Annotated in this window: 117 protein-coding genes, 1 tRNA gene and 1 pseudogene (1 of these 119 running past the window's edge); 43 read left to right on the top strand and 76 right to left on the bottom strand. The window is 55.6% G+C overall.

The genetic code is table 11. The annotated features are described in order from the left end of the window. From AC2FIO_RS13520 to AC2FIO_RS13490, 7 genes are all read left to right on the top strand, one after another. Positions 1-951, top strand: the 3' portion of a protein-coding gene (locus tag AC2FIO_RS13520; protein ID WP_496698241.1) for an ABC transporter ATP-binding protein. It extends 729 nt beyond the left edge of the window; only the last 951 of its 1680 coding nucleotides appear in the window; its start codon lies off the left edge, out of view; it ends in the stop codon at positions 949-951. Between the two features lie 4 nt (positions 952-955). Further along, positions 956-3391 (top strand): nitrite reductase large subunit NirB, encoded by a 2436-nt coding sequence (gene nirB, locus AC2FIO_RS13515; protein WP_496698239.1) that lies wholly within the window; start codon positions 956-958, stop codon positions 3389-3391. Beyond that, entirely contained in the window at positions 3388-3720 is a 333-nt protein-coding gene (gene nirD, locus AC2FIO_RS13510; RefSeq protein WP_282120617.1) for a nitrite reductase small subunit NirD, read from the top strand. Before nirB ends, nirD begins: the two co-directional genes overlap by 4 nt. Further along, positions 3720-6380: a nitrate reductase gene (locus AC2FIO_RS13505; RefSeq protein ID WP_282171119.1), complete on the top strand. Its 2661-nt coding sequence runs from the start codon at positions 3720-3722 to the stop codon at positions 6378-6380. Before nirD ends, AC2FIO_RS13505 begins: the two co-directional genes overlap by 1 nt. Before the next feature lie 1165 nt (positions 6381-7545). After that, on the top strand, positions 7546-9054 hold the full coding sequence (locus AC2FIO_RS13500) for an FMN-binding glutamate synthase family protein (protein ID WP_496698595.1): 1509 nt from the start codon (positions 7546-7548) through the stop codon (positions 9052-9054). Between the two features lie 87 nt (positions 9055-9141). After that, positions 9142-10815, top strand: coding sequence for an acetolactate synthase large subunit (locus tag AC2FIO_RS13495; RefSeq protein WP_496698236.1), 1674 nt, complete (start codon positions 9142-9144; stop codon positions 10813-10815). Next, positions 10812-12197: an aldehyde dehydrogenase family protein gene (locus tag AC2FIO_RS13490; RefSeq protein WP_496698234.1), complete on the top strand. Its 1386-nt coding sequence runs from the start codon at positions 10812-10814 to the stop codon at positions 12195-12197. Before AC2FIO_RS13495 ends, AC2FIO_RS13490 begins: the two co-directional genes overlap by 4 nt. A 947-nt stretch (positions 12198-13144) precedes the next feature. Here AC2FIO_RS13490 and AC2FIO_RS13485 read toward each other — a convergent pair. The 3 genes from AC2FIO_RS13485 to AC2FIO_RS13475 all read right to left on the bottom strand — a co-directional run bounded on the left by AC2FIO_RS13485 (position 13145) and on the right by AC2FIO_RS13475 (position 18346). After that, on the bottom strand, positions 13145-16261 hold the full coding sequence (locus tag AC2FIO_RS13485; protein WP_496698232.1) for an efflux RND transporter permease subunit: 3117 nt from the start codon (positions 16259-16261) through the stop codon (positions 13145-13147). Between the two features lies 1 nt (position 16262). Next, entirely contained in the window at positions 16263-17603 is a 1341-nt protein-coding gene (locus AC2FIO_RS13480) for an efflux RND transporter periplasmic adaptor subunit (RefSeq protein ID WP_496698229.1), read from the bottom strand. A 200-nt stretch (positions 17604-17803) separates the two neighbouring features. Then, a complete protein-coding gene (locus tag AC2FIO_RS13475; protein ID WP_496698227.1) occupies positions 17804-18346 on the bottom strand; it encodes a hypothetical protein in 543 nt (180 codons plus the stop codon). A 145-nt stretch (positions 18347-18491) separates the two neighbouring features. Between AC2FIO_RS13475 and AC2FIO_RS13470 the strand changes: the two genes are divergently transcribed. Then, entirely contained in the window at positions 18492-18941 is a 450-nt protein-coding gene (locus AC2FIO_RS13470) for a MarR family winged helix-turn-helix transcriptional regulator (RefSeq protein ID WP_496698225.1), read from the top strand. Between the two features lie 370 nt (positions 18942-19311). Here AC2FIO_RS13470 and AC2FIO_RS13465 read toward each other — a convergent pair whose 3' ends face one another. From AC2FIO_RS13465 to AC2FIO_RS13455, 3 genes are read right to left on the bottom strand one after another with little or no spacing between them, the layout of a single operon-like run. Then, positions 19312-20277 carry an ornithine cyclodeaminase family protein gene (locus AC2FIO_RS13465; protein WP_496698223.1) on the bottom strand — a complete coding sequence of 322 codons (966 nt, stop codon included), beginning with the start codon at positions 20275-20277 and terminating at the stop codon, positions 19312-19314. 2 nt (positions 20278-20279) lie between these two features. Beyond that, a complete protein-coding gene (locus AC2FIO_RS13460) occupies positions 20280-21317 on the bottom strand; it encodes a trans-3-hydroxy-L-proline dehydratase (RefSeq protein WP_496698221.1) in 1038 nt (345 codons plus the stop codon). A 1-nt stretch (position 21318) separates the two neighbouring features. Then, positions 21319-23364, bottom strand: coding sequence for an oxidoreductase (locus AC2FIO_RS13455; RefSeq protein WP_496698219.1), 2046 nt, complete (start codon positions 23362-23364; stop codon positions 21319-21321). A gap of 91 nt (positions 23365-23455) precedes the next feature. On the opposite strand from AC2FIO_RS13455, the gene AC2FIO_RS13450 reads away from it, so the two are divergent. Next, the gene (locus AC2FIO_RS13450) at positions 23456-24070 is read left to right on the top strand and encodes a TetR/AcrR family transcriptional regulator (protein ID WP_496698217.1); all 615 of its coding nucleotides are present in this window, start codon (positions 23456-23458) and stop codon (positions 24068-24070) included. A 282-nt stretch (positions 24071-24352) separates the two neighbouring features. On the opposite strand, the gene AC2FIO_RS13445 is transcribed toward AC2FIO_RS13450, so the two are convergent. After that, entirely contained in the window at positions 24353-25210 is an 858-nt protein-coding gene (locus AC2FIO_RS13445; protein ID WP_496698215.1) for a LysR substrate-binding domain-containing protein, read from the bottom strand. Between the two features lie 85 nt (positions 25211-25295). On the opposite strand from AC2FIO_RS13445, the gene AC2FIO_RS13440 reads away from it, so the two are divergent. Beyond that, a complete protein-coding gene (locus AC2FIO_RS13440; protein ID WP_496698213.1) occupies positions 25296-26318 on the top strand; it encodes a permease in 1023 nt (340 codons plus the stop codon). A gap of 940 nt (positions 26319-27258) precedes the next feature. Here AC2FIO_RS13440 and AC2FIO_RS13435 read toward each other — a convergent pair. The 3 genes from AC2FIO_RS13435 to AC2FIO_RS13425 are packed head-to-tail and all read right to left on the bottom strand — an operon-like array spanning position 27259 to position 29895. Beyond that, on the bottom strand, positions 27259-28593 hold the full coding sequence (locus tag AC2FIO_RS13435) for a sensor histidine kinase (protein WP_282120599.1): 1335 nt from the start codon (positions 28591-28593) through the stop codon (positions 27259-27261). Continuing rightward, positions 28593-29252 carry a response regulator gene (locus tag AC2FIO_RS13430; protein WP_058278674.1) on the bottom strand — a complete coding sequence of 220 codons (660 nt, stop codon included), beginning with the start codon at positions 29250-29252 and terminating at the stop codon, positions 28593-28595. The genes AC2FIO_RS13435 and AC2FIO_RS13430 overlap by 1 nt, the downstream gene beginning before the upstream one ends. Before the next feature lie 37 nt (positions 29253-29289). Then, complete coding sequence (locus AC2FIO_RS13425) at positions 29290-29895, bottom strand: PepSY domain-containing protein (protein ID WP_282171118.1); 606 nt, start codon at positions 29893-29895, stop codon at positions 29290-29292. A 206-nt stretch (positions 29896-30101) separates the two neighbouring features. Between AC2FIO_RS13425 and AC2FIO_RS13420 the strand changes: the two genes are divergently transcribed. After that, a complete protein-coding gene (locus AC2FIO_RS13420; RefSeq protein WP_496698210.1) occupies positions 30102-31337 on the top strand; it encodes a hypothetical protein in 1236 nt (411 codons plus the stop codon). 201 nt (positions 31338-31538) lie between these two features. On the opposite strand, the gene AC2FIO_RS13415 is transcribed toward AC2FIO_RS13420, so the two are convergent. Beyond that, positions 31539-31727 carry a hypothetical protein gene (locus tag AC2FIO_RS13415; RefSeq protein ID WP_282120596.1) on the bottom strand — a complete coding sequence of 63 codons (189 nt, stop codon included), beginning with the start codon at positions 31725-31727 and terminating at the stop codon, positions 31539-31541. 316 nt (positions 31728-32043) lie between these two features. After that, a complete protein-coding gene (locus tag AC2FIO_RS13410) occupies positions 32044-32886 on the bottom strand; it encodes a helix-turn-helix transcriptional regulator (RefSeq protein ID WP_496698208.1) in 843 nt (280 codons plus the stop codon). A 505-nt stretch (positions 32887-33391) separates the two neighbouring features. On the opposite strand from AC2FIO_RS13410, the gene AC2FIO_RS13405 reads away from it, so the two are divergent. The 12 genes from AC2FIO_RS13405 (at position 33392) to AC2FIO_RS13350 (ending at position 43493) form a co-directional block, all read left to right on the top strand. After that, positions 33392-33568, top strand: a complete 177-nt coding sequence (locus AC2FIO_RS13405) for a Flp family type IVb pilin (protein ID WP_145975006.1) — start codon at positions 33392-33394, stop codon at positions 33566-33568. A gap of 144 nt (positions 33569-33712) precedes the next feature. Then, complete coding sequence (gene cpaB / locus AC2FIO_RS13400; RefSeq protein WP_082637174.1) at positions 33713-34672, top strand: Flp pilus assembly protein CpaB; 960 nt, start codon at positions 33713-33715, stop codon at positions 34670-34672. Positions 34673-34681: 9 nt separating this feature from the next. Then, positions 34682-36217 (top strand): pilus assembly protein TadG-related protein, encoded by a 1536-nt coding sequence (locus AC2FIO_RS13395; RefSeq protein ID WP_282171113.1) that lies wholly within the window; start codon positions 34682-34684, stop codon positions 36215-36217. Between the two features lie 14 nt (positions 36218-36231). Next, the gene (locus tag AC2FIO_RS13390; RefSeq protein ID WP_496698204.1) at positions 36232-36729 is read left to right on the top strand and encodes a TadE/TadG family type IV pilus assembly protein; all 498 of its coding nucleotides are present in this window, start codon (positions 36232-36234) and stop codon (positions 36727-36729) included. Next, the gene (locus tag AC2FIO_RS13385; RefSeq protein ID WP_058278681.1) at positions 36726-37373 is read left to right on the top strand and encodes a TadE/TadG family type IV pilus assembly protein; all 648 of its coding nucleotides are present in this window, start codon (positions 36726-36728) and stop codon (positions 37371-37373) included. Before AC2FIO_RS13390 ends, AC2FIO_RS13385 begins: the two co-directional genes overlap by 4 nt. Then, positions 37370-38599, top strand: coding sequence for a CpaE/TadZ family protein (locus AC2FIO_RS13380; RefSeq protein ID WP_282171110.1), 1230 nt, complete (start codon positions 37370-37372; stop codon positions 38597-38599). Before AC2FIO_RS13385 ends, AC2FIO_RS13380 begins: the two co-directional genes overlap by 4 nt. A 12-nt stretch (positions 38600-38611) precedes the next feature. Continuing rightward, positions 38612-40003, top strand: coding sequence for a TadA family conjugal transfer-associated ATPase (locus AC2FIO_RS13375; RefSeq protein ID WP_058278683.1), 1392 nt, complete (start codon positions 38612-38614; stop codon positions 40001-40003). Continuing rightward, positions 40000-40968: a type II secretion system F family protein gene (locus AC2FIO_RS13370; RefSeq protein WP_058278684.1), complete on the top strand. Its 969-nt coding sequence runs from the start codon at positions 40000-40002 to the stop codon at positions 40966-40968. The genes AC2FIO_RS13375 and AC2FIO_RS13370 overlap by 4 nt, the downstream gene beginning before the upstream one ends. A gap of 14 nt (positions 40969-40982) precedes the next feature. Then, positions 40983-41969, top strand: a complete 987-nt coding sequence (locus AC2FIO_RS13365) for a type II secretion system F family protein (RefSeq protein ID WP_058278685.1) — start codon at positions 40983-40985, stop codon at positions 41967-41969. A 346-nt stretch (positions 41970-42315) separates the two neighbouring features. Next, the gene (locus AC2FIO_RS13360) at positions 42316-42759 is read left to right on the top strand and encodes a MarR family winged helix-turn-helix transcriptional regulator (RefSeq protein WP_282153916.1); all 444 of its coding nucleotides are present in this window, start codon (positions 42316-42318) and stop codon (positions 42757-42759) included. A gap of 11 nt (positions 42760-42770) precedes the next feature. Next, the gene (locus AC2FIO_RS13355; protein ID WP_496698199.1) at positions 42771-43148 is read left to right on the top strand and encodes a hypothetical protein; all 378 of its coding nucleotides are present in this window, start codon (positions 42771-42773) and stop codon (positions 43146-43148) included. A gap of 30 nt (positions 43149-43178) precedes the next feature. Further along, entirely contained in the window at positions 43179-43493 is a 315-nt protein-coding gene (locus AC2FIO_RS13350) for a monooxygenase (RefSeq protein WP_170347533.1), read from the top strand. An 85-nt stretch (positions 43494-43578) separates the two neighbouring features. Here AC2FIO_RS13350 and AC2FIO_RS13345 read toward each other — a convergent pair whose 3' ends face one another. From AC2FIO_RS13345 to AC2FIO_RS13320, 6 genes are all read right to left on the bottom strand, one after another. After that, positions 43579-44391, bottom strand: coding sequence for a nucleotidyltransferase domain-containing protein (locus tag AC2FIO_RS13345; RefSeq protein ID WP_496698198.1), 813 nt, complete (start codon positions 44389-44391; stop codon positions 43579-43581). Between the two features lie 111 nt (positions 44392-44502). Further along, positions 44503-46320 carry a TniQ family protein gene (locus AC2FIO_RS13340; RefSeq protein ID WP_496698196.1) on the bottom strand — a complete coding sequence of 606 codons (1818 nt, stop codon included), beginning with the start codon at positions 46318-46320 and terminating at the stop codon, positions 44503-44505. Beyond that, entirely contained in the window at positions 46317-47360 is a 1044-nt protein-coding gene (locus tag AC2FIO_RS13335) for a TniB family NTP-binding protein (RefSeq protein ID WP_496698195.1), read from the bottom strand. The genes AC2FIO_RS13340 and AC2FIO_RS13335 overlap by 4 nt, the downstream gene beginning before the upstream one ends. Beyond that, entirely contained in the window at positions 47305-49515 is a 2211-nt protein-coding gene (locus tag AC2FIO_RS13330; protein ID WP_496698193.1) for a TnsB C-terminal domain-containing protein, read from the bottom strand. Before AC2FIO_RS13330 ends, AC2FIO_RS13335 begins: the two co-directional genes overlap by 56 nt. Next, positions 49512-50243 (bottom strand): hypothetical protein, encoded by a 732-nt coding sequence (locus tag AC2FIO_RS13325; protein ID WP_085823237.1) that lies wholly within the window; start codon positions 50241-50243, stop codon positions 49512-49514. The genes AC2FIO_RS13330 and AC2FIO_RS13325 overlap by 4 nt, the downstream gene beginning before the upstream one ends. 391 nt (positions 50244-50634) lie before the next feature. Then, positions 50635-50910, bottom strand: coding sequence for a helix-turn-helix domain-containing protein (locus AC2FIO_RS13320; protein WP_085823238.1), 276 nt, complete (start codon positions 50908-50910; stop codon positions 50635-50637). Between the two features lie 109 nt (positions 50911-51019). On the opposite strand from AC2FIO_RS13320, the gene AC2FIO_RS13315 reads away from it, so the two are divergent. After that, positions 51020-51598 (top strand): hypothetical protein, encoded by a 579-nt coding sequence (locus tag AC2FIO_RS13315; protein ID WP_496698190.1) that lies wholly within the window; start codon positions 51020-51022, stop codon positions 51596-51598. A gap of 49 nt (positions 51599-51647) precedes the next feature. Here the strand turns inward: AC2FIO_RS13315 and AC2FIO_RS13310 are convergent, their stop codons facing one another. After that, complete coding sequence (locus AC2FIO_RS13310; RefSeq protein WP_496698188.1) at positions 51648-52442, bottom strand: DUF2971 domain-containing protein; 795 nt, start codon at positions 52440-52442, stop codon at positions 51648-51650. A gap of 148 nt (positions 52443-52590) precedes the next feature. Further along, positions 52591-53220: a hypothetical protein gene (locus AC2FIO_RS13305; RefSeq protein ID WP_496698186.1), complete on the bottom strand. Its 630-nt coding sequence runs from the start codon at positions 53218-53220 to the stop codon at positions 52591-52593. Positions 53221-53580: 360 nt separating this feature from the next. Between AC2FIO_RS13305 and AC2FIO_RS13300 the strand changes: the two genes are divergently transcribed. Then, a complete protein-coding gene (locus tag AC2FIO_RS13300) occupies positions 53581-54507 on the top strand; it encodes a DMT family transporter (protein ID WP_496698184.1) in 927 nt (308 codons plus the stop codon). 241 nt (positions 54508-54748) lie between these two features. On the opposite strand, the gene AC2FIO_RS13295 is transcribed toward AC2FIO_RS13300, so the two are convergent. After that, positions 54749-55315 carry an SRPBCC family protein gene (locus AC2FIO_RS13295; RefSeq protein WP_496698182.1) on the bottom strand — a complete coding sequence of 189 codons (567 nt, stop codon included), beginning with the start codon at positions 55313-55315 and terminating at the stop codon, positions 54749-54751. 769 nt (positions 55316-56084) lie between these two features. Here AC2FIO_RS13295 and AC2FIO_RS13290 point away from each other — a divergent pair. Both AC2FIO_RS13290 and AC2FIO_RS13285 read left to right on the top strand, forming a co-directional pair. Next, on the top strand, positions 56085-56612 hold the full coding sequence (locus tag AC2FIO_RS13290; protein ID WP_496698180.1) for a type II TA system antitoxin MqsA family protein: 528 nt from the start codon (positions 56085-56087) through the stop codon (positions 56610-56612). After that, positions 56603-58468 carry a tyrosine-protein kinase family protein gene (locus AC2FIO_RS13285; RefSeq protein WP_496698178.1) on the top strand — a complete coding sequence of 622 codons (1866 nt, stop codon included), beginning with the start codon at positions 56603-56605 and terminating at the stop codon, positions 58466-58468. The genes AC2FIO_RS13290 and AC2FIO_RS13285 overlap by 10 nt, the downstream gene beginning before the upstream one ends. An 896-nt stretch (positions 58469-59364) precedes the next feature. Here AC2FIO_RS13285 and AC2FIO_RS13280 read toward each other — a convergent pair. The 4 genes from AC2FIO_RS13280 to AC2FIO_RS13265 all read right to left on the bottom strand — a co-directional run bounded on the left by AC2FIO_RS13280 (position 59365) and on the right by AC2FIO_RS13265 (position 63061). After that, positions 59365-59441 (bottom strand) — tRNA-Arg (locus tag AC2FIO_RS13280). A 64-nt stretch (positions 59442-59505) separates the two neighbouring features. After that, positions 59506-60888, bottom strand: coding sequence for an ATP-binding protein (locus tag AC2FIO_RS13275; protein WP_496698176.1), 1383 nt, complete (start codon positions 60886-60888; stop codon positions 59506-59508). A gap of 18 nt (positions 60889-60906) precedes the next feature. After that, positions 60907-62325, bottom strand: a complete 1419-nt coding sequence (locus AC2FIO_RS13270; protein WP_496698174.1) for a dihydrolipoyl dehydrogenase family protein — start codon at positions 62323-62325, stop codon at positions 60907-60909. A 4-nt stretch (positions 62326-62329) separates the two neighbouring features. After that, positions 62330-63061 carry a TVP38/TMEM64 family protein gene (locus AC2FIO_RS13265; RefSeq protein ID WP_496698593.1) on the bottom strand — a complete coding sequence of 244 codons (732 nt, stop codon included), beginning with the start codon at positions 63059-63061 and terminating at the stop codon, positions 62330-62332. A 296-nt stretch (positions 63062-63357) separates the two neighbouring features. Between AC2FIO_RS13265 and rpmH the strand changes: the two genes are divergently transcribed. The 14 genes and pseudogenes from rpmH to AC2FIO_RS13195 all read left to right on the top strand — a co-directional run bounded on the left by rpmH (position 63358) and on the right by AC2FIO_RS13195 (position 75756). Next, positions 63358-63492 carry a 50S ribosomal protein L34 gene (rpmH, locus tag AC2FIO_RS13260; protein WP_005632162.1) on the top strand — a complete coding sequence of 45 codons (135 nt, stop codon included), beginning with the start codon at positions 63358-63360 and terminating at the stop codon, positions 63490-63492. 25 nt (positions 63493-63517) lie between these two features. Continuing rightward, positions 63518-63944: pseudogene (gene rnpA, locus AC2FIO_RS13255) on the top strand (ribonuclease P protein component). Next, on the top strand, positions 63941-64180 hold the full coding sequence (yidD, locus tag AC2FIO_RS13250) for a membrane protein insertion efficiency factor YidD (RefSeq protein WP_496698172.1): 240 nt from the start codon (positions 63941-63943) through the stop codon (positions 64178-64180). Before rnpA ends, yidD begins: the two are co-directional and overlap by 4 nt. Positions 64181-64256: 76 nt before the next feature. After that, on the top strand, positions 64257-65873 hold the full coding sequence (locus tag AC2FIO_RS13245; protein ID WP_496698170.1) for an acyl-CoA dehydrogenase family protein: 1617 nt from the start codon (positions 64257-64259) through the stop codon (positions 65871-65873). Between the two features lie 44 nt (positions 65874-65917). Beyond that, positions 65918-66811 carry a tRNA 2-thiocytidine(32) synthetase TtcA gene (gene ttcA / locus AC2FIO_RS13240; RefSeq protein WP_496698168.1) on the top strand — a complete coding sequence of 298 codons (894 nt, stop codon included), beginning with the start codon at positions 65918-65920 and terminating at the stop codon, positions 66809-66811. 71 nt (positions 66812-66882) lie between these two features. Continuing rightward, complete coding sequence (locus AC2FIO_RS13235) at positions 66883-68415, top strand: putative bifunctional diguanylate cyclase/phosphodiesterase (protein ID WP_496698166.1); 1533 nt, start codon at positions 66883-66885, stop codon at positions 68413-68415. A 123-nt stretch (positions 68416-68538) separates the two neighbouring features. Then, entirely contained in the window at positions 68539-70368 is a 1830-nt protein-coding gene (yidC, locus tag AC2FIO_RS13230; RefSeq protein ID WP_282171070.1) for a membrane protein insertase YidC, read from the top strand. Next, a complete protein-coding gene (locus AC2FIO_RS13225; RefSeq protein ID WP_496698164.1) occupies positions 70365-71102 on the top strand; it encodes an MOSC domain-containing protein in 738 nt (245 codons plus the stop codon). Before yidC ends, AC2FIO_RS13225 begins: the two co-directional genes overlap by 4 nt. Beyond that, positions 71099-71752: a ribosome biogenesis GTP-binding protein YihA/YsxC gene (yihA, locus tag AC2FIO_RS13220; RefSeq protein WP_496698162.1), complete on the top strand. Its 654-nt coding sequence runs from the start codon at positions 71099-71101 to the stop codon at positions 71750-71752. The genes AC2FIO_RS13225 and yihA overlap by 4 nt, the downstream gene beginning before the upstream one ends. After that, positions 71749-72117, top strand: coding sequence for a DUF2946 family protein (locus AC2FIO_RS13215; protein ID WP_496698160.1), 369 nt, complete (start codon positions 71749-71751; stop codon positions 72115-72117). Before yihA ends, AC2FIO_RS13215 begins: the two co-directional genes overlap by 4 nt. A 67-nt stretch (positions 72118-72184) precedes the next feature. Next, on the top strand, positions 72185-73588 hold the full coding sequence (locus AC2FIO_RS13210) for a PepSY-associated TM helix domain-containing protein (RefSeq protein ID WP_496698158.1): 1404 nt from the start codon (positions 72185-72187) through the stop codon (positions 73586-73588). Positions 73589-73693: 105 nt separating this feature from the next. After that, entirely contained in the window at positions 73694-74557 is an 864-nt protein-coding gene (argB, locus tag AC2FIO_RS13205) for an acetylglutamate kinase (protein WP_058272395.1), read from the top strand. An 18-nt stretch (positions 74558-74575) separates the two neighbouring features. Beyond that, positions 74576-75262 carry a ferredoxin gene (locus tag AC2FIO_RS13200; RefSeq protein ID WP_496698156.1) on the top strand — a complete coding sequence of 229 codons (687 nt, stop codon included), beginning with the start codon at positions 74576-74578 and terminating at the stop codon, positions 75260-75262. After that, complete coding sequence (locus tag AC2FIO_RS13195) at positions 75259-75756, top strand: SixA phosphatase family protein (RefSeq protein ID WP_496698154.1); 498 nt, start codon at positions 75259-75261, stop codon at positions 75754-75756. The genes AC2FIO_RS13200 and AC2FIO_RS13195 overlap by 4 nt, the downstream gene beginning before the upstream one ends. A gap of 48 nt (positions 75757-75804) precedes the next feature. Here the strand turns inward: AC2FIO_RS13195 and AC2FIO_RS13190 are convergent, their stop codons facing one another. From AC2FIO_RS13190 to AC2FIO_RS13090, 21 genes are all read right to left on the bottom strand, one after another. Beyond that, on the bottom strand, positions 75805-76596 hold the full coding sequence (locus tag AC2FIO_RS13190; protein WP_058272392.1) for an amino acid ABC transporter ATP-binding protein: 792 nt from the start codon (positions 76594-76596) through the stop codon (positions 75805-75807). A gap of 12 nt (positions 76597-76608) precedes the next feature. Beyond that, entirely contained in the window at positions 76609-77913 is a 1305-nt protein-coding gene (locus AC2FIO_RS13185; protein WP_282120552.1) for an amino acid ABC transporter permease, read from the bottom strand. A 1-nt stretch (position 77914) separates the two neighbouring features. Next, entirely contained in the window at positions 77915-79183 is a 1269-nt protein-coding gene (locus tag AC2FIO_RS13180; protein WP_282120551.1) for an amino acid ABC transporter permease, read from the bottom strand. A gap of 128 nt (positions 79184-79311) precedes the next feature. Next, entirely contained in the window at positions 79312-80328 is a 1017-nt protein-coding gene (locus tag AC2FIO_RS13175; RefSeq protein WP_282120550.1) for an amino acid ABC transporter substrate-binding protein, read from the bottom strand. Between the two features lie 208 nt (positions 80329-80536). Then, positions 80537-81244: an ATP12 family chaperone protein gene (locus AC2FIO_RS13170; RefSeq protein WP_496698150.1), complete on the bottom strand. Its 708-nt coding sequence runs from the start codon at positions 81242-81244 to the stop codon at positions 80537-80539. 4 nt (positions 81245-81248) lie between these two features. Next, complete coding sequence (locus AC2FIO_RS13165; protein WP_496698148.1) at positions 81249-81920, bottom strand: HAD-IA family hydrolase; 672 nt, start codon at positions 81918-81920, stop codon at positions 81249-81251. Then, positions 81917-82960 carry an RluA family pseudouridine synthase gene (locus AC2FIO_RS13160; RefSeq protein ID WP_496698146.1) on the bottom strand — a complete coding sequence of 348 codons (1044 nt, stop codon included), beginning with the start codon at positions 82958-82960 and terminating at the stop codon, positions 81917-81919. Before AC2FIO_RS13160 ends, AC2FIO_RS13165 begins: the two co-directional genes overlap by 4 nt. Before the next feature lie 106 nt (positions 82961-83066). Next, a complete protein-coding gene (locus AC2FIO_RS13155) occupies positions 83067-84380 on the bottom strand; it encodes a replication-associated recombination protein A (RefSeq protein WP_496698144.1) in 1314 nt (437 codons plus the stop codon). Between the two features lie 4 nt (positions 84381-84384). After that, on the bottom strand, positions 84385-85773 hold the full coding sequence (locus tag AC2FIO_RS13150) for a trypsin-like peptidase domain-containing protein (protein WP_496698591.1): 1389 nt from the start codon (positions 85771-85773) through the stop codon (positions 84385-84387). Positions 85774-85852: 79 nt separating this feature from the next. Next, entirely contained in the window at positions 85853-86908 is a 1056-nt protein-coding gene (locus tag AC2FIO_RS13145; protein WP_496698142.1) for a TauD/TfdA family dioxygenase, read from the bottom strand. Positions 86909-87068: 160 nt separating this feature from the next. Next, the gene (gene rplQ / locus AC2FIO_RS13140) at positions 87069-87491 is read right to left on the bottom strand and encodes a 50S ribosomal protein L17 (protein WP_282171060.1); all 423 of its coding nucleotides are present in this window, start codon (positions 87489-87491) and stop codon (positions 87069-87071) included. A 118-nt stretch (positions 87492-87609) separates the two neighbouring features. Beyond that, positions 87610-88626 (bottom strand): DNA-directed RNA polymerase subunit alpha, encoded by a 1017-nt coding sequence (locus AC2FIO_RS13135; protein WP_058272456.1) that lies wholly within the window; start codon positions 88624-88626, stop codon positions 87610-87612. Positions 88627-88740: 114 nt separating this feature from the next. Further along, the gene (gene rpsK / locus AC2FIO_RS13130; RefSeq protein ID WP_037311698.1) at positions 88741-89130 is read right to left on the bottom strand and encodes a 30S ribosomal protein S11; all 390 of its coding nucleotides are present in this window, start codon (positions 89128-89130) and stop codon (positions 88741-88743) included. 14 nt (positions 89131-89144) lie between these two features. Continuing rightward, positions 89145-89513 carry a 30S ribosomal protein S13 gene (gene rpsM / locus AC2FIO_RS13125; protein WP_058272383.1) on the bottom strand — a complete coding sequence of 123 codons (369 nt, stop codon included), beginning with the start codon at positions 89511-89513 and terminating at the stop codon, positions 89145-89147. 201 nt (positions 89514-89714) lie between these two features. Further along, positions 89715-90383, bottom strand: coding sequence for an adenylate kinase (locus AC2FIO_RS13120; RefSeq protein WP_282153877.1), 669 nt, complete (start codon positions 90381-90383; stop codon positions 89715-89717). Then, a complete protein-coding gene (secY, locus tag AC2FIO_RS13115; RefSeq protein WP_058276180.1) occupies positions 90380-91744 on the bottom strand; it encodes a preprotein translocase subunit SecY in 1365 nt (454 codons plus the stop codon). Before secY ends, AC2FIO_RS13120 begins: the two co-directional genes overlap by 4 nt. Positions 91745-91853: 109 nt before the next feature. Beyond that, positions 91854-92327, bottom strand: coding sequence for a 50S ribosomal protein L15 (gene rplO / locus AC2FIO_RS13110; RefSeq protein ID WP_058272380.1), 474 nt, complete (start codon positions 92325-92327; stop codon positions 91854-91856). Positions 92328-92469: 142 nt separating this feature from the next. Then, positions 92470-93330: a hypothetical protein gene (locus AC2FIO_RS13105; protein ID WP_496698138.1), complete on the bottom strand. Its 861-nt coding sequence runs from the start codon at positions 93328-93330 to the stop codon at positions 92470-92472. A 178-nt stretch (positions 93331-93508) separates the two neighbouring features. Further along, positions 93509-93724, bottom strand: a complete 216-nt coding sequence (locus AC2FIO_RS13100; protein ID WP_282120542.1) for a DUF1127 domain-containing protein — start codon at positions 93722-93724, stop codon at positions 93509-93511. A gap of 203 nt (positions 93725-93927) precedes the next feature. Further along, positions 93928-94374, bottom strand: coding sequence for a hypothetical protein (locus AC2FIO_RS13095; protein ID WP_496698136.1), 447 nt, complete (start codon positions 94372-94374; stop codon positions 93928-93930). A 21-nt stretch (positions 94375-94395) separates the two neighbouring features. Further along, entirely contained in the window at positions 94396-94764 is a 369-nt protein-coding gene (locus AC2FIO_RS13090) for an antibiotic biosynthesis monooxygenase family protein (protein WP_496698134.1), read from the bottom strand. 77 nt (positions 94765-94841) lie between these two features. On the opposite strand from AC2FIO_RS13090, the gene AC2FIO_RS13085 reads away from it, so the two are divergent. After that, positions 94842-95273: a MarR family winged helix-turn-helix transcriptional regulator gene (locus AC2FIO_RS13085; protein WP_496698132.1), complete on the top strand. Its 432-nt coding sequence runs from the start codon at positions 94842-94844 to the stop codon at positions 95271-95273. 102 nt (positions 95274-95375) lie between these two features. On the opposite strand, the gene rpmD is transcribed toward AC2FIO_RS13085, so the two are convergent. From rpmD to AC2FIO_RS12980, 21 genes are all read right to left on the bottom strand, one after another. Then, entirely contained in the window at positions 95376-95564 is a 189-nt protein-coding gene (gene rpmD / locus AC2FIO_RS13080) for a 50S ribosomal protein L30 (protein WP_008757946.1), read from the bottom strand. Between the two features lie 12 nt (positions 95565-95576). After that, the gene (gene rpsE / locus AC2FIO_RS13075; RefSeq protein WP_058272455.1) at positions 95577-96146 is read right to left on the bottom strand and encodes a 30S ribosomal protein S5; all 570 of its coding nucleotides are present in this window, start codon (positions 96144-96146) and stop codon (positions 95577-95579) included. Between the two features lie 115 nt (positions 96147-96261). Next, complete coding sequence (gene rplR / locus AC2FIO_RS13070) at positions 96262-96621, bottom strand: 50S ribosomal protein L18 (RefSeq protein WP_010437103.1); 360 nt, start codon at positions 96619-96621, stop codon at positions 96262-96264. Between the two features lie 11 nt (positions 96622-96632). Further along, positions 96633-97166 carry a 50S ribosomal protein L6 gene (gene rplF, locus AC2FIO_RS13065; protein ID WP_058272374.1) on the bottom strand — a complete coding sequence of 178 codons (534 nt, stop codon included), beginning with the start codon at positions 97164-97166 and terminating at the stop codon, positions 96633-96635. A gap of 12 nt (positions 97167-97178) precedes the next feature. Beyond that, the gene (gene rpsH / locus AC2FIO_RS13060) at positions 97179-97571 is read right to left on the bottom strand and encodes a 30S ribosomal protein S8 (RefSeq protein ID WP_008757119.1); all 393 of its coding nucleotides are present in this window, start codon (positions 97569-97571) and stop codon (positions 97179-97181) included. A gap of 13 nt (positions 97572-97584) precedes the next feature. Beyond that, positions 97585-97890: a 30S ribosomal protein S14 gene (gene rpsN / locus AC2FIO_RS13055; RefSeq protein WP_010437098.1), complete on the bottom strand. Its 306-nt coding sequence runs from the start codon at positions 97888-97890 to the stop codon at positions 97585-97587. Positions 97891-97909: 19 nt separating this feature from the next. After that, the gene (rplE, locus tag AC2FIO_RS13050) at positions 97910-98470 is read right to left on the bottom strand and encodes a 50S ribosomal protein L5 (protein ID WP_058272373.1); all 561 of its coding nucleotides are present in this window, start codon (positions 98468-98470) and stop codon (positions 97910-97912) included. After that, positions 98463-98774, bottom strand: a complete 312-nt coding sequence (rplX, locus tag AC2FIO_RS13045; RefSeq protein WP_058272372.1) for a 50S ribosomal protein L24 — start codon at positions 98772-98774, stop codon at positions 98463-98465. The genes rplE and rplX overlap by 8 nt, the downstream gene beginning before the upstream one ends. A 2-nt stretch (positions 98775-98776) precedes the next feature. Further along, entirely contained in the window at positions 98777-99145 is a 369-nt protein-coding gene (rplN, locus tag AC2FIO_RS13040) for a 50S ribosomal protein L14 (protein WP_008757934.1), read from the bottom strand. A gap of 76 nt (positions 99146-99221) precedes the next feature. Then, positions 99222-99452 carry a 30S ribosomal protein S17 gene (gene rpsQ, locus AC2FIO_RS13035; RefSeq protein WP_058272371.1) on the bottom strand — a complete coding sequence of 77 codons (231 nt, stop codon included), beginning with the start codon at positions 99450-99452 and terminating at the stop codon, positions 99222-99224. A gap of 4 nt (positions 99453-99456) precedes the next feature. Beyond that, positions 99457-99663, bottom strand: coding sequence for a 50S ribosomal protein L29 (rpmC, locus tag AC2FIO_RS13030; RefSeq protein WP_037311745.1), 207 nt, complete (start codon positions 99661-99663; stop codon positions 99457-99459). Between the two features lie 193 nt (positions 99664-99856). Beyond that, positions 99857-100075, bottom strand: a complete 219-nt coding sequence (locus AC2FIO_RS13025; protein WP_496698126.1) for a hypothetical protein — start codon at positions 100073-100075, stop codon at positions 99857-99859. Between the two features lie 185 nt (positions 100076-100260). Then, positions 100261-100467: a cold-shock protein gene (locus tag AC2FIO_RS13020; RefSeq protein WP_010437077.1), complete on the bottom strand. Its 207-nt coding sequence runs from the start codon at positions 100465-100467 to the stop codon at positions 100261-100263. Between the two features lie 257 nt (positions 100468-100724). Continuing rightward, positions 100725-101345, bottom strand: a complete 621-nt coding sequence (locus tag AC2FIO_RS13015) for a 2OG-Fe(II) oxygenase family protein (protein WP_058272454.1) — start codon at positions 101343-101345, stop codon at positions 100725-100727. A 49-nt stretch (positions 101346-101394) separates the two neighbouring features. Continuing rightward, entirely contained in the window at positions 101395-101943 is a 549-nt protein-coding gene (locus tag AC2FIO_RS13010) for an amino acid synthesis family protein (RefSeq protein ID WP_496698124.1), read from the bottom strand. A gap of 163 nt (positions 101944-102106) precedes the next feature. Beyond that, positions 102107-102520, bottom strand: coding sequence for a 50S ribosomal protein L16 (rplP, locus tag AC2FIO_RS13005; RefSeq protein WP_058272368.1), 414 nt, complete (start codon positions 102518-102520; stop codon positions 102107-102109). Between the two features lie 12 nt (positions 102521-102532). Further along, on the bottom strand, positions 102533-103243 hold the full coding sequence (gene rpsC / locus AC2FIO_RS13000) for a 30S ribosomal protein S3 (RefSeq protein WP_058272367.1): 711 nt from the start codon (positions 103241-103243) through the stop codon (positions 102533-102535). Continuing rightward, entirely contained in the window at positions 103243-103623 is a 381-nt protein-coding gene (gene rplV / locus AC2FIO_RS12995; RefSeq protein ID WP_039538267.1) for a 50S ribosomal protein L22, read from the bottom strand. Before rplV ends, rpsC begins: the two co-directional genes overlap by 1 nt. Before the next feature lie 3 nt (positions 103624-103626). Continuing rightward, on the bottom strand, positions 103627-103905 hold the full coding sequence (rpsS, locus tag AC2FIO_RS12990) for a 30S ribosomal protein S19 (protein ID WP_010437056.1): 279 nt from the start codon (positions 103903-103905) through the stop codon (positions 103627-103629). Between the two features lie 3 nt (positions 103906-103908). Then, positions 103909-104751, bottom strand: coding sequence for a 50S ribosomal protein L2 (rplB, locus tag AC2FIO_RS12985; protein ID WP_008757664.1), 843 nt, complete (start codon positions 104749-104751; stop codon positions 103909-103911). Positions 104752-105017: 266 nt separating this feature from the next. Beyond that, positions 105018-105590: a TetR/AcrR family transcriptional regulator gene (locus AC2FIO_RS12980; RefSeq protein ID WP_496698121.1), complete on the bottom strand. Its 573-nt coding sequence runs from the start codon at positions 105588-105590 to the stop codon at positions 105018-105020. Positions 105591-105736: 146 nt separating this feature from the next. Between AC2FIO_RS12980 and AC2FIO_RS12975 the strand changes: the two genes are divergently transcribed. After that, complete coding sequence (locus AC2FIO_RS12975; protein WP_496698119.1) at positions 105737-106876, top strand: MBL fold metallo-hydrolase; 1140 nt, start codon at positions 105737-105739, stop codon at positions 106874-106876. A gap of 190 nt (positions 106877-107066) precedes the next feature. Here the strand turns inward: AC2FIO_RS12975 and AC2FIO_RS12970 are convergent, their stop codons facing one another. The 9 genes from AC2FIO_RS12970 to AC2FIO_RS12930 all read right to left on the bottom strand — a co-directional run. After that, positions 107067-107243, bottom strand: a complete 177-nt coding sequence (locus AC2FIO_RS12970) for a hypothetical protein (protein WP_050605905.1) — start codon at positions 107241-107243, stop codon at positions 107067-107069. Positions 107244-107488: 245 nt separating this feature from the next. Continuing rightward, the gene (locus tag AC2FIO_RS12965) at positions 107489-108523 is read right to left on the bottom strand and encodes a fatty acid desaturase (RefSeq protein WP_109312777.1); all 1035 of its coding nucleotides are present in this window, start codon (positions 108521-108523) and stop codon (positions 107489-107491) included. Between the two features lie 272 nt (positions 108524-108795). Further along, positions 108796-109806, bottom strand: a complete 1011-nt coding sequence (locus AC2FIO_RS12960; protein ID WP_496698116.1) for an aldose epimerase family protein — start codon at positions 109804-109806, stop codon at positions 108796-108798. Positions 109807-109940: 134 nt separating this feature from the next. After that, on the bottom strand, positions 109941-110237 hold the full coding sequence (locus AC2FIO_RS12955; protein ID WP_058272362.1) for a 50S ribosomal protein L23: 297 nt from the start codon (positions 110235-110237) through the stop codon (positions 109941-109943). Further along, entirely contained in the window at positions 110234-110851 is a 618-nt protein-coding gene (gene rplD / locus AC2FIO_RS12950; protein WP_050605826.1) for a 50S ribosomal protein L4, read from the bottom strand. The genes AC2FIO_RS12955 and rplD overlap by 4 nt, the downstream gene beginning before the upstream one ends. Beyond that, the gene (rplC, locus tag AC2FIO_RS12945) at positions 110848-111573 is read right to left on the bottom strand and encodes a 50S ribosomal protein L3 (protein WP_058272361.1); all 726 of its coding nucleotides are present in this window, start codon (positions 111571-111573) and stop codon (positions 110848-110850) included. Before rplC ends, rplD begins: the two co-directional genes overlap by 4 nt. A gap of 18 nt (positions 111574-111591) precedes the next feature. Beyond that, positions 111592-111906: a 30S ribosomal protein S10 gene (gene rpsJ, locus AC2FIO_RS12940; protein WP_008756422.1), complete on the bottom strand. Its 315-nt coding sequence runs from the start codon at positions 111904-111906 to the stop codon at positions 111592-111594. Between the two features lie 296 nt (positions 111907-112202). After that, positions 112203-113015: an FkbM family methyltransferase gene (locus AC2FIO_RS12935; RefSeq protein WP_496698113.1), complete on the bottom strand. Its 813-nt coding sequence runs from the start codon at positions 113013-113015 to the stop codon at positions 112203-112205. A 292-nt stretch (positions 113016-113307) separates the two neighbouring features. Continuing rightward, positions 113308-113384, bottom strand: a 77-nt coding sequence (locus AC2FIO_RS12930) for an EF-Tu C-terminal domain-related protein (RefSeq protein WP_211198660.1), incomplete at its 5' end; no start/stop codon positions are given.

The following is a 113384-nucleotide window of genomic DNA, read 5'->3' as shown; positions in this document are numbered from 1 at the left end:
GCGGACGTCACCAAATATCTGATGGACGTAGGGATCGAGGCCAAGGTCGAAGGCACTCGTACCCTGCCGGATGTCACCCCAATCCACGGGGTTCCAACGGCGGTGGCCGAGGCGCAAAAGGGGATGATTGAGAACCGCTTCCTCGATTTCTCGCAGCTGCACAAGGTGTATCCGACGCCCAAAGGCCCTCTGACCGTGGTCGAGGATTTTGACCTGAAGATCGACAAGGGTGAGTTCATCTCTCTGATCGGCCATTCCGGCTGCGGCAAGTCCACAGTTCTGACCATGGCCGCAGGTCTTAATGACATCTCCAAGGGCGCGATCAAGTTAGATGGCCGTCACGTCGAAGGCGCCGACCCGGAACGCGCTGTAGTGTTCCAATCGCCAAACCTGTTCCCCTGGCTGTCCGCCAAGGAAAACGTCGCGATTGGTGTCGACAAGGTCTACCCCAATGCAAGCCTGGCCGAGCGGCAGGACGTGGTGGAGTACTATCTGGAACGCGTCGGACTGGCCGATGCGATGGACAAATCTGCCTCTGACCTGTCGAACGGGATGAAGCAGCGTGTCGGTATCGCCCGCGCCTTTGCTCTGTCGCCCAAACTATTGCTGTTGGATGAGCCTTTCGGGATGCTCGACAGCCTCACACGCTGGGAATTGCAGGAAGTTCTGATGGAGGTCTGGTCCCGCACAAAGGTGACTGCGATCTGCGTCACCCATGATGTGGACGAGGCGATCCTGCTGGCCGACCGCGTAGTGATGATGACCAACGGTCCGCAGGCGACCATCGGTAAAATCACCAAGGTCGACCTGCCGCGCCCAAGGACTCGCAAGGCCCTGTTGGAGCACCCGGATTATTACGCCTACCGGCAGGAAGTTCTCGATTTCCTTGAAGAATACGAACACGGCGCCAAGCCGAAATCGCCCGCCCCTAAGGCGATTGCAGCGGAGTGAAATCATGAAGCAAAGACTAGTTGTTATAGGCGCAGGCATGGCCTCGGGTCGGGTGCTGGAACACCTGACCGACGCCGCACCGGATGCGTTCGAAATCACCCTGTTCAACGCTGAGCCGCGCGGGAACTACAACCGCATCATGCTCAGCCCGGTTCTGTCGGGTGAGAAGACCTATGAAGAGATCGTCACCCATGACGACACTTGGTATGCCGAGCGGGGCATCTCCTGCCGCTTTGGAGAGAAGGTGGCCAAGATCGACCGAGAGATGAAGGTGGTCGAGGGCGAGAACGGACATGTACCATACGACAAGCTGGTCGTCGCGACCGGGTCGAACCCGTTCATCATCCCTTTGCCGGGGCATGATCTGGATGGTGTGATCGCCTATCGCGATTTGGAAGACACGCAGCAGATGATGGGCATGAGTCCGGAAAACAAGGTCGTCGTAATTGGCGGTGGTTTGCTGGGGCTCGAGGCCGCTGCAGGGATGGTCGCGCATGGTGTTGACGTCACCGTTGTCCACATAATGGGCCACCTGATGGAGCGTCAACTGGACGAAGCCGCAGGCTACCTGCTGAAGAAGTCGCTGGAAGACAAAGGCATCAAGATCTGCCTGCAGGCGAACTCCAAGGAAATTCTGGGGCAGGACGGAAAGGTTCGCGCGCTGCTTCTGGACGACGGGACCGAGCTGCCCTGTGATCTGCTCGTCATGGCCGTCGGCATCCGCCCCAACACGGCTCTGGCACAAGAGGCCGGTCTGGCCACCGGGCGCGGCATTCATGTGGATGACCAGATGCTGACGTCGGACCCGGATGTCTACGCCGTGGGCGAATGCGTCGAACATGACGGAGAGGTATTCGGGCTAGTTGCACCGCTCTACGATCAGGCGAAGGTGGCGGCGCAGTCGTTGCTGGCGAAAGACGCTGCATTCGCGCAGAAAACCCTCTCGACCAAGCTGAAAGTCACCGGCTGCGATCTGTTCAGTGCGGGTGATTTCGCGGATGGGCCGGGGCGCGAGGATATCGTGTTCCGGGACCCGTCGCGCGGGGTCTACAAACGCCTTGTGATCGAAGAAGATCGTCTGGTTGGTGCTGTCATGTATGGCGACACCGCCGATGGTAGCTGGTTCTTCGGGTTGATCAAGGACGGCACCAGCATCGACGAGATGCGTGAGACGCTGATCTTCGGCCCGGCCTATCAGGGGGGCGACACCGCGGACCCTCTCTCAGCCGTTGCAGCATTGCCGCCTGAGGCGGAGATTTGCGGCTGCAACGGCGTATGCAAAGGCGAGATTGTCGAGGCGATCAACGCAGGTGCCGACGATCTGGGCGCGGTACGTGCAGGCACCAAGGCGAGTGCTTCCTGCGGCACCTGTACTGGACTGGTGGAACAGGTGTTGCAGGTGACGCTGGGTGACGACTTCCAAATGCCAACCGCGCAACCGATCTGCGGTTGCACCGACCTGACGCATGAGGATGTACGTCGTCTGATCAAGGGGCAGGAACTGAAAAGCCAGGCCGCTGTCTGGCAGGAACTCAGCTGGACCACGCCCAACGGCTGCCATGTTTGCCGCCCGGCGATTAACTATTATCTACTGGCGGATTGGCCGCTGGAATACCAAGACGACCCGCAAAGCCGCTTCGTCAATGAACGCAAACACGCCAACATTCAGAAAGACGGCACATTCAGTGTCGTGCCCCGAATGTGGGGAGGGATCACGACACCGGAAGAGCTGCGCGCCATTGCCAATGCTGCCGATAAGTACGACGTGCCAACCGTCAAAGTCACGGGCGGTCAGCGCATCGACCTTCTGGGCGTAAAGGGTGTGGACCTGCCTGCGATCTGGTCGGATCTGAACAAGGCTGGTCTGGTCTCGGGCCATGCCTATTCCAAGGGTCTGCGCACGGTCAAAACCTGCGTCGGCACGGATCATTGCCGGTTTGGCACGCAGGACAGTACAGGCCTGGGGATCAAGCTGGAGAAGACCCTGTGGGGGGCGTGGACGCCGCACAAGCTGAAGCTTGCCGTGTCAGGCTGCCCGCGCAACTGCGCCGAGGCGACGTGCAAGGATATCGGCGTGGTCTGCGTGGATTCGGGCTATCAGATCAGCATCGGCGGTGCCGCAGGCATGGACGTAAAAGAGACCGAGTTGCTCTGCCAAGTCTCCACCGAGGACGAAGCAATCGAGGTCGTGATGGCCGTCACCCAAGCCTATCGCGAAGGCGGCAAGTATCTGGACCGCTTGTACAAATGGTTGGGCAAGGTTGGCATGGACTGGGTCAAAGCTCAGGTCGTGGACGATCTTGAAAACCGCGCTGCTTTGGTCGCCCGGTTCGAACTGTCGCAAAGCATCTACCGCAAAGACCCGTGGGCCGAACACGTCAAAGAAAAAGCGCAGACCTACGCGCCGATTGCAGATTTTACATTGGAGGCCGCGGAATGAGCTGGATCGACATCGGACATATTGATGAGGTGCCGGTGCGCGGAGCGCGTCTGGTGAAAACCCATATCGGCTGTATCGCCGTCTTCCGCACTGCCGAGGCGGAAGTATTCGCCGCGACCAACAACTGTCCGCATAAGGGCGGCCCATTGTCCGAGGGCATCGTCCACGGCCAGTCAGTCACCTGTCCGCTACACAACTGGGTCTTTGACCTGAACACGGGCGAAGCTAAAGGCGCGGATGATGGCAGCATCACCACCTATCCGGTGCGTCTTGAAGACGGTCGTATCCTATTGGACGACAGCGCGGTTTCCCGGCGGAGCGCGGCCTGATGGACGGAAGTGGTCTGCCCGAAGTTCGCTCGACCTGCGCGTATTGCGGCGTTGGCTGCGGCGTGCTTCTGCGACCAGATGGAGTTGGAGGGCTGACTGTCCGGGGCGACCCGGATCATCCAGCGAACCATGGTCGTTTGTGCTCGAAAGGGTTGGCTTTGGGTGAAACCGTGGGGTTGGAACACCGGTTACTGGCTCCTCGCGCCTTTGGTCAGGACACCAGCTGGGATAACGCGTTGCAACTGATTGCAGACCGGTTCTCTGCCGCGATAACTGAACACGGGCCGGACAGCGTCGCTTTTTACGTCTCGGGGCAGTTGCTGACCGAGGATTACTATGTCGCCAACAAACTGATGAAAGGCTTTATGGGCTCGGCGAATATCGACACCAACTCTCGGCTTTGTATGGCATCTACAGTGGCAGGGCACAAACGCGCTTTCGGCACAGATACGGTGCCTGGAACCTATGAGGATCTGGATCAGGCTGACCTGGTTGTGCTGGTCGGCTCGAACCTCGCTTGGTGCCATCCTGTGCTCTATCAACGGGTCATAGCTGCGCGTCAGGCGCGCGGAACGAAGATTGTGGTTATTGATCCACGTCGAACAGCAAGCTGCGATCAAGCCGATCTCCATCTGGCGCTTCAACCGGGCAGCGACGTCGCATTGTTCAACCGATTGTTGGCCAGAATTCACCAAACCGGGCATGTGTCTGCGGAATTTCTGGATCGCAGCGTTGGGTTCAATGAGGCCGTCGAGCTGGCACAGCTTGACGATCCTGATGAGACGGGGCTGCGCCCTGGTGAGATTGAAGCTTTCTGCGATCTATGGATCGGTACCGAGCGCGTTGTGACGATCTTTAGTCAGGGTGTGAACCAGTCTTCTAGCGGAACCGACAAGGTCAACGCGATACTGAACTGCCATTTGGCCACCGGACGGATCGGTCGCCCGGGGATGGGTCCGTTTTCAGTCACCGGTCAGCCAAACGCCATGGGTGGTCGAGAGGTGGGCGGCTTGGCCAACATGCTCGCCTGTCATTTGGATATCGAAAACAAAGCCCACAATTCAGCCGTCCGGAAGTTCTGGAAAGCACCCAACATGCCACAGAAGCAGGGGCTCAAAGCGGTTGACTTGTTTCGCGCTGTCGAAAGCGGCCAGATCAAAGCACTGTGGGTCATCCACACCAATCCCGCGGCCACTATGCCAGATGCAGACCGCGTGAAGGCGGCCATCGAAAGCTGTCCATTCACAGTTGTCAGCGACCTGACCGCCAGAACAGATACCGCGCGTGTCGCAGACATATTGCTGCCAGCAGCGGGTTGGGGCGAAAAAAGCGGTACAGTGACCAATTCAGACCGCACGATCAGCAGACAACGCGCCGTTTTGGCGCCTCCGGGACAAGCGCGCGCGGATTGGGATATTTTGGCCGAAGTGGGCCGCCGCATGGGCTGGACAGAAGCATTCAGCTATAAAACCCCAGCACAGGTTTTTCGAGAATACGCTAAGATGACTTCGCTCGCTGTATCATTTGGCAAGGATCTGGATATTACAAATTTTTCGGACCTTGATGACGAAGACTATGAAGCGCTGAGCGCAACACGGTGGCCGACGACATCTCGTAAATCAGATGGCCGTTTTTTCGGCGATGGGCAGTTTTTCCATCCTGATGGCAAAGCACGTTTTGTGCCTGTTACCCATCGTCCACCTAAGGCGACGACTTCTGAACAATTTCCGTTTCTTTTGAACACGGGACGAAACAGGGACCAGTGGCACACCATGACAAGGTCCGGGTTGTCGCCGCGCCTGTCTGCCCATCTTGCCGAGCCTTATGTTGACGTTAACCCCAACGACGTTGATCGATTGGGCCTTAGTGCCGCAGATTTGGTTGAACTCAACAGCTCAGTTGGAAGCGGTATATTTCGGCTTCGCATCACGGAGTCTGTGGCACCAGGTCAAGTGTTTGCGCCAATTCACTGGACGGGTGAAACGGCCCCATCAGCCTGTGTGGATGTACTTGTTCCAAGTGTCACTGATCCGATCTCAGGACAGCCGGAAAGTAAGTCAACTGCGGTATCTGTACGGCGTATGCATGCCGCGTGGTACGGCTTTGCCGTTTCAGTTGACGCGGCGACCCCTGGTTCAGAGTACTGGGCAACTGCCAAAACACCCACCGGCTACAGGATGGAGTTTGCAGGCATGCAGATCATAGACAATTGGGAAAGCACTGCCCGCGAATGGTTTGGGCTACCGGATGCCGAGGCCACCGTAGTAGAAGATCCAAAGAGGGGCTCGTACAGAATAGCGCTGACAGACGGGCAGCGCGTATTGGCAGCGCTCTTCGTCTCGCGCCAACCTATCACATTGATGCGAGACTATTTGGCAAGCTTTCCCAAGGTGACGCCTCAGCAGATTTTGTCTGGCCGTTCCTCTGCGTCTTCAGAAGATTGCGGACCAATTGTCTGTTCCTGTTTCGAAGTCGGGCTAAAAACCATCATCCGTGCCATTCATGACCAACATATGATCAGTGTGGACGATATCGGAGATACCCTTCAGGCTGGAACGAATTGCGGGTCTTGCCGGCCAGAGTTGGCAGACTTGCTCACCGAGCATTCGAAATCAATCCGCAACAAACAGAAGAACTGCCGGCAAGAACAATCCGCGTAGATTCAAGGTTCCTTTGAACGGTACTGCGGTCCGCTATGATTGGTTTTCAAAGCCAGCGCAGGTTCCATTCATCTATAGAACAGATCAAATTGGGCCTTCCTAACCGGTTCGAACAACTTGGTCAGACGATGGCTTCGCCCGTGCTCCAGACCAACACTCGCGTCCCAGTTTCGCGTTTGCGGCGAATGTCTCCTCTGACGCGCCGCACAACGGCTAAGGCGACCGCAACCGAACGGCAGGTTAGGGCCGAATGTCACTTTCGCTATTAGGTAATTTAATGATCGCCAATAGTAGCTATCACCCTTCACGCCGCTTTCCTTTCGCGGGCCAGCGGGATTTGGACAAGCCAAACGCCCTTGGCCGTCAGGGTGAGGGCGCTGCCCTCCCCCTCGGGTAACCCTATTAGACAGGGCCGTATCCTCGGCTGTGCCTGCGGGCCGCACCACCCCTGTCGAATAGCGTTGCCTTGACCCCTCCCGCGTTCGCCACGTGGCAGATTAGCAGGAACAGGCAGCTTCGCTGTCTGACCTACAAATCAGATCTGATTTTCCGAAAGGGAAGTCAGAACAAATCAAACTGCGTGCGGGAGCATAAAATGGGAACGGTGTGTTAGTTGATGACGCAAAGGTCAAATTCAACTGATGTCCAACGTTGGGGGGCGCCTTCGGATGTCGAACGTTCACCTAGTTTCTGGTCCAACTATGACGGTTGGGTCAGGTTCGTGTGACGTTCAACAGGAAATGTGGAACGTCACTGACCTTTGACTCAATCGACTGTCAAAACCTCAATAAATCAGTGAATCGCGTCATTCAATTCTGACCCAAACGTCAAGCATTTCTGACCCAACCATGAACCTGAAACACAATCTTCGTAAGGTTCAAGCCAATCATGCTAATCTGTTCAATCGACGCCTCCAAATTGGATTGTTTACAAACCCACAGTGGCACATCGAAGCCAGCGGTCGCCTCTACACTTCAGGGTCTGCTACGGAACACTTGAATTATGAGTGTATGACCAAAAATTGACCGTTTGTGATTGGACTAGGCGCACTTCTGTCGCGATCTAACTTCTAACCATGCACCCCTGACGGATCATCAACGATCCAGCCAGATGAAAAATCCATCGATCGACCCTCAACCAAGAACAAAATTCGGAGGCATAAATGATGTCACAGCTATCCAGTGTGATCCTGACCCTATTGCAAGTCCTCTCTTATGCTTTCATCTTTGCCATCGGTCTCGCCGTGCTTTGGATCGTGGTGATTTATTTCCGTGACAAGACCCAAACCGAAAGCACTTTGCGTCGCAACTATCCGGTGGTCGCACGGTTCCGCTATTTCTTTGAGCACATGGGCGAGTTCCTTCGTCAGTATTTCTTTGCACAGGACCGAGAAGAGATGCCGTTCAATCGGGCCGAACGGTCCTGGGTATACCGTGCCGCCAAAAACGTGGATTCCACCGTGGCCTTTGGCTCGACCCGTGATTTGCGCCCTACCGGGACGGTTTATTTTGTGAATTGCCCGTTTCCAACGCTGGAACAGGACGCGCAAGAGCCGTCAGCCGTGACCATCGGACCATTTGCGCAACACCCATATACTACCGATTCCGTCTTTAACATTTCCGGCATGAGCTATGGGGCAATCTCGGTTCCGGCCGTGCGGGCGTTGTCATCGGGTGCAAAAGCGGCGGGAATCTGGATCAACACTGGCGAGGGTGGCCTGTCGCCCTATCACTTGGAAAGCGGCGCGGATATCGTTTTCCAGATCGGGACCGGCAAGTTTGGCGTACGCAAACCGGAAGGCGGTTTTGACGAAGACAAGCTGCGCGCAGTTGCGGCCCATGACGCCATAAAGATGTTTGAGATCAAGTTGAGTCAGGGCGCCAAGCCCGGCAAGGGCGGTATTCTGCCCGGCGCCAAGGTCACCGAGGACATTGCTGCCATTCGCGGTCTGAAGGTCGGTCAGGATGCCATCAGCCCTAACCGACACCCCGAAATCAACAGCGTGGGCGATCTGTTGGACATGATAAGCTATGTGCGCGAAGTGAGCGGCAAGCCGGTCGGCTTCAAAGCGGTTATCGGCGCTTACGGATTCTTCGAAAGCCTGTGCCAGGAAATTCTCAAGCGCGGTCCAGAAAGTGCACCAGATTTCGTTACCATCGACAGCTCTGATGGCGGCACGGGCGCTGCCCCGATGAGCCTGATCGACAATATGGGCATGCCTCTGCGTGAAAGCCTGCCGCTGACGGTGGATATGCTCAGGAAGTACGGGCTGAAAGATCGAGTGATGGTCTGCGCCAGCGGCAAGATGATCAACCCGTCCGAAGTGGCATGGGCCTTTTGCGCAGGTGCTGATTTTGTGAACTCAGCGCGGGGATTCATGTTCGCGCTAGGCTGCATTCAGGCCCTGCAGTGCAACAAGAATACATGTCCCACGGGCATCACGACCCACAATCCAAAACTGCAATTCGGGCTTGATCCCGTCAGCAAGGCGGAACGTGTCGCCAGCTATGCTAAGAACATGAAAAAAGAGATTGGGATCATCGCTCACAGTTGCGGTGTGGCCGAACCGCGTCTGCTGAAACGATATCATGCGCGCATCGTTCTGGACAACGGACGCTCGGCATCGATGGATGACCTTTACCCGAAACCACAACAAATGCAGGCAGCTGAATAAACTTATCTGTATAATCAAAGGACACGGCAGCCCCGGCTGCCTGCGGGGCGGCCATTCGCGTTGACCCCGCAAACATCAGGAGATCACATGTCACCTTCAACACCTATCGCAACAATCCCAACCAAAGCCTCGGACCTGTTGGTCGCCGCGCTTGAGGCCGAGGGTGTTGAATACATCTTTGCAGTTCCGGGCGAAGAAAATCTGGACGTTCTGGAATCGCTCAGAACCTCAAAGATTGAGCTGGTGCTAACGCGTCACGAACAGGGCGCGGCCTTCATGGCAGCCACCTATGGACGCCTGACGGGCAAGGCCGGGGTCTGCATGGCAACGCTGGGGCCCGGGGCCACAAACTTTGCCACACCGGCGGCCTATGCACATCTGGGCGGTATGCCGCTGATCATGATCACCGGTCAAAAACCGATCAAGAAATCCAAACAGGGTCAGTTTCAGATCATCGATGTGGTGGGCCTGTTCGCACCAATCTGCAAGATGTCCAAGCAGATCGTGCACGGCAACACCATCCCGTCCCTGATCCGCGAGGCGTTTCGCATCGCTCAAGAGGAACGCCCCGGCGCGGTGCTGCTGGAACTTCCCGAGGATATCGCAGCCGAGGAAACCGACGAACCTGTGCTGAAACCACATCCGCGCCACTATGCCGTGGCCGGTGACACGGTCCTCAACGAAGCCGCAGATCTGATCCGGGCGGCGAAGATGCCGCTGCTGCTGTTGGGAGCTGGGGCCAATCGCAAACACGCGCGCAGTGCCCTCAGCCAGTTTGTGAAAGACACGCAGATTCCGTTCTTCAACACACAAATGGGTAAGGGCGTGGTGGACGAACGCTCTGATCTATTCCTTGGCACGGCTGCGTTGTCGGACGGAGATTACCTGCACTGCGCCATCGACCGAGCCGATCTGATCATCAATGTGGGCCATGACGTAGTCGAAAAGCCGCCCTTTTTCATGGAGGAAGGCGGCACCAAGGTGATCCACGTGAACTACAAGGCCGCACAGGTCGATCAGGTCTATTTCCCTCAGGTCGAGGTGGTCGGGGATCTGGCACAATCGATTGCGCGGCTGGGCGAAAAGCTGGGCGGGCCGTTGGATTTTGATCGCGCCTATTTTGAGCGCGTCAAACGGGAAACCGACCTGCACACCTCGGCGGGGGCAGATGATCCACGATTCCCGGTGATCCCGCAGCGCTTTGTTGCGGATACGCGCAAGGTTATGGGCGATTGCGACATCATCGCGTTGGACAATGGTATCTACAAGATCTGGTATGCGCGTAATTATCTGGCGTATCAGCCCAACACAGTGTTGCTGGATAACGCGTTGGCCACGATGGGGGCGGGGCTGCCCTCAGCCATGATGGCCGCCAAACTCTATCCCGAACGCCGGGTCATGGCGATTTGCGGCGATGGCGGGTTCATGATGAACAGCCAGGAGATTGAAACCGCAGTCCGGCTAGGTCTGAACCTTGTGGTCACGGTGCTCAATGACAGTTCATACGGCATGATCCGGTGGAAGCAGTCACATGCCGGGTTTGATGATTGGGGGCTGGAATTCAACAATCCCGATTTTGTGCAATATGCCAACAGCTATGGCGCAACTGGCCACCGAATTGAACGCACCGAAGATCTGGTTCCAACCTTTGAGGCCGCATTTGCCGCTGGCGGTGTACATCTGGTCGACCTGCCGGTGGATTACAGCGAAAACCAACGGGTATTGATTGACGAGCTGGCCGCCAAGGTGTGCTTGATATGAGCGGTATCGTAGATGTCGTAAACCCATACAGCCTGCAGTCGATCGGCAGCGTCGAAACCCGTTCGTGGGCTGAGATCGAGCCCATGTTAAGCACCGCGCAGGATCTTCACCGCAATCGTGATGGTTGGCTGCCCGCCTATCAGCGGATCGAAATTCTGAAAGAAACCGCGCGGCTGATGTCTGACCGGGCCGAAGAACTGGCGTTTCTGATCGCCAATGAAGGCGGCAAACCCCTTGTCGATGCCCGTGTCGAGGTCAAGCGCGCCATCGACGGGGTCGAGCTGTGCATTCATGAGATTGGACAGATGACAGGGCGCGAAATCCCGATGGACCTGACCGAGGCCGGGGCAGGACGTGTCGCGTTTACGCAGCGCGAACCGATTGGTGTCGTGGTTGCGGCAAGCGCGTTCAACCACCCGCTCAACCTGATTGTGCATCAGGTTGCCCCGGCAGTGGCCACCGGATGCCCGGTGATCGTCAAACCCGCTTTGGATACACCCATGTCCTGTCAGGCCTTTGTGGATATCTTGCATCAGGCCGGTCTGCCCGCCGAATGGTGTTGCTTTGCCCCCTGCCAAAATGATGTGGCCGAGACATTGATTACCGATCCCCGCGTCGGCTTTTTCTCGTTCATTGGCTCGGCGCGGGTGGGTTGGATGTTACGTTCCAAACTGGCACCCGGCACACGTTGTGCGTTGGAACATGGCGGGGTTGCGCCTGTAATTGTGGATGACACCGCCGACATTGATGCGATGATCCCATCCCTAACCAAGGGGGGATTTTATCATTCCGGACAGGTCTGTGTTTCGGTTCAGCGGGTTTTTGCACCGACCGGATCAGCCGTAGAGATCGCTCAAAAACTAGCGGATGCGGCGGCGGCACTGACGGTTGGGGACGCCACCGACCCCAATGTCGATTGCGGCCCCCTTATTCGCCCGACCGAAGTTGACCGCGTCGAACAATGGGTGGACGAGGCGGTTCAAGGCGGTGCGACGCTGCTGACCGGTGGAAAACGACTTGGCCCGACAACCTATGCCCCGACTGTCCTGCTGAATCCGTCTTCTGATGCCCGAGTCTCAACGGCGGAAGTTTTTGGGCCGGTTGTCTGTGTCTATGGCTATGACGCACCGGAGGATGCCTACAGGGCCGCGAATAACTTGCCATTTGCCTTTCAGGCTGCGGTCTTTACCAAAAACTTGGACACGGCGATGCAAGCCATTCAGCGCCTGGATGCCACAGCGGTTATAGTCAACGATCACACTGCGTTCCGGGTCGATTGGATGCCCTTCGCGGGCCGCCGACAGTCAGGCTACAACACAGGTGGGATCGGCTATACTATGCACGACATGACGCAGGACAAGATGGCGGTGATCAAGCTATGAGGCTCCGTTGGACTAGAATCTAAAGCTCGATCTAAATGCGATCATGCTTCTCAATCATGCGGTTTATCAAAAAAGTATGGTGACGGCGGTCATCTCTCAGTCTCGCAATGGCTTTGTTGGACAAATCAGGTTCTGTTCGTAGGTTCCTTTCCACCGGACGGACTTATCCCATGGGCTCTGTGACGGTTATGCCTAGAGTAGCGGTTTAGGACGGAGACTTGGGCCTGGATTTAGGCATCCTGTCAAGCGAGTCCTACGCCAGCCCCTGCCCAGCAGGCGGTTGCGGAACAATCTACCGAGAGGAAGGCCTAGCAGTCTCATCCAATGCATCTTGGTCTCAACGTGGCTTTGGCGGTGATATCCGATCCAGGTCCGCCATATGGCGCGGCATAGGTATCGCGAGGCAGTGACCGCCTCGTTTCGGGCGAAGGCATCTATGTTTGTGGACTTCAAAGATTGGCATTCCTGTGCGGGAGAATGACGGCATGTGCGCCACTCGTGGCCATCGCGTCACGGCATTTGCTTGTCGCAAGCACCGTATGCGGTCACTAAACCGTTGTCCTGATCAACCGGGGTCCGGGCAGTTAACTCAGGTAACAGCGAGCGTCAGCGACATTTCTGGTGGTGACTTCAATGGCGCGCTTCCAGCGTTTCCTTATCAATGCCGGTGTGTATCTTGCGCCAAATCACCGCATAGGGCGTCCATGCTTGCGAGCAAACTATTCAGCTTTACCCTCTGTCTTGATACCCGTGCTGTCGAAAACAAAGGCTCAACGGGTCGCTGTTATCACGGTAGGCAGCTCTACACTTAGCGGCCTTTGTCGACGACACAAGATGCATAAAATCGGGTACTGACCAGTCCAACCTGGCCAAATGCAGTAGGCTTTCTGCAAAGCCGAGGTTTGTCGCAAGTTTTTGCTTATACTTCAGGCCTCCGACGGCAATCCTTACTGCACCGGGATGTCTCCTCCCTCCGCGTCATCGAACTTTCCAACCCATCTCTGCACCGAGAAAATGTCGAAATAGATACTGAGCAGAGATGGCAGCACCAGTGTCACCAGAATCATCGAGGCCGTTAGACCAGCTGCCACCGAGACAACGAGGGGCACTGTGGTTTGCACATGGACCGAGGTGTTGGAGATCAAGGGAAGAAGCCCGGCCACCGTCGTCCCGGTCGACAAGATGATCGGCCGGAAGCGGGCACGGACGGCATCCAGTGCTGCGGCAACGTGGTCGTCTCCTTGCAGGTGGGTTTGGAAGAAAGTCAGGAAAAGGATGGCGTTGTTGACTACAATCCCCGCAAGCGAGGCAAAGCCGATCAGACTGGGCATCGACAGACTCAACCCCATTGCCCAGTGGCCAAGGATCGTGCCGATCAGCGCAAAGGGGATCGACAGCATCACCACCAGCGGCAGCGTGTAGCTGCGGAATTGGAAGGCGAGTACCATATACACGCCGACAAGCCCCAATAGCAGCTTCGTGGCGACCGAAGATTGCGACTTCTGTTGTTCTTCGGTGGCTCCGCCAATTGAGATCGAAATGCCGGGGTATTGCCGCTCCAGTTCCGGCGCGACATCGTTCAGCACGAAGGCCGAAATGGCTGTGGAGGTGGTGGCCTTGCGGTCGATCTGGCCGATGATATTGGCGACGACCCGCCCATCCTTACGTGTGATCGTCGGGTAGGAGGCAGCGAGTTCCATAGCGGCCACCGAGATCAGGGCGGTCTGTTTGCCGCCGCCGACGATGATCGGGAATTGTTCCAGCTCGGTGAAGTTCGCGACTGTGTCTCCCAGCTGCACCTGCACGTTCACGCTCGAGGCTCCGGTGTGGAACGTGTCGGTCTCCGAGCCTTGAAAGGCCTGGCGGAGCTGCGCCGAGAGCGATTGCGGTGTCAGCCCGACGGTATAACCGTATTCGTTCAGCGTTAGCTTCACTTCTTGACGGCCACCATAGAAATCGGAATAGGCCTCTTTGACGTCAATCCGCTCCAAGAGCCGTGACAGGACTTCGGATGCGGCCACCTCGATCTCCCCTAGATCGCTTCCCGAGACGTCGATATCAATGTCATTGCCCCCCGGCCCTGCCTCGTTCTGGGCAAAGCTTATCTGGTGAAGGTCTGGAAGCGTGCCGGATTCCGCGCGCCAGACCTGCAGGACCTCGTCGGCACTCACATTGCGCTTCCCAGCTTCCAACAGGTCGACGGTCACCGTCGCGGTGTTCGAGCCATTGTCGTTAACGCTCGAGTTAGAGCCGTAGCTGACAAGGACACGTTCGACCAGCGGCGCGCCGCCCTCAGTTTCAGGGCTGAATTGCGCATCCACCCGTTCGAGGCCCTCGAGAATCTGCTCGACATTGGCCAGGGTGCGATGGCGGGCGATCCCCGAGGTCAGCGCAATCTTTGCTTCGATCGTGTCGCCCTCCACCTCTGGAAAGCCAACCACCTTGACCTGACCGGACGCGACCAACCCGATCGAGAGGACGAGCGCGCCTAGAACGCTGCCGACGGTCAGGTAGCGGGCCCGCGCCAGCGCTGCGGCGGTGGGAATGACAACACCCTCCTTGAACCGCTCCAGCACCCGCGCAGCTGGTCGATCCTTGTACTCGGCGGGCGCCCCCTTCCCGATATGACTCAGGTGATGCGGCAAGATCAGGAAGCCTTCCAGCAAGGACAATGCCAGCGTCATCAGCAGCACCATCGGGATGTATTTGAGCACCTGTCCAAAGTCGCCGTCGATGAACATCAGCGGGCCGAAGACGCAGGCCGTGGTCAGGAAAGAGGACAACACGCCTGGCAAGATCTCCTGCGTGCCGCGCCAGGCAGCTTCCTTGCCGCCGACGCGCCGGCGCCACTTGTCGATATTCTCGGCGATGACGATTGAATCGTCCATGATCAGCCCAACCGCCAGCAGGAGCGCGATGAGCGTGAAAATATTGATGGTGACGCCCAGAGCGCTCATCAGAAACAGCCCGCCGAGGAAGGAAACCGGCAGTGCGGCCGAGATCCAGAGCGCCTCTTTGAGTGTGAAGAACATCCACATCACCGCAAAAACCAGCGCCAAGCCCATCACGATATTGCTGACAATGAGGGAAAGGCGTTCCTCAACGATCTCAGTCCTGTTGTTGATGACGGTAATTTCGAATGGCTTCGGCCAAGCTGCGCGCTCCGCCTCCAGAATCGCCTCGACACGTTCGAAAATACGGATGGAATCACCTTCCGACGCCTTCATGATCTGGATGGTCACCGCCTGCGCACCGTTGATGTAGCTTTGCGTGTTCTCGTCGCTGTCGACGATCCGTGCGGTTGCGAGATCCTTGAGCCGGACGATGCCACCGTTCTGGTTCTGCAATACGATCAGGTCTTCGAGATCTGCAACCGAGCGACGCACGTCCGAATAACGCAGCACGAGGCTCTTCTCAGTGGTTTCGACCTCACCCAGCGGCTGCTGGAGCGAGCGGGCGTTGATCGCATCGACCACGTCTTGGCTCGACAGCCCGTAGCGGCGCAGGTCCTCGTCGTCGAAAGTTACGCGCAGCTCTCGATCGGTCAGCCCCGACACGGTAGCTTCGGTCACACCGTCCACACCCTGGAGCGTGCTGGCCAGCTCGTCGGCATATTCCAGCAGTCCTTGCTTGCCGTCGATCCCAGAGATGCCGATCTGTGCGATCATCTCGGTGCGCCCACCTCGCTCGATTGAGGGTGTCTCAGCATCATCGGGGAAGTCGTCCACGCCGGAGACGGCCGAGGAGACGTCGTTGTAGAACTGGATGATATCGCCGCCGGTCTCCAGCTCGGCCGTGGCTGAGGCACGTCCGTCGATGGAGAGACAATAAAGTTCCTCTAATCCGTCAGTACCGGAAATCGCATCCTCCAGCCGGGTACAGATATCCTCGTCCACATCGACGGCCGAGGCGCCGGGATAGGAGATAGAGACCAGAACGGTGGAGGCGGTGGTGTCGGGAAAGGTCTCGCGTTCGATATTGCTGACGGTTGCGAGACCCAGGATGCAAATCAACGCCATCAGAAGGTTGGACGCAACGGGGTGACGGACGAACCAGGCGATCATGTCACTGCTCCGCCGTGGGCATGACAAGATCCAACGCCATGCCGATCACCGGCGGGGATGGCTCGCTCAGCACCAGCCGGTCGCCGCCCTCCAGCCCACTGAGGATAATGGCGCCCTCGCCGATGGAATGACCGACCTTGACCGCGGATTTGGCAAGCCGGTCCTGCGCATCCGCGAGGTAGACAAACGCAGCGCCATCGTCGCCATAGCGCAAAGCGCTGCGCGGAACGACGATGGTGTTCTCCATCGGATCCGAGCTGAAGATGACCGAGACAAATGCACCGGATTCAAGCGGGCCGCGTTGCAGGTGCGGCTGCCCGATTGTCGGATCCTCGACCCGGACGACAACGCCCATCGTTGCGGTGTCGGCGTCGAGTGTGCCGCGCATACGCTCCAACTTCGCCGGCCATGACAGGACGCGGTTTTCAAGCGAGACGCGCACTTCTGCCGAAATCCCGGCATCCGTCAGGAACTCCATGACCCGGGAGGTGTCTATGCCCTCAGCGGGAGCCTCGCCCTTGCCGCGTGCCGCCATAAAGATCGGCGCGAAGGTTTTCGGCTGAACCTCGGCGGTTACTTCGGCGGCCGAAGTGTCGTCCAGGACCAACAATATGTCGCCGGTACGAACGAACTGTCCGGCCTCGACGCCAATCTCTGAGACCCGGCCGCGAAATGGCGCGGAGATCTTGGCTTTCTCGATCGACCGCTCAGCCTCGCGTAGTTCGGACATCCGCACCGCGCGTGTCGCCTCCAGGCTCTCGCGTTGCGCTGGATAGAGCGCCAGCGTATTCTCCAGGGTGAGCACCGAATTCGACTGTGCCAGCAGGGTTTTTTGCGCGGTATCGAGCGCGGCCTGTGTCGAGGCGCCGCGTTCAACCAGCGAGGCGACGCGGTCATACTCGTTCTGCGCCACAGCTTTCGTCCGCTCCTGCAACTCCAGCGTCTTGCGGGTGTTTTCTTCCTGCCGTTCGCTCTCGCGCAGCTGGGCCTCGACCGAGGTGATATTTGCCTGCGCCTTCTGGCGGGCAAGCTCGTAATCAGTCACGTCGATCTCGAACAGCACATCGCCGGCTTCGACGACGCTTCCGACGGCAAGGTCCCCGGGGATCGCGTCGATCCGCCCCTCGACCTCGGAAACGGCCGACCAGTCCCGGGCTGGCTCGACCCGTCCATAGCCGATGACAGTGGCCGAAACTGGTTGCGGTAGGATCTCCATCGCGCGCACCGCGAGACGGGTTTCTTCGTGACGGGTGACGTCCTCGGACTGTTCCCGAGTCATCCAGTAGAAGCCGAGCACAGCAATCACGAGTGGAGGCAGGATCATCAATGGGCGGAAGTTCATAAAACAGCTCCATCTTGAGCTAGGGCAGCTGAGAACTCGGCACGCATTGCCGTTTTGAAGCTGACGAAATAGCACTGGGCGCGGCGCGGATCGGATAGGGGCGCCTGCAGCTTTCAATTCCGTGATGGCAAGAAGCGCATGGTCACAAAACTGAGGACAGCACATGGGAGTGAACGGCGCGGAGAATACCCCGCTATGCGTCATTCAGTGACAATGCTCCACTGCTTTAGAGACGCCTCGACCTCATCGCAGGATTCCAACGAGAGTGGCCGTTTCACCCACGGACCCGCTGGGACTGTTTCCGATGCTACTACCACGCAATTAGCTTGATCCTCGTTTAGTCGCAGAGTCTGATCTGTTTCGTCGTATATGAACTTTTGGCGAGGATGATCACTGCATTCCAACAGTGCAAATTCCGACTTTCCTGTAGCGATTAAGGCCTGCATGCAGAAGCCTTCAAATGGGTAAGATACGACCTGCATGGTGTCTGCGTTGTACTCAAAACGCGTGTCATGGCCTTCATAGCTGCGTGGTTCACCCTCACTGGACGGTTTGCAAGAATGGGTCTGCAAAAGATCAGACTGCCCGGCCCCATATGTATCAATGCAAAACCCATATCCGTTTGGTTCGTCGTGGTTTTCACTGAGGACGATATATGGTGCTTCTGACGGAACCTGTGGTGCGTCAGCATTGGCAACGCCTGCCGCACCAAGCAGCGTGGCTGTGAACAGCGTAAATCGCATTGTGTGTCCTTTTCTAAGGCTGATTGAAGGGGATAGTTTAATTACACTTCAATATACTTTCAAGCCAAACTATTTCAATTAGAACTAATTTGACAAATTACTTAAATCACTGTAATTAATACACAAGATTTCTCAAAGTGAGCCCATGAAACGTCAGCACGCACGAATCCATCCCTTCCTACACTCAGCTGCGATTTTGGAAAAGCAACTGGAAAGCTTGCTTGGATCGTCCGGGATACGGCATCGCCAAGCCCTTGTTCTGGATGCGCTGCAGAAGATTGGACCATCCTCTCAGCAGCACCTCGTCAAACATTTCAGCGTCTCACCTGGAACCATGAGCTCAATGATTTCCAGGCTTGAAGCACTTGGATATGTGCAACGCGAGACTAGTCCTACAGACCGGCGCACTGATGTGATCAAAATCACACCTAGCGGACAGTCGGTTTTGCTGGGAGTCGCAGAGGTTTGGGAAGACGGCGACAAGTTAATAGAAAACATCCTGGGATCAGAGGACAGCAAACGGCTCTTCGCGCTCACAGAGCAACTCAGCAGAGCGCTTGGTGGTGGCCCGCCGACGATCGAGACACCTGACTAAAAATATGGAGGCAGAACTGTCGCGTTTGTGAGTGTAGGTTTGACTGCCGAGCGGACGCTCGTTCTTTGCGCATCATTCGACACATTGGACACGAAGCCGTCATTCTCCGCAGATCTTTAACCTCGGTCGATGTCGCTACACGGACCCTGCCACCGGCAAGGCGCTTCTTACCGGTTCCGAGTTTCTGTCTCATCTCCACCCCCTGGTGGTTACGGTGTGCCTGAAACCCTCCCTTAAGGAAGAAAAATCCGCTTCGCTGTCCTTTGAACACCGTACGGCAAAGGTCCGGAGAGAGCCCAGAGTGACCAATGCTGCAGATTGTATGGACGTCGGCTTCTTTGAAACGGGTAGGAAACGTGAGTTGATCTGCTTACATCGTCAGACGACCGGCGTCGCGTTTCCGATGCGTTTCCAAAACCAATACGGACAACGCTAAATCACCTAGCGCGTGTCCACGAAAGATGAATGCTGTTCGATCCTCACGCGCGTTGCGTCCATTTGTTTCGCCAGTCACCAAACCAGCTAGATCACCGTGGATGAACCCAGGATCACACAGCTTGTTGGGCAACGAAGCTTCTTGCTTGAGGTCATCGATCACGACGCAATCGAGCGTGCCAAGGCTGTCGCGCTTCCACGGGGCAGCAAGATCGACGACAGCCGCAAATGACCCTGCCTTCATCCCAGACGCGTCGAGAAACGGGGCTGCACCGCCAGTATGTGTGACGGTGGTCACCAGCAAGTCGCAGCTGGCCGCAACCTCTTGCCCGGAAGCACACGCAGTCGAAGGTATGCCACGTGCTTTGGCTTGCTCTGCGAGCCGGTCCTGATTGGCCTGGCCGCGGCCAAAATAGCACATGTGTTCAAGGTCGAAGATGTCGGCAAATGCGTCAAGGTGGCTGCGTGCCTGAGCACCGCACCCCACAAAGCCGATGGTTTTTGCATCCGAGTTGGCCATATATTTTGCAGCCATCGCACTAAGCCCCGCCGTGCGCACCTCCGTGATCCAGTTGCCATCAAGCACGGCAGCCGGCAATCCCGTGACGCTGTCGAGCATTGTCACAAGACCGTTGATCTGCGGCAGACCGTTTGCGTTGTTTTCGGGGTTCAGCACAACCGTTTTGACAGCAAGTAGAGATGGATCATCCATCGCCGCCAGAGCGGCCATCATATAACGCGGATCATCAGGTGGCGTGATCACTGCTTTAGGTGCGCCCCAGACAGTGCCGTTCACGCTCCCACGAATAGCACATTCGATGCTATCGACGATTTGCTCGGTGGTTAGACCCAATCCGATCATATCGTCCTGCGACAAATAAGGGATGTTCATATCGGCCATTCTCAACTCCCCTTCAAATCGGGCCAAGTATCACTCAGGCGGTACCCTTCGGGCCAGGGGTCTTTGGGATCAAGCATATGCTGATGTGTGCCTGTAATCCACGCGCGGCCCGTGATTTCAGGGATTATCGCGGGCGTGTCACCTAGCGTAGTTCTCTCGGCGATCCGTCCGTGGAATTCCGAGTTAATGATTGAACGGGCCGTGAAGGTCTCCCCCACTTGCATCTCGCCGCGTGCATGAAGCAGTGCCATGCGTGCAGAGGCGGCTGTACCCGTAGGTGAGCGGTCGATTTTTCCAGGCTGGATCGCGACGGCAGCCGAGGTGGTCAGGTGGCTCCCTTCGCGTGTGATTGGTCCTGCGAACAGGCAAAAGGAGAAATGTTTCCAATCGGGATTGGTTGGATGGCGGAGCATTAGCTGTGCATTGGCCGCATTAGTAATCGACACGCCAAGTTCTGCCAGCGCCCTGGCCTCGGACGCGACAAGTTCGAACCCGAGGGTTGCCGCATCCACCACAACAAAGCTGTCACCGCCAAAGGCTGTGTCGACGGTTAATTGGCCGATACCCTTCACATCCAAAGGCACGCGCAACGCACCCGCAAAGGATGGCAGATTGCGCACGGTGATCCGCTCTGCCTTGCCGTTCCGGCACTCGGCGTGCACGCGGACCAGTCCACCGGGTGCTTCGAGTACCATCTTGGTTACGGGTTCGGTCATTGGAATGATCCCGCTATCCAGCAGTACCGTTGAGACACAGATCGAGTTGGACCCGGACATCGGCGGCGTGTCTTCTGGTTCCATGATGATCCAGCCCATTTGTGCCTCTGGATGCACCGGAGGGACCAAAAGATTCACATGGCGAAACACGCCACCGCGTGGCTCGTTCAGCATGAAGTTGCGGAGGGTCTGATCCTTGGCGATCCAACTGCGTTGTTCCCAAAGGGTCTCGCCGGGTGGCGATGCCACCCCGCCAACGATCACATCGCCGACTTCGCCTTCTGCATGGCAGGATACGACGTGAATGGTTTTGCTGCTGCGCATGCTAGATATCCTTTACCAAACGCAAGGCGTCATAGATCGCCGCATGTGTGTTGCGTGCCGATACTGCATCGCCAATGCGGAACAGTTGGAAGGTGCCTGCTTCATTGCGCTGAATGGTTTGCGGAGTGCCCTCGATCAGCGCGTCATAGTTGACCTCGCCTAAATTCGACGACGATGGTTTGAGATCAAAATACAGATCGTCGAGCGGCAAGGTGCCATAGTTCACGACAACCTGATCGACCTGGGTCTCGTAACTGTAATCGCTGTAATCGGTCCCAATTGTGGCGGTCAATGTGTTGCCACTGCGCACAACCCCCATCAAGCGCCGCGCGATGGTAAAGGTCACGTCCTTATCCTGAAGCGCGCGCATGTAAGGCACCAAATTCATCGCCATCACGCCCGGAGAGACACTGCGGTCCGGCGTCATAACCTCGACCGCGGACCCCGCATTTGCGGCAATCTCAGCGGCTTGCAAAGCTGGATGATCACCGCTTTCGTCGTAGATGAGAACCTTGCCCGCGGGCTTTACATCGCCCGAGATCAGATCCCAGGTGGAAACAACATTCGCCTGCTCACCTTTCTGTTCATACAGTTCCAGATTGGGTATGCCGCCCGTCGCCACAATGACCACATCCGGGTTGAGGGTGGTGATGTCGTCGGCCTCGGCCCAGGTGTTGAAATGGAATATCACATCACGTGCTGCACATTGCGCCATGCGCCAATCAATGATCCCGGTCATCTCCCGGCGGCTAGGTGTTTGTGCGGTCAGGCGCACCTGTCCACCGGGCGCATCTGCAGCCTCAAACACAGTCACAGCATGGCCACGTTCTGCGGCGATGCGAGCGGCTTCCAACCCCGCTGGACCTGCTCCGACGATTACAACCTTCTTCGCAACCCCCGCTTTTGCAATCTCATGCGGCATCGATAATTCACGCCCGGTAGCAGCGTTGTGGATGCATAACGCCTCGCCTGCTTGATAAATGCGGTCAAGGCAGTACGTCGCGCCAACGCAGGGGCGAATGTCATCTTCACGCCCTTCAATGATTTTGCGCACGATGTGTGGATCAGCCATGTGAGCGCGGGTCATGCCGACCATATCGAGCAAACCAGCTTGCACAGCATGTCGCGCAGTGGCCACGTCAGGGATGCGAGCGGCGTGGAAGGTTGGCATACCCGTTGCCTTGCGCACTTCTCCTGCGAAATCGAGGTGCGGAGCAGACTTCATACCTTGAACAGGAATCATATCCGTCAAAGCTGGATCGGTATGGATGCGTCCCCTGATCACGTTCAGAAAATCAACCTGCCCCGTGGCCGAGATGCGTTTTGAAATCTCCAACCCCTCGTCGTGGGTGATGCCACCCTTTTGCGCCTCATCAGCCGTGTAGCGCAGCCCGACGATAAAGTCTGCGCCGACGCGCTTGCGGATTGCCTCGACCACATCGAGCGGGAACCGCATGCGATTTTCGAGCGTGTCAGCACCATATGGACCCGTCAGATCATTGGTCAGCGGTGACCAGAATTGGTCCAATAAATGACCGTAAACCTGCAACTCGATCCCGTCCATACCGCCCGCCTGCATCCGCTGCGCAGCATCAGCGAAGTCAGATACAATCCGATCAATGTCCCAATCCTCGATCAACTTTGGAAAAGCGTGGTGGGCAGGTTCGCGGTGTTTTGACGATGACACAGACGGCAACCAATCGCCCTTGTTCCAACTCGTGCGCCGCCCCAAGTGGGTCAACTGGATCATCACAGCGCAGTCATGTTCATGCACCGCGTCTGTCAGGTTTTGGATCCACGGTACAACCTCATCCTTAAAGGCAAGGATATTGTTGAACACGGGTGGGCTGTCTCGGCTGACCGCAGCGGACCCCGCCGTCATCGCAAGGGCCACACCCGCCTTGGCCCGTTCGGCGTGATAGGCCGCGTAGCGTTCCTTGGGCATGCCGTCTTGTGGGTAGGCAGGTTCATGGCTGGTCGTCATGATCCGATTGCGCAATGTGAGGTGTTTCAACTGATAAGGTTGAAGCAATGGATCAGTGGACATTGTGGCCTCCCTAAGTGTTGATTATTGACACTTGTGTCAAGTTAACATTTCCGTAATTGACACCACTGTCAAGTTCTTTAAGAATCCAACTATGAAAAAGGACGAAACAGCCAAGGCCCGCGCGACCCGAGAAACATGGATTGACGCCGCCTATGCGCTCTTCGTGAGCGATGGGATTGAGGCGGTGAAGATCATGCCGCTCGCAAAAACACTCAATTTGACGCGCACTGGTTTCTATTGGCACTTCAAGGATCTGTCCGATCTTCATGACGCCATCCTAGACATCTGGCAGAACCGGAACACTGGCGTCATCTTGGAGCGGTGCGCAGTTCCAGCCGACAGTCTCTGCGCGGGTCTATTTAACCTAATTGATTGCTGGATTGACCAAGATCTTTTCGATGCGCCGCTGGATCTTGCAATCCGTAACTGGGCGCGCAACGATCCACGGCTGCAAACCTTCGTCGACAAATCTGACGAAGATCGGTTGGTTGCAGTCAAAGCCCTGTTTGAACGATTTGGAATAACAGGGGACGCGGCCCATTACCGTGCGCTCACCGTGCTTCTAACACAGACCGGGTATTATTCCATGCATGTGACAGAGCCTCGTTCACAACGAGCGGTAGCTGGATGCCGATATGTCGAGATATTTTCAGGCGACATGCCAACGCAGGCCGAAAAAGACGCGTTCTTAGAGCGTCACCGCTAAACCGGCGTCTGAGGTTATGGGCCAAGCCTCTCTCATTTTTTGCGAGACTATTCGCACTCGTATGCTGCACAGTTGAGCGTAAATCGGTATTCGTTCGGGTCTCGCCATACCTGACTTTGGAACAAACGCGGCGAAATGGGGCTTTGTTCGCACCTTCCCAATTCGATGATGTCATTGCCAAAGGGAGCCTTGCTGGTCAGCCGTAGTTCATTCATCGAGCGGCGAAATCTGACTGTGAGCCCGACTTGCCCATTCGACAGAGTGCAGGGAAGGTCGGTTTTTTCATGGTTTGGCCATAAATGCGGCTCGGATCGCGGCCTTCATAGCGTCCTGAGGCCCCTGTTCTTTCGGCTTGCTGGATGCCATCACCAGCTTGGAGGCAGGCGTGTTTCCGAGGCCCAATGCATCGTTCACCACCGATAGACCGCCGTGCAGCGAGGAGCGACCGAGCAGACCCACTGCGATCCCGGCTTCTACTGCTGCAATCACACCAGAGACGCTTTGGCTGGAGTAGACAACGCGATATGGCTTTCCACGGGCTTGCAATGAAACGACCGCCGCGTCGTGCCACCAGCACGCATGATCGAACAAGGCCACTGGAAGGCTTTCATCGGCCCGAAAGTGCCGGTACGCCGACGACACCCAACATGTCGGGTCTTCATAAACAACCTCCTCGTGACTGGACGGGCTTTCGACCTCATAGACCGCAAGGTCCAGCGACCCCTTATTGAGGGCTTCTGGAAAACTTGTGCTCAAGGCGCAGGTGACATCCAGTTCGACTTTCGGATTTTGACGGGCAAAGGTCGCAATGATCGCCGCAAGCCTGGCGCGCCCATGATCGTCGGGTATGCCCAAACGCAGTCTGCCGCTTACTGTGTTCTGTGAAATCTCTCGTAGTGCCGCGTCGAGACGCGCCGTCACCTCCTGCGCAACTGGAAATAGCTTTCGTCCCGTGTCGCTCAGGACCACCCCGCGACCATGCCTGTCAAAGACCGGCTGACCCAGGATCGCTTCGAGGCGCTTGATCTGAAGACTTGTCGCAGATTGCGACCGGTGGATGCGGGCAGCACCGTCCGTGACGCTTCCGGCATCAGCCACGGCGACAAAGGTTCGCAGAAGATCGCTATCCAGATTTCCCATCTGTTTTTCCAATACCGGAAATTGAAACTATGCGTTTCACAGATGCCTTGTGCCGCACTATTTTTCAAGGTCAGAGGAGTATCCCATGTCAGATCAGACAGCTGCCCACCAACCATCTAACCGGAAACCCCTGGTGTGGGGCGTGTCTTTGCTGCTGCTGGCAGGCGTCGGTCTTGCCTGGCCGGAACACGCGGTAAACGCAGCAAAGTTTGTCCTAAGGGGCCTGATTGTCGTGGCCCCCATCGTCATTCCGGGCATCGTGCTTGCAGCCTGGATCATCGCAAGCGGCGCGGATACTCACATCGCTGGTGCCTTCGAGGGCAGGACACTGAGAACGGTTTTGGCGGCCTCGCTCATTGGAGCCATCACGCCCGTATGCGGTGTGACCGTGCTGCCTTTGATGGCCGGATTGCTGGCTGCGGGCGTACCACTCGCCCCGATCATGGCCTTCTGGCTGTCTTCTCCGATAACGGACCCTGCAATGCTCGCGACAACAGCGGCAACCCTTGGTCTGAGCTTTGCGATTGGCAAGACGCTTGCCGCCTTCGGATTGGGTCTATTCGGTGGCGCGATCACCGGCCTGTTCGCCAAGACGCCCTGGGCCATGAATGCGCTTCGGGACAATGGCCTGGCGCGCCAGCTAAGTGCTGCACGATGCGGCGAAGATCAGCCCTTTGATCCTTGGGTCTGGCGGTCTGAGGCGCGACGTCATTCCTTCAGCAAACAGGTTTGGGCAACTACGCGGCTTATCCTGATTTGCCTGATCCCGGCATTTGCCGCGGAGTATGCCTTGAACGCGGCCCTTACGCCGGGCGCACTGGCTGCATATGTTGGCGAAGACAAATGGTGGGCCATACCCGCCGCTGTCTTCGTCGGTGCCCCGGCCTATATCGACGGTTACGCCGCGCTCCCACTGACACGCGGGTTGATCGACAACGGCATGTCCGAAGGCGCGGCAATGGCGTTCCTTGTTTCGGGCGGCGCGGTCAGCATCTGGGGTGCTATGGCCATCGCACCGGTGCTCAAATTGCAACCATTCATGCTCTATCTGTTGCTTGCAGTTCTAGGGTCGCTCGGGGCGGGGTATGTCTTTGGGTGGATCGTCTGAGATTCAGCGTTAACGGGACGCAGACGTTCAGCGAACGGCAGCAAAGTCCCGCGTTGCAGTCGTCTTCGAACCGCGTCTCGAATGGCAGCTTTCTGCAACCACTGGATGATTTACCGCATCGTAACGAACCACGAACTTTGACAGAAGGGATCAATCGCAAATGGCGGCAGACCTTCCACCTCATCACTTTCCTTCCGTGGGCCAGCGGGATTTGGACAAGCCAAACGCCCCTGGCCGTTAGGGTGAGTCCGTTGCCTCCCCCTCGGGCAACTCTTTTAGACAGGGCCGTGTCCTCGGCTGTGCCTCCGGGCCACACCACCCCTGCCGAATAGCGTTGCCTCGCCCCCTCCCGCGTTCGCCACGTGGCAGATTAGCAGGAACAGGCAGCTTGGCCGTCTGACCTACAAATCAGCTCTGGTTTTCCGATATGGAAGTCAGATCAAAACAAAATGTCTGCGGGAGTATGAAATCGGGACGGCGTGTTAGTTGATGACTCAAAGATCAAATTCAACTGATGTCCAACGTTGGGGGCGCCTTCTGATGTGGAACGTTCACTGCTCTTCTGGTCCAACTGTGACGGTTGGGTCAGGTTCGTGTGACGTTCAACAGGAAATGTGGAACGTCACTGACCTTTGACTCAATCGACTGTCAAAACCTCAATAAATCGGTGAATCACGTCATTCAATTCTGACCCAAACGTCAAGCATTTCTGACCCAAATTGAATGGCGGCCATTCATCGACGCTGCAGCCAATATCTCAAGGAAAGCACAACAACATCAAGAGACCCCACAGCGCACTGGGCTATCGCCCACCAGCCCCGGAAACTATAATCCCAATGGATCAGAGGCCAACAATGCACTAACAATCAAACTGGACCAGTCAGATGAGGCTGCTCAGAAATCCACACATTGAGCCACTCATTCTCTGAGCCGTCGCCGCTTATGACTTGGTTGGAATCACCACCCGACCGCTTAAACCTCCAAGCGAGACAGATTTTCCCAAGTCAAAGTGCGCACCATATGCATTGAGAAGATCAACCGCTATTGCCAGCCCCAGCCCGCTGCCTCTCACCGAAGTGTCAAGCCGCCCACCAGAGCGCAATGCTTCGCGTATTGCGTCCTCTGGAATACCCGGCCCGTCATCTTCGATACAGATCTCGACGCAGTATTCCCGACGTTTCGCAATCAGTCTTACTTGGCCGCGACACCATTTGACTGCGTTATCCAACAAGTTTCCAAGAACCTCTTCGATATCTTGCGTATCCATGCGCACCCAGAGTTCGGGGTCGCTTTTGACGTCCAGCTTTTTGCCTTCTCTTTCGGCAATCGTTGAAAACAGCCGTGCGAGACGTTCGACTGAGTGTGAAATATCCGTTCGCGAATGCGTCAACTCAGCTGTGTTTAGAGCTCGGATGCGCGCGAGTGACCGACCGAGTTGAGCGTCGATTCGATCAAGAGCTTCGTCAGCGATATTTGTGTCGACGCCGGACTGGGACATAGCCTGCAATTCATTTCTCAGAATAGTGGCAGGTGTTTTCAAAGCATGTGCCAGATCAGCGGCTTGCCTGCGTGATCCGGACACAATGTCCCTATTGCGACGCAAAAGCTGATTCAAGTCATTAACCAAAGGGGCCACTTCCTCCGGATAATCCTTTGGTTTCAGGTCGTCATCAGCGTCCCAACGATAAGCCACATCCCTGCGCAATTTACGAAGAGGCCCCAGGATGACAGACATCAGCATCAATGAGCTCGCAACGCCGATCAGGCCAACCAACCCAAACACTGGCAGAAGACTGCGCTGTGCCGCCTGTCTTTCGTTGACCAATTGCGCCTGGCTTTCAGCAACACTTATGCCCCAGACAGTGTCATCTTCGAAGGTAATCTGTTGGTACGCGCTGCGCAGCGCTTCGCCCTCGGGGCCCGAAGTGTTCCAAAGGGTTGCGTTTTCTGAGGCGTTGGGTGGCTCGGCGATTGTTTCATCAAACAGAGACGCCGACGTGAAAACCTCTCCGTCGCCGCTGGTGACCTGCCAGTATCTGCCGGAATATGGCGCACTGTATGCCGGATCAAACATGAGATCACGCAGGGCATCCGGGTCTTGGGTCGTGACGCTCAGCCCGACAACAAGCTGGGTGTGGCGATCTAGAAGCGTGGCGTCGAACCTGTTTGAAACTCGGGAATCGATGAATGAAAACACCGCGAGTGTGCCCACGCCAACCGACAAGGCCCCGGACGCAATCCCCCCAAGCAATGCCCGTTGACGCAATGACAACATCAGAGTGAATCGATCATGTATCCGCGACCCCGAACCGTCGTGATCAGGTCAGGTCCCAACTTGTTACGCAGTCGGTTTATGAAAACCGCGATGGTATTCGAGTCCCGGTCACCATTGTATTCGTAGATATGCTCTGAAAGCTCGGATCTTGGAATCAGGCGACCGGCGTTATGGGCCAGGTAAGTCAGAACAGCAATCTCCTGGGCGGTTAAATCGATCGGAACACCTTCAACAGTCACCCGTCCATTACGTGTATCAAGAATGACGTTGCCCATCTCGATAATGGGGTTAAGCTGCCCACTCTGACGGCGCAAGATGGCGCGGACACGCGCGGCCAGCTCGGGCAAATGGAATGGTTTGGTCATGTAATCATCCGCACCAGCATCCAACCCGTCGACCCGTTCGCTCCACCCATCACGTGCCGTCAGGATCAATACCGGAGTTTTTACGCCTGCGCTGCGCCAGTCGCGCAAAACAGAGATGCCATCTCGTTCCGGAAGCCCGAGATCGAGGATGATCATATCATATGGTTCTGTAGTTCCCAGATGCTGGGCGTCAATGCCATTGTGGACGATATCGACCACTCGGCCTTCAGCGTTCAGCAGCTTTTTGATCTGCTCACAAAGGTGCGGTTCATCTTCAGCGAGTAATACTCTCATACTTTTTTCTATAGGCCTGCGACCGAAATTTTAACCACTATTTTTTGCCACCACCATTACCGTTGCCGCCGGAGTTGCCGTTACCGTTGCCACCGCTGTTGCCGTTGCCGCCAGAGTTGCCGTTGCCGTTGCCACCTGAGTTGCCGTTACCGCCAGAGTTGCCGTTGCCACCGGAGTTGCCGTTGCCGCCAGAGTTACCGTTGCCGTTGCCGCCCGAGTTGCCGTTACCATTGCCGCCGCTATTGTTGCTCTGATTGCCCTTACTGCTGGCCTGTCCTTGCGAGTTGGATTTGGCAGAATTGCCGGGTGTGGACTTGGCTGCATTGGAAATCTGGCGTCCGATATTTGAACGATTGGGCACAACCACACCGGTTTGAGCATTCACGATAACACTGATGATCTTGCCGTTGGGTTTCTTTACAAGGATCCGATAGTAGACCTTGTCAGTCTGAAACGCACGCGCATCAACCGGCGTTCCGCCAAAGACTCTTTCAACGCCTTTAAGAACCCTCTTCAACCTGATGGTGCTGCCCGACGTTGTCACTTTGCGCAATTCGGACTGCTTTAGTTCGCGCACAGCAGCATGCCCGTCCCCGACTTGGAGAAAGGCGAACAGACAAGCGATGATAAAAAAATTTCTCATCCTCAGTACTCAATATCGCGTAACTGCGCCTCAATTCTACAGATTTTAAGATGAACTGGCGATGAACGGCCGGTTCGTCGCAGGTTCAACGATAATGGGCTTAAATCTGTCAGTTAGTTCCTGATTCCGGCACGCACACTCGTGCTGTCATTTTTCTACGCATTTCATCGTGTGTGGAAATTCGCATTTAACAAACGAGGACCGTCATGAAGATCAAAACGACCGGCCTAATGAAAGCCTCTGCAATAGCAATCGCTTTGCTGGGATCTACTGCAATTATTGGGGCGTTCACATTCCCCGATACCGCCTATGCCAAGCAAGGCAATGGTAACGGCGGTGGCAATGGTAACGGCGGTGGCAATGGTAACGGCGGTGGCAATGGTAACGGCGGTGGCAATGGTAACGGGGGCGACAAAGGCAACAGCGGTGGCAAAGGCCACGGCAGCAGCGCGAGTAGCGGAAAAGATAAAGGTAAAGGATCAACCGCATCCACAAACGGCGCAAGCAAAGCTGCCGGGAAATCTGGTCACAATTCAAAAGGCTCTGAACGGAGCTCCTCGAAATCTTCCAAGAAGGGTCAATTCTCTCTGAATGGATTGTTTGGCGGCAATAAAAAACAAACTGCCAAGAAGACACAAAGGAAGGGAATTGCCGGCCTGTTCAAAGGTAGCAAGCCAGTCACCACTGCAAAACGAACAAAAACTACTTCAGTTAAGCGGTCTTTGCGCCCGCCAAGCAGGAAAGCAACGATTCTAGAAGATAGTACGCTTGCGCTTGAACCGCGCAACCTCGGCAAGTTGAACGGCGCCACTAACTCCAGCCCCAAGGCAAAGCTCGCGCATATTGCCAACGGTCAGTATATGAAAGGTACGGGGCCGGTCAGCCTTGCAGCAGGCCTTGCCGTTGCGGACACCAAATTCAATCACATCATGGGTGAAAACAACACGTTGAGTCCCAAAGACGTGAAAGAAATCAACGCAGCGCTGGACTACTTGGACGAAGCCCCCCTGTCCCTGGAAGAAGCCGAGGATATCCTTGCCAATGAGGAAGCCAACCCTGGGACAACTGATCCTGAAGATTTGGAAGACGCGCAAGCCGTTAAAGATGCGCACGAATTAACCACGGATGAAGATGGTAATCCGATTGATCGACCTACGGAAGATCAGTTGGCGTCCGCAGAAGCCGTGCATCAGGCAGAAGACAACCTTTTGGATCACCACAAGGGCGGGTTTTCAGAAGATGACGCCATCGCAGCGCAGCAGCAAGACAGTGTTCTCGACGCTGTACGAGCCTCTAATCCTGACGAGGAAGCCGTCAAAACCGCTCTTGGCAATTCGTATGACGAAGACAAGTACGATGACGAAGAAGTCAGTATCGATCCGGCCGAAGAAGATCAGACGCCTGATGGAGAGGAAGAGGAAGAACTTGTTAGTAATGGCTAAGTGCTAGGTCAGAAGGGTGTTGGTAAAGACCTGGTCCGCGCCAATATCGCACGGGTTCGCATCATTCCCCAATAACCATTTGGATTCTTTACCCTGCCTCTCACTGTAAAAAAAGCCCGCTCTGATTAGAGCGGGCTTTTGCATTGGTGTTTTCCCGGGTAGGACGTGTCCCTGGAAAACTGCAGACGTCTTTATGTAGGGTCAGACGTCCTTTTTTGCTCTTTCAAACTGTTCGCTATTTACGATAGCCGTCAGAGCAATCTCGACAGGCGAGAAACGCCCGCTGCCGGATTTCGTGGTGTTCGACACGCATTTGTGCGCGGTGGAACGTGATGGTTTCATTCGTACAGGAATCGGATCCAAAGCTTTTTCAGTAGCAGACTTAATCATGCTGTTCCCCTTCCAGGGAGCCAAGCGCCCTTAACCGTCTCGGCTCGGTAGAATGAGTATGCGCGATGTTTGTTGAACACTGCGAGAACACATTGTTCATCTTTGGTTAAAGTTGTAGCCGATACATCAACAATAGTATAAGTTGCTCTTCGCTGCTCAAATCCCCACTGATGGTTTAAGTAACCCTTGATAGTAGATGAGCAGCAATTGTCGTATTTGGCCTTGCACCATCGCTGTGTAGTTGAACAGACAAAGGAACGTTTTGCCAACCTGTGCGGCTAACTTGGTGCTTTACAGCTATCGAATTCACTAGCCGTCAGCCGATACGTGCTGTTTCAGCATTGTTGGAGCCGCGGTCTGCATCATTTCTTCGATTTAACAAATGCAGCAGTTCAACTTGATTAGAAGCGCCCGTCTTTGAAAAAACTGAACTCAGATGCGACCGAACAGTCGTTGGGCAGACAGTCAGGGCTTCGGAAACCTTTTTGACCGTAAATCCTTCCTTCAACATGGCACAAACCCGAAATTCACACCGGCTCAGGCCTGCTGGATTTTGAGGACCCAGTATCGGAACACGTTTGTTTCCCGAAACCTCCTTAAGATGGTGATTTCGGCCCTTCTCAAAAATCGCGGAAGCTGAACCAGGCGTTCGATTGCTCCAACCGGACGCTAGTGTCGACGCCATTATGGCCAGTAAGTCCAAATCAAATTGGGCAGGCTTATGCCGGAAATGCAGCTCGATGTGATCCACATGCCCGCCACTCGTATCAAGCGGAACGATGATCACCTCACCCAAATCCTTTAAATCGCCCTCAAGATGTCGTGGTATTGCTGCTTTGTCTGCAATCAATGCATCCGACAATGTCCAAATTGAACCAGCCTTTGCCGTCGCAAAATTATCACCCAAAACCAGCTCTGCCTGAGTTTGAGATTGAGAGGGCCAGACTTTACCTTCTTCTTTGCAACACCGAGCAACGTATCTTACTTTTCGGTCCAGCTTAAATGTTCGCGCAATTAATGCAGCGTCTGCATTAACCAACTCTATTAATTTTCTTAAAGCTTGTGGAATGGAATTATTACCCGCTAAAGCGTGTGTCCATTCCATAACGAATCTGAAGCTGTTTTGCGCCTGGGCGCTTCTGGGAAAACTGACACTCATTACTCTACCAACCAAATCAGCAAACTTTGCTGGTCAAAATTTCTTTCGCAGCCCCCGCCGCAGTTACAAACTTGTTTAGGTCTCATCAGCTCAGCAACTGGTTTTTGAAGCTTCAAATGAAGATGTACAATAAAGCTTGGCGCCGAACTAGTTGCTAATTATCTGAATTTATTACTAAAAATTCAATTTTGTGAAAATTAAACGTCGACATCCGATCGATCCAAAGAACGAGATTTTAGACTACAGTTACCCCTCGAATCACTAAATTGTTTCCAAACATACTGATTCGAATGAATGTTAAGGCCTTGTTAATGCAAGGTTTATTTTTGTCATCTTCAGGTAACTAATGAAATTAAAAACACACTTTTAAGGTGTATTTTTCCTATTTTTCGCGGAAGGCGGGAATTTTTATCACGGCTACCGTTATTTCAGAGCCAATGCAAAATGTCTGGCTTGCGTTGCGACAAACGCAACGTGGATTTCAATTTAACCTTTCGGGGGAAACATGACCAAATTTATGAAGAAGTTTGTCAAAGAAGAAAGCGGCGCGGCAATTGTTGAATATGGCCTTGCCCTTTTGGTTGTCGCGTCAATTGCGGTTGGTGCGTTCTCTTATCTTGGCACCACTACAAACACGAACGTGACGGGTGCTTGCGCAGCTCTGGGTAGCGCAACCTGCTGAGCCATTGGTTCCTTGCGATTTACAAACCACAACAACATTCTGCGCCGTCCCATCCGTATAGCGGCGCAGAATACACCGCCGGGATTTTCGAAATCACATTTGTAGAAGTTTCGAGATTTTTGAGCGTAACTTTTGGAGACAGAGATGCGTATCAGACCAATTATTACCACATTTTTCGGAATTGCGATTGCTTCAGGCTCTGTGTTCCTGGCGAAAGACTACATCCAATTTAACACGACTGCACCCAGTGCTACGACGAACGCCGATCTCGTTGAGATCTACGTTGCGCGCTCAGAGATTGCATTTGGTCAAACAATAGAAAATCATCACGTCACAACTCATCTCTGGCCACGCGAAGCGCTACCTGCAGGGGTTTTTACCGAGTTAGGGGTACTTGTTCCGGATAGTCGCCAAAAGCTGCGTCGCGCAAAGGGGCGGTTCTATCCCGGTGAAGTCATGCTTCTTTCGAAAGTTTCGAATTTCGGAGAGAAGGTCACGCTGGTTCAAAAGCTGGGTGAAAACACGCGCGCGATGGCGATCGAAGTGGATGCCGTGACCGCGGTCGGCGGATTTGTCACTCCGGGTGATTGGGTCGACATCGTTTTGACTCAAGGCGCAAGGATGGATTTGCGCGCTGTTACTATTTTGCAGAATATCCGCGTGATTGGCGTCGACCAGCAATCCGAAGAACTGAGCGATCAACCCGAAATTGCCCGCACGATCACAGTGGAAGTGACACCTCAGCAAGGACAGCGCCTGGCTTTGGCTCAAAAAGCCGGGACCCTGAGCCTCACTCTAAGAACGCTGGACGGTGTCGAGGATGAGCCAATGGAAATGGTTCGCCTGCGCGATCTTTTGCAAGAAGAAGGTCCAACTGAAGAAGTCGAAACTCAACCGACGGTTAGGTTGAATCGCGGCACGGAATCCGAAGTTGTCATCATCCAGAGGAACTCCCGCGGAGCCGAAGAAGCGACAGAGGCGGAGACGACCCCCCAGACGCAATCCAGCAATCAGACGGATGCTTCGTCCACCCCATTAACTGTCAGCCCAGAGATCAAGCCAAAAGCCCGCTCGATCGAAGTCAGCCAGAACTCTGCACAGTAAGTCTGCGCCATGCATTTTAAAGCCAACATATCATTCTTTGTAAGGGACGAACGCGGCACGGTCGCGATCCTTTGGGGCACAGCATTTGTTGCATTTCTCGGTTTCTTTGCGATCACGCTGGATGTTGGCCGATTGAACTCGACCCACGCAGAGTTTCAGTCCTTCGCGGACCACGTAGCCTTGGCAGCCGCTGGTGAGTTGGACGGACAACCCGACGCTATCACCCGCGCAACCAATGCAGCGGCCAACTTGATCAGTGACAGCCAGACATTTGCCAACGGTCCTTCCACGCTTTCGGGCTCGTCGGATTATACGCTTTTGTTTCACTCCGCGCTGCCGGTTTCGGACCTCACGCCGTTGGGCTCAGATGTCACCACCAACCCACGAGAAGCCAAATTTGCGCAGGTCGTGTTAACACCCAAATCCCTTAGCATGAACCTTGCTTCGGCTTTGGACAGAATGTTTGGTGGAAGCGGCATATCGGCCAGCGTTTCGGCCGAGGCCGTTGCCGGTTACTCCAAAGCGGCCTGCGATATCTCACCTTTGATGTTCTGCCTGCCGCCGGATTGGGAAAATACCCTGACCGTCGGCGATCAAATCTTGCTGCGCAGCGGTGGCAACGGAACCGCCTGGGGACCGGGTAACTTTGGGTTTATCGACCTGGCGACATTTGAAGATGCCTCTGGCGTATGTGCGGACGAAGGCGGGAACAAACTTGCCTGCCTCATCGCAGCGCAAAGCCAGATTACGCAATGCGTGTTGACTAATGGTCTGGATACCGAACCGGGTCAGAAGGTCGGAATCACCAATGCGGCGTTCAATGTCCGCTTTGATATTTTCCGCTCCGTGCTTAATGGTGAAAAAAACAACCCGGACTTTGCACCGGCTCCGAACGTCATCAAAGGGATACAGAAAAAGGGGGGTGGTTCCTGCATTCAGGGTAACGAAGAGGTTACGCCTGACACGGTCGCTCTTGGTCGAGACACTTGCATGGCGGCAGGCACATGCGGTGGCAACAACCGGTTCGGAGACGGCGTCTGGGATCGCGCAGGGTATCTTAACCGGAACCATGACCTTGCAGACGGTATCGCAGACGGAATTGGCAGCGATGCTCACCTTCCGGCTCTTAGCGTAAGGGATAGCGTGTTTGCTGGCACAAGATACGGAATGTATCTGCGGGAAATCGCGCACGGCAATAGCAACCCACATTCACCGCCGAACGCAAATTCGATCCTGGACCCTTCGCTTGCGGAAACCGGCCGCCCGATGTGCTCGAACCAAATGTCGACTGACCCGGCCCGTCGTGTCGTAACAGCGGCAGGCATCGATTGTACCCAAAATCCGGTTTCCGGCTCGACCACGGGCGTTCCGGTTACAAAGTTTGTTGCTGTCTTCCTGACAGAACCAGTTGGGGATGATGGCGGCTCGCCACCCAGCTTTGACATCCATGGCGAAGTTGTCGGCTTCCCTGACGTTTCAGGTGTTGGCAGCGGCGGCAATGGGTTCGGCGGTATCTTTCGCGACCTCGTGCAACTGTATCGGTGATGGGACGCAGGATCATGAAAACCCGCCTCACAGACCCCCTGAAACGCTTTGCAAAAAAGGATGATGGCGCGATCCTCGTGGAATTTGGCCTGGTCATGCCACTTATGCTGTTGCTGCTGGCGGTCACGTTGGAATCTGCACGCATGATGTGGTCCTACCAATCGGTCATAGCAGGCGTTCGCGACGCCAGTCGCTATCTGTCCAGAGTGACACCCGCAGATATCTGCACCTCTGGAGGCAATGTTGCCGGACTTACTACTACTTTGAAGGGCATCGTCGAGGACGACAAAAATGCCAACAGCCTGTTCCCGCCCAGCATAACGGTCAATTCGGTGACACCCAGTCTGTCCTGTGTATCAGGAACCTATCGGGTCAACCCGGCGCCTGTCGGTACGGTCAGCGCGAACATTACTATTCAATTTCCTTTGGGCGGAATCCTGTCTCTCTTTGGCAACGGGCTGTCTTCGGTGACGACTGACGTTTCGGACACTTCAAGGATTTTTGGGCAATGAAAGGTCTGCTTCATATCCACACGCACATGCTTCGCAGAGGGCAGAAAGTTCTTTGGGATCAAAGCGGCGGCGTTCTTGTCGAGTTCGCCATTGTCGTTTCCCTGTTTCTGTTCCTCTTCATGGCGCTACTGGATTTCGGTCGCATGTCCTATAGCATTGCTAATGCTCAGAAAGCCTCGCAACTGGCAGCGCGCATTGCAATCGTTCGACCGCCTGCGTGCCCCGGAGTACCCACGACGCATCAGCGGGGCACCTCTACTTCGTCACCACGGTTTGGCACGTCCTGCAGTGCCTCGGCCGGGGTTTGTGCGGATCCTCAAACCCCTTCGTGTTCGGGTGTCGCAATCAATGCTACGGCCTCGGAAGTCTGGGCGCGGATTAGCCCGCTTTTGCCTCCGGATGCCACAATAGACAACTTACAGTTTCATTATGACTTCAACCCCAATCTGGGTTTCTTGGGTGGCCCGTATACTCCCATGGTCTCAGTCGAATTGAACCTTAACGATTTTCAATTCGTTTCACCGTTGGCCGCGCTGGCAAATGCCGCGGGCGCAACTAACAGCACAATATCTTCGACAGTCGGTTACTCAAACTTCAGCGTCTCGCTGCCTGCTGAAGACCTTGCATTAGGAGAGTCAGGATGAGAGATCAGAATGTTTTTACACCGAAATCGCAGGCAATTATGCTTGTTTCGGAAAACGAAGAGATCGCGCAGCTGGTTGCGGATGTCTTTCCCGTAAATGAGGAAAATAAAGTCACCAGGAACGGGGCATCGTTTCAGATGTTGAATGGAACTGCCCTCGATCTTGCATTCAAGCACGATCTGGTGATCTTTGAAATCGACCCTGATGACACAGGGGAGCTCCGCGCTATCGAGGCTGTCCTGACGCACCGCGACGATAACACCTTGTTTGTTGCACTCACTCAGAATGATCTGTCGATCACCAAGGCGCGTGAATTGTACAAGATCGGTATTGATGAGGTTTTGCCGCTGTCGATTGATGGCGAAGGTTTGAAAGCCGCAGTCAGTGAGAAACTAAATGCGCGCGCGGTTTCGCGAACCACTATTTCAGACGGTTCTTCGGCGTTGGGCAAGGTGATACCAGTCGCAAAGGCGCGCGGTGGAATCGGAGCTACAACAGTTGCTGTCAACCTCGCTTGCTCGCTTGTCGGCGGGCGGGGATCTTTCTTCAGGAAGTCCGCAAAAAACCGAGTAGCCCTTTTGGATTTTGACCTTCAGTTCGGAAACTCAAATGTTTTTCTAGATCTCGAGGACAACGGCGGGTTCCTTCAACTTATCGAAAACTCTAAGATTCCTGACGATCATTTTCTGTCTTCGATCCTGCAAGAGCATGGGCTTGGCGTCGACGTTCTGTGCGCGCCTGCCCCGATGGTGCCCCTACAATCGATGCGGCCTGATCTGATCGAAGGGATGCTGGACCTTCTGCAACATCGCTATGATTATATTATCATCGACCTTCCCTGCGCCGTCGTTGAATGGGTTGAACCTATTTTCAAACGGGCCACCAAATTGGCTTTGGTTACCGATACTACTGTCCCCTGCGTGCGCCAGGCGCGGCGGTTGATTGATTTCTACCGCGAGGCAAACGTCGGCCTTCCGGTGGAGTTCGTGGTCAACAGAGAGCGGAACACATTGATCAAGCCTTCGCATGTCCGCGAGGCCGAGAAGGTATTGAAGACAAGCCTGAAACACTGGCTGCCCGAGAATTCGAAAGTTGCCAGAAACTCCGTAGATCTTGGACGGCCGATTGTGGACTTGAAGCGGCAAACGGATCTTGGAAAAGCCTTGGCAAAACTGGCCGCTGCGGTCTCGGCTGAAACTCAGCCCGTGGCAACGAAGAAAGCGTAAAAGGAGATCAACGTGTTCAACGAATTTAGATCACGCAAGGTTGCTTCCAAGTCGAATGTGCTGACACTGGATCGACCCATTGACATGCCCACCAAATCCAAGGCGACTCCTGATCCAGTAGATGTCGATCTGCAGGCGCATCTGGAACTCAAAAGCCGCTTGCATGGTGAGCTTCTGGACCGGCTCAATCTTTCGGTTATCGATAAGGTTGAACGATCGGAATTGAAGCGCCAGATCGCATCTTTGGTAACCGGTCTGATTGAGGCTGAAAACCTGCACATGCGCTCTGAGGCTTTCACTGCGCTGGTTGATGAGCTTATTCACGAAGTTATGGGTCTGGGGCCATTGGAGCCGTTGCTGGAAGACCCGACTATCAACGATATTCTCGTAAACTCTTTTGATCAGGTTTACGTCGAACGCTTTGGTCTTCTGGAGCTTTCTACTGTTCGCTTCCGCGATGAACGTCACTTGCTGCGGATTATCGACAAGATCGTCAGCAAAGTTGGTCGGCGTATCGATGAGTCTCAGCCCTGGGTTGATGCGCGCTTGGAAGACGGCAGCCGCGTTAACGCAATTATTCGGCCGTGTTCCGTCGATGGACCAGCTTTGTCAATTCGTAAATTCTCCCGCAACCCTTTAACAATAAAAAAGCTTGTTGATCAGAACAGCATGAATGATCAGGCAGCCAAACTCCTTGCGGCCCTTGTCGAAGCAAGGTTGAATATTCTCATTTCAGGCGGCACTGGCACGGGTAAAACAACCATGCTGAACGCTGTATCGTCGTTTATCGATGGCAATCAGCGTATTGTTACTATCGAAGACGCTGCCGAACTTCAGCTTCAGCAAAGCCACGTTGTTCGTCTTGAAACCCGCCCTCCGAATGCTGAAGGGCAAGGTGTAATCACCCAACGTGACCTAGTTCGCAATGCCCTGAGGATGCGGCCTGACCGCATCATCGTAGGAGAAGTTCGTGGGTCAGAGTGTTTTGACATGCTTCAAGCCATGAATACGGGCCATGACGGGTCTATGACTACCGTTCACGCAAACTCGGCGCGTGATTCACTAAGCCGGGTTGAGCAGATGGTAACAATGCTTGGCACTGACTTGCCGATGAAAACCATCCGATCACAGATTGCTTCGGCGATACAGATTGTACTCCAGCTCAGCCGCCTTAGTGACGGCTCCCGCAGAGTCGTCAGCATTTCGGAAATTACCGGCATGGAAGATGACACAATCACCATGCAGGACATTTTTGTTTTCAAACGTCGCGGCAAGTCGGAGGACGGGCAGATTCTTGGGGAATTCCTGCCTACGGGTATTCGGCCAAAATGCTTCGATCAGTTGGTTGCCGCAGGGGTCAACGTAGATACCAACATGTTTATTCGTGGGGCTATGTCGTTATGATTGACCTGCAACCGAACACCCTGAACATTCTGTTCTACATTTCGATTTTCCTTGGAATTCTTCTTGCATACGAAGGATTACAGCAGCTTTTCCTGCGCAAGGAATCCCTCAGCGAGGCCAGAAACCGGCGCATGAAGCTGATCCAGGGGGGCGCCTCGACCGATCAGGTTCTGCAATTGTTACGCGACCCTGCAATGATGGCTCCTGGCGAAAAACCCAGTTTGATCGCGCGCTTTCGACGTCTGCTTGTCCAAGCCGGGCTGACGATCAATCCGATCTGGATAGTCCTTGCAGCCACTTGTGTAGCCCTAGCGGCCTTCGTTGCAATATCCCGGCTCCTAGCCCCGGAAATTGCCGCAGTTCTTAGCGGCTTTCTGGCCGTTATTCTCCCGGTGCTGGTACTGATCGCCATGAAGGATGCCCGATCCAGGAAACTGACAAAACAGTTGCCGGATGCATTGGACCTTATGGCCCGTGGCCTGAAGGTCGGACACCCGGTGGCTGTAACGGTCGGGAATGTGGCATCAGATCTTCCGGATCCGATAGGTTCCGAGTTTGGCATTATTCAAGACCAAATTAACTACGGCGACGACGTCGCAACGGCGTTTCAGGATTTCTCGAAACGTGTCGGAACAGAGGACGCAAACTATCTTGCGGTCAGCATCGGTATTCAGCACGGAACCGGCGGCAACCTTGCACGTGTCCTAAGCATTTTGTCCCAAGTCATCCGCGACCGGCAAACCATGCAAAAAAAGATCAAGGCAATCTCTGCCGAGGGCCGTCTTAGCAGCCTTATTCTTACGGTCTTGCCGGTGTTCATCTACTTCTCAATCGAGATGTCCACACCTACGTTCTACGGCGATGTGCGAAACGATCCGCTATTTCCCTATTTCGCGTGTGCGATCATCGGCCTGACAATTGCTCAAGGGCTTATTCTGAAACGGCTCGTTAAGTTCAAATTCTGAGAGGGAGCGGAAAAATGGAATTTATTCAAGGTTTTCTGAACAGCCAAGATCTTCCCCTTCAGTATCTCGTGCTGGGCGGGATCGCCGTAAGCGTATTCTTTGTAATCCTCGGGATTTCCGGCATGACCGCAACTGATGACACGGCTGCACGCCGGATGCGGGTCGGATCAATTTCTCGGGGGCATGGCGCAGATTTCGACCTCATCCAGGGGGATAACAGCGACCCGCATGGTCTTCTAAAGGCTTTTGTGCCCTCGTCGAAACGTGAGCGTTCCAGAATTGGCAGAATGCTTAAGCAGGCTGGTATTCAGCGCAAACACGCCATCCGCACTTTCTATTTGTTTCGTGTGGTTATGGGGTTCGTGCTACCGGCCGCTTTCGTTACGGCGTTGGCATTGCCGTTAGAAATTCAGGTTCAGCTTGGTATTGCTAGTCTTTTGCAGAGCATCTCCTGGGTAAATGCATTGCAGATTGTCACCGCGCTGATGGTAGTCGGATTCTACGGCCCTGCTCTGTGGCTGCGGTACCGTATTAGAAAGCGCCGTCAGGCCATTGAACACAGTCTTCCAAATGCGCTGGACCTGTTGCAAGTAGCGATAGAGGCAGGATTAGGATTTGACGCCGCGATGGTGCGTGTGTCGCATGAAATGGCGCACGCAGCACCGGAAATTTCGCAAGAATTCACGATACTCCAACTGGAACTGCAAGCTGGCAAAGAGCGCCAAGCCGCCTTTATGGACATGGCGGAACGCGTCGGCATTGATGAGGTAAACTCCTTCGCGAACGCCTTCCTGCAATCCAACCAATACGGTACCAGCATTTCTGCTTCTCTACGGAGGTTTGCCACCGACATGCGTGTGGATCGCGAACTTCGGGCACAGGAAAAGGCCAACAAACTGCCAGTGCAGATGTCAGCTGTTATGGCCATGTGTATGATGCCCGTTCTTCTGCTGATCTGCCTTTCACCGATGGTGATCCGATGGATCAACATGTTTGGGTGAAAGCGAGGAAGACAACAGTTAAAAGTTTGACGTCAATCCGGGCGCTGCCGGTCCGTCACAGAGCCCGGAGTTCTGCAGCCCATGGATGTTCAACGCCTCGGCAACAAACCGCGAACGTCGTTGAACGGGTGTTATGTAAAGCGATCTCTGGTTGAGTGTCGGCCGATCTGCGAATCTCTCGCACAATCACTCCAATCTGCCTGGCAGCAGACATCGATCCCGTATGCAGAGAACGTCAGCGATGAACCCAAATTTACACAATGCTGCACATCGAGCGATTGAGCGGTTTAGGTCAAATCTTTGGGGCACACTTGAATTTATCCCTAACTAGGGATATATGCGCGGCATGAGACACGAAAATCAAACCCGAGAGAACCAAGCCCTGGTGCTCGCCCTGCTTCGCAGCCAACAATTGTTCATGCGCGCGATGGTTCCAGCGTTTCGTTCGGCGGGGCTTACCGCGCCGCAATGGGACGCACTTGAAACGCTAAGCAACAAGGGTCCGTTGTCGATCAATGATTTGATGCGACTGACCCTATCTACCTCTGGCAATCTGGATGTGGTCGTCAAAAACCTGATCCAGGCCGGATTGGTGGAAAAGAGCGTCGATGAAACTGACAGGCGCGCACGCGTTCTGCGCCTGACCGCAGCGGGGCATCAAAAAGTGGCCGAATTCCTGCCAATCCACAATCAAGCTCTGGACCAGATATTCGGAGATCTCAGCGCGCAGGATAAGCGCCAGACGGTTAAGACACTCAACCAGCTCCGAAAAAAGCTGCCTCAACCTTAGAAAGACCTGACATGACAAACAAAACCTTCCTGACCGCGCATGGCGTGATCTACATGTTTTTCGCACTCGCGCTGTTCTTTGCCCCGGCCATCCTCTGGCCGAACTACGGCCTGCAGTTGAACGACCAATATGCGATGTTCCTGTCACAGCATAATTCGATCTTTCTGGGTGGCATCGGGATCATCAGTTTTTTGTTTCGGAATGCTGAACATGGCAGCGACGCCGCTCTGGCCATTCTTACCGGACTGATGTGGACCAATCTGCTTGGTGTCGTCATCACGTTTTATGCCTGCCTGACAGGGATTTTCACCGGGTTTGGTTGGTCCGACCCCATCTTCTTCGCCTTACTTGCGGTCCTGAGCCTCATCCAGCTTGGGAAGAACCGCTGAACCTCTACAACCTCGCAAAGGAAACTGAAAATGAGCACGCTGAAAATCTGGGACCTGCATATGACCTACGATGGTCCAATAACCGAAGAATTTCTCGCCGGAACCGAGCAACTAGCTGAGAGTATTGCGGAGGAGCCGGGAGTAATCTGGAAAATCTGGACTGTCGAAGATGGAACCAATCACTATGGGTCCACATACCTGTTTCGGAACCGCGAATATCTTGAAAGCTACAAGAGTATGCACCTGAAGCGACTTGAAGCGATTGGGATCACGGTGACCGCCGACCATGTGTTCGATATCATGGAGGATGTCAGCCGCATCAACAATGCACCGCTTGAAAGCTGACTTAAAAGAACCGGACATTGGCATGGTAAGAGTTGATGTCCGGTTTGTTGCGCAAACCGGACGCCTCGCACGGCTGAATGGCATCTTAAGCCTTGGCAAATTCCTTAACGATGTGCCGCAGCAAGTTATCGGCCTCGGCCCTAAGGTCGAGGCGATCTTCGTTCTTTTTCACAACGGTCGCCCACGCTATTTGATCGCGTATGAAATCATCAATGATCTCTATGCGCTGCCCACGGCCCATTTCCTTGGTTTTGCTTTTTGACACCAAAAGCCTGTCAATATGCCCGAGTAGCTTGGGAGACAGGTCCTGATCTTTAATGAGATCATGCAGGTTCATGGGCGGCGGCGTGTCTGGTATCTGCCTGATCCAGGAGATCGCCAAGGCGGGTCTCAATATGTAGAAATACGTTTTGAAGCTCACTTCCTGGCTCTCACCAACGTGCTTGTCCCACTGTTTCTGTGCCAGATTGCGATAGTGGTGCAGACAGGATTCTCCGAACGTCGTCTTGGCTGCGAAGGCAATCAGCCTTTCACATGCCGCATCATTCCATCTGTACCTGATAGGGCTGGACAACCATTCCAACATCACGGGGTTAGGTTTGATCAACAAACCAAGCGCTTTGCGAATATCCCACCCGTTTATGTCCCAATCGCCCTCAATGGGCAGTTCGATGACATCGCGACCGGGCTCAATACTCAGATACCAGTCTGGCGGATGTACATAGATGAAGCGTACATCGTAATCACTGTCGGGAGACGGGAAACCCCATGCACGGCTACCGCTTTCAATGGCGAACAGCACTCGGACATCATGATCCGCTTCTAAAGCGGTAAGCTTAGATTGGATGACCTGCTCGTTCTCAGGCGAAACGCTGGACGCGAAAGTTAGACGGTTCATTGGGTTTCTCACAGTATCAAGACGGCCATCTGGAACGGTACATCATGGTTTTATTGACAGGACCTGGGGGAGCAACCGCGGCGCTGTGGCTACTGAAACCGTCGGATCAGATTAACTCGTTACTCTGTTCGCCAATTCACGAACTATTCCCTGTGTCTCTTTCGGATAAGCGCGAACAAACCCGGCGTCACAGGGGATCGTCTCGATTTCTCTTCGGTCCAACACCCGGGCCAAATGGATCGCTGCGAGCTCAATGTGCTCTGCCATTTGTCCAAGCGTCACATACACCTCCGCAAACGCCTGAATGCTCTCTTCAGTGATGTAGCAACGGTAGTGCTGCGTGTCCGGGTTTCGCGCTTTTATCTGCTTCAGATATCCACCATCCCTTAACCGTCGGATAGAACCGACGCTTATTCTCAGGCGTGCCGCCGCATCCTTAAGCGACAGATCGCCAGAAAACACGCGCTCCGATTTTTCCAAGGTCTCAGTGTAGTCGATCAGAATTCCTGCCAATCCGTCAACGTCCGGGTCTCTCGACACACCGGTCAGTCGGCCTGCTGCCCAATCAGCAACAACGCGAGCCAGAGGCAACCAGCTCTGTCGGCAGTATTCTGCGAGGGGCAACCTTTGACGCGCCGGTGATGCGACGCGCAGGCCTTCAAGCCGGGTCAGCAAGGTCTGCACAGAAGAGGATGACACATACCGCAGAGACGTTCCAAAACGATGGGCTTCCAGAACATTCTGCCGGATCAGCGACTTCACCTGAACCGGATGGATATTGAGCCGCGTCGCGGTGGATTTGATATTCTGCAACCCAGACCAGAAATCGAGCACGGCAGCCAGATCCTCATGGCTGACATCCTTCATATCTGACAAGTCGCTCGCGTTTTGACCGCGAAGATGGGCAAGAATGCCTCGCACCCGAACCTCGCCAACCCCATGTAGCTCCCGCACGCGTTCAAGCGTGATGAGTTTGGGTGCTGAGATTTCCGTACCCAGAACTCTCGCGCCGGTCTGCAGCGGATAGTTCTCCCGTACAAAATCCTGCACGCAAGCCCTGAGCACCGCTGTTGCCGGGTCCTCTTCAGTGTCTTTCAGCCAGGTATAGAATTCGCCCATATCTGTTGTGAAATAAGACCGCTTGGAGGAAGACCGACGCCTTGCACGTTCCAACTCAGATTTCAGGTTTTCCGGTCCACTCTTCAGGACCTCGAACCCGGCCGACATGGCGGCGCGCTCCAGATCGAAGTCCAGGTCCGAGCGGCTCACGCCGCGATCCATGGCAAGTGTCATGCCTAATGTCAGAGCGGCTTGATGAAGATGCGTCAGGTCCAAAGAGTCCAACCAGTCACCACAAACCCCATTCTTGATACGGCGGCTCAGGTAAGTTTCAAACGAGGATCGCCCATGTGTTTTCGCAACCTGAGCGGCCTCCAAGATCAGATCCCTATGACGCGCCACTTGTTCAATCACGTCATAGGTGAGATGTGCATGCGGTGCATTGGGAAGCTGGAGTAACGGAACGCCGTGTTTGGCACAGGTCCCGATCGGCAGCACCAACCACTCGAGAAGTTGAAACGCGCTCCCGGGACCAGAAGCCTCCATAGCCTCCACAATACATCTCGGACAAATGCGGATAGTTGCACGCCGTAGCGTACCATTGGTGGCTGATGACAGCCCGACGAGATACCGGCAGGGCCCAATCAACCTGGCCGCTCCTTGTTCCAGTGTGTTAAGCGGCACACTGGTTAGCAGTGACAACGTCTCCAACTGGTCCAAATGCGCCGAGCAGATATGGGGCCATCGCATTCCAAGATCCGAGCAGAAATCACGGGGCGTGCTCGTGAACAGTCGGGCCAACCGAGCAACGTAACTTGACGGGGTCTCCCCTTCTGTGAAGGGGAGAATTGGATTCAGCAGGGGCCTCATGCATCTTCTCCATCTTCAGGCCTGTCTCCGTAGTCCAGAAGCTTTCTTGGATTGATGCGCCCGTAGTCCTCGGCGATGAAGACGTTCATCCAGACCTCTGCTCCATTCCTTTCGCTGTAGACCTCAGCAAAATGCCGAATGCTCAGTTTTGCTTCGAACCCTTCTGTAAACAGCGCATGTGAAACCGCGAGGACAACAATCTCGGCCAAAAGCCCAAACTGATAGTCCGCCGCATGAATCAACCGCATGGCAAATGCCTCGTTCCTAACCGAAGCATCTACATCGATCTGCGCCCGATCAGCGTATCTTTGAACGATCTTGATGACATGCTCGACATCGCGCACCGCGTGCAATCGTTTGAATTCGATTGGATCAACCCGCCGAGCGAGCTGTGCATCCTGATTTACGATTTTCTTGAGATCCGGCATCCCGGACAGCAGCAGCCCTACCGGCCAGACGGAGTTTTCCATCAGAGACTTCAGGGTGTTGACCACTGACTGGCGCTCTTTTTCGGTTTGGTAACGGGCCAAATCTTGTGCCTCGTCGAAACCAAGAAAGAGCGTCTGCCGCAATTTGAGTTGCACTTTGACCTGATCCCAGATCGCCGGACCTTGCTTGTTGCCAGCGTAGGGGTATCCCAGCGCCCGAAGCGTAGCTGCACCAACGAACTTCATCGTTGCGGGGCTTGGCACCTGAAGGTCAACAAACTCGCAGAATTCCTTCTCCGGATCCGTCGCCAGCGCGTGCCTGTATTTATGCTTGAGATACCGCACGGCAGTAGTTTTTCCGCTCCCGGATGGCCCCACCAGCATGATGCTTCGAGCTTGGAATGCGACACCATCGGCCTCATCGGCGCGTCGCTGTTCAAGAATGCTGCCAAAACGCGCATCTAGCTTGTCGTATTCTGATAGCGGGATGTAGAGCTGCCTCAAGCTTTGCACGGTTTTGCGAATGATCTTGTCAAACTGAAACTTTTGGCTGTGCTTATTCATAGCCCTTCTCCTCGGTTTCCTGGGAATCGTCTGATCCGCTCCGATCACCATCGTCGTCCTCAAGTTCATCACTGAAGAGCCATTCCCTCTCGTTATCCTCTGTCAGTATTGGCTCCTCCTCGGGCAGCGGGCCGGGAAGGTAGGGAATTTCATCTGACAGGAAACCAACGTCCGGATCAGGTATTGCCGCCTTTTTGTCAGAGGCAATCTCCGGATCAGAACCTAAAGACAGACCCCAAAACGTCTCTTTCTGCGCACGTCTGATCTGATCGCTGGTGAGCTTGATCGGGCCAAGCTGCCGCGCTGCGCATTGCTCAGCGTCGATCTCCTTGATCCTGCGAATGGCACGGTCCACCACACTCTGAGTCAAACTGGCGGCCGCGCGATTGTTCTGACGCAGTTCAAAGACTGACCGCTCCCAGGAGGCGAACGATACCCCTTCGAGCCCTTCGATTCTTGCGCCCAGCGTAGACCACCCACTGTGTTTTCCGCTCTCTAACCAGACAGAAATGTGCCCCATATTTTCGGGATCGATACTGACTTCGACACTCTGTTGACCGTATTTTTGGAAATGTTCCGCCAGACGTTTGGAATGATAGTTCACGCCGTTCATCAGGACACCGTGCCGGCCAGTCTCACGATTGAATTTCAGCCCCAGGATGTGACGGAGCTTGTGCTTGCTCATCGGGGGAGACCAGCCGAACTCGCTGACCAGCTTGTCCCACATGTTGTTTGGTGTTGCGTACTCCAATCCCCGGTGATTGCGATTGTGGTAGACATCGACGGTGAAGCGTACCAGCAACTCCAGGATACTCTCGGCGGTATGCACCGCGTATTTTTCCGATGGATAATCCCCCCTTTGCTGCGGGTTGGAAAAAGTGCGCCCCGTCAAATATGGCATCAACAAAGTCGCCATCGAGCGCAACAAACGCTCGATAACCCCTCTCAATTTGGGAACCCCAGCAGGTAGGACAGAATAGTCGATCGCCAAATCGGAAAGCGCCGCCTTGAAGTCTGCGTTTACAAAGGCCGGACCGTTGTCGACAACAACGTGATAGACATGCCCATGCTGTGACCAGGATGTTTCACATCCCAACTGGGAGGCGAGCATGGTCTTGTCGCGCATGGCCATCCAGACGACTGCTTTCGCATCTTCGGCACTTGGCTTGGTCGAAAGTTTGAGACCGAGTATCGAACGGCTGGCGACATCAATGGCGGCGCATACCCAGTAGCGGCCAAGCTCAAGATCACGCAGGCTCGGATGGGTGATATCGGCCCCTGCACCTTGCAAGATCGACATGAGATCAATTTCCCACTCATCCATTTCGACACGAAGCAATGGTGCATGAAGCTTGATGCCCCCCTCATGGGCTCCCAGCTTGTTCTTGGCATACGCGACTCCCTTGCGCGCGGCCTCGACTTCAAACCGATCCAACTCATTGATGCACCGTTCAATCGTGCTCTGGGAGGCTTCCAGGAGAAGGTCTTCGCCAGCGAGGCCAAGAGCGGTGTTCTTTCGCCGCACTTCAGCATTTACGGCTTCCAATACCTGCGAAGTGTAGATCTCGTTAGGATGAAGGTAGTTCGCGAGCTCAATCTGAATGATCGCTTCAACCTGGGGGTGGACGCGCTTCCCGTTTTGACCATTAAAGATCGACTTTTTGACAAAGATCATCGGATCTCTGGTCTTTTCCCACTCACGGTATTTTTTCATGATGCTGCTGCGACCGGGCACATAGGAGAGCAATGCGGGATCAACCCCCTCGCCATTCATGCTTTTAAGCAGCCCATCGTGGAGCTTCTGCTGTACGCGTTCCTGCAGTTTCGGCAGAAATTCAGACCACCGCTTTGATGATCTATTGAACCACTTTTCGTCTTCACCCTCACTCATCGATTCACACCAGGCTTCGCCAAGAAACGCATTAAACTGAGTTTTGAGAGACAACCGCGAGAGCAGCGCACGCCCAGCCCGCGCACGGCGGGCGGCCTGTCGATCAGAGAAGTAGCCATATTCGATTGAGAAATGCCCATCTTCGAGCAAACTCGCGAGCTCCGCATGGGTAAACGTGAGGGGTACAGCACCCGCTTGCTTTGCCAGCAGGGTCACCGTGTTGTCCGTGACCTTTTGAACAAAGTGAAGCTCACCCTTTCCGAGCACCGAGTCTTCAAGGCTAATGTTAAGCTGAAACTGGATATCTTTCATGGCCTGTCCTTTCCGGGGGCAACAATTGTGTTGATGGAGATGAGTTCACGCGAATTGGCCTTAAGAAGCCTCGCGTAGATGGCTCGGAAAGCCGCCCGGAACCCGCGCGCGCCAAGGTCCAGAGGTTTTATGAGATCACTGATCGAGAGTTCGTCTGTGAGACCCGAAACAAGCTCAGCAACTAGAAGATCGGCCTCTTCGTCTGGGCAGCGCCGAAAGAAGTTCAAAAGCTCTGCGTTTTGCACTTCTTTTGGGTGGTGGTTGTGTTCAGTGATGAGGCAGACTTTGTCAGCAAATCCCTTCGGCAGATCGCGGCGGATTGCAGCGAGCGTGCTTCTGAAGTTCAGCCTTTCAACCCGTTCAGCGGGTTTGACGGCCATCGCAACCTTGGATCCGTCCCGGTACTCCGCCAGATAATCAAAGCGATGCGTGCGCTGACGCCCTGAGGCATCAATATAGCTGACGGGACGCGGCTGATCATGCAGGTTCCAAAGGTTTGGATCCGCGAGTGCGAGTAGGCAGGTTACCCGTTCATGTTGACTCGCTGAAATAAACTGCCGCCAGTACATTTCGGCAGGTGTCATAGCTAAGGTAAAACCGCGCGCAGTGAACTGTGAGCGCGCAGGAAACATCAGCCCAGCCGTGGTTGGCTCAGGGGGACGATAGAAATCGTCGTTGTCATCTTTAGACATATCTCTTGCCGTGGCTGCGAGCTCTGCCCGCGCCATTCGGCTCCTCTTCATTTGTGGAGACAAAAGGCGACCCGCCCGCTAAAACGATCAGCGCGGTTGACGGGTCGCAAATTTTGGGTCATGAATGAGGTGCAAAGAGCATCTATTCTTTTGCACCAAGCCCTTCGAGAGCTGCAACTCTCGGGGGCTTTGCTTTTTCTAGAGGCTCATTTGTTGTTCTCCTTTCTTTGAAGTGGCTAGAACAGCACGAAGACAGGTGCATCGAGGACATCAACTAAGGCTTGCTCGATGCGCGAATTCAGTAGTTTGCGTAAACTGGCGAACCCACACCCAATAGACTGTTGTCTGGCCTCAGTCTGAAACATAGGATCTCGGTCCTTTCTGGTTCACAAATGGGTCCCATCGCAACGCCACAACCGTTCCAGAACTAGGGATTTACGGCGTTCCCGGGGCTTTGCTCCTCGGCCACCTCTGATTGGGCGTAGCGCTCAGGAAACAGCTCCTCAACCGACTGATTTAACACAGAAGCCAGGTACTTTTCGATTTTCTCCGAACGGCTTTTCCCAAGCGACACAGAGCTGACGGCGCTGGCTCCGACACCGATCCGTTGCGCTAGGTCCGTGAGCTTCAACCCTCTGATTTCTAGTTCACACTTGATCCGCGCGTGCCTTGCTCGGTCGATAGGGATATCGTTGTGTCTCATGACTTGACCTCGCGAATGGAGTCGATTTTTCAACTATCCCAAATAGATTTGATCGTGCGCACGGCAGTCAAATCTTTTAAACGCTGCACCAAATTGCAAAAACACCTTCTTGGAAGAATGGGCATGGAAAATGCGAGCTAAGGAGAAAGTCGCCTGTAGGCTCGCCCACAACATGTGGGAGGTTCAGAACAACTACAGAACTTTCCGGAAAATTGACGCGGCAGCGGTAGACCGCTCCGATATTCGTTTGGGCGAAGATGGTGATCTCTTTACGACGGTCTGGCTGAAAGACACTAGAGGGTTGCCTTTTCAGTTCTCGTCTAAGTATCTCATTTCAGACTTTCATGCCGTAGAAACGCTCAAGGATCTACGTGCAAGGTACTATTGCTCTCGCAAGTCTCTTTGGAGGCTGCTTGATCAGCTGGGTTTGGATCCATGGGAACGCGCAATCAAGGACTATGAATCTCGTATACCTTTAGCGCAGATAGCAAAACGCCATGGGCTGAAGACAACGACACTTTCTGACGGCCTGAAGCATCGAGAAGTTCCAATTCGCTCAGGAAGACCTCCAATTCAACTCGATAGCACTGAAGTTCAAAAAGCGCTTCAAGACTGTCCTTCAGTCAACGAGTTGAGCAGAAGGTTAGGGATTTCATGGGCTAAGGCAAAAGCAATAATGGGCACCTAAGAAGCGTAAAGAAGCCGTTTGATAAGCGAAGTGTAAAATGGCTGGACCCTCAGCGAATTTTGACCCCGCTGTGGACTAGCGTCGCTCTAGGCGCATGTTTCGCGAGAATTGTTTCGACTCTCGTAAAGGCGGCGTCATCAACTTTTGGCCCAACTGTAACCTCCAATTCATCGAGAGCGGAGGAGGCCAAAGGGATGAACAGTGCCGTAGGTACGACTGGGTAGGTCGCGAGATCAAGCGTCACTTTGTTAAAATATTCGTCGTCTGGGAATTGTCCTTCGAAGTTGAATAATGCGATCTTGAAACGCCACTCCTGTTCATATGACCAATTCGTGCCCTTTGCCATGCCGAGATCGTACGGATAGAAATGTGCCGTCCCTTCGTGACGGTAGACCAAGTTCCGATTCCGATAGGCGGTATCGTTACTATAGTAGACCTTGTTTGGACCAATAATGGCACAACCTTTTGTGCTCAAAGCAGGCGGCTTTCGGGGGATTGAATACCAACTATCAAGTTTAAGTAAGGCACCACCCTTCTCGAAGATTTTGGGATTATTGCGACCTGAAAACATGTTGGCCGGGAGCTTCATTCGTACGCCGCCGAAACCTTTTCCATACATCGACCACATTGGAATTTGCTCGACCTCTGTTCCTGACCAGCAGGACACGAATAGAGAACTTGCAGCCAGCGGCACATCGGAGGCCATCGCTTCTTCCGGGTCGTTCACTGTGTCAAGTCGCGAGAAGCGCAGCGCGCACGACTCGAGAATCTTCTCGAGGCTTTCAATAGTTGTATATTGATAGAGGAAGGACGGTAACTCTTCGATACCCATCACATCGAACATGAAATCGTCAGTATAGAATCCTCCCGGCCTTTCATAATTCAAGTGTTGTCCCCCCAATTCGTTGACTCTCGAGCGTATCTTTCGAGCCCTTACTGGACCTGGGAAAGTTAGCAGATTCGCATTTGCAGTAAGTTGTGAACCGCATCATTCAAGTTGCTTCCGTGCTGTCATCGTACAGACTACCAACCCACATAGGGGCAGGTCCTTCTTCCATCTTCCATTCGATACCCGACTTGCGAGACAGGTGTTCGAGGTAGCTGCTTAGAGATTCCAGAAGATGCCTATTGAGCCAAAAAAACAAAGCCTCCCACGAATCCGAACCTCCTATGTAAAAACCAGCCGTCATTTTAAACGATACAATTACTGCACCATCTACTTCTGTAAGTTCCAAATTCTTGGTAGTGGACTCGTGGTCGCCATTATGCGCGTACCTATTGTGACGGAGGCTTATGAGTTCGTCATGCGCGGCCTTGTGCTCCACTGGAATTTTATCTGGATCAAGCTTTGACGCACCCTTACCGGCGGTGAACAAGCGTCCATACGACGCCACTACACTCGTCGTAAGCGCTTCATGAGCAAGATACATTTCATCTAGTGGTACTTTGTTCGGGTTGAGTGAAAACTGTTCCCCTAACTGCCGAAGTTGCCCGTAAGAGAAGAGTACCCCGTTTATCGCCACAATATTCAATTGATGATTGGCTAAAACTCTCAGCTCTTTTGCAAAACGCAGCGCGATACCCTCGACGTCTTTATCGCTGGAAGAGTACATATCCGTCAAAACAATCTCCGTATGCTGGTTACGTTTACCGAAGTGCTTTCCAATCTAGGAACTTGCATTCTGTCGAGGTGTTGCAAAGCCCAAATCTGCCGGGAAGGCAAATCTTGCCACGTGGCTTATTTGGCCTTTTGAGATGATCTCACTGACCAGTGCCAACTAGCGCAAAGCTGCCTTAGCCACGGGTCAGTGTTTCACTTGCAGTGAACGTCAGCCTAGTGGCCTCTCCTCTGTTTCGAGCCCTTACCAGACCTTGATCACACCTCGGTCTTTCGCTCATGCAGCAGGTCGCGAACGCGTACAAAGTTGCCGTTCATTTGTCTTGACGATGTCAACCGCAACATAGCGTGTTAGTTGTCAGCAATGAACCAACTAACCTCAGCCAAGCGGAACGCCATACCCTATGCCCTTGCGGTCGTTGGTGTGCTTTTTGCATCCATCTGTTTTGGCCTTGTACCCTACTTTAGCCGTGGGCTCACCGATCAGGGTCTCGCTCCCTATGCGGTTGCCTTTTATCGGTACATCTTGGCAGCGGTTGTCCTTTTGCCCGCACTTGTAATGCATCACTCAAAGTGGCGGGAAATCGTCTGGGGTATGGTTGCGGGCGCAGTGATGGGTCTTGGCTGGGTCGGCTATGTTACTGCTCTTGAGACTGTTCCTGCATCGACGGTTGGCGTACTCTACATGACCTATCCGGTGTTTACGATTGCCATCGCATGGGCGCTTTTTGGTGATCAACCAACGCGGCGCAGCCTTGTTGCGGCTGGATTGATCGTCGCTGCTGCGATATTCGCAGGTTCTCCGGCATCTGTGCCACCGGACCAAATTCCAATCCTTCTCGTCTCATTAGCGGCACCTTTCGGTTTTGGCTTCGGCATATGTGTTCTCGTGCACCGCCTGTCACGTATTGCGCCTTTAGCCAGAATGGCGTCAGTCTCGCTTGGGTCGGTCATTGGCCTTGCCCCTCTCATTCTTTCATCCGAGGTGGGCGAAATCCTACCAGAAGGTGGGGACGACTGGTTTCTAGTTGTCGGGTTGGGCCTTGTGACGGCGCTAATTCCGCAACTGATTTACACGATCTGTTCGCCTATTATTGGGGCAGCGCGCACTGCTGTAGTCGGAAGTATTGAACTACCCACGATGTTTGCTGTTGGCGTTCTTGCATTCGGTGAAGTAATCACGGGTACACAGGCGCTGGCCTGCGCGCTGGTTTTGGGCGCGATAGCTCTCACTCAAAGTCGCTCAACTCGAACTGTGACGACCGTGATCAGCAAGGAGCTTGAGAGGTAGCTTTGGTCTCGTTGCCGATTTTCTCTACGGCGAGTTTGGACAAGCAGATTGAGCCCAATCCTGCCGTTGCCGCGTGACCTGGGTGCTGCGTATGCAAACGACAGCTTTGGTTGGAGCGCAGACCTGTGAACACGAAATCTGCGGGACAGAACATACTTGCACCCGGGCAGACGTAACGTCCGCTTTTCAGGCAAACTGCAGGGAGTTTCCAGCTAAGCGCAGGTGAGTTAGCACTGCGCTTCTAGCGTGAATTAGCTTCCAACTCCAACATATCACAGTGGGTCGACCAAATAGAATTGACCCGTTCTTCGGAATAAACTCGGCCGGTTTTGGGTGCGAATTCAGATTGAACTATTATCAAGGTGCCTTCACCGGCAGGCTCTAAGTCCCAAACTATCGCCCCCGCCTTCCGATCAAGGGGTTCAGCGCTCGCTGTACCAGCACCGTCAAAAGGATCCGTGATCATCTCCTCTTCAACCCTGTTGGGAGGAAAAAAGCGAAATAGAGCCAAGGCAAGTCGCTCTTCGGGTTCAACTACGGTCGAGACGGTTAAGACTTCATTCTCCTTCAAGACAGAGCCTAAGTCGCTCGGATCAACTATGGTGCGAGACACGATGTTGCTAAGAATTCTGTTGTGATTTGTTACATCTGAAAGTGCGGCATAAACTTCATCCAAGGGAGCTTCTACTTTGCACTCAAAATTCGAGAATATCTTCTCAGGAGTGACCTCAAGCGACCCACTTTGTTGAGCATATGCTTGGGATGCAAAGGTCAATGCTGCGATCAAGGGAACCATGCTTGTATACATTCTGTTCTCCAATGACTTGTATTATTTAGGTGGAATAAGCTTACTCTACAGTAAACCGGCCCAAAGTTCAAAAGAGCCGGCATTTGTTCACTGCCAGCATCCGGAACTATGGACTCACTGCCGCCATTCTCTGCGGTGGTTATCGATTGGTGGTAAGAGCCCTTACCGGACCTCCGATAGCACTGGAAATTTCGCTCTTGCAGCAAGTCGTGAACTGCATAGACCGGACGTTGGGAATGCCCGTGAGTAAAGGTGGGTGAGCTATCCCTGCGACCGCCCCTAGGTGCGCTTTTTGAACAACCTATCAACAACGGTCGCTTTCAATATTGGCTTCCATGTTGGCCTTTCTCGAGATTGGCTTGACATTGATAAGATTTGGTATCATATGATGCCAACCGAATATCTCTGAACGTGAGTAAACCCAAATGGTGGTGCCCGATGACTTACGCGCAAGGCTTGCCGAGCTCTGTAGGTCTAAGCGTCACCGACAAGCTAGCTTCTCTCGCAAACGCCCTGTGCGGTGGCATCCAACAAGCGTGTGCGAAAAGGGCTCGACATCACCGTTTACTGAAGCGGGAGCATGGGAGTTCATCGCCTGTCACATTGAGGACGGAGTCGAGATAGAGATCATTGCGTTGGACAAGCCACCTGGCAAAACAGGCTATGTAATGCTGGTGGAGGGTAACTACAGCGAGAAAATCTACATCAAGCTGGAGATCGTGGGTGACAAAGTATTCGGGCGAAGCTTTCACGCAAGTGGTGAATAGGAATGGCAGACATGACTAAGACACATAATCCAGAGACTTGTGCTCTTTGCGGTTGTTTAGCTGCAACCACATCGATCACGAATCATGAATTTGATTACCGTCATGGCGGAAAAATGATCACGTTAGCCGTGCGTGTTCCCGTAACTGAATGTAGTGCGTGCGATGAAGCTTACTTCGGCGAAGGAGCCGAAGAGCTAAAGCACGAGGCTGTATGTAATTTTTTGGGGAGGCTCACTCCACGTGAAATAGTCGAGCTTCGGCGTCGGCTGAACGTGTCACAAGCTCAACTGGCCGCGAAAACCGGGATCGGTGTCGCTTCGATAAAGCGCTGGGAGACTGGCCTCGTCATCCAAGGCGCGGCTTTGGACCGTCAACTTCGAAACTTGGAGCCAGCCGCCAATGGTGAAGCCCGAAGCCCTTGGGCTGGGAATTTTAGAACGCCGATCTCTGAAGCAATGAGGCGGCGAGCAAGCACCTTTTCACTTCGGCCTCCTCGTAGTCGTCAAAACGAGGCAATGGCATGTATGTAGTTACCTTCTACTCATACAAAGGCGGCGTCGGAAGAACACTTGCACTCGTGAATATTGCCGCTCTGCTTGCAAAAAGTGGGCGTAGGGTACTTGCCGTAGACTTCGACCTGGAGGCTCCCAGCCTTCCAGACTTCGACATCTTTAGCAAATCTGCTGGTAAACGGGGCATTGTTGACTATGTGACCGAATATCGGAATAGCGGTAGCGCTCCCGATTGCCATGATTTTATTGTACCCTGCGAAGTTGCGGGGCAGCCAATCTGGGTAATGCCAGCAGGCTGCAATACTGACTATGACTATACTAACAAGCTCAACGATATCGACTGGAAAAAGTTGTACGAAGAGCAAGATGGCTATCTGCTATTCGAAGACCTCAAACAGCAATGGTCGCAATATGATGACCAAGGCTTTGACTATGTGTTGATTGATAGCAGAACGGGTCATACTGATGTTGGCGGAATATGTACGCGGCACTTGCCTGACGCCGTTAGCGTGATGTTCCTGCCCAACGCTTCAAACATTTCAGGCCTAATTCCGATAGTCGAGAGCATAAGAAACGAGAATTCGCTCAACAGTGCCGAAATTGCTCTTCACGTTACTCCAACTAACGTACCTGATCTTGATGATGAAAAAGACATTCTGGCCAAGCTGATGGGACAAGCTTGCAAAGACCTCAATAATGGTTGGGAGTTTCCAGCCGTTATCCACCACTATCAGAGTCTGGACATTCTTGAGACTGGTCCATTCTCCATCAGCAGACCCAACTCAAAGCTCTCCAGAGAGTATGAGTTTCTTAGACTGCAAATAATAGGCCAAAACTTCGAGGATCGTGAGGGTGCAATCTACACATTAAGTACTGCGCCCGATGAACTTAACAAAGCGAGAGTCGCCAACGATACATTTAGACGGGAAGATCTGCACGAGCAGACGAGGAATATTCTTCTCCTTCATCCCGATGATGGGGAGATTGGTTTCTTTGCGGCACAAGCCTTTGATGCGTTTGGCGATCAGGCCTACGAATTGGAGGCGTTGGGCATTGCAATCAGCAAGGGCTATGAGGTTGACAGGGCCAGATTGATTCGCAGCGCGAAGTCCCTTGCCTTCAACAATGATACAAAAGGCTCAGAAGGCGATCTGATGGCCATCCTAAAGTCAAACAGCGCAACGGCTTTCGAACTAATTCCCGCACTTCAGTTGCTAAGTGAGCTCTCAACTGACTGGAGCTCCGCGGTCAAAGTCGTCCTTGATAGGCCTGACGATCAATACAAAGCAATTCTATCGGTGGTCTCCTTTTTGATGTCTTGGGAAGAGGCTGTTCCGCACTGTGCACATCGGTTGCTGACCTTGAGTAAATTTAGGGGGTTGTCGGAGAACGCAAGAATGCGGACTCACAACTACACCAGCTTATGCTTGATCGCCTCGGGCGAATTTAACCAGGCTTTGAAGTACATCGACAAGAGTATTGAGTTGGACGGCAACAAGTCTAGAGCCCAAAACCTTTTCAATCGCTCTATGGCCGCTTGGGCGATTGATGGTGCCCCCCCGAAAGATCTGCTTGCGGAATTTCTTGATAGCCGTGAGATGCAAACACCTGATAGTTCTGTGAATACAAGGCAGTGCCTCGCATTGTCTCACGGGGCGCTCGGTCACCGAGACGAAGCATTGATGCAGCTTAAATTAGCTGAACAATTACTCTCGCCGGGAGACATGTCGTTTAGTTGCTGGACCTATCTCAACTCAACAAGCGAAGAGTTAACCGAGCATTTCGCGGAGATGGCAGATGCAATTGAGAACGAGAAGGCTATTCTTCCTCGCTTCTTGCGCCAGCGTAAAGCAACTGACAACTATTTGCACTGACGTGATATCAAGCAGTTTGTTACTGGACACTTCATCACTTAATAACTATTTTCCTGTATGAATCAGGTACACATTGGAGTTTTGAGATGATCTATCATCCTGGGTCAGACGACTGATCTCGCACCGATTACCGAAAAACGATCTTGCTAGGCGCTTCATATGAAGCGCCTTTTTTCGTCGTATTTCTCTTCTATCGATCAGGGTTTTTTGGTTTCCCAGCACAAGCTAAGCGTGCTGTTCCCAATAAGGTTTGATTGAACACGTTTCACCGCTACCACTTGTCTGGTCTACGAAACAACGCATGGTCAATTTGATATTTTCAAAGTCTGATGTCTGCACAAAGCTGCCGTCTACCACGCCACGTACTGCAAACGCAGCGAAGGTCTGCTTGGTGGCCACTGTTACTTTTGCAGTTTGACAAAATGGTACAATCGCAGATGTCGGCGGGCCCTCTTCCCCACCACTTTCCTTTTGTGGGCCAGCGGGATTTGGACAAGCCAAACGCCCCAGGCCGTTAGGGGGAAAGCGCTGCCTTCCCCCTCGGGCAACCCTATTAGACAGGGCCGTGTCCTCAGCTGCGCTTGCGGGCCGCACCACCCCTGTCGAATAGCATTGCCTCGCCCCCTTCCGCGTTCGCCACGTGGCAGATCAGCAGTAACAGGCGCCTTCGGCGTCTGATCTGCAAATCAGCCCTGATTTTCAAGAAGGGAAGTCAGATCAAACGAAACTGTCTGCGGAAGTCTGAAATGGAAGACTTGGCTCAGTTTATGACGCAAAGGTCATAATTCAACTGATGTCCAACATCGGGGGCGCCTTCCGATGTCGAACGCTCACCTTGTTTCTGGTCCAACTATGACGGTTGGGTCAGGTTCGTGTGACGTTCAACAGGAAACCAGTGGCGGACCGAGGAGGATTCGAACCCCCGACCCCTTGATTCGTAGTCAAGTACTCTATCCAGCTGAGCTATCGGTCCGCGTTGGTGAGGCGGTATTTAGACCCGGTGTTCGGGACACGCAAGTCGATTCTTCAAAAAGTTTTCAAAAAGTCCCATCGCCCCGCGGAAGCCTGATTTCAAAGGTTGTCCCCTCGGCCCCGGTATGCGCCAATATCAGGTCTCCGCCATGCCCACGTACCAGCTCCTGCGAGATGGCAAGGCCTAGCCCAGAGCCTCCCTTACGCACCCCGCCCTGAAATGGAGTGAACAGGTTCTCACGTGCTTTGGGCGGCAATCCGGGGCCGTCATCCCTGATCTCGACGCACCAGTCGTCTTTATATTCGCAGCCGGCGATCGTGATGTTTCCCGGCTTCCCGGATGCCACCAAGGCCTGACGCGCATTGCGCACAAGGTTCATCATGACACGGAATATCTGCTCTGGGTCGGCCCGGGCCACAAGATCTTTGGGCACGTCGTTCACGATCTCGACGCAAGCATCCGCAACAGCCAGCTGTTCGCTGGCGACGACATCTGCGGCGACATCGTGCATGCGCACCATGGTAAGTGTCGGCGCAGGTTCTTCCGCACGTCCGAAGGCCAGCGTGCTTTCGCACAACGACACTGCCCGTGTGATCGAGTTCACCAGCTTGGGCGCCATACGCCGCACCAAGGGATCATCGCTGGTCTCAATCCGGTCGGTGAACAACTGTGCCGAAGTCAGTATGTTCCGCAAATCGTGGCTGACCTTGGCCACCGCGCCGCCCAGTTGCGCCAGCCGTTCACGTTGCTTCAAGGCCTGCGTCAGCTCGGTCTGCAATTGCTGCAGCGCCTCCTCGGCCTCACGAAGTTCGGTCACTTTGGAGTTGGGCGAGATGATTCCCCTCGCGTCTTCGGGCGCCTCTGCATAGCGCTGCATATAACCAACAACACTTTTGATCGGTTTCACCAAAACGACGCGCACAGCCAAAAACAAAAAGAACGCGGTGATGATGGAAATTACGAAGGACAGCCCCAGAATGCGCAGGCCATAATCTGTCATCGCCATTCGCAGCGGCATGCTCTCTATGGTGACCTCAATCAGCAGACCTGCCCCTTTGACGGGTTCGCCAATAACGCGGATGACTTCGTTCTCAGTAGTGAACAGTCGCGCCAGCGCGTCGCGGATCAACACCCAAGGCCCTGCGTCGCGCAGATCGTAGGTCTTGGTGATCTGTTCCGGAATCGGCGAAGACAGCATAAGCTGGCGCACCTCATCGCGGCGCAGCACGACGTTATAGACACCCGCGTTGGCCAGCAGTTCGGCCTCAAGGTCTTCAGCCAGCATATCGTCAGCCAGCAGCGCCAATGACGCGATCTGCGCGCGCTCAAGCCGGTTCAGCAGAAAGTCTTCGCGAAAGCGCGCGATTGAAGGAACAAAGATCAAAATCTCGGCCAACATCACGAAGACCGTCGTCAGGATCAGAAATCGGCCCGACAGCGAATTCAATCTGCTCTCCCTTCTTGGCTAGGGCATCCAGCGTTGGACGAACCTGACCACTTGTTTAACCATCTGATTCTCAAACAGCCTTGGCGAGAAATAGGCACCCGCCACCCGTTTGTTAAGCTCTCCGATCGTCGGATAGGGCGAAACCATCGCAGCGATCTGACCCATCTTCAGGTTATTGGCCAACGCAAGCGACCACAAGTTGATCAGCTCTCCGGCCTGATGCCCTACGATTGTGGCCCCCACAGGCCGACCCTTTACGACCATGACCTTAATGAACCCTTTGGTTTTCCGCTCAGAGATTGCCCGGTCGTTATGGTGATAGTCGAAGCGCGCGATTTCGACCTTGTCACCATGTTGTTCACGGGCCTGAGCCTCGGTCAGGCCCACCTGCGCCAATTCCGGGTCGGTGTAGGTCGCCCAAGGGATATGTGCGGCTTTTGCCTTCGAGGGCAGGCCAAACAACGCAGAACGGATGATGATCCCTGCGTGATATCCAGCGACATGAGTGAATTGCAGACCACCAGCGACGTCGCCAATGGCGTAAACTCTGCGATTCGTCGTGCGCAGCGCGTCATCGACCTTGATCCCGTTGCGGGTTGGTTCAATCCCGGCAGCCTTTAAGTTCAAACGGTCTGTGTTGGCCTTACGCCCGGCGGCCAACAATAAATGAGACCCCGAATAGATCTCACCCGCCTCGGTCACAATTTCTATGGCCCCTTTGTTGTCGCGAATCTGGGCGACCATAGCCTGTTCATGAATAACCACACCTTCGGCGCGCAAGCTGTCCAGAACGACCGCGGCGGCCTCGCGGTCATCCTTGCCCAGCGCCTTCAGGCCTTCGACAACCGTGACCTTACAGCCCAGTCGGACATGCGCTTGCGCCATCTCCATCCCGATCGGTCCGCCACCAATAATCAAAAGATGTTCAGGCTTGTCGCGCAGGTCAAAGATCGTCTCATTGGTATAGAATGGCACCTGATCCAATCCCGGAATCGGAGGCACCAAAGGCGAAGAGCCCGTCGCGATCACTATGCGCCGTGCGGTGATCATGTTGTCGCCCGCCTGCACCTGTGTCGGAGAGACGAAGCTGCCGAATTCCCGGATCACATTTACGCCGAAACCTTCAAACCGTTCCTGACTGTCCATCGGCTCGATCTGAGCGATAACATCGTGAACGTGGTCTTTGGCGGCGGCGTAGTCGGCCTGCGGTACCACGTCAGCCACGCCCAGCGCGGCAGAATGTGCCTGACCGTAAGCTGCCTTGCCGCTGGCAATCAGAGCCTTGGAAGGGACGCAGCCGAAGTTGAGGCAATCGCCACCCATCTTGTGACCTTCCAGCAGAATCACATCGGCCCCCATCTGGCTGGCGCCAGCAGCGACTGACAGCCCCCCGGACCCGGCGCCAATCACCAGGATGTCGGTTTTCAATTCTTGCATGATTTCAGCGGTCCTTTCGGCCACGCAGGGATTTGATGACAATTGGCAGCGTGGCCAGCACACACAAGCCGATGATCGGGCCAATCACAAATGGTTCCCATAACAGCGATACATCAGGTGTTTCGCCCCGATCGAACACACCACCCAGCCCGACGCCGATCCATGTGTAGACGATTCCGCCCGGGATAATGCCCAGCGCGGTGGTGATCAGGAAGTTGCGGAACCTCACGCCGACCAGCGCCGGCACTAGGTTGGCCACAAAAAACGGCACAACGGGAACAAGACGCAATAGAAACAGCACCGAGATCTCATTCTCGCGTAGCCCGTCTTTCAGTTTCTTGATCGTCCCTTCCGAGGACTCAAGCCGTTTTGTCAGGGATTCGCCCAACCCCCAGCGCGCCGCCAGAAAGATTGCAGAGGCTCCGATGGTTGCCGCAAACACGTTGAACACGGTTCCGGCGAACAGGCCGAAAAGAAACCCGCCGGTCATTGACGCCACTGCGGCACCCGGCAGCGAAAACGCGACGATGATAATGTAAATGCCAACGAAAGCTGCAGCCATTGCCCAATAGTTGGCGTCGCGCCAGGTCAATAGCGCCTCACGATTGTCGCGCAGCGTCTCAAAAGTCAGGTAGTCGCCCAGTGTGAAGAACCCCACCGCAGCGACGGCGAGAATCACCAGCAATGGAATATGCCGCGCCAACCCATTGCGCGGTGCCTGAGTCGTTTCGCTCATAAGGCTGTCCGGTTTGTTACGTTTCATTCTGACCCCAACATGCGCTGCTTGCGCCCTACGCAACAGGGGGCTCACGCTGCCTTGATGTTTTTGGTAAGGAATGTGAGGGTTTGGGGCGATAATCCCGCTGTTTTGAAACGTTTTGTCCGACCCGACTACAGAATTGTTGCAAAAGCCACGAAAACCCCCACCTAGGGGTTTGACTTACCCCCCACTACCCAGTAGAGGACGGGCTTCGAACACCACGGGCAGGCGAATCCGCGCTGCACCCGACCGCATAGATTGGAGACGGAGCGATGAAACGCACCTATCAGCCTTCGAACCTGGTTCGCAAACGCCGCCACGGTTTCCGCGCGCGCATGGCCACTAAGGCCGGTCGCAAAATCCTGAATTCGCGCCGCGCACGCGGCCGCAAGTCGCTGAGCGCGTAAACCGCTCACCGATCAGGTTATGAACATGACGCCGCCGGAGGCCCCTCGTGGATGGTAAGAACCAGCCCGGGGAAACGCCCCCGGCGGCGTCCGTTTGCGCGCCTGAATTTTTGACCGTTCTCAGGAAACGATCTGATTTCCTTAAGGCAGCGCGTGCCCGCAGGCAGGGCACATCCTCGATGATGGTGCAGGCTCGCAAACGTACCCCGGACGAGGCGACCGGAATTCGGGTAGGCTTTACCTGTTCCAAAAAGGTTGGCAATGCCGTAGCACGCAACCGCGCCAAGCGCAGGTTGCGCGAGGCCGCTCGGGCTGTTCTGCCCGTCATTGGACATGACGGGTGGGATTACGTTCTGATTGGTCGGGCCGAAACCACAGCCGCGCGACCCTATGAGGCACTTCTGGACGATCTGCGCTATGCGCTTCGCAAAGTGCACAGCGGGCGGAAATGACCCTCTTCTCTCATATCGTGGCTCTACCTGTAAGGGCCTATCGGCTGGTCTTCAGTCCCTGGGTTGGCTTCAATTGCCGATACCAGCCCACCTGCTCGGCCTATGCGCTGGAAGCACTGGAAAAGCATGGGGCCATCAAGGGAAGCTGGCTGGCGGCACGGCGGATTAGCCGCTGCCATCCCTGGGGCGGCGATGGGTACGACCCCGTACCCAACCGCAAGGAAGACGACAGCTGATCTTTATGACCCTCCGTCAGCCTTGACCCATTCGGACATGCGCTGAACACTTGAACCCGTACTGCCCGAGGTTCAGATGACATCCGACGCCCGCCATTCCCTGCCGACACATGACGTATTGAATCAGCCGCCTGTGCGCGCGGATTCTAATCTCTGGTCTTCAGATCCCGTTCTGCGAAACGCCGTGCATTTCACGGGCGGTCGCGAAGCGCCTTTGGCGGCTTACGGGGAAACGTTGGGACGGGTGGAAACCCGCGAGCTGGGGCGCGAGGCCAATCGGCACCTCCCCGAACTTCGATTGTTCGATCAGGGCGGTAGGCGCCTGGACGAGGTACGGTTTCACCCCGCCTATCATGAGATGATGCAGATCAGCCAATCTGCCGGCTATGCGGCCTTGGCCTGGGACGGTCAGTCCGGCGGCCACACGACCCACGCCGCGATGATGTATCTGGCCAGCCAGGTTGAGCCGGGCCATTGCTGCCCATTGACCATGACCTACGCGGCAATCCCGGCTCTTGCTGCAAATGAACAGATCGCCTCCGAGTGGCGGCCTAAGCTCATGGCGCGCAGCTATGATCCGAATACTAAACCGATCGAACAAAAATCCAGCGCCACATTGGGCATGGCAATGACCGAAAAGCAGGGCGGCTCGGACGTGCGCGCCAATACCACCATCGCTACTCGAGACGGCGAGCACTGGCGTCTGCGCGGGCACAAGTGGTTCTGCTCGGCCCCCATGTCGGACGGTTTTCTGACGCTGGCACAAGCGCCCGGTGGGCTGACCTGTTTCCTCGTCCCCCGCTGGCTGGACGGTGAACGCAACGCCATTCACCTGATGCGGCTCAAGGACAAGCTGGGGAACAAATCCAACGCCTCGTCCGAAATCGAATATCACGACGCACTGGCGTACCAACTGGGGGACGAAGGCGCGGGCGTGCGAACAATTATCGAGATGGTCCATCACACCCGACTGGATACAGCCGTGGCCCCGGCGGGCCTGATGCGCGCAGCCCTCAGCGAATCGCATCATTGGGTCGCCCACCGCAGCGCTTTTCAGCGCCGGTTGATCGACCAGCCCTTGATGCGCGCTGTGCTGGCTGATCTCGTGCTGGACTGGGAGGGCGCATTGACGCTGGGGATGCGCGTCGCGCAGGCCTTCGACGGCCAGTCACCCGAAGACAAGGCCTTTGCCCGTATCGGTGTCGCCCTGGCCAAGTTCCTGAATAACAAGCGATGCCCGGCCGTAGTCGTTGAGGCAATGGAGGTGCTGGGTGGCATGGGCTATGTCGAAGACACGCCCCTGCCCCTGCTGTATCGCGAAGCCCCGCTGAACGGTATTTGGGAGGGGTCGGGCAATGTGATCTGTCTCGACATTCTGCGCAGCCTGTCTCGCGAACCGCTGGCCGCTGAGGCCCTGCAGGCCGAACTGGATATAGCAACGGGTGTCGACCACGGCTATGACGCCGCGCTCAAGGCGCATCGTGATCGGTGGCCCGGGCTGCCGCCTGAGAGTGAAGCCCGTTGGTTTGCCGAACGTACTGCATTGCTGCTGACAGCAGCTCAGCTATTGCGTCGCGCACCCGCGGCCGTTGCAGACGGGTTCATCGCCACAAGGCTTTTGGGCAACAGCGGCCGCATCTCCGGATCCGTGTCCGGGCTGGACACGGACGCCCTGCTTGCCCGACTGGGCTGACCCGGCCACTTGCCCGGTTGGCTTAACTGCTGTAGGGGCAGCGCATGTTTGACGAAGCTGACGATATCCACCCGCTCTTTGCAGGCGCGCCCTCGACCACCGAGTTCAAAAAACTGCGCAAACGCATTGTGCGGCAGACCCGTGAAGCCATCGAGCACTATGGGATGGTGGACCCGTCCGCGCATGACAAGGACGGGAAACCGCCCCGCTGGCTGGTTTGCCTGTCCGGCGGTAAGGACAGTTATACCCTGTTGGCCGTTCTGTACGAACTTAAATGGCGTGGCCTGCTGCCCATTGATTTACTGGCTTGCAACCTCGACCAGGGCCAGCCCGGATTTCCGGCCACTGTCCTGCCCGAGTTCCTGGAACGAATGGGCGTTCCGCATCGGATTGAATATCAGGACACCTATTCCATCGTGATGGACAAAGTTACACAGGGCCGCACCTTTTGCGCCCTGTGTTCGCGCCTGCGCCGAGGCAACCTGTACCGCATTGCCCGGGAAGAGGGATGCTCGGCCGTCGTACTGGGCCACCACCGCGACGATATCCTCGAGACGTTCTTCATGAACCTGTTTCACGGCGGGCGACTGGCCACCATGCCGCCCAAGCTGGTGAACGAAGAAGGCGATTTGTTCGTCTTCCGCCCCCTCGCCCATGTGGCTGAGGCCGATTGCGAGAAATTCGCGACCTCGATGAACTATCCGATTATCCCCTGCGACCTCTGCGGCAGTCAGGATGGGTTGCAACGTCAGCAGGTCAAACAGATTTTGGATCAGTGGGAAAAGAACAGCCCCGGACGCCGTCAAGTGATGTTCCGGGCCCTGACAAATGCGCGTCCGTCGCATCTTTTGGACCCAAAATTGTTTGATTTTCAGAACCTTGCACTCAAACCGAATGAAAATGACGAAAATTCGGGCGAAATTCCGCAGCTCCGTTAACGAGTGACTCAGATTGGTTTCCTAGGGTCGACCTGAGCGTTTCAAACGCAAGGTAGAGGCCCGAAGATCCGATGTGGAAACATATCTCAGTCAGCAGAATTTTTGACTCTCTTGCCATGGTGCTAAGCGGCCCGCCCGCCTTGGCCTTCGCGCCTGCGATCAGTCTGGCCGCGTATTGGATTGGTGGTGAGCGGGCATTGGTTGTCGCGGCACTTACCCTGCCGCTTGTGTTCGCCGCGGTATCGACCGCGCACAAGGCCAGCAATCAGGAAAAAGACGGTAACGGCCTCCTTCCTCTCGACAGGTTTGCGGCCCAGATGGAAACGCTGTTTGCGGAAAATCAGCGCACTGGCCACGAAGCCTCCTGTATGATTGTTGAATTGGACGGGTTTTCGGAATGTCTTGATCTGCACGGAAATGCGGCCGGGAACGTAATGGCTGACCAATTCCGCAGCCGGGTACTTTCGGTCATACGCTCACATGACATTGCCACTGGGCTGGACCAGGGCAAGATCGCAATCGGCCTGCACGCCGCGCAGAATCTGGATCTGGAGGCCTGCATTCAGATGTCGGGGCGCATTCAGGCCGCCGTCGATGAGCCAATCATGCTAAATGGCACCAGCGTTTACATGTCATGTTCAATCGGGTTTTGTCTGCAATCCACTTTGCCCGACATCACCTTTGCCGAGTGGATCGATGCCGCCAACGCGGCCTTGGCCGAAGCACAAAGGAACGGTCCTGCAACCATCCGCGCCTTTTCATCTGAAACGCAGCGGCGGGCACGCGTGCGTGCCAACCTGCGCAACGAGTTTATTGCGGCCTTGGATAGTGGTGAAATCCGCCCATGGTTTCAGCCGCAGATTTCCACCGACACCGGCCACGTTACCGGGTTCGAGGCGCTTGCCCGTTGGGAACACCCACAGAAGGGCGTGCTGGGACCGCCGGTTTTCCTGCCTTTTGCAGAACAAGCCGATCTGATGGAACGCTTGGGTCAGGTGATGCGCCATCACGCTTTCGCCGCCATGCGCCAGTGGAACCGCGCCGGTGTCGTCGTGCCTCGGATTGGCGTGAATTTCTCATCAGAAGAGCTGCGCGACCCGGCGTTGATCGACCGTCTGAAATGGGAGCTGGATCAAAATGACCTGACGCCCGACAGATTGACCGTCGAGATTCTTGAAACAGTGTTTTCCAGGCGGCCCGATGACGTAATCACCCGCAACGTGATAAGCATGTCCAAGCTCGGCTGCTGCATTGACCTCGATGATTTCGGCACTGGCCACGCCTCCATTGCGTCGATCAAGCGCTTTGACGTTTCACGCATTAAAATCGATCGGTCCTTCGTGGCAAAGGCGGATCGGGACGCAAGCCAGCAACAGTTGGTCAGCGCGATTTTGACCATGGCGGAACGGCTGAATGTCGAAACTCTGGCCGAGGGGGTCGAGACACAAGGCGAGCATGCCCTGATGGCGCAACTGGGCTGCGACCACGTGCAGGGGTTTGAAATTGGCAAGCCCATGCCCTTTGAAAAGACGTTGGACTGGATGGCCGCACATCAAAACAAACTCAACGGAATGCCAAAAATCGGGCGTCAGGCACGTCCTTAGGCGCGAATTAACGCCACAGAACCCCAATCGGTGATGAATTACAGGGCGATTCCGCTTGACCTTTGGGCCCGCACTCTGTTGAACCCAGCGGGTGTCTTTCACTGCTTAAGGTGGCTGTCCCCGATGGACGATCAGAACAAGAACCTCATCCTCGCAACCGCGCTCAGCTTTCTCGTGATCCTGGTTTGGTTCGTGCTGTTTCCACCGCCCGAGCAGACGACCGCACCGGAATCTGCCGAGATCAGCGCGACTGATGGTACAGAGGTTCAGACCCCAAGCGCTGCTGGCACCAATACAGTTGGTGAAGCAACCGCAGACGCCACCGAGATCGAGCCCGACGCCCAAGCACCTCGGGTCGAGATTGAAACACCGCGCCTGAAAGGCAGCCTGTCCCTGTCCGGCGGTCGTATCGATGAACTGTTCCTGAAAGATTACAAAGTTTCGATCGAAGAAGGCGCACCCATTGTCGAACTGCTGTCGCCCGTTGGTTCGGAATCGGCTTACTATGCCTTGTACGGATGGGCACCGGGCGCAGGCGTCGCCGGCGCTGACGTCCCCGGCCCTAATACACTGTGGACCGTCGAAGACGGCGAAACCCTGGGGGTCGATACTCCGGTCACTCTGAAATGGGACAACAGCAAGGGCCTGACCTTCCGCCGCACTATTGAGGTTGACCAGGACTACATGTTCACCGTCACCCAGTCGGTTGAGAACAATACCCAGGCCGAGGTCGGCATGGCCCCATATGGCATCCTGGCCCGTCACGGCATTGGCGAAGACGGCGACCTGCCCGATCTGAAAAACTTCTTCATCCTGCATGAAGGCGTTATGGTTATGGCTGACGGCGTTCTGGACGAGATCGACTATGGCGATGTGCGCGACTTTGACATTGACCCGAATGAGCGTGCGCAAGCCGAAGTCTTTCAGGTCAAGGAAGGTGGCTGGGTCGGCTTTACCGATCACTACTGGATGACCACTCTGATCCCTGCAGAGGGATCGGCATTCAAGGCTGCGGCTAAATATGACGCCCGCCGCAAGATTTATCAGACCGAAACGGTTCTGCCGACGCTGACTGTCGCGCCCGGCGCAACTGAAGAAGTCACCACCCAACTGTTCGCGGGTGCCAAAGAATGGGAAACCATCCGCGAGTATCAGGCTGACGGTGTACAGAAGTTCGTCGACAGCATCGACTGGGGCTGGTTCTACTTCCTGACCAAGCCGATTTTCTGGCTGCTGCACAACATCAACGCCCTAATCGGCAACATGGGTTGGTCGATCATTGGCCTGACGCTGATCATCAAGGCGATCCTATTCCCGCTGGCGTACAAATCCTACGTCTCGATGGCGAAGATGAAAGAGCTTCAGCCGCAGATGGAGGCCATGAAAGAAGCCGCAGGCGACGATCGCCAAAAGATGCAGCAGGGCATGATGGAGCTGTACAAGAAGGAAAAGGTAAACCCCGCCGCGGGCTGTTTGCCGATCCTGATGCAGATCCCGATCTTCTTCTCGCTGTATAAGGTGATCTTCGTCACTATCGAACTGCGTCAGGCCCCCTGGTTTGGCCCGTTCCAGGACCTCAGCGCACCTGATCCGACTTCGATCATGAACCTGTTTGGTTTGCTGCCCTTTGCCGGTCCGCAGCCAGATACCTTCATGGCACTGATCTTCATCGGCATCCTGCCGTTGCTGTTGGGGATCTCGATGTGGTTGCAGCAAAAGCTGAACCCGGCACCAACTGACCCGACTCAGGCGATGATCTTTGCCTGGATGCCTTGGGTGTTCATGTTCATGTTGGGCAGCTTTGCCAGCGGACTGGTTGTTTACTGGATCGCGAACAACACGATCACCTTCACGCAGCAATACCTGATCATGCGCAGTCAGGGCTATAAGCCTGACGTGTTCGGCAACATCAAATCCGGCTTCAAGCGGACGCCCAAAACGGACGACAAATGAATGCTGAAGTAACCCATATGTGGCGGCATCCGATCAAAAGCCATGGTCGCGAGTCCCTCCAGACCGTATCAGTGACCCCCGGGCAGACCATGCCCGGGGATCGCGTTTGGGCAGTCGCGCATGAGTCGTCGAAGGCGGATGGTTCTCAATGGGTGCCTTGCGCCAATTTCAGTCGCGGGGCGAAAGCACCGCAACTGATGGCTATCTCGGCCCGGCTGAACGGCGACACGATAACTCTGACACATCCAGATCGTCCGGATCTGACTTTTAATCCGGATGGCGAACAGCAGGTCTTTTTGGACTGGGTCCAGCCGTTGATGCCTACGGATCGGGCGGCGTCAGCCCGGATTATCCGAGTGCCGGGTCGCGGCATGACTGACAGTGACTACCCCTCGATCAGCCTGTGCAACATGGCATCGCACCGCGCGGTCGAGCAAAAGCTTGGCAGCAATCTGTCGATCCAGCGCTGGCGTGGCAACATCTGGTTCGATGGCCTGCCCCTGTGGGAAGAATTCGACTGGCTGGATCGCGAAGTACAGATCGGTGAGGCCGTGTTTCATGTCAAAGAACGCATCCGACGCTGTTTGGCGACAACGGCAAATCCGAAAACCGGCGTGCGCGATGCGGATACGCTGGGCACATTGAACAGCTGGGGCCATCAGGATTTCGGCGTTTACGCCGAGGTTATCCGAGGCGGCGCAATTTCAGTTGGCGATAAGGTTCATCCGTTATGAGCACCCTACCCTTTCCACTGGTCGAAGACCCGGACAAGTTCGCGCTGGAACTCGGCCGCAAATTGTTTGCGGGACAATCCGAGTTTGTCAAAGGCGTGGTCGCAATGAATGGCCTGCCGACCCCTGACCGGCTTGAGGTCTGCTTTGCCGGACGTTCAAACGTAGGCAAGTCCAGCCTGATCAATGCGCTGACCGGCACCAAAGGTCTGGCACGCGCGTCCAACACTCCGGGCCGCACGCAAGAGATCAACTTTTTCACCCAAGGACCCGAGCTCTATCTGGTTGACCTACCCGGGTACGGCTACGCCAACGCCCCGGTGAAGGTCGTTGAAAAATGGCAGCGGCTGCTGAAACAGTATCTAAGCGGCCGCCAGACTCTGCGCCGGGCCTTTGTCCTGATTGACTCGCGCCATGGGGTGAAGCCGGTCGATGCCGAGATCATGAAGCTGTTGGATTCCAGCGCCGTTACATTTCAATGCGTGATGACCAAGGCGGACAAGGTCAAGGCCAATGACCGGCAAAAGGTGTTGGATCAGGTTCGCGGCGCATTGTCCAAGCACCCGGCGGCATATCCGGAGATTGTGCTGACGTCTTCCGAAAAGGGTGACGGTATTCCGACCCTTCGTTCGATCATCGCACATCTGGAATGATCCAGATCGGCCGCATTTTCCCAATCCTTACGTTGCTGGCAATTGTGCTGACCGGCGCGATCCCGCAGGGCTGGATGCCCGCGATGGGCAGTGATGGGAAAGTGCTGCTGGTGATCTGTACTGGCGATGGAACAGTCGAACAATGGGTTGACCTGAACCCCGGCGATCCTGTGCACGACGACACGGATTCGCGCGCAATGTGCCCATTCGCGGGCCTAACGGCGGATACACACCTGCCGTCAGTCGGTGAGACTGTCCCTTTTGCGGCGAAAATCCAGCCACGCTGGATCCATCGTGATTTCACCCATCGCAGTGCCGGGTTCTACGCCCGCTATGATGCGCGGGGGCCGCCCTTCTTTTCCTGATTCACCTCAACACTTTTGAACCCGTGCACGCGCTGCGCGGGGCAGTATTCGAATCCGGAGAACAAAAATGGCACTGGATAGCCAAAACCTGGGGGATACCCCGGCGCAGAACACTGCTGCGCAAAAATTCTATTTCGCCGCCTGGCGGTGGCACTTTTATGCCGGGATCTTCGTCATCCCGTTCCTGATCATTCTGGCAGTAACCGGACTAATGATGATGTTCATCACGCAGTTCGACGGTCGCGACGGCGAAAAAATCGCCGTGGATGTCCACGGGCAAGCTTTACCGGCCTCACAACAGGCCCTTATCGCCCTTGACGAGGTGCCCGGCACGGTTGCCGAGTGGATTGGTCCGAAGGCTGATAATCTGGCCACTGTGTTTCGCATCAAAACCGAAGAAGGTCAGCGTCTTGTCGCCGTCGATCCTTACGCCGGAGAGGTTCTGCAGGTCTGGAATCGTCGCGCCGGATGGTATGATCTGGCCGACAACATTCACTCGACCCTTCTGATTGGCACGACCGGAGACCGCATTATTGAAATCGCAGCGGGGCTGAGCCTGCTTTTGGTCTTTACCGGTCTTTACATGTGGTGGCCGCGTGGAAACACCTTGGCCGCTTTTGTGCCCAATCTGCGCGCACGCGGCCGCGCATTGTGGCGGTCACTGCACGCTGTGATTGGGTTCTGGATGTCCGGGCTGTTGGTGGTCTTCCTGATCTCGGGCCTCTCCTGGGCGGGCGTCTGGGGCGGTATGATCGTTCAGCCATGGAGCAGCTTTCCGGCCGAAAAATGGGACAATGTCCCCCTGTCCGATGACATCCACGCCAGTATGAACCACGGCCACCAGAACGATGTCCCATGGGCGTTGGAACAAACGCCCATGCCCGCTTCTGGGTCCGAGGCCGGGATCGACGGTGTCCCACAAGGCACGCAGGTCGATATCGACGCGCTTGTGGCCCTTGGCACCGCTTTGGACATGACAGGCCGTTTTCGTGTGGCCTATCCCGGCGGCGAGGTCGGTGTCTGGACCCTGAACCGCGACAGCATGAGCAGTGACTCGACCGATCCGGTGAACGACCGCACTGTCCACGTGGACCAATTTACCGGCAAGATTCTGGCGGATGTCCGGTATGAGGATTACTCGCTGATGGGAAAATCCATGGCCATTGGGATCCCGTTTCACATTGGTCTGATGGGCATGTGGAACTTTGTCCTGAACCTGGTGTTCTGCCTGTCTGTCATCTTCGTGTGCGTCTCGGGCGTTGTGTTGTGGGTAAAACGTCGTCCCCAACGGGCCGGACGTCTGGCCGCGCCGCCGATGCCAGCGGAACTGCCATTGTGGAAAGGGGCCGTCCTGATCGGCTTGTTCACCGCGATGGCGTTCCCGCTGGTGGGCCTCACCTTGCTGACCGTACTGGCCGTCGATTTGCTGCTGATCAGCAACATCCCGGCGATGAAACGCGCGATAAGCTGACACACAGACAGCCGCATCCGGGCAACCGGTGCGGCCCTATGCGCGATCCGGTCTTGGCAGAGCTGTACAAAGGCCCTAACACGGGTTCCCAGAGGGACTGCAGCCATGAAGACAAGAGACATGAACCGGGACTGGATCGCCACCGCCGCAACGCTGAACAGCGCACTGCCATACCTGCAACGCTACGACGGCGCTATTGTCGTCATTAAACTTGGCGGCCACGCCATGGGCAGCGACGAAGCCATGGAAAGCTTCGCCCGCGATGTCGTCCTGATGCGTCAGGTGGGCGTAAACCCGGTTGTCGTGCATGGCGGTGGTCCGATGATCAACGCGATGCTGGATAAGCTGGATATCCAGTCCGAGTTCGTGAACGGCAAGCGTGTCACCGACAAAGCAACCGTTGAAGTGGTTGAGATGGTGCTGTCCGGCCTCGTGAACAAGCGCATCGTGCAGGCGATCAACGGCCAGGGCGGCTCGGCCGTGGGCTTGTCGGGCAAGGATGCGCAGTTGATGACTTGTGATCAGACCGATGAATCCCTGGGTTTTGTCGGAAGTCCGGCAGAGATGAACCCGAAAATCCTGCATGACCTGTTTGCGCATGATGTAATTCCTGTCATCGCCCCGCTGGGTGCGGGCCGGAACGGGGAAACCTTCAACGTCAATGGGGATACTGCCGCTGGTGCTATCGCATCCGCGCTAAAGGCCGATCGACTGCTGCTGTTGACCGATGTCTCGGGCGTCAAAAACGCAGCCGGGGACGTCGTGACCGAACTAAAGGCGGGTCAGATCCGCGAGATGACGTTGGACGGCACCATTGCCGGCGGCATGATACCCAAGACCGAAACGGCTCTGGACGCGCTACACAGCGGGGTCCGTGCCGTGGTTATCCTTGACGGACGCGCGCCCAACGCCGTCTTGCTTGAACTTTATACAGAACACGGCGCCGGGTCGCTGATCCGACCGGACTGAGTCTTTGGCGGAGGAGACATGACCAAACGCCATCCCCCCTCCTCTGACCCGGCAGCGCTTAGCTATGCTGATATCGAAAAGGCTGCACAGGACGTTGGCCTGATCATCATGGGCGCGCTGCACCCTCGCGTTAAAGACGCAAAGCAGTTGGAAGGCGGCACGCTGATCCTGCTAGGTGCTGGGAGTGCATTCTGGCCTGCCCTAAAATCCTCACCTGAATGGCAAGGCAAGGACCCGGTCGACCGCTGGTCATCGCGTGTGGTGGGGCAGATGGCACAGGACTTATCCGCCACCGCCTATTTTCCGTTTGGCGGCCCGCCCTATACGCCCTTTATCGACTGGGCATTAAAATCGGGACGCACGTTCAGCAGCCCGGTTGGCGCTTTGGTGCATGATGAGGTCGGCATGATGATCTCGTTTCGGGGTGCGCTGCATTTCATCAACGAGATTCCCATACCCGCTCCACCTGACGCGTCCCCCTGCACCACCTGCGCCGCCCCCTGCACCCAGACATGCCCTGTCGGCGCTCTGAACAGTCGGGATTTTTATGATGTGTCGACGTGCCATGGACACCTGTCCACTCCCGAAGGGCAAACCTGCATGACCGGCGGTTGTCTTGTGCGGCGGTCCTGTCCTCTCAGCTCGGGCGCCGCGCGTGATCCCGAACAATCTGCGCATCACATGAGAGCGTTTCACCCGTCATGACCCGCACTCTGATCCTGACACGCCATGCGAAATCCAGTTGGAACAGTCCGGCCCTTGCCGATCATGATCGCCCGCTGAACAAGCGCGGGCGCAGGTCGGCCCCGGCGATTGCGACGTGGCTGCGTGAAAACGACTGGCTGCCGGATGAAGTTCTCAGCTCAAGTTCGGTCAGAACCCGTGAGACGTGGGAGAGAATGGGCCTGCAGGCAGATACCGTTTGCTTTCAGCGAACGCTTTATCATGCCGACCCCGCAGATATGCTGCTTGAGTTATCGGGCGCAACGAAACAAACCGTTTTGATGCTGGGCCACAATCCCGGCATTGCCGCTTTTGCGAACCAAATCGTTAAGCACCCGCCGGATCACGCCCGGTTCTACGACTACCCAACCTGTGCAACGGCTGTGATCCGCTTTGACATTGCGGATTGGTCCGGCGTCCGGTGGCATAGCGGCGATGTGCAGGGGTTTGTTATTCCTCGCGAGTTGCTGGAATAGAAAAAGGCGAGGCCAAAGCCCCGCCTTTTCCTGAATTGGTAACCGGGTTCAGTGCCCCAGAATCTGGCTGAGGAACAGCTTGGTCCGCTCGCTCTGCGGGTTGTTGAAGAACTCTTCCGGTTCGTTCTGTTCCACGATCTGTCCAGCATCCATAAAGATCACGCGGTTGGCGACCTGACGAGCAAAGCCCATCTCGTGCGTGACGCACAGCATGGTCATGCCTTCCTCGGCCAGCTCGATCATGGTGTCGAGCACCTCTTTGATCATCTCGGGGTCCAGCGCCGATGTCGGTTCATCGAACAACATGATCCGCGGCATCATGCACAGCGAGCGGGCAATCGCCACACGCTGCTGCTGACCACCTGAAAGCTGACCGGGATACTTATCCGCCTGCTCGGGGATTTTCACCTTTTCCAGGAAGTGCATCGCGCGCTCTTCGGCCTCTTTCTTAGGCGTCTTGCGCACCCAGATCGGGGCCAGCGTGCAGTTCTCCAGAATGGTCAGATGCGGGAACAGGTTGAAGTGCTGGAACACCATGCCAACCTCGGACCGGATCTTGTCGATGTTCTTGAGGTCATTCGACAGCTCGGTCCCATCGACCATGATCGTGCCCTGCTGGTGTTCCTCCAGCGCGTTCAGGCAACGGATCAATGTGGATTTTCCGGAACCGGAAGGACCCGCAATAACAATCCGCTCGCCCTGATTGACGGTCAGATTGATGTCGCGCAGCACGTGGAAAGATCCGTACCATTTATTCATGTTGTTGATTTCGATGGCGACCTCGTCGCTCACCTGCATCTTCGAGCGATCGATTTGACGGTCAATTGCAAGTTCAGACATATGTTGAACTCCTTAATGGTGGCCAGTCTGAAGCTTGCGCTCCAGATACATGGAGTAACGGGACATGGAGAAGCAGACGACGAAGAACAGCGCCGCGATGAACGCGAACAGTTCCCAGTAGATGCCGTTCCAAGCGGTGTCGGCGCGGATGGCAGATGCCAGTCCGATCACGTCGAACAATCCGATGATCGACACCAGTGTCGTATCTTTGAAGATCCCGATGAATGTGCTCACGATGCCCGGAATTGAGATTTTCAGGGCTTGCGGCATGATGATCAGTCGCTGTGCTTGCCAGTAGTTCAGGCCGAGACTGTCGGCACCTTCATACTGACCCCGTGGCAGGGCAGCCAGACCACCCCGGATCACCTCGGCCATATAGGCAGCCGAGAACAGGGTCATCATGATCATCACCCGCAGGATGATGTCAAAGTTGGTGCCCGGCGGCAGGAACAGGTTCAGCAGCAACGAGGCCACGAACAGCAGCGTGATCAGCGGCACACCGCGGATGAACTCGATAAAGCCCACGCACAGGTACTTGACGATCATCAGGTCGGACTGACGGCCCAGCGCCAGTACAATTCCGATGGGCAACGAGACACCAATGGCCACGACACCCAGCAAGATCGCCAGCATGAAGCCACCGAACTGACGGCTTTGTACGGCTTCGATACCGATTGGCAGGATCGAGTCCAGGGCACCGACGAAATAGCTGGACAGAACCAGCCACCAGATAACCGACGCTGCGACGCCCGCAATCAAACCAAACAGACCGCTCAGTTGTTTGCTGACAAGGGTGTAGACAGCCCAACCGACAACAAACCCCAACGCTGCCGCGATCGGTCCCCAAATGGTGCCGCCCCACATCAGGAACGGCATCAGGAACGGATAAATCGCAGTGACGATCAGCATCTTGGACGGCACACGATCCGAGTACAGAACCGGGGCCAATGCGACCAACAGCAGGATCAGCGATACAATCGGACGCCAGTACAGGTGGCTCGGGTAGAACCCGAACAGCAACTGCAGCCAACGGTCATTGATCACCGCCCAGCAAGCATGGCCATGGGTTGAACCCCAGGTGTCAATCATAATCTCGCGACATTCGTTCAGCGAGTTGGCGTTCCAGACGGACTGAAAGATCCATGGCAGAACGCCCGACAACACGTACCAGATCGCGTAAAGCGAAACCAACGTCAGGATCGCGTTGAACCAACTGGAGAACAGGTTGTGCCTGATCCACCCGATTGCTCCAACTTCGGACGCTGGCGGGGCTTGTTCCGGCAACATTTCCGTGCGGACAAATGAAACATCACTCATATTACCGCTCCACCAGTTTGACACGGTTGTTGTACCAGTTCATCACCGCCGAAATGCTCAGCGAGATGGCCAGATAGACCAGCATCAGCAGCAGAACGCATTCCAGCTCGCGGCCGGTCTGGTTCATGGTGATGCCACCCAGGGTCCCCGTGATGTCCATGTATCCGACCGCGATCGCCAGCGACGAGTTCTTGGTCAGGTTTAGATAGTTCGAGATCATCGGCGGGATGATCACCCGCAGCGCCTGAGGTAGGATAACCAGCCGCATGGTGCGACCCGGGCGCAAGCCCAGCGCAGACGCGGCTTCGGTCTGACCCTTGGATATAGCCAGAATGCCGGCGCGTACGATCTCGGCGATGAAGGCCGCCGTGTACAGCGACAAAGCCAGCCATAGCGCGATCAGAGAGTTGCGCATATGCGTGCCGCCTCTGAAATTGAATCCTTTCAATTCCGGGTATCCAAGGTGTAAGCCCAGTGCAGTCATCAGGATGATCATCGGGACGAACAGAATGCCCAGCTGGATATGCCAGATCTTAGGACGGTCGCCTGTTGATTCCTGTTTGGCGGCGGCCCAGGCGGACACTTTGCGCATGGTAAAGATGCTGCCACCCAGAACGACCAGAAACGCGACCAGATCCAGCGAAATATCAAACCGAAGGCTTGATGTTCCGAACAAGTGAATGTCGCCCAAACTACGCGAGAACAGGAACTCCGGGATATACACACCCCGATTGGTAACGGCGACGGTGTTGAACAGATCCATCGTTGCCGTGGGGTTATCACCGCGGAACGCATTAGGTGCGGGCAAGCCTTCGATCAAAATGGCCATGGCCAGAACGATCCACAGCAGGACAGGCACGTTACGGAAAATCTCGACATAGAAGGTCATGATACGCGCGACCAACCAGTTGTTCGACAGACGCAGCACGCCGACAAAAACGCCGACTATCGTCGCCGTGATACACCCGAGAACCGCAACAACCAGCGTGTTCAGCAAACCGATGAAGGCGGCGCGAAGATGGCTGTCCTGTGAGGTGTATTCCAGCAATCGCTGGTTAATGTCATAACTTGCGGATTCTGCAAAAAAACCGAATTCGACCGGTTTTCCCAACCCTTCAAGGTTTTGAATGGTATTTGAGATGATCCAGGCTGCCAGAAGCATGAAACCAATCAATGCAATGACCTGAATGGTCGCTGATCGGTACCGCGTATCGTAAAGGAGCATGGACAGCCGGAACTGCTCCTTCGGCGGGTCAGTGAGAGTCGTCATGACCTATGTATTTCCCCGTGCATCCCGTTTTTTTTGCCGGCGAAGTTGATCTTCGCTCAATCCATCCGGGAGTGTTTCTTGTTTATGGAAAAAGGGCGCAGGTTGCCCCGCGCCCTTTCCCGTGGATTTTAGCGGAACGGCGGCGAGTACAGCAGGCCACCATCGGTCCACTGGGCATTCAGGCCGCGTGCAAGACCAATCGGAGTTTCCTCACCGATGTTCTTGGCAAATACTTCACCATAGTTGCCACCCGCCTTGATTGCGCTTGCTGCCCAATCTGCGTTCAGACCCAGCATCTCGCCCAGAGTACCTTCGGTACCCAGCAGACGGTTTACTTCCGGGTTGTCGGTGCCAGCGCTCAGCTCATCAATGTTCGCCGATGTCACGCCCAGTTCTTCAGCCGAAACCAGTGCGTTCAGAGTCCAGCGGACGATGTCGCCCCACTCGTGATCGCCATGACGGACCAGCGGGCCCAGCGGCTCTTTCGAGATGATTTCGGGCAGCAGGACGTGATCACCGGGGTTTTCGAACGTGGCGCGGGTTGCAGCTAGGCCCGATGCGTCGGTGGTGTAAACGTCACATGCGCCAGCCAGATACTGCTGCTGCGCTTCGGCGTTGGTTTCGATCGGAACCGGCTCATAGCTGATGTTGTTGGCACGGAAGAAATCGGCCAGGTTCAGCTCGGTCGTGGTGCCGGTCTGGATGCAGACGGTCGCGCCGTCCAGTTCCTTGGCCGAGCTTACGCCCAGTGCTTTCGGAACCATGAAACCCTGACCGTCATAGTAGTTGACGCCAGCAAATTCGAACTTGAGGTCGACATCGCGGCTGAAGGTCCATGTGGTGTTACGTGCCAGCATGTCGATCTCACCCGAAGCCAGCGCAGTAAAGCGCGTCTTACCGGTGGTCGGCACAAACTCGACAGCGCTGGAATCGCCCAGAACGGCTGCGGCAACGGCACGGCAGACAGCAACGTCAAAACCTTGCCATTCGCCATTCGCGTCAGGCAGCGAAAAGCCGGCCAGTCCGGAGGACACGCCACAGTTCAGCTTGCCGCGCGCTTTGACGTCGTCAACGGTGCCCGCTGTCGCTGCCGCAGCAGCCAGACCGGCAACTGTGGCCACGCCCAAAATTACGGATTTTTTCATTTTTACCTCTTCCTGTTTACCCGCCCCTATTCCGGGACGGCTCTGTCCGGCACCTCTGGCACCAGAAAGGTTACTCCAAAGGTGTCTCCCCTTTAGTGGGCATGAGTTTGCTCGCATTCATAAACAAACGTCAAGGGTCGGATCAGGGAAAACGATGAGTCAATTCAGCGATGACCGGATCTGTGTCAAAAATTAATGCCCAATAGGCTCAGATAGAGATTTCAATGAACCGTTTAGCGTGTAGAAACGCAGCTTTTTTGATCTCGGCAACCGCGTGCGCCTCGTCATCGTGGCCCCATTGTTCGCTTTGCCAGGCCTCGTCGAGCCTTGAGATGTCCCAGATTTCGTCCGTCGCGCGCCAGTCCATGGCGGCGGCAAATCCCAGTACCAGTGAGCCGGACAGGCTGACCAGATCGTGAAAGGCGGCGAGCTGGAAGTCGTTGAATTCGTGTACGCGGCCTCGAAGTGTGCTGAGCGCTTCTGCAGACTGTGGCTGATGCAGCACACCAACCACAGGAACCAATCGCGCGGCTAGGGTTTCAGCTGCCCAATCCAGGGCCGGGTCCCACTGATCTGCCTGTCGCTGCTGCAACGTTTGCGGGTGTGTCGCCCGGTAACACAACAAATCCGAATCGCCGTAATCGGCCAGCATGTCCGCAACCTCGGCGTGCTGATGACGCACTTTGTCGATGGCCGCATTTGCAGACCGGGTAAACGGCATCAGGGTCGGATCAACCTCTTTTTCCTGCGCATCCCATTCTGCAGCAACCGCGTCGGCCATTGCCTGCGTCGGCAGGATCAATGCGGCCTTGGCCGGGGTCTTGACCCGGCGACCGTCCAATTCGACGGTGTATCCGTCTTCCGCTTGGACAACCGCGCTTGCGGTCCAAAATCGCTTGGGCTTCCAGTCACTCATGTCTTCAGGTCCAGATATTATCCAGCGCACGGGGCAACTGGTCAAAATTTTCAATTATACAGGCCGCGCCGCTCAGGGCTGATCGGTCATGATATCCCCAGGATACGCCGATGCCTGTTACTCCGGCAGCCCGCGCCATATCCATGTCGAACCGGGTATCGCCAATCATCACCGAACCCGCCGCAGAAACTCCGGTTTCAGAACGGGCCGCGTCGATCATCGACGGATGCGGTTTCGAGGGGTGATGGTCCGCGACTTGCCGGGTCACGAAATAGCGCTCCAGGTCATGTGCTTCGATCAAGGCATCCAGACCGCGTTGGGATTTTCCGGTGGCCACACCCAGCAGCACCTCGGGGATGTCATGCAGGGTTTCGATTGCGTCCCGCGCACCGGGATAGAGCGGTGAGCTTGCGGCCCCCTGCTCCAAACGATTTGCGTGATAGGCCTGTTTGTAGCCCTCAACAAGGTTGTGTTGAACCGTTTCGCTCTGCTCGGGCGCAAGCCGGGCCATGGCGTTGGGCAAGGACAGGCCGACGATGGACAAAATCGCCTTGCGGTCAGGGACCGTCAGGGATAGGGCCCCAAAACTGGCGGTCATCGCCGCGACAATGCTGCCCTGGCTGTCGACAAGGGTTCCGTCCACATCAAAAAGCACCAAACGCAAGGGTGCGCTCATTGCAGTTCCTCGAACGGATCTTCCGCGGCCAGATCTTCGGTCCAGCCGAACGTGTCCCAGCTGTGTTTCATATGCTCAGGCAAGGGCGCCTTAACGGTTATGGTCTTGCGCGTGACCGGATGCTGGAATGAGGCCTGCCGCGCGTGCAGGTGCAGCTTCTTGCTGATGACCCCGCCCAGTTGCGCGCCCCAACCGTCCCCCAGATTTTCCTGCCCCGAGCCACCGTATTTGCCATCGCCAACGATTGGGTGACCGATCGCCGCCATGTGCACCCTCAGCTGGTGCGTACGCCCGGTGATCGGCTCCATCGCGACCCACGAGGCGCGCCCGGCCACGCGATATAGCGTTGCATACAGCGTATGCGCCCGTTTCGCGCCCGGCGTGTCGTTGATTTCGTTCAGATGTACGGCGATCATCTTCTCGCCCTCGCCCTGTTTACCGTGACCGGATGCCTTGACCAGTCCGGTCTTGATCTCGCCCAGATACGGGGTCGGCACGCCAGCAACCAGCGCCCAATAGATCTTGCGTGTATCGCGATGCCGGAAGGCAGCTGTCAGCCCCTTGGCGGCCTCGCGGGTGCGGGCCATCAGCAATACACCCGACGTGTCCTTGTCCAAGCGGTGCACGAGGCGCGGATTTTCGTCATAGCCAAAGCGCAACGCCTCGGACAGACCGTCAACGTGGCGGGTCTGGCCGCTGCCGCCCTGCACTGGAAGACCTTGTGGCTTGTTCAGGGCCAGAACATGATCGTCGCGATAGATCACGCAAGACTGGATCATCTTGGCGTCGGCATCCGAGATGCCTCGTTTGACTGCAACCGGCTTGTGATCAGCATCCGGCAAGGGTGGCACGCGCACGACCTGCCCGACACCAAGCCGGGTGGAGGCTTTGACCCGCCCGCCTTCCACGCGCACCTCACCTTTGCGGCACATCTTTTCGATGCGGCCCTGGCTGACATGCGGGAACAGGCGGCGCAGCCACCGATCCAGCCGCTGGTCGCCATCCCCCTCTGCCACGGTGATCAATTGTACGCCACTCATACCGATATCCCCTTCACGCGGCGGTTCCGCGCGGATTGCGTGCCCTCAGGTGCCTTAGAAAACATGCGCGTCTGTGGCGTGCCGCACGGCAAGAGTCAAGCCAGCGCTAGGATCTGTTCCGCTGCGAACGAAGCTTGGCAAAGTAATCCAGCCGCTTTTTTAGTTCCCGCTCAAAACCACGTTCCACGGGTTGATACAACTCGGGCCGTTCCATTCCGTCGGGAAAATAGTTTTGACCCGAAAAGCCATCTTCGGCGTCATGATCATAGGCATAGCCCGTTCCATAGCCCTGATCTTTCATCAACGATGTCGGCGCGTTCAGGATGTGTTTTGGCGGAGGTTCGCTGCCTGACTGCTTGGCCAATCGCATCGCCGCCTTGTACCCGACATAGGCACCGTTCGATTTTGGGGCCAAGGCCAGATAGACCAGCGCCTGCGCTATGGCCAATTCACCCTCGGGGCTACCCAAGCGTTCGTAAGTTTCCCACGCGTGCAGGCAGATCGTCTGCGCCTGCGGATCGGCAAGACCAATGTCTTCGACCGCCATCCGCGTGATCCGCCGCGCCAGATAGCGCGGATCCTCCCCACCCGTCAGCATCCGCGCAAACCAGTAAAGCGCCGCATCCGGGTCAGATCCGCGCACTGACTTATGCAGGGCCGAGATCAAATTGTAATGCTCGTCCCCGGATTTGTCGTATTTGGCCGCGCGGCGCATCAATCTTGTCGACAACGCACCAGGGTCCAGCGGTGCATCCACCTTCCAAGCCGCAACCTGTTCGATCAGATTCAACAGCGCGCGCCCGTCGCCATCCGCCATCTCCTGCAGAGCTTCGCGGGCATTGCCCGTCAGCGGCAGGGCGCGGTCCAGCTCTTTCTCTGCGCGCTGTGTCAGACGTTCAAGGTCGGCGAGGCTGAGCCGTTCAAGGACAAGAACCTGTGCTCGGCTAAGCACAGCGGCGTTCAGTTCAAAGGACGGGTTCTCGGTCGTGGCCCCGACCAGCAGGATCGTCCCATCCTCCATGTGCGGCAGGAACCCGTCCTGCTGCGCTTTGTTGAAGCGGTGAATCTCATCGACAAACAGCAACGTGCCCTGCCCGTTCTGCCGACGGATCTTGGCCGCCTCAAACACTTTCTTCAGGTCCGGCACGCCAGTAAAAATCGCACTGATCTGAACGAAATGCAGATCGGTTTCCTGCGCCAGCAAGCGTGCAATGGTGGTTTTCCCAACGCCCGGCGGGCCCCAAAAAACCAAACTGGACAGACTGCCCGAGGCCAGCATGACCCCCAGCGGAGCATCCGGGCCCAGTACCTGCTGTTGTCCGATGACCTCGGCCAACGACTGCGGGCGCAGCCGGTCCGCCAACGGGCGGTGCGGGGATGGTGCAGGCTCGCTCGCCCCGGTATCGAACAGGTCGCTCATGGAGTTACAGCCGGAACCGCAGAGATACGGCCCGTCCGCCCCGCAGAACATCCAAATTCAATCTGCGCCCCGGGTCGGTCATCGCATCCACCACGTCCAAAGGATGCCGGACTTCCGTTCCGTTGATGCTTAGGACCACGTCACCCGCGCGCAATCCGGATCGTCCACCGTACCGGCCTGCATCCACAATCACCACGCCAGTTTGCGACAGCAAAAGCCCCATCTGGGTAATGATCGCCGGGTTGATGCGCGACACCTTCAGGCCCGGCATCACGGTGTTATCGTTCAGAACGGTTTCATCAGCCGGTGGAGTTTCCGGGACCTTGATCAGGGCAACCTCGATATCCGCACTGTCGTGACCCCGCAGCCGGGTCAGCACCGAAGTGCCACCAACGCCGGCGACGGACATGCGGAACTTCATCTCGGCCGGGGAATTCACCTCATCCCCATCAACATGGGTTACCACGTCCCCCACGCGCAGCCCTGCCTCACCCAGCGGACTCAGGGCGTGCAGGTCCGAGATCACAACACCCATAGGGAATACCAACCCCAAAGATTCGGCGATATCCGCACTCATGTGCTGACCAGCGACCCCGGCCCAAGGGCTGACAAAGCTTTCATTCCCGGCCTTGGCCTGGCGCAAAAATTCGGCAACCAGATTGGCCGGGATCGCAAACCCGATGCCGTTGGAGCCGCCGGATCGCGTCAGGATTGAAGTGTTTATCCCGATCAGATCGCCATTCACGTCGATCAGCGCCCCGCCGGAATTGCCCGGATTGATCGCAGCATCGGTTTGAATAAAGTACCCACGCGCGTTGCCGGTGGCCGTCCCGGTCCGCGCCAATCCGGAGATGATCCCGGAGGATACGGTTTGTCCCACACCAAACGGATTACCGATCGCAAGCGCCAGTTCCCCTACCTCGATCTGGTCGGAATCGCGGAAGTTCAGATGTGGCAAATCCTTGGCGTCTTCCAACCGCAGGATGGCAATATCGCTTTCCTTGTCGCCCAGCACCACTTGCGCTGAAAATTCGCGTCGATCGGTTGTCACCACGCGGATTTCGGTAGCCGTGCCAACAACGTGATAGTTCGACACCACATAACCGTCTTCTGACAGAATGACGCCAGATCCCAGTGAATTCTGTACACGTGGGCGCGGTTCGGCAAATCCCCTGCCAAAGAACTCTTCAAAAAACGGGTCCGAGAAAAACGGATTGGCCCCGCCCTGTCTTACGATCTTAGCATAGATATTGACGACTGCGGGTGAGGCCTGCTTCACCACCGGGGCGAAACCCAGGCTGATTTCGGCCTGCGATGTTGGCACCTTTGTTTCAGCATTTGCTGACACTGCAAGTGTCGCCAGCATCAGAGCACAGAGAACTTTCCGCATGATCCATCCGTCGGTTAATCGCCTATCGGATATGCGTCTACACGTGCCGTAATGCAAGCATCCGTTCTGCGCGTTAGAGGCCTCAATCCAACGGAGCGTGCAGCCGCGTGCCTTCCGTGATGATCCCGCCGCGCTTGCCCACCTCGATGGTGCCGTAACGTTGCCTGAAAACTTCGGGCAATTCGCGATCTCCTTCCGGCGACAGCCAAAGCCTCAGCAAATGGCGGCGCTCTACCGGGTCAGGCCAGTCCACGAACCCGGTCCGGTCGTGCAGTTGCGAATGGTTGTACACGAACTGCATGTCGCCCGGTTGCAGCCGTATAGAAAGACAGAGGTCGGGATCATTCGCCAGCTCATCAAATCGGTCCAGCGCCTCAATGTGATCCGGTGTCAGCCGCATCGCTTCAGGAAATCGTTGCGCACTGTCGATATACTGCCTTTGGTAGAACACCGTCAGCTTACCATCGTGCCAGGAGAACGGCGGGATCGACATAAAAGGTTCCATGCCGTCCGGCACTTCCCCTCGTCGGTCGGTCGCTATTGGGTCAAACAACCGTTCCAGCAATTCCGGGCATTCTGACCGCATCCTATTAAAGATCGTCTCGGCACTGACCAGCAGCGAATCTCCGCCCTCCTTAGCCTCGCGCAGGCACAGCAGGCCGACGATATCGGCGCTGTCGGTGTGAAATGTCTGGCGCTCATGCGTTTGATAGATCCGGGTATTCGGATCGTTCGCATCTGCACCGATGTCGCGCACATGCCCCAGAATGTGTCCCTGCGCGTTTTGTGACCGGGCCGAGCCCAGATGAGCACCGACACCGCAGAAAATCGCGGCCGCGACCTGTTGCGTATAATTCTGCATCGGAAGGCCACGGATCACTTCGAAACCGATCCCGTTGATCAGCTTCTCTCGCAGGCTTGCCAGATGCCGGTGAAACCGTTTTAGGGGGAAAGCGGGCTTTGTGATCTCACCGATATCTCTTTCGAGGCTCAGGTAGTGACGGGCAGCTTGCTCAATATCCTTGATGTCGTCCGCCGTCAGATCAATGATCCATTCACTCCGACGCGCACGCATGTCCCGACCGGTCCACACAGACGGACCCGTGAGTTCGTTCGGTAATTTAGTTGGGATTGCCATCATCCGTCCTCCACGCTCATCGTGCAGCATGATCCGTGAGGTTCGGGGATTCATCAACGGATATCGCCGAAAATGCCCTAACCGCGACACCAAGGGACCAAAAAAGAAAAAACCCCCGCGTCCGAAACGCGGGGGTTTGAATTCAGAAAGCCGGGCTTTCTTATTCTTCGTCTGCGGCCTCTTCGGCGGCAACGCGGGCTTTGTCAGCCGCGCCTTTGGCGTCCAGATCACGGTCAACGAATTCGATGATCGCCATCGGTGCCATGTCGCCATAGCGGAAGCCAGCTTTCAGGATACGGACATAACCGCCCTGACGCTCGGCGTAGCGGGGGCCCAGGATTTCGAACAGCTTTGCGACGTATTGGTCTTCTTTCAGCTGCGATGCGGCCTGACGGCGGGCGTGCAAATCGCCGCGCTTACCCAGAGTGACCAGCTTTTCGATGATCGGGCGCAGTTCTTTTGCTTTGGGCAGAGTTGTTTTGATCTGCTCATGTTCGATGAGCGAGCCAGCCATGTTTGCAAACAGAGCCTTACGGTGCTCATGAGTACGGTTCAGGCGGCGGTAACCACGTGCGTGACGCATTTTCTAGTTCCTTCTTCAGCGTTTTGCTTTGTCTGGCCGGCGATGCGTGTCACCGGCTCTCCTTGGGGCGGATCTGCCCATTTTGTCCCCGGAAACCCGGGCATTTGGGAAGACGCGTTTAGAACGCGTCTTCGAATTTCTTTGCCAGATCTTCGATGTTGTCGGGCGGCCAGTCCTCGACATCCATGCCGAGGTGCAGACCCATGCCGGACAGCACTTCCTTGATCTCGTTCAGCGACTTGCGGCCGAAGTTCGGGGTACGCAGCATCTCGGCTTCGGTTTTCTGGATCAGGTCGCCGATATAAACGATGTTGTCGTTCTTCAGGCAGTTTGCCGAACGGACCGACAGTTCCAGCTCGTCTACTTTTTTCAGCAGCAGCGGGTTGAATTCCAGACCATCGTCTTCGTCCTGGCGACCAGCCGCTTCGGGCTCGTCGAAGTTGACGAAGATTGACAGCTGATCCTGCAGGATACGTGCGGCAAAAGCCAGCGCGTCTTCCGGCGTGATCGAACCATCGGTTTCGATCTTCAGGGTCAGCTTGTCATAGTCCAGTACCTGACCTTCGCGGGTTGGCTGAACGTCGTAGGCAACCTTTTTGACCGGCGAATAGATCGCGTCGATCGGGATCAGACCGATAGGCGCGTCTTCCGGTTTGTTCTTCTCAGCCGAAACATAGCCCTTACCGGTGTTGACGGTCAGTTCCATGAACAGGTCGGCGCCATCGTCCAGGTGACAGATGACGTGATCGCGGTTCAGAACCTCGATACCAGCGCTTTCGCTGATGTCACCGGCGGTAACAACTGCAGGGCCTTTGGCATTGATCGACAGGCGCTTGGGGCCTTCGACTTCCATACGCAGGGCAACCTGCTTGAGGTTCAGGATGATGTCAGTGACGTCTTCGCGAACGCCAGCGACGCTCGAGAACTCGTGCAATACGTTGTCGATCTGGACGCTGGTGATGGCCGCACCTTGCAGCGAGCTCATCAGAACGCGGCGTAGCGCGTTGCCCAAGGTCAGACCAAAGCCACGCTCCAGCGGTTCAGCAACCAAGGTAGCCTGACGCGCTGGGTCGTTGCCCGGCTTGCCATCCAGCTGTGTCGGCTTGATCAATTCAGCCCAATTCTTATGGATCATGTAATCCCTCCATTCCTGTCCGCGCCCCATGACCAACAAGGTGCAGACGCCCGAGGTTCAAAATGACGTGCTGGGGCCGTGCGAAAACACAGCCCCAGCTCAATTCAAAATCGCTTAGACGCGGCGGCGCTTCGGCGGGCGGCAACCGTTGTGAGCAATCGGTGTCACGTCACGGATCGACGTGATGTTGAAGCCCACAGCAGCCAGCGCGCGCAGAGCCGATTCACGACCAGAGCCGGGGCCCTGAACTTCGACTTCCAGCGTCTTGACACCGTGATCCTGCGCCTTCTTGCCTGCATCTTCTGCAGCCATCTGAGCGGCGTAAGGTGTCGATTTACGCGAACCTTTGAAACCCATGGTTCCTGCCGAAGACCAGGCAATGGCGTTGCCTTGCACATCCGAGATCAGGATCTTGGTGTTGTTGAAGGTCGAATTCACGTGGGCGACGCCCGATGCGATATTCTTGCGCTCTTTTTTCTTGGTACGAGTCTTTTCGCGTGCCATCAGTCAGACCCTCCTTATTTCTTCTTACCAGCAATGGCCTTTGCGGGGCCTTTGCGGGTACGAGCATTGGTGTGGGTACGCTGACCGCGAACGGGCAGGTTACGACGGTGACGCAGACCGCGGTAGCAGCCCAGGTCCATCAGGCGCTTGACGTTCATCTGAACTTCGCGGCGCAGGTCACCTTCAACGGTGAAGTTTGCGTCGATATGTTCGCGGATGGCCAGAACTTCGGCGTCGGACAGTTCATTGACGCGACGGGTCGCGTCGATGCCTACGGCTTCGCAGATCGCTTTGGCCGAGGTGTTTCCGATACCGGTGATATATGTGAGGGCGATAGGTACCCGCTTTGCAGTCGGGATGTTTACGCCGGCAATACGTGCCACGTGTCACTTTCCTTTTTTGTTGCGGTTCCGTAGCTCCGGAACCTTTTTTCACAACACTCGATCTTGGCAGTGACGCCAGAGGATCCAGTATTATTCGAGGTGGTCGGGGCATCCGGAACGAATCCCGCATGCGGTCGTGATTCCCGTTAGGGATGGGGGTCGATATGGGCTTTTCCCGCTCAGGTCAAGGGCAGAAATGGATCAGCCGTTTCCGACGTCGACGCCACCATCCAAAACCTGCGAAATCTCGTTTTGAACGGCGCCAATTTCACCCAGGCCGTCAACCCAGGACAGGTTGCCCTTGGCATAGTAATAGCCGATCAGCATCGAGGTCTTTTTGTAGTACTCCATCAGACGGGTCTTGAGGCTTTCCTCATTATCATCTGCGCGGCGTTTGAAGTCGTTTTCCTTGCCGCAGTTGGTGCATTTTCCGTCCGCCGGGATCGGCTTGGTGACGTCATTGTAGACCTCGCCGCAGCCACCACAGGTCGAGCGTGCGGTGATCCGTTCGACCAGCGCGTCATCGTTGACTTCCATCGCGATGACCGCATCCAGCGTTTCGCCGGTGCTGTTCAGCAGATCTCCCAACGCGTCAGCCTGCGCCAGCGTGCGCGGGAAACCGTCGAAGATGAAACCGCCCTTGGCACCTTGTTCCAGTTTTTCACGGATCAGGCCGATGACGATCTCGTCGGTTACCAGTTCACCTTTGGCCATCACCTCGGCGACGCGGTTGCCCATTTCGGTCCCGCTGTCCTTGGCTTCTCGTAGCATGTCACCGGTGCTCAGTTGCACCATACCACGCGTTTCAACCAGATGACGCGCTTGCGTTCCTTTGCCCGCACCCGGCGGGCCCAACAAAATGATGTTCATCGACGAGCGGGTCCCTTCCTGCCGCGTTTCTTGCTTTTACCGCGCAGCTGGGACTTTTCGATAAGCCCTTCGTATTGATGCGCCAGCAAATGGCTCTGCACCTGCTGGATCGTGTCCATGGTCACAGAGACGATAATCAGAACCGAGGTGCCGCCGAAGTAGAACGGGATAGCGAATTGGTTCCGCAGAATTTCAGGCAGCAGACATACCAGCGCCAGATAGGCCGAACCCAGAACCAGCACGCGGTTGACCACGTATTCCAGATACTCGGCGGTTTTCTTGCCGGGGCGAATGCCGGGCACAAAACCGTTCTGCTTTTTCAGGTTGTCCGCAACATCATCCGGTTTGAACGAGACGTTGAAGGTGTAGAAATAGGCGAAGAACACGATCATCGACGCGAAGAACAGCAGATACAGCGGCTGGCCGGGGCCAAAATTGGCCAGCAGCCACGACATGACCGGACCGTTTGTGGCACCCGAAGAGAAGGTCGAGATCGTTACCGGCAGCAACAGCAAAGAGCTGGCAAAAATCGCCGGGATAACGCCCGCCGGGTTCACTTTGACCGGCAGGTGGCTGGAGCCGCCCTCGTATACCTTCATACCGGCCTGACGGCGCGGGTATTGAATGTGGATCTTGCGCAGCGCGCGTTCCATGAACACCACGAAGGTAATGACCACGATAACCATGACGATCACACCGATAATCACGGCGGGGCTGATTGCACCAGAGCGACCGGACGCAAAGAACTGCGCCAGAGCGGCCGGAACCTCGGCAATGATGCCGACGAAGATGATCAGAGAGATACCGTTGCCGATGCCGCGCGCGGTGATCTGTTCACCCAGCCACATCAGGAACATCGTACCGCCAACCAGAGTGATCATGGTCGACATGCGGAAGAAAAGCCCAGGATCGGTGGCCAGATCGCCCGATTCCAGCGAAACCGCCAGACCATAGGCCTGAACAGTGGCCAGTGCCACGGTGCCGAAACGGGTGTACTGGTTGATTTTCTTGCGCCCCTGCTCGCCCTCTTTTTTGAGTTGTTCGAGCGCGGGAACCATGGATGTCAGCAGTTGCACGATGATCGAGGCTGAAATGTAAGGCATGATGCCGAGGGCAAAGATACCCATCCGCCCCAGCGCCCCGCCGGTGAACATCGAAACCATGCCGCCGATGCCCTGCCCCGCTTGCTCCATGAACTCGCGCAGTGCTTGTCCGTCAATCCCCGGCACCGGAATAAAGGTGCCCAAACGATAGACGATCAGCAATGCAAGCGTGAACAGGATGCGGTTGCGCAGATCGGTGGCTTTACCAAGGGCAGACCAGCTCGTGTTGGCTGCCATTTGTTCTGCTGCTGATACCATAAATCGGTCTCTCTTATGAAAACACCGCCCGGAACCGTTTTCCGGCTCGGGCGGCGTCTTGGAAAACTCTGAGGTCTATGTAAGCGGGTCTTGGCCCGCTCACAAGCGCTTACTCTGCCGCAGCAGCTTTTGTGACCGTAAGTGAGCCGCCCGCTTTCTCAACTGCCTCAACAGCAGCCTTCGAAGCACCGGTGACTTCCAGGTTCAATTTGGCGCTGATTTCGCCTTTGGCCAGAACGCGGATACCGTCCAGCTTGCGACGAACCAGACCGGAGGCAACCAGTGCATCCTCGGTAATCGCAGCTTTGGCGTCCAGCTTGCCGGCGTCGACGAATTTCTGGATCAGGCCCAGGTTGATAACGGCGAATGCCTTGCGGTTCGGCTTGTTGAAGCCTCGCTTGGGCAAACGCTGGTACAAAGGCATCTGACCGCCTTCATAGCCATTGATGGCCACACCCGAACGGGATTTCTGGCCTTTGATACCACGGCCACCCATTTTACCTTTGCCGGAACCCGGACCACGGCCAACGCGGGTGCGTTTCGGTGTGGCGCCAGGATTGTCGCGCAATTCGTTCAGTTTCATTTCGCTTCTCCTAAGCCGGAAATGACCCGCGAAGCGTGATGGGTCAGACACGGCATTTCTTGGTTTTGATTCGTATGGCGCAAAGCCACCGCAGGCGTATAGGACTGTTGGGACAAGTTGGCAAGCCCGCAGCCCCTATACGTCATTCGTCAGACACGTCGGCAAGGTCTTCCGTTGCGGCTTTTTTCTGCAAGGGTGCTGCGTGCGGGTCGATCCCATGCTTTTCGACCAGCCGGCCAACCATGCTTTCCGGATGTGGGATTCCGTTGAACCGATTGAGTATGAACGAACGCATGCGACGGCCATAGAAATGGATCGACATGGTGTTCTCGGTAAGGAACCGCTCGGCATTTCCGTTGGATCGTACCATTGCCCGCCGAGCCCCGTAGGTTACAGGGTACAAAACGTCTTGGGGCTGCGAAAAACGAGCCTCGTTATTGTCCCTCAAAAGCCAGGTCAGGGCGCGTGGGCCCCAAATACCCCACGGCATATCGCTTGCGTGTGGCGTTTCACCAGCCAAAGCCATGTCAATAAGCGGTCGGCGTTGCTTGGGCGACAGCCAATGCGGAATGCGATAAGGATTATTGGTGTAGTCGATCAAATCATACAGCGTTGCGCTGTCCGCAGGCAAAGCCAACACCCCACCGTTGATTTCGTGCGCGGCTAGCCAACCATGCAAATGACCGTTTTCAGTTGTAAAGGGTTTGACACAATATGCGTCGGTATCGGCCCAGATTATGTCCGGCACTTTCGCCAGCATCTGCACGCGAAACTTGTCGGAATGCAGCGCGGGACTGCCCGTGCGCTTGTGTAGGATCACCTCATCATCCGCCAGTACTTCCCGCGCGTCACGCACTTCGACACCCTCGGGGATGTTTGTGACCGGCCCGTAAGTATAAAGGCGGACATGTTGGCCGACATCCAGAAAGGATTTGATGCACAACTGCTCGAGAAAGCTAAGAGGGCCTTCAATCCAAAGCATGCCAACCTGATACTCTTTCACCGGCTCCGGCCCTTCGTGTTGTTCCTGGTTACGGCGCCGACAGGTGCCCTGTCGCGTATTTGGCCCATTTCCCGCTAGGTCGCAACGGTTGGGGCGAAATTCCTGTCGACTGTGCCAAGAGCACCCCGGAATCAAAAGAGACGCCCTCAGGCGTCTCTTGGTCAGGTTGTCGGTAAGGTCACGAACAATAAACGTGGTCCCGAGCGATGTCCTTTATATCGCAGCGGCGAACACCGATGTCGTCCAGTTCACGATCTGTCAGACTCTGCAATTCCGAATAAGTCTGATCGTACTGAGCACGCAGGGCATTTGCCTCTTTGACGCGCTCGAAAAAGTTCGCGATGCGGGCGCTCAGGCTAAAGCCGTCGCGGGAATATGTAGCTGTGTGAGCCATGATGTATTTCCTTTCTCTGCCCGGGGCGAATTCCCCGGAAACTGTTTGCGTTCCTTGTTTGGACAGGGCTGAGATAGGCCCGGGCGATATCGCTAACAACCGAAGTTTCGGTCTAGCCGTTATGCATCTATTGAATAGCTGAGCAGCAGGTCGCGCAGCTGTGAGACCAATTGCATGGGAGTAAGCGGCGGCTACTGGTGCAGCTACTTTCCCGCACGTCTTCTGCGGGCAGTCATCGCCCGGCCGTCGCGTATACTCGACCCCATCAAAGTGAGGTTTGTGGCACCAGCGAGCAACTCAACGACCTGCACGGCGTAGAAACTGATGTCAAAGGACCCAGCGCTCGCTTTCGCGTTCAGGAAGATTGCAGCGGGAACAAGGATCAACAGGCCGTTCATCGCGATGATCGGCATTCGCTTCTTCTTGGCTAGCGCCGGTGCGTCCTTGCGCCGACGCCCAAGGGACATGCCGGATGCACCTACGATCACCATCGCGGGCACAAGAATAATCAGCCCACTGACGATCATGGACTTTACGGCCGCGACAGTCGCATGGGTCGCAAACAATTCGCTGTACAAAGTGGATGTCCAGAACACGAATATTGTCAGGAATCCTATTACACCGGCGATAGGGTGAATTGATTTTATCATGTGGCTACTCCGCTTTTGGCATCAGGCGACGCAGTGGTTTTCGACTGTGAGCTTTCTTAGAAGATGTGGACGCGCCACGGCGCTTTCGGGGTAGTCTGCAATTCGACGCTGGAACTCTGGGTGGGTGAAGGCATCGCGAAAGCTTTTGACGTCCTGCCAGATCGCATAGTTCACGAAGGTCGAACTGCCGGCGATCCCCTGATGAAGCTGGGTCGAGATATATCCCGACTGGGACTTCATGAAGTCCGCATCATGTGCCCAGGCCTTCAACAGCGCCTCTTCGTCTTTCGCGCCCACTGTAAACACGTTGATCAGCACCACAGGGCCTTCCTCGGCCTGCATCTGATCAGCCAGTGTGACGACTTTATCCATCTCTTCGATATGAGCCATTTCGATTCCTTTCCATTCTCTTGCATAGCTTGCTATATATTATTGCATAGCTTGCTATTCAAGTGTAAATCTCAACCATGGATTTCGAAAAAGAGAACTCGGCCGGATATCTGGTCAATCACATGGCACGATTGTTCGCGAAGGAGCTGCAGCAACGCATTGCGCCTTTGGGCATCGTTGTTGGACAGTTCCCAGTCTTGCTGGAGCTTTGGCTCAAGGACGGGGTCACCCAAAAAGATCTGCTGGCCAAAATTGACGTCGAACAAGCGACTCTGGCCAACACGCTCAACCGTATGGAGCGCGACGGCTTGATCAAAAGAACGAAAAATGCCGCTGACGCCAGGGCCCAGTTGATCTGGTTAACCGAAAAGGCCGCCGCACTTAGAAACAGCGCCTATGAGTCGGCCCAGAATGTGAATTCCCAAGCCTTGCAGGTTCTGACTGAACCTGAGCGGGCGCAGTTCATGGACTATATGCGGCGGGTAATAAGCGGAATACGTTCAAGTTGAACTAAAACCACATCGGGTGAGGCGACAACCAACACTGCCCTTAAACAAAAAATACGCCCCCGAACTGATCGGAGGCGTTTCTAGCTCTTAGAAGCAAGGCGATTAGCCGCGCTCTTCGATGATCTCAACCAGATGCGGGATCTTGTTGACCATGCCGCGGACCGAGGGGGTATCCTCAAGCTCGCGGGTTTTGTGCATCTTGTTCAGGCCCAGGCCGATCAGAGTTGCGCGCTGTTCAGCGGGGCGACGGATCGGGGAACCGATTTGCTTGACGACGATGGTTTTTGCCATGGGTCGCTCTCCTTATGCTTCTGCTTCAGCAGCAGCTGGTGCTTCGTCCCGCTTAGGCAGGATGTCAGCAACCTTTTTGCCACGACGCTGGGCAACCGAACGCGGGCTCTGCTCTTTCTGCAGGCCGTTGATGGTGGCGCGGATCATGTTGTACGGGTTCTGCGAGCCCAGCGACTTGGACACAACGTCCTTCACGCCCAGCATTTCGAACACGGCACGCATCGGACCACCGGCGATGATACCGGTACCTTCAGGTGCGCTGCGCATAACCACTTTACCGGCGCCATGACGGCCTTCGATGTCGTGGTGCAGGGTACGACCTTCGCGCAGTTGCACGCGGATCATCTGACGCTTGGCTTGTTCAGTCGCTTTGCGGATGGCTTCAGGTACTTCTTTCGCTTTACCTTTGCCAAAGCCTACGCGGCCTTTCTGATCGCCTACGACCACCAGAGCGGCGAAGCCAAAGCGCTTACCACCTTTTACGGTTTTCGATACGCGGTTGATCGCAACCAGACGATCTGCGAATTCCGGAGTTTCGTCGCGGTCACGTCCACGGCCCCGGCGGTTATCACGTTCTGCCATTTTGGCATCCCTTTTCTTTGGTGACGCTTGCGGCGTCGTTTGTTCAATCCAAGTGGGCCCCGGCATTGCCAAGGCCCCCGGATCATCGGGGCGGATCGAAACCCGCCCGCAAGTCTTAGATCTTCAGACCACCTTCACGCGCAGCGTCGGCGACAGCCTTCACTTTGCCGTGGAACAGGAAGCCGCCACGATCGAAATAGGCCTCTTCGACGCCTGCCTTCTTGGCACGCTCGGCGATGGCCGCGCCCACTTTGGTGGCCGCTTCGACGTTGTTCTTGCCAACAACACCCAGATCTTTTTCCAGGGTCGAGGCCGAGGCCAAGGTTACGCCACGTACGTCGTCGATCAACTGAACAGAGATGTTCTTGTTCGAACGGTGTACGGACAAACGCGGACGACCCGCGTTGACCTTGCGAAGTTTGTTCCGAACGCGCAGGCGGCGCTTCAGAAACAGGGTTCTTTTGCTGTTTGCCATTGTTTGCGTCCTTACTTCTTCTTGCCTTCTTTGCGGAAGATGAACTCGCCCTTATAGCGGATGCCTTTGCCCTTATAGGGCTCGGGACGGCGCCATTCGCGGATTTTCGCCGCGACTTCGCCCACCTGCTGCTGGTCGTTACCTTCCACAATGATCACGGTCTGCTTCGGCGCGGTGATGGTGACACCTTCCGGAGCGACGAAATCAACGTCATGGCTGTAGCCCAGGTTCAGCTTCAGGGTGTTGCCCTGCATCTGAGCCCGGTAACCAACACCCTGGATCTCCAGCTCTTTCTTGAAGCCTTCGGTCACACCGGTCACCAGGTTTGCGACCATCGTGCGGCTCATGCCCCACTGCTGGCGCGCGCGCTTGGACATACCGCGAGGGTTGATCTGAACCACGTTGTCTTCGACCGACAGCGTAACGTCATCAGTCGCAGTGAAGCTGCGGGCGCCTTTCGGGCCTTTTACTTCGATGGTCTGGCCGGAAACCGAGGCAGTTACGCCGCTGGGCAATTCGACCGGACGTTTACCAATACGAGACATTGACAGACCTCCTTAGAAGACGGTGCAGAGCACTTCGCCACCAACATTGTTGGAGCGTGCGTTCTGGTCCGACATCACACCTTTCGGAGTGCTGACAATCGACACACCCAGACCCTGACGGACCTGCGGGATGTCATTGACGCCCATGTATACGCGACGACCGGGCTTAGAGACCCGCTTCAGTTCGCGAATGACAGGGGTGCCTTCGTAGTATTTCAGGCTGATTTCGATGGCCGGATGACCGTTTTCACCGGTCGTCGCTTCGTAGCCACGGATGTAACCTTCGTCCGCCAGCACGTCCAGAACCCAACCACGCAGCTTGGAAGCCGGGGTGGAAACAGTGGACTTGCCACGCATTTGCGCGTTGCGGATACGGGTGAGCATATCGCCGATAGGATCGTTCATATCATTCTCTCCCTTACCAGCTCGATTTCACCATGCCGGGGATCTGACCAGCAGAACCCAGCTCGCGCAGCGCGATACGGCTGACCTTCAGCTTACGGTAGTAAGCGTGGGGACGACCGGTCAGCTGACAGCGGTTGTGCAGACGAGTAGCCGAGCTGTTGCGCGGCAGTTTCGCCAGTTTCAGACGCGCTTTGAAGCGCTCTTCCATCGGCTTGCTCTCGTCATTCGCGATTTCTTTAAGCTCGGCACGCTTTGCGGCATATTTGGCCACCAGGCGTTCGCGCTTCTTCTCGCGTTCGATCATTGCTTTTTTAGCCATGTCTCAATCCTCCCGGCGCTTACGCGTTGAACGGCATGTTGAAAGCTTTCAACAGTGCCTTTGCTTCAGCGTCGGTTTTCGCTGTGGTGGCAATTACGATGTCCATGCCCCAAACTTCGTCAACTTTGTCGAAGTCGATTTCCGGGAACACGATGTGCTCTTTCATGCCCATGGCAAAATTGCCCTGACCATCGAAAGACGGCTTCACGCCGCGGAAGTCACGAATACGTGGCATCGCGATGGTGATCAGGCGATCCAGGAATTCATACATCCGGTCACCGCGCAGGGTCACTTTCGCACCTAGCGGCATGTCTTCACGGACGCGGAAGCCAGCGATCGACTTCTTCGCCTTGGTGGAAACAGCCTGTTGACCAGCAATCGCAGTCAGATCCTCGACAGCAGCTTTCGCTTTCTTCGAGTCTTTAACCGCTTCGGCACCACAACCGATGTTCAGAACGATTTTGTCCAGCTTGGGCAGCTGCATGTCGTTCTTGTAGCCGAACTCTTCTTTCAGAGCGGCACGGATGGTTTCAGCGTACTGAGCTTTCAGACGCGGGGTGTAGGTTGCGTTATCAAGCATCGATCACGTCCCCCGTGGTCTTGGCGAAGCGCACTTTCTTGTCACCTTCCATGCGGAAGCCAACGCGAGTTGCTTTGCCGTTCTTGTCCAGCAGAGCCAGGTTCGACAACTCGATCGGGTTTGCCTGAGGCAGACGACCACCCTGAGAGTTTTGTGTCTGGCGAGTGGCGCGGATGGCGATGTTGATACCGTCAACAACAGCTTTTCCGGCAGATGGGTTAACCGAGGTGATAGTTCCCTCTTTGCCCTTGTCCTTGCCGGCCAGCACGACGACCTTGTCGCCTTTGCGGAGTTTAGCAGCCATGATTACAGCACCTCCGGAGCGAGCGAGATGATTTTCATGAAGTTCTTGCCACGCAGTTCACGAACAACCGGGCCAAAGATACGTGTACCTACGGGCTCGTTGTTGTTGTTCAGGATGACGGCGGCATTGCGATCGAAACGGATCGCGGTGCCGTCTTCGCGACGGACTTCTTTGGCGGTGCGTACGACGACGGCCTTACGGACGTCACCTTTCTTTACGCGGCCGCGCGGGATGGCTTCCTTCACCGAGACGACAATGATGTCGCCAACGGAGGCGTATTTACGCTTGGAACCACCCAGGACCTTGATGCACTGAACTCGGCGTGCGCCGGAGTTGTCAGCGACATCCAGATTGGTCTGCATCTGGATCATGTGGTTTCTCCCGACCTGTGGGGGCTGGTCTGGTTAGATCCCCCAGGGTTTCGACAAATGGAAAAATCCTGAAAGCTTACGCTTCCAGAACTTCCCAACGTTTCGTCTTCGATTTCGGCGCGCATTCGATGATGCGAACAGAGTCACCGACTTTGAAGGCGTTCTTTTCATCGTGAGCCCGGTATTTCTTGGACTTACGGATGGTTTTCTTCAGAACCGGATGCGTAAAGCGGCGCTCGACGGATACGGTTACGGTTTGTGCGTTGGCATCGCTGGTTACGGTGCCGGACAGGATACGCTTGGGCATAGGATTACTCCTCCGATGCCGCAGCAGCGGCCTTTTCGTTCAGAATGGTTTTGACGCGGGCAGCGTTGCGGCGGGCCGCTTTGATGCCGGCGGTGCTTTCCAGCTGACCGGTTGCCTGTTGAAAGCGCAGGTTAAAGCTTTCTTTCTTCAGGTTGGCCAGTTCCTCGCGGAGCTGGTCCGGGGTCTTGTCACGCAGTTCTTGGGCGTTCATCGCCTTTTTCCTTTGCTCAAAACACCAGAAGGCCCCTTACAGGGTCACCTTTGACCTGGTGGATGAATGATAGACATACGAATCCCCCGACTCGGCCAGGGGAACGCAAGATGCCGCTCTATAGGGGGTTCAGCAGTGGGTGGCAAGGGAAAGTTTGGCGCATGAGAATGTAAGCAAACTAGCCAAGTAAAAACTATATTTGTTTGCAGGCTTCCAAAGCTTGAAGCAGGACATAAAACGTTGCGCTGATCGTCACCGCCGAAACAACCAATTCAACCGGGGTGATGTTTCGCATTCCGCGCAAACATATGATCGCCAGAATGCTCTCTCTCACGTTCCAACCCGTTCGATAAAGTATCAGCAGAAACAGCACCAACACGCCCCCCCAAAATACTGGAGTAGCAGTTTCCATGGCCTGCCTGAGACACGGGTTTATACCACTTGTTGTCAAAGCTAACACCGATCACTTCCTTCGCGGCGATCTTCATCAGTGCGTCGCAGTGCAGTCAATCGCAATTTTGGCACTACCTTCCACAAACGAAAAACGCGGCCTCGTTTGCACGAGACCGCGTCTTCAACTGTCTAAGTCTAAGTGACTTACGCCAGAGCGATGTTCACAGCCGACTCGCGACCGTCACGGCCGGGCTCGATGTCGAATGTTACTTTCTGGTCGTCGGCCAGGCCGGTCAGACCCGAGCGCTCAACAGCAGAGATGTGTACAAACACGTCTTTGCCACCGGTCTCCGGTGCAATGAAGCCAAAACCTTTAGTTGTGTTGAACCATTTTACGGTGCCATTGGCCATATCCGTAGTCTCCTATTAAATTGCTGTCCGCGGAATTGCGACAGCGCGGCGTTGTAGGTCTGGATCGAGAGACTGAACGCCGAAGAATCGGGAGACAGTGGTCGAAAAAGAAAAACGTAAGCGTGCCTCACATGGTTCATGACGACACATATTGCAAGGTTTTTCGACAACTCGAAGTGAAAAGTGATTGGCGGGGGCGCCGCCCATTCGTCCCGCAATCGCTACATTAGTACAATTGCTGTGTCGTGACCCGCGGCTCACTCCCACTTGTAGTTAAAGCTGACACTGATCCGCTCATCCTCGGCCATATTCATCGGCACCTCATGTCGCAGCCAGCTTTCCCACAGCAGGACATCCCCCACCTGCGGCTTCATATAGATGAACGGCTGTAAATCCCGCCGCCCGCCCTTTAGCCGCGTCGGTGCCGCCATCATGCGGGCCGAGCGGGGGTCCTCCAGTTTCAGCGCGCTCGCCCCTTCGGGCATCGCCACATAGGTCGTGCCGGAAATCACGCTGTGCGGGTGCAGGTGGCTGGAGTGCATTCCACCTTCGGGGAGAATGTTGATCCACAGGTCTTCGAGCTTTAATTCACCCTCGCCCAGATCGAACTCCAGATCCTTGGCAAAGGCTGCCACATGCTGATCCAACGCCTTGACCAGATCGGCAAAGATCGGGAACCGCCAGGGCAGATCGGTCAACGAGGCATAGCTGGTGTAGCCGGGGTAGCCGTTTTCTTCGCACCATTCCTGCCCAGCCTCATCATCCTCGGCGATGACAAGACAAGAATTTTCCATTTCCTCGGGATCGATCTTGGGATCGAATTCGGAAAGGGCTGCGCGATAGAGACGGGTAACGAAGAGTGATTCAATCTGTGCCATGGGTCGGGCATAGCCCAAGCCCTGACCCAAGACCAGCCCCGGCCAGCCTTCAGTTTTTGACCGGTCCCGAACCGCAGCGCGGGATCGGGCGTCCGCCATCTGCGTAGGCCAGACACATGACGATCTCGTCCGGTTTCGGCGCATCCGGAATATTCAAAGTCATGGTATCGAAATGGTCAAAGGACCACGGGTTGTCCTTGTGCCCAAGCGGCAGATCGATTGAACATCCCGGTGCCCCGAGCTTGGCATTGGACGGAATGACAGCTTCGCCCCCACCCGCTGTAGCACGCATAGGAGCGCCAAGTTTCGGATGGATCAGTGCGCCGCCTTGTTCGAGATCGCCATTCGCGCCAACAATCGCTGCTTTACCATACGAAATCGGAGAACCGTCGAGTTGAGAAACAGCGTCGGCCGCGAGGTCAGCGCCGAGCGCACCACCTATTTCAAACAGCTCGGACAAGTCTTCCGAAAATTTACCGGCGAGTGGGTTCTGTATGACTGCCAAAGCTGCAACCCGGCAGACCGGAGCACATAGTTGCCCCAATTGATCGGTGGTTATGACCTCTTTGATGAATACCTTCTTGCGCAGCTGAAACATATGACCCTCCCATTCACAATTGTCAGCCTATGGGGGCCATGGACAATCGTCGACTTCTTTCACGAAACGATGGGATGGATCACAATAGGCTGACGAAAAAGAAAACCCCCGCCGGTGTCCCGACGGGGGTTAATCTTGTTACGAAGGGCTTTCGCCCAATCGCTTACCAGTCTTCGCGGATCACTACGCGGGTCTTGATCGGCAGCTTCATCGCGGCCAGGCGCAGGGCCTCACGTGCGATGTCGTCATTGACGCCGTCGATCTCGAACATCACGCGGCCAGGCTTGACTTTGCATGCCCAGCGGTCGACCGAACCTTTACCTTTACCCATACGAACTTCGATCGGCTTTGCAGTGACCGGGGTGTCGGGGAAGATGCGGATCCAGACACGGCCCTGACGCTTCATGTGACGCGTCATGGCACGACGCGCAGCTTCGATCTGGCGTGCAGTTACACGCTCAGGCTCAAGAGCTTTCAGACCATAGGTGCCAAAGTTCAGATCAGAGCCGCCTTTGGCTTCACCCTTGATCCGGCCTTTGTGCATCTTGCGGAATTTAGTACGCTTTGGTTGAAGCATATCTTTCCCTCCTTAGCGACGACCGCCACCAGCACCACGAGGTGCAGGGCCGTCCTGGAGTTCCTGTGCTTTACGGTCACGTGCCTGCGGATCGTGCTCCATGATCTCACCTTTGAAGATCCAGACCTTGATCCCGATGATCCCGTAGGGGGTCATCGCTTCGGCTTGTGCGTAATCGATGTCGGCGCGCAGTGTGTGCAGAGGCACACGGCCTTCGCGGTACCACTCAGTCCGTGCGATTTCGGCGCCGCCCAGACGGCCAGCGACGTTCACCCGGATACCCAGAGAGCCCATGCGCATGGCGTTCTGAACAGACCGTTTCATCGCGCGACGGAACGAAACCCGGCGCTCCAGCTGCTGAGCGATGGACTCGGCAACCAGCTGCGCGTCAAGCTCGGGCTTGCGCACTTCGACGATGTTCAGGTGCAGCTCGCTGTCAGTCATGTGAGCAAGCTTTTTGCGCAGCACTTCAATGTCTGCACCTTTCTTGCCGATGATGACACCAGGACGCGCAGTGTGGATCGTAACGCGGCACTTCTTGTGCGGACGTTCGATGATCACACGGGCAATACCGGCCTGCTTGCACTCTTTGTTGATGAACTCACGGATCTTCAGATCTTCCAGAAGAAGATCACCGTAGTCCTTGGTATCAGCGTACCAGCGGCTGTCCCAGGTGCGGTTCACCTGCAGGCGCATGCCGATCGGATTTACTTTATGACCCATTAGGCTTGCTCCTCAACTTGACGCACCTTGATGGTGATCTCCGAGAACGGCTTCATAATCTTGCCGAACCGACCACGGGCACGCGGGCGACCGCGCTTCATGACCAGGTTCTTGCCAACCCATGCTTCGGCGACGATCAGCTCGTCAACGTCCAGATTGTGGTTGTTCTCGGCGTTGGCGATTGCGGACTGCAGGCACTTCTTGACGTCCTGCGCGACACGCTTGTTCGAGAAAGTCAGGTCGGTCAGAGCCTTCTCAACTTTCTTGCCGCGGATCATTTGCGCAACCAGGTTCAGTTTCTGCGGGCTAGTGCGAAGCATGCGCGTTTTCGCCATTGCTTCGTTTTCAGCCACGCGGCGGGGGTTCTTTTCCTTGCCCATGACTTACTTCCGCTTCGCTTTTTTGTCAGCGGCGTGACCGTAATAGGTACGAGTTGGCGAATACTCACCGAACTTCTGACCGATCATGTCTTCCGAGACGTTGACGGGGATATGCTTATGGCCGTTGTACACACCAAAGGTCAGACCCACGAACTGGGGCAGAATGGTGGAACGACGCGACCAAATCTTGATGACTTCGTTGCGGCCCGACTCGCGCGCTGCTTCGGCTTTTTTGAGCACATAAGCATCGACGAAAGGACCCTTCCAAACAGAGCGAGACATAGATTAACGTCCCTTCTTCTTGGCGTGCCGCGAGCGGATGATCAGCTTCTGGGACGCTTTGTTCTTGTTGCGGGTACGCTTACCCTTGGTGTCCTTACCCCATGGAGTAACCGGTGTACGGCCACCCGAGGTACGACCTTCACCACCACCGTGCGGGTGATCGATCGGGTTCATTGCAACACCACGAACCGACGGGCGCACGCCTTTGTGGCGCATACGACCGGCTTTACCGAGGTTTTGGTTCGAGTTGTCGGGGTTGGACACGGCACCGACGGTGGCCATGCATTCCTGACGGACCATGCGCAGCTCGCCCGAGCTCAGACGGATCTGAGCGTAGCCGCCATCGCGACCAACGAACTGAGCGTAAGTACCAGCCGCACGTGCGATCTGACCGCCTTTACCAGGCTTCATCTCGATGTTGTGGACGATGGTACCGATGGGCATGCCCGAGAACGGCATTGCGTTGCCCGGCTTGATGTCAGCCTTGGCGGATGCCACGACTTTGTCACCAACAGCCAGACGCTGCGGAGCCAGGATATATGCCTGCTCGCCGTCTTCGTATTTTACCAGTGCGATGAATGCGGTCCGGTTCGGGTCATATTCGATCCGTTCGACGGTTGCCGCGACATCAAATTTATTCCGTTTGAAGTCAACGATCCGGTAGAGACGCTTTGCGCCACCGCCGCGGCGGCGTGAAGTGATCCGTCCGGTGTTGTTCCGGCCGCCCGATTTGGTCAAACCCTCAGTGAGAGACTTGACCGGACGTCCTTTCCAAAGCTCCGAACGGTCGATCAGCACCAGCCCGCGCTGGCCCGGCGTCGTCGGCTTGTACGACTTGAGTGCCATGCTTTCTGTCTTCCGTTTAGCAAGTGCGGGGATTTCCCCGCTATGTGATAGGCCCCCGTAGGTGCCAAAGGTATAGGGCCCCGAAGGTCCCCGGTTTCAAATATCATAGGCCCCGGAACGAATCCGAGGCCGCAAGATTGGGTGCGTTTAGCAGTGTTGGGGGTGGGTGTCTATAGAAATCAAGAACATTATGTATGTGTCTCACTCCCCCTTTATTCCCTGATCGAAAGAGCGCCTTTAGAACCTCTTGTTGGTTCGTATACCAATTAGCGTTTTTTAGTGAGGAATTCATGCCTCAGGAGTGTTTCGCTCGCTGAATCGTACGCGCTTTGTGGCGTGTACACAGACCGGCGCGCGCTTACAAATACAAGAAACAACCTGACCCGCATTTCCAGCTCGGCACCCTCAAATCCAATAGCCTCGAAAACCCCCTTCACAAACTCATATCGCCTGCGGTCGACTTCTTTCAGGGCTTCGGCCACGACGGGGTCCTGAGCTGCCCAGGATCGGAAAGCGATATCAAATTGATCGAGTCGTTCTGACTCTACATATTGCGTTAACGACAACAGGCGCTCTGACGGTGAAGCCTCGGACGAATTGACATCGTTGATGACCGACTCCGTAAACTCCTTGGACCAGTAGTCGATCAGCGCCCGAACAAACTCATCACGGTTTTTGAAGTGGTGATAAAAACTGCCCTTCGTCACGCCAAGGTTTTTGACGAGAGAGTCGATTCGCAGCCGGGCACCCCCCTCTGTCGCAAGGACATTAAGGGCTGTTTCTAACCATCTTTCACGGTCATATCGGGGAAGAGGCGGGGATTTTTCAGCGTCGCGCATGCCCTTTTTTTAAGCCAAAATTGCGTTCCGTCAAGGCGTACATACCAAAAAGTACTTTACAGACCATTAAGTATGTAACATACCAAAAGGTACCCAATATACATATTCGAATGGTTGAGGTTTTCAGACCTAAAGGGGGATGTACGATGCCTAAGAAACTTTTATCAGCAACGCTCGCGACAGCTTGCGTCATTGCAACAACTGCAACTGCGCAAACCTGGGAAGAAAATCTTGCGGCCGGTGCTGCAACAACAGAGCAGAACCATCTCAACGTGCCGTTCACGCAAATGAAGAATATGAAGACGGCCTTCAGTTCGCCCGGAAACTGGCCAATATTTGAGAACCGAGGGCCACTAGATCGTTCGCCGACCGACAAGCCGTCCAAAGTTCTGGTCATGGGAAGCGGCGACCCGAATCCCAACCCCTATCGTTATGGCCCGGCTCTGGCGGTAATCGTAAACGACTATCCCTATTTCATTGACGCTGGTGAAGGCTGGTGGCGCGCGCTGGGTAAATCGGTTCAGTCTCAGGACGCAATGGATCTGGCAACGATCATGAACGTCCCGAACATCAAATACATGTTCCTGACCCACCTGCACGAAGATCATACCGTTGGATTGCCGTCTTTCATTTTGAATCCGTTCAAATTCGGGTCGAACCTGGCCGTCGTCGACAAGAAAGTTTACGGCCCCGCCGGTGTCGACGAGATGATGGCCAGCATCAACGACGCATGGCGCATTGACCGCAACGAAATGGCACAAGGATCGACAGTGCAGAAATTTGACGGCGCAACCGCAGTTGGGGTGCCGGTCTGGCCACATGTTGACGTCAACGGACGTAAGATTTTTGAAGATGACAATGTTCTGGTCGAAGCCTTCCCGACAGCGCACGGGTTTTTAGAGAATACCCACGCCTACAGGTTTACGACCAAACCCGACGGCCGTGTTCTCGTCTTTGGCGGCGACGGGCACTACTCGGAAGGCCTGGTGAATGCAGCCAAAGATGCTGACTTACTATTTATCGAGGGCATTACCCGCAAGAATATCAAGTACGCACCTTGGGGCGGTGACTCCGAGGAAGAAAAAGTGAAGGTCATCGGCGCCTACCACATGTTCCCCAGCGACATGAAGAAGTTACAAGATGACAGCGGCGTCAAAGGAATCGTCATGGTTCATGTTCAGAACTACAACAGCCCTGAGGACTTTGACCGGCTCAGCGTTCTGCAAGAGATGATCGACGAAGGCGTGGTCAACATCCTGCAGGCTTCGGACGGCGACCTCTACTAAACACGATCAGCGTGCCAAAAACAGCTCGGTACCAATCCTCACAAAGTAAGGCCCCTGCTAGCGCTGGGGCCTTTGTCGCTCCCAAAACGAATTCGACCTGAGACCGCTGGACACGTCGATGTGTGCTCCCCTCTTCGAGGGGCACATTTCTATTTGAAGTCTTTCCGCTTGCCCAACCGGCCTCGCACAATCACTTCTTGTCGCGCGCGGCCTTCTCTTCTTTGGTCAGCTTGGCGTTCCAGACATTCTTGCTCAAACCCAGCTCAGCGGGCGCGGGTTTGGTTTTGCCGACGCTGACTTTGCCTCCTTTATCCAGAAACTCCTGAATAAGGGCCTCATCTGTTGTTTCTTTGGGTACATGTTTCATACCTGTATGCCTATCTGCTCTGCGCAGTCGAAGCAACGGCAGCTTCTCAGGGCCAATCTGACAGAGCAGGTTCAGAACAGAGATTCAAATAACAAAAACTCCCGCTTGCGTGGGGGGCTTTCGTCATTTCCCAAGGGCAGCTCCGATCAGAGGCCGGTGGGCACGTCGAAGGTGTTACCCTCTTCCAGGGTCACATGCTATTTCTTGACGTCTTTCCCGTTGTGCTCCACCCAGCGGAACACCCCTCACCCATACAGCGCGCGCGCCTCGGCGAAGGACAACAAACGGCGATTATTTTCGTCCCACAGATGCAACCGCGCGTTGGCGAGGCTCTCACGGATGGTCATCTTGTTGCTGTTGGCCAGCTCATCATGGTCGCGCAGCACTTCGGTCAGGCGATAGAACGGGATGCGGCTATACAGGTGGTGCACGTGGTGAATGCCGATATTGGCGCTGAACCACTGCAGCACGGATGGCAGGATGTAATGCGAGCTGCCGTGCAAGGCAGCCTCATGCAGTTGCCAGTCCTTATCAGCGTCCCAATGCGTATCCTCGAACTGGTGTTGTACGTAAAACAGCCACACGCCCGCGGTCGCGGCAATCAGGGTTGAGGGCAGAAAGATCAGCAGCACCGGCATCAGGCCGCCAAAATAGTATACGGCCACGAGCGCAGCCAGAATGGCAAGGTTGGTGCTCATCGCGCTGACCCAAAACCTGACGCTGCCCGTCAAACCCAGCGGGAGGCGGTTCTGGAACAGAAACAGGTAGCCGGGGCCAAGGACAAACAGTGTAATGGGGTTGCGATAAACCCGATACCAGAACCGGTTCATGGGCGTCTTTGACCGGTACTCGGTGACTGTCAAAGTGTGGATATCGCCCATTCCCCGTTTGTCCAAATTCCCCGAGCTGTTGTGATGGTTGGAATGCGTGCGACGCCAGACGTCATAAGGCGTCAGGGTCAATACACCAATGACCCGCCCAACCCAGTCGCTGACCGACCGGTTCTTGAAGAACGCTCCGTGCCCACAATCATGCTGGATCGCAAACAAGCGCAGCAGGAAGGCCGCGTTGAGAACGGCAATCGCAAAAGCCAACCAATAGCTGACCGAAAGCGACATCCAGGACAGCGCCCATAGCAAGAAGAAAGGGATAATACTGACACCCAGCTCAAAGGAGCTGCGCCACTGGTTCGGCTCGCGGTATTTGGCAAGTGTCGTAACCCAATCCCGCGCGGCGGTCACATCCGGTTTGTCCGGGGTCGAGAGATAGGGTTTTGTCATGCGCCTGCCATGTCACTTATGTTTGTAGAAACCGCATAGACTACCGATCCGGCATAGCAAGCGAATTCTGGCTGAGGCGAATGTGTCGCGCTCATTTTCTCTGGTGTTGTTGCTCAAGAAAACCTCCGCTTTCGCGGCGACCCTCACGCTTATCCGTAGGCGGATCCGATCAGAGATAGGTGCTCACATCGATAGTGTAACCCTCTGCCTAGATCAAAAAGTGCTTTTTTTCCCTTTTCCGGCGACCCAACTGGCCATGGAACCGCCTGACCTTAATCCTCGCTCTGAAACACGTATCGCGAAACATGGCGATAGGTTTGACCCTTGCGCAATACCGCACTTGGAAACCCTTGCTGGTTGATTGAATCGGGCCAGACCTGTGGTTCCAAAGCGACGCCCGAATAAGGGCCGTAGGGTTGGCCACCCAAGCCAATGCGTGGACCTTCATCAAAAGACGCACCAGAATAGACCTGCAAACCCGGCTCGGTCGTCTCTAGATGCATCGAAAGACCTGAGGACGATCCGGTCAGCGTCGCCACAGGACGACAAGGCAGACGCTGATCGGACAGGCAGAAATTGTGATCATATGCCCAGCCCCCCAAAGGTCGCGGTGACCGCAGATCAAAGGGCGTGCCCTCAACGCTAAGCGCTTCGCCTGTGGGAATGAGGTCCCCGTCAACAGGGGTGTAGTGTTCTGCGCGCACCATTAGTTCGTACTGGCGGATGTCTGCTCCACCGTCGAGGTTGAAGTAGATATGCGGGGTCAGATTGCAAAGGCTTGCCGACGTTGTCCGCGCTTCCATTTCGATACTCAATGTAGCCTCCGCCTCGACTCGGAAGGTCACCGCCACTTCCAAGTCGCCGCCAAAGCCCATATGGCCATCAGGCAGGGTCAGCTGCAAAGTGACCGCGCCCGGTGTAACGCTGGAAATTTCCCAGACCAAACAATGCATACCTTGCGTTCCGCCGTGCAACGTATGAGTGCCCAAATAATTGCGATCCAGCTGGTAGTTTGCACCATCCAAACTGTATGACGCGCGCGCGATCCGATTGGCACAACGGCCCACCATGGCTCCTAGGTAAGCAGTGCTGTCTTCATAGCCTGCAATCTCTGGCCACCCCAATATCAGAGGATGCTCAAAACCCTGCAAACGCAGATCCTGCAGCGTTGCGCCATAGGTCAGGATACGCGCAGAAAGCGTCCCCTGCCCGATATCGATGCTTCTGACGATCTGACCATCCCGGGTTTTCCCGAAATCGCGAACCTGCTGTTCAGCCTGCATATCACCCGTCTCACTGCCTAGAGATCACTGTGCACAGGTCCGGGCCAAGTTCAACGCGGCCAGATGAGCTGCGCCAACAAAAAAGGCCCCTGCATCAGCAGGGGCCCCATGTTTTTTCCCAAAGACGAGTCCGATCAGAGACCGGTGCTTACGTCGATGGTGTTACCCTCTTCCAGGGTCACATATGCTTTTTTGACGTCTTTCCGCTTGCCCAACTGGCCGCGGAACCGCTTGACTTTGCCTTTGGTGATGGTGGTGTTGACCGCCTTCACCTTGACACCAAACAGCGATTCAACCGCTTCTTTGATCTGCGGTTTGTTGCTGTCGATCGCCACTTCAAAGACAATCGCGCCGTTCTCGGACGCCATGGTCGACTTTTCAGTGATGATCGGCTTGCGGATCACGTCGTAGTGTTCTGCCTTCGCGCTCATTTCAGACGAGCCTCCAGTGCTTCGACAGCCGCTTTGGTGAGCACCAGAGTGTCACGCTTGAGGATGTCATAAACGTTTGCACCCATCGACGGCAGGATATCCAAACCTTCGATGTTGCGCGACGCCTTCAGGAAACCTTCGTTCACGGTCGCCCCGTCGATGACCAGAGCGCGTTTCCAGCCCAGGTTTGCAACCTGTTTGGCCAGTGCAGCGGTCTTGCCTTCGGCTTCGGCGTTTTCGATCACAACCAGTTCACCAGCTGCCATTTTGGCAGACAGCGCGTGGCGCAGACCGAGTTTACGGAACTTCTTCGGCAGGTCGTGACCATGCGAACGCACGACCGGACCCTTGTAAACGCCACCACCCCGGAAGATCGGTGCCGAGCGAGCGCCGTGGCGTGCGCCACCGGTGCCTTTTTGGCGATAGATCTTCTTGGTCGAGTAGGACACTTCCGAACGGGTCTTGACCTTGTGGGTGCCAGCCTGCGCGTTGTTGCGCTGCCAACGGACCACACGGTGCAGGATGTCCGCGCGCGGCTCAAGGCCGAACAGATCGGCGTCCAGCTCGATGTTGCCGGCTTTGCCGCCGTCCAGTTTGATTACATCAAGTTTCATGCTTCACCACCTTCCGCGGGAGCTTCTTCCGCAGGTGCTTCAGTTGCAGCACCTTTTACGGCTGCCGGGAAAGGCAGGCCTTCCGGTGCTTTCTTCTTGACGGCGTCCTTGACGGTAACCCAGCCCGATTTTGGTCCGGGAACGGCGCCTTTGATGAAGACCAGACCACGGTCGGCGTCGGTTTTGACGACTTCCAGGTTCTGGGTGGTTACACGGGCAGCACCCATGTGACCGGCCATCTTTTTGCCTTTGAAAACCTTGCCCGGATCCTGACACTGGCCAGTCGAACCATGCGAACGGTGGCTGATCGAAACACCGTGCGAGGCGCGAAGACCACCGAAGTTGTGGCGCTTCATTGCACCGGCAAAGCCTTTACCGATCGAGGTACCCGAAACGTCAACCTTCTGACCTTCCAGGAAGTGTTCTGCCGAAATCTCGGCGCCCACTTCGATCAGGCCATCTTCGGAGACGCGGAACTCGGCCAGCTTACGCTTAGGCTCGACCTTTGCAGCGGCATAGTGACCGCGCATAGCCTTCGAGGTGCGTTTTGCCTTGGCAGCACCTGCGCCCAGCTGAACGGCGGTGTAGCCGTCTTTGTCAGCGGTACGCTGTGCAACGACCTGCAGGCCGTCCAGGTGAAGAACGGTCACAGGGATCTGCTTGCCGTCTTCCATGAACAGGCGGGTCATGCCTACTTTTTTTGCGATAATACCAGAGCGCATAATCTATACCCTCCGATCTTACGACTGCAGCTTGATCTCGACGTCCACACCAGCGGCGAGGTCGAGCTTCATCAGCGCGTCAACGGTCTGGGGGGTCGGATCAACGATGTCGAGCAGACGCTTGTGCGTGCGGATCTCGAACTGGTCGCGGGATTTCTTGTCAACGTGAGGGCCACGGAGAACCGTGAACTTCTCGATCTTGTTCGGCAGCGGGATCGGACCGCGCACGTTCGCGCCGGTCCGCTTGGCAGTGTTGACGATCTCTTGCGTGCTGGCATCCAGAACGCGATAGTCAAATGCCTTCAGCCGAATACGGATGTTTTGGCTTTGCATAATAACAGCCTTTTATCAGGCGTTGAGGTTGAGAGGAGGACAAGCGCGCATCGCCAACCCTCTTCGAACCCAAAAGGCGGGAATCACCCCGCCTCGATATTCTTGAAGAGAACTCGCGCGATCTACAGGGGTGTGGGGGGTTTGGCAAGGGGTTTTTCAGGCTTACTAATTCTGGATTTGACTGCCGCCAAACATCTCGAACCCGCCACGCCGCATCAACCAAGTATTATCGCGGCAAAACCGGAACTACCCGTGCCCATGGGCGCACGTATCTAGAAGGAAAGAACGACTTCCTCCTACGGCTTTACGCCCTTCGCTGCAATGCGCGATAGCTTCAAATCCCGAAAGTCAAACAAAGGGCTGTTAAAAGGTGCAAAAATCGCGTCGCAATCGGTTGCCTGCGGCGACGGCGGTCTGATGAAATCGTGCAGTTCAAACCCCTGACCTGCCATAACCGAAACAAAATCGCTAAACTTGTAGCCGCCTTGATAACGACGGCGTGTTGAAACCTCGGCCAAGACAAATGCGCAGTTTTTCAGCATTTCCGACGCGCCCCGAATTACTTCGATTTCGAAACCTTCGGTATCAATCTTAAGGCCGAAAGGTCCTTTGTAGGTCGAAGCGATCTCGTCAAGTGTTTTCACGGGCACCTGTCTTTCTTCGATTTTCGATATGTGCGCCGTAGCAGAATCATCGAACTCAAGCATAGTCGCGCGCGTTCCAAATGATCGGGCACCGACCGTTGGGATACGCAGCGTTGTCTGCCCGTTTTCCGCCCCAACACCGCAGGCGTGAAAATCAAAATTGATTTTGTCCGCCCATTTTCTTCGTAGCTTTGTTTCATAGTCTGCAATCGGCTCGATCAAAACAAATTTTGAATCCGGAAACGCCGCATACAAATGCGCTGTGCCGCCGGCAACACCAACATCAAATACCGTCTGGACCTGAAAACCGAGACTGCTAATGTATTCGCCCGTTTCCTTGTTTGGCAAAACCTGGTATCCGCGTCGTTTCAAACGTCTGGACAGCCTTTGTACGGTTTCGTCCATTTCAAAGTACTCCTTGTGGGCCAACGCCTGTTTTGTTGGCGGCGGTTTTCTAAAAAGCACTTCTTCGGAAATACTACAACTCGGAATGAACGACTGGTTCTGGGTCGGTGTCTGAGCCGCAGGGGAATTAACCAGACCGTCTTATCGGACGGTTGTTTCAAACTCTGCGCGGTTCAGCAACAGAAGGGAAAATTCGGACAGTTTGCGTTGCGGACAAACGTGGTTCAGAAACCGCAAAATGAAAAAAAGGCCGCCCCGGACGGAGCGGCCTTCTTTGGTTTCTCACCGTGTTGCTCTCGGCAGATTTCCCTGAGGAAAATAGCCTGCCGCAACCAGGCGCGACAAGCGCGCCTTACTCGACGATTTTCGACACGACGCCGGCGCCGACGGTGCGGCCGCCTTCGCGGATGGCAAAACGCAGGCCGTTTT

This window comes from Ruegeria sp. CDSB086 (assembly GCF_059611065.1).
This window is presented reverse-complemented; position numbering and strand designations above follow the sequence as displayed.

Excerpts from the sequence above, each read along its gene's own strand:
- rpsK (WP_037311698.1), bottom strand. The coding sequence starts at position 89,130 with ATGGCACGCGAAAAGACTCGTACCAAGAAAAAAGAGCGCAAGAATATC.
- AC2FIO_RS13010 (WP_496698124.1), bottom strand. The coding sequence starts at position 101,943 with ATGTTTCAGCTGCGCAAGAAGGTATTCATCAAAGAGGTCATAACCACC.
- AC2FIO_RS13085 (WP_496698132.1), top strand. The coding sequence starts at position 94,842 with ATGGATTTCGAAAAAGAGAACTCGGCCGGATATCTGGTCAATCACATG.
- AC2FIO_RS13195 (WP_496698154.1), top strand. The coding sequence starts at position 75,259 with ATGACCCGCACTCTGATCCTGACACGCCATGCGAAATCCAGTTGGAAC.
- AC2FIO_RS13330 (WP_496698193.1), bottom strand. The coding sequence starts at position 49,515 with ATGAAAGATATCCAGTTTCAGCTTAACATTAGCCTTGAAGACTCGGTG.
- AC2FIO_RS13160 (WP_496698146.1), bottom strand. The coding sequence starts at position 82,960 with ATGAGTGGCGTACAATTGATCACCGTGGCAGAGGGGGATGGCGACCAG.
- AC2FIO_RS12965 (WP_109312777.1), bottom strand. The coding sequence starts at position 108,523 with ATGACAAAACCCTATCTCTCGACCCCGGACAAACCGGATGTGACCGCC.
- AC2FIO_RS13215 (WP_496698160.1), top strand. The coding sequence starts at position 71,749 with ATGATCCAGATCGGCCGCATTTTCCCAATCCTTACGTTGCTGGCAATT.
- AC2FIO_RS13285 (WP_496698178.1), top strand. The coding sequence starts at position 56,603 with ATGTATGTAGTTACCTTCTACTCATACAAAGGCGGCGTCGGAAGAACA.
- AC2FIO_RS12980 (WP_496698121.1), bottom strand. The coding sequence starts at position 105,590 with ATGCGCGACGCTGAAAAATCCCCGCCTCTTCCCCGATATGACCGTGAA.
- AC2FIO_RS13415 (WP_282120596.1), bottom strand. The coding sequence starts at position 31,727 with ATGATTAAGTCTGCTACTGAAAAAGCTTTGGATCCGATTCCTGTACGA.
- rplP (WP_058272368.1), bottom strand. The coding sequence starts at position 102,520 with ATGCTTCAACCAAAGCGTACTAAATTCCGCAAGATGCACAAAGGCCGG.
- AC2FIO_RS13290 (WP_496698180.1), top strand. The coding sequence starts at position 56,085 with ATGGCAGACATGACTAAGACACATAATCCAGAGACTTGTGCTCTTTGC.
- AC2FIO_RS13345 (WP_496698198.1), bottom strand. The coding sequence starts at position 44,391 with ATGAACCGTCTAACTTTCGCGTCCAGCGTTTCGCCTGAGAACGAGCAG.
- rpmC (WP_037311745.1), bottom strand. The coding sequence starts at position 99,663 with ATGAACGCCCAAGAACTGCGTGACAAGACCCCGGACCAGCTCCGCGAG.
- rplO (WP_058272380.1), bottom strand. The coding sequence starts at position 92,327 with ATGAAACTGAACGAATTGCGCGACAATCCTGGCGCCACACCGAAACGC.
- rpsH (WP_008757119.1), bottom strand. The coding sequence starts at position 97,571 with ATGAACGATCCTATCGGCGATATGCTCACCCGTATCCGCAACGCGCAA.
- ttcA (WP_496698168.1), top strand. The coding sequence starts at position 65,918 with ATGTTTGACGAAGCTGACGATATCCACCCGCTCTTTGCAGGCGCGCCC.
- AC2FIO_RS13200 (WP_496698156.1), top strand. The coding sequence starts at position 74,576 with ATGACCAAACGCCATCCCCCCTCCTCTGACCCGGCAGCGCTTAGCTAT.
- cpaB (WP_082637174.1), top strand. The coding sequence starts at position 33,713 with ATGCGTATCAGACCAATTATTACCACATTTTTCGGAATTGCGATTGCT.
- AC2FIO_RS13310 (WP_496698188.1), bottom strand. The coding sequence starts at position 52,442 with ATGTTCGATGTGATGGGTATCGAAGAGTTACCGTCCTTCCTCTATCAA.
- AC2FIO_RS13435 (WP_282120599.1), bottom strand. The coding sequence starts at position 28,593 with ATGTTGTCATTGCGTCAACGGGCATTGCTTGGGGGGATTGCGTCCGGG.
- AC2FIO_RS13455 (WP_496698219.1), bottom strand. The coding sequence starts at position 23,364 with ATGTCCACTGATCCATTGCTTCAACCTTATCAGTTGAAACACCTCACA.
- AC2FIO_RS12960 (WP_496698116.1), bottom strand. The coding sequence starts at position 109,806 with ATGCAGGCTGAACAGCAGGTTCGCGATTTCGGGAAAACCCGGGATGGT.
- rplE (WP_058272373.1), bottom strand. The coding sequence starts at position 98,470 with ATGCTTGATAACGCAACCTACACCCCGCGTCTGAAAGCTCAGTACGCT.
- rpsE (WP_058272455.1), bottom strand. The coding sequence starts at position 96,146 with ATGGCAGAACGTGATAACCGCCGGGGCCGTGGACGTGACCGCGACGAA.
- rpsJ (WP_008756422.1), bottom strand. The coding sequence starts at position 111,906 with ATGCAAAGCCAAAACATCCGTATTCGGCTGAAGGCATTTGACTATCGC.
- rplF (WP_058272374.1), bottom strand. The coding sequence starts at position 97,166 with ATGTCTCGTATTGGTAAACGTCCGGTCGAATTGCCCAGCGGCGTAACT.
- AC2FIO_RS13300 (WP_496698184.1), top strand. The coding sequence starts at position 53,581 with ATGAACCAACTAACCTCAGCCAAGCGGAACGCCATACCCTATGCCCTT.
- AC2FIO_RS13135 (WP_058272456.1), bottom strand. The coding sequence starts at position 88,626 with ATGATCCATAAGAATTGGGCTGAATTGATCAAGCCGACACAGCTGGAT.
- AC2FIO_RS13465 (WP_496698223.1), bottom strand. The coding sequence starts at position 20,277 with ATGGCCGATATGAACATCCCTTATTTGTCGCAGGACGATATGATCGGA.
- rpsQ (WP_058272371.1), bottom strand. The coding sequence starts at position 99,452 with ATGCCCAAGCGTATCCTGTCCGGCACCGTAACCAGCGATGCCAACGCA.
- AC2FIO_RS13235 (WP_496698166.1), top strand. The coding sequence starts at position 66,883 with ATGTGGAAACATATCTCAGTCAGCAGAATTTTTGACTCTCTTGCCATG.
- rplQ (WP_282171060.1), bottom strand. The coding sequence starts at position 87,491 with ATGCGTCACGCACGTGGTTACCGCCGCCTGAACCGTACTCATGAGCAC.
- rpsC (WP_058272367.1), bottom strand. The coding sequence starts at position 103,243 with ATGGGTCATAAAGTAAATCCGATCGGCATGCGCCTGCAGGTGAACCGC.
- rplX (WP_058272372.1), bottom strand. The coding sequence starts at position 98,774 with ATGGCTGCTAAACTCCGCAAAGGCGACAAGGTCGTCGTGCTGGCCGGC.
- AC2FIO_RS13025 (WP_496698126.1), bottom strand. The coding sequence starts at position 100,075 with ATGGAAACTGCTACTCCAGTATTTTGGGGGGGCGTGTTGGTGCTGTTT.
- AC2FIO_RS13505 (WP_282171119.1), top strand. The coding sequence starts at position 3,720 with ATGGACGGAAGTGGTCTGCCCGAAGTTCGCTCGACCTGCGCGTATTGC.
- nirB (WP_496698239.1), top strand. The coding sequence starts at position 956 with ATGAAGCAAAGACTAGTTGTTATAGGCGCAGGCATGGCCTCGGGTCGG.
- rpsN (WP_010437098.1), bottom strand. The coding sequence starts at position 97,890 with ATGGCTAAAAAAGCAATGATCGAACGCGAGAAGAAGCGCGAACGCCTG.
- AC2FIO_RS13490 (WP_496698234.1), top strand. The coding sequence starts at position 10,812 with ATGAGCGGTATCGTAGATGTCGTAAACCCATACAGCCTGCAGTCGATC.
- AC2FIO_RS12975 (WP_496698119.1), top strand. The coding sequence starts at position 105,737 with ATGCCTAAGAAACTTTTATCAGCAACGCTCGCGACAGCTTGCGTCATT.
- AC2FIO_RS13475 (WP_496698227.1), bottom strand. The coding sequence starts at position 18,346 with ATGCGATTTACGCTGTTCACAGCCACGCTGCTTGGTGCGGCAGGCGTT.
- AC2FIO_RS13425 (WP_282171118.1), bottom strand. The coding sequence starts at position 29,895 with ATGAGAAATTTTTTTATCATCGCTTGTCTGTTCGCCTTTCTCCAAGTC.
- AC2FIO_RS13155 (WP_496698144.1), bottom strand. The coding sequence starts at position 84,380 with ATGAGCGACCTGTTCGATACCGGGGCGAGCGAGCCTGCACCATCCCCG.
- AC2FIO_RS13500 (WP_496698595.1), top strand. The coding sequence starts at position 7,546 with ATGTCACAGCTATCCAGTGTGATCCTGACCCTATTGCAAGTCCTCTCT.
- yidD (WP_496698172.1), top strand. The coding sequence starts at position 63,941 with ATGACCCTCTTCTCTCATATCGTGGCTCTACCTGTAAGGGCCTATCGG.
- yidC (WP_282171070.1), top strand. The coding sequence starts at position 68,539 with ATGGACGATCAGAACAAGAACCTCATCCTCGCAACCGCGCTCAGCTTT.
- rplR (WP_010437103.1), bottom strand. The coding sequence starts at position 96,621 with ATGGCAAACAGCAAAAGAACCCTGTTTCTGAAGCGCCGCCTGCGCGTT.
- AC2FIO_RS13325 (WP_085823237.1), bottom strand. The coding sequence starts at position 50,243 with ATGGCGCGGGCAGAGCTCGCAGCCACGGCAAGAGATATGTCTAAAGAT.
- rplN (WP_008757934.1), bottom strand. The coding sequence starts at position 99,145 with ATGATCCAGATGCAGACCAATCTGGATGTCGCTGACAACTCCGGCGCA.
- rpmH (WP_005632162.1), top strand. The coding sequence starts at position 63,358 with ATGAAACGCACCTATCAGCCTTCGAACCTGGTTCGCAAACGCCGCCAC.
- AC2FIO_RS13320 (WP_085823238.1), bottom strand. The coding sequence starts at position 50,910 with ATGAGACACAACGATATCCCTATCGACCGAGCAAGGCACGCGCGGATC.
- AC2FIO_RS13405 (WP_145975006.1), top strand. The coding sequence starts at position 33,392 with ATGACCAAATTTATGAAGAAGTTTGTCAAAGAAGAAAGCGGCGCGGCA.
- AC2FIO_RS13370 (WP_058278684.1), top strand. The coding sequence starts at position 40,000 with ATGATTGACCTGCAACCGAACACCCTGAACATTCTGTTCTACATTTCG.
- yihA (WP_496698162.1), top strand. The coding sequence starts at position 71,099 with ATGAGCACCCTACCCTTTCCACTGGTCGAAGACCCGGACAAGTTCGCG.
- rpsS (WP_010437056.1), bottom strand. The coding sequence starts at position 103,905 with ATGTCTCGCTCTGTTTGGAAGGGTCCTTTCGTCGATGCTTATGTGCTC.
- AC2FIO_RS13145 (WP_496698142.1), bottom strand. The coding sequence starts at position 86,908 with ATGGCAATCCCAACTAAATTACCGAACGAACTCACGGGTCCGTCTGTG.
- AC2FIO_RS13360 (WP_282153916.1), top strand. The coding sequence starts at position 42,316 with ATGAGACACGAAAATCAAACCCGAGAGAACCAAGCCCTGGTGCTCGCC.
- AC2FIO_RS13175 (WP_282120550.1), bottom strand. The coding sequence starts at position 80,328 with ATGAAAAAATCCGTAATTTTGGGCGTGGCCACAGTTGCCGGTCTGGCT.
- AC2FIO_RS13385 (WP_058278681.1), top strand. The coding sequence starts at position 36,726 with ATGAAAGGTCTGCTTCATATCCACACGCACATGCTTCGCAGAGGGCAG.
- AC2FIO_RS13485 (WP_496698232.1), bottom strand. The coding sequence starts at position 16,261 with ATGATCGCCTGGTTCGTCCGTCACCCCGTTGCGTCCAACCTTCTGATG.
- AC2FIO_RS13445 (WP_496698215.1), bottom strand. The coding sequence starts at position 25,210 with ATGGGAAATCTGGATAGCGATCTTCTGCGAACCTTTGTCGCCGTGGCT.
- AC2FIO_RS13180 (WP_282120551.1), bottom strand. The coding sequence starts at position 79,183 with ATGACGACTCTCACTGACCCGCCGAAGGAGCAGTTCCGGCTGTCCATG.
- AC2FIO_RS13295 (WP_496698182.1), bottom strand. The coding sequence starts at position 55,315 with ATGTATACAAGCATGGTTCCCTTGATCGCAGCATTGACCTTTGCATCC.
- AC2FIO_RS12955 (WP_058272362.1), bottom strand. The coding sequence starts at position 110,237 with ATGAGCGCGAAGGCAGAACACTACGACGTGATCCGCAAGCCGATCATC.
- AC2FIO_RS13495 (WP_496698236.1), top strand. The coding sequence starts at position 9,142 with ATGTCACCTTCAACACCTATCGCAACAATCCCAACCAAAGCCTCGGAC.
- AC2FIO_RS13095 (WP_496698136.1), bottom strand. The coding sequence starts at position 94,374 with ATGATAAAATCAATTCACCCTATCGCCGGTGTAATAGGATTCCTGACA.
- nirD (WP_282120617.1), top strand. The coding sequence starts at position 3,388 with ATGAGCTGGATCGACATCGGACATATTGATGAGGTGCCGGTGCGCGGA.
- AC2FIO_RS13390 (WP_496698204.1), top strand. The coding sequence starts at position 36,232 with ATGAAAACCCGCCTCACAGACCCCCTGAAACGCTTTGCAAAAAAGGAT.
- AC2FIO_RS13470 (WP_496698225.1), top strand. The coding sequence starts at position 18,492 with ATGAAACGTCAGCACGCACGAATCCATCCCTTCCTACACTCAGCTGCG.
- argB (WP_058272395.1), top strand. The coding sequence starts at position 73,694 with ATGAAGACAAGAGACATGAACCGGGACTGGATCGCCACCGCCGCAACG.
- AC2FIO_RS13170 (WP_496698150.1), bottom strand. The coding sequence starts at position 81,244 with ATGAGTGACTGGAAGCCCAAGCGATTTTGGACCGCAAGCGCGGTTGTC.
- secY (WP_058276180.1), bottom strand. The coding sequence starts at position 91,744 with ATGGTATCAGCAGCAGAACAAATGGCAGCCAACACGAGCTGGTCTGCC.
- AC2FIO_RS12970 (WP_050605905.1), bottom strand. The coding sequence starts at position 107,243 with ATGAAACATGTACCCAAAGAAACAACAGATGAGGCCCTTATTCAGGAG.
- rpmD (WP_008757946.1), bottom strand. The coding sequence starts at position 95,564 with ATGGCAAAAACCATCGTCGTCAAGCAAATCGGTTCCCCGATCCGTCGC.
- AC2FIO_RS13015 (WP_058272454.1), bottom strand. The coding sequence starts at position 101,345 with ATGGCACAGATTGAATCACTCTTCGTTACCCGTCTCTATCGCGCAGCC.
- AC2FIO_RS13270 (WP_496698174.1), bottom strand. The coding sequence starts at position 62,325 with ATGCAAGAATTGAAAACCGACATCCTGGTGATTGGCGCCGGGTCCGGG.
- AC2FIO_RS13420 (WP_496698210.1), top strand. The coding sequence starts at position 30,102 with ATGAAGATCAAAACGACCGGCCTAATGAAAGCCTCTGCAATAGCAATC.
- rplD (WP_050605826.1), bottom strand. The coding sequence starts at position 110,851 with ATGAAACTTGATGTAATCAAACTGGACGGCGGCAAAGCCGGCAACATC.
- rplB (WP_008757664.1), bottom strand. The coding sequence starts at position 104,751 with ATGGCACTCAAGTCGTACAAGCCGACGACGCCGGGCCAGCGCGGGCTG.
- AC2FIO_RS13225 (WP_496698164.1), top strand. The coding sequence starts at position 70,365 with ATGAATGCTGAAGTAACCCATATGTGGCGGCATCCGATCAAAAGCCAT.
- AC2FIO_RS13480 (WP_496698229.1), bottom strand. The coding sequence starts at position 17,603 with ATGAACTTCCGCCCATTGATGATCCTGCCTCCACTCGTGATTGCTGTG.
- AC2FIO_RS13395 (WP_282171113.1), top strand. The coding sequence starts at position 34,682 with ATGCATTTTAAAGCCAACATATCATTCTTTGTAAGGGACGAACGCGGC.
- rplC (WP_058272361.1), bottom strand. The coding sequence starts at position 111,573 with ATGCGCTCTGGTATTATCGCAAAAAAAGTAGGCATGACCCGCCTGTTC.
- AC2FIO_RS13020 (WP_010437077.1), bottom strand. The coding sequence starts at position 100,467 with ATGGCCAATGGCACCGTAAAATGGTTCAACACAACTAAAGGTTTTGGC.
- AC2FIO_RS13350 (WP_170347533.1), top strand. The coding sequence starts at position 43,179 with ATGAGCACGCTGAAAATCTGGGACCTGCATATGACCTACGATGGTCCA.
- AC2FIO_RS13265 (WP_496698593.1), bottom strand. The coding sequence starts at position 63,061 with ATGAGCGAAACGACTCAGGCACCGCGCAATGGGTTGGCGCGGCATATT.
- AC2FIO_RS13210 (WP_496698158.1), top strand. The coding sequence starts at position 72,185 with ATGGCACTGGATAGCCAAAACCTGGGGGATACCCCGGCGCAGAACACT.
- AC2FIO_RS13380 (WP_282171110.1), top strand. The coding sequence starts at position 37,370 with ATGAGAGATCAGAATGTTTTTACACCGAAATCGCAGGCAATTATGCTT.
- AC2FIO_RS13365 (WP_058278685.1), top strand. The coding sequence starts at position 40,983 with ATGGAATTTATTCAAGGTTTTCTGAACAGCCAAGATCTTCCCCTTCAG.
- AC2FIO_RS13090 (WP_496698134.1), bottom strand. The coding sequence starts at position 94,764 with ATGGCTCATATCGAAGAGATGGATAAAGTCGTCACACTGGCTGATCAG.
- AC2FIO_RS13410 (WP_496698208.1), bottom strand. The coding sequence starts at position 32,886 with ATGAGTGTCAGTTTTCCCAGAAGCGCCCAGGCGCAAAACAGCTTCAGA.
- AC2FIO_RS13440 (WP_496698213.1), top strand. The coding sequence starts at position 25,296 with ATGTCAGATCAGACAGCTGCCCACCAACCATCTAACCGGAAACCCCTG.
- rplV (WP_039538267.1), bottom strand. The coding sequence starts at position 103,623 with ATGGGCAAGGAAAAGAACCCCCGCCGCGTGGCTGAAAACGAAGCAATG.
- AC2FIO_RS13100 (WP_282120542.1), bottom strand. The coding sequence starts at position 93,724 with ATGGCTCACACAGCTACATATTCCCGCGACGGCTTTAGCCTGAGCGCC.
- AC2FIO_RS13190 (WP_058272392.1), bottom strand. The coding sequence starts at position 76,596 with ATGTCTGAACTTGCAATTGACCGTCAAATCGATCGCTCGAAGATGCAG.
- AC2FIO_RS13120 (WP_282153877.1), bottom strand. The coding sequence starts at position 90,383 with ATGAACATCATTTTGTTGGGCCCGCCGGGTGCGGGCAAAGGAACGCAA.
- AC2FIO_RS13340 (WP_496698196.1), bottom strand. The coding sequence starts at position 46,320 with ATGAGGCCCCTGCTGAATCCAATTCTCCCCTTCACAGAAGGGGAGACC.
- AC2FIO_RS13355 (WP_496698199.1), top strand. The coding sequence starts at position 42,771 with ATGACAAACAAAACCTTCCTGACCGCGCATGGCGTGATCTACATGTTT.
- AC2FIO_RS13185 (WP_282120552.1), bottom strand. The coding sequence starts at position 77,913 with ATGAGTGATGTTTCATTTGTCCGCACGGAAATGTTGCCGGAACAAGCC.
- AC2FIO_RS13165 (WP_496698148.1), bottom strand. The coding sequence starts at position 81,920 with ATGAGCGCACCCTTGCGTTTGGTGCTTTTTGATGTGGACGGAACCCTT.
- AC2FIO_RS13245 (WP_496698170.1), top strand. The coding sequence starts at position 64,257 with ATGACATCCGACGCCCGCCATTCCCTGCCGACACATGACGTATTGAAT.
- AC2FIO_RS13460 (WP_496698221.1), bottom strand. The coding sequence starts at position 21,317 with ATGCGCAGCAGCAAAACCATTCACGTCGTATCCTGCCATGCAGAAGGC.
- AC2FIO_RS13430 (WP_058278674.1), bottom strand. The coding sequence starts at position 29,252 with ATGAGAGTATTACTCGCTGAAGATGAACCGCACCTTTGTGAGCAGATC.
- AC2FIO_RS13450 (WP_496698217.1), top strand. The coding sequence starts at position 23,456 with ATGAAAAAGGACGAAACAGCCAAGGCCCGCGCGACCCGAGAAACATGG.